This window comes from Chitinophaga sp. 9-1-y (assembly GCF_059511905.2).
In genome coordinates this window covers 2,017,141-2,132,483 of the sequence record NZ_CM197955.1, presented here as the reverse complement: position 1 = coordinate 2,132,483, position 115,343 = coordinate 2,017,141, and the positions used below count along the sequence as shown (strand labels likewise).

At 45.7% G+C, this 115,343-nt stretch carries 75 protein-coding genes and 1 pseudogene (2 of these 76 only partly in view); 24 read left to right on the top strand and 52 right to left on the bottom strand.

The genetic code is table 11. From position 1 onward, the window contains the following. Nucleotides 1–680: the 5' end (the start) of an alpha-L-fucosidase gene (locus AC5ZC7_RS08360; protein ID WP_496162697.1), read on the bottom strand. It extends 772 nt beyond the left edge of the window; 680 of the gene's 1,452 nt are visible here — the first part of the coding sequence; its start codon is at nucleotides 678–680; the stop codon falls past the left edge of the window. A 72-nt stretch (nucleotides 681–752) separates the two neighbouring features. Here AC5ZC7_RS08360 and AC5ZC7_RS08355 point away from each other — a divergent pair, with 72 nt between their 5' ends. The 6 genes from AC5ZC7_RS08355 to AC5ZC7_RS08330 all read left to right on the top strand — a co-directional run bounded on the left by AC5ZC7_RS08355 (nucleotide 753) and on the right by AC5ZC7_RS08330 (nucleotide 6,885). After that, nucleotides 753–1,937 (top strand): histidine kinase, encoded by a 1,185-nt coding sequence (locus AC5ZC7_RS08355; protein WP_496162696.1) that lies wholly within the window; start codon nucleotides 753–755, stop codon nucleotides 1,935–1,937. Then, nucleotides 1,934–2,632, top strand: a complete 699-nt coding sequence (locus AC5ZC7_RS08350) for a response regulator (RefSeq protein WP_496162695.1) — start codon at nucleotides 1,934–1,936, stop codon at nucleotides 2,630–2,632. Before AC5ZC7_RS08355 ends, AC5ZC7_RS08350 begins: the two co-directional genes overlap by 4 nt. Before the next feature lie 98 nt (nucleotides 2,633–2,730). Beyond that, the gene (locus AC5ZC7_RS08345; protein WP_496162694.1) at nucleotides 2,731–4,779 is read left to right on the top strand and encodes a TonB-dependent receptor plug domain-containing protein; all 2,049 of its coding nucleotides are present in this window, start codon (nucleotides 2,731–2,733) and stop codon (nucleotides 4,777–4,779) included. A 19-nt stretch (nucleotides 4,780–4,798) separates the two neighbouring features. Then, a complete protein-coding gene (locus tag AC5ZC7_RS08340) occupies nucleotides 4,799–5,434 on the top strand; it encodes a hypothetical protein (protein ID WP_496162693.1) in 636 nt (211 codons plus the stop codon). Between the two features lie 66 nt (nucleotides 5,435–5,500). Beyond that, nucleotides 5,501–5,707 (top strand): hypothetical protein, encoded by a 207-nt coding sequence (locus AC5ZC7_RS08335; protein ID WP_496162692.1) that lies wholly within the window; start codon nucleotides 5,501–5,503, stop codon nucleotides 5,705–5,707. 128 nt (nucleotides 5,708–5,835) lie between these two features. Then, a complete protein-coding gene (locus AC5ZC7_RS08330) occupies nucleotides 5,836–6,885 on the top strand; it encodes a trypsin-like peptidase domain-containing protein (protein ID WP_496162691.1) in 1,050 nt (349 codons plus the stop codon). A gap of 88 nt (nucleotides 6,886–6,973) precedes the next feature. Here AC5ZC7_RS08330 and AC5ZC7_RS08325 read toward each other — a convergent pair whose 3' ends face one another. From AC5ZC7_RS08325 to AC5ZC7_RS08310, 4 genes are all read right to left on the bottom strand, one after another. Next, the gene (locus tag AC5ZC7_RS08325; protein ID WP_496162690.1) at nucleotides 6,974–7,972 is read right to left on the bottom strand and encodes a glycosyltransferase; all 999 of its coding nucleotides are present in this window, start codon (nucleotides 7,970–7,972) and stop codon (nucleotides 6,974–6,976) included. Between the two features lie 47 nt (nucleotides 7,973–8,019). Then, nucleotides 8,020–9,036: a glycosyltransferase gene (locus tag AC5ZC7_RS08320; protein ID WP_496162689.1), complete on the bottom strand. Its 1,017-nt coding sequence runs from the start codon at nucleotides 9,034–9,036 to the stop codon at nucleotides 8,020–8,022. Nucleotides 9,037–9,049: 13 nt separating this feature from the next. Next, nucleotides 9,050–10,003: a hypothetical protein gene (locus AC5ZC7_RS08315; RefSeq protein WP_496162688.1), complete on the bottom strand. Its 954-nt coding sequence runs from the start codon at nucleotides 10,001–10,003 to the stop codon at nucleotides 9,050–9,052. A 72-nt stretch (nucleotides 10,004–10,075) separates the two neighbouring features. Next, nucleotides 10,076–10,900 (bottom strand): DUF5672 family protein, encoded by an 825-nt coding sequence (locus AC5ZC7_RS08310; RefSeq protein WP_496162687.1) that lies wholly within the window; start codon nucleotides 10,898–10,900, stop codon nucleotides 10,076–10,078. A gap of 182 nt (nucleotides 10,901–11,082) precedes the next feature. Between AC5ZC7_RS08310 and AC5ZC7_RS08305 the strand changes: the two genes are divergently transcribed. The 3 genes from AC5ZC7_RS08305 to AC5ZC7_RS08295 all read left to right on the top strand — a co-directional run bounded on the left by AC5ZC7_RS08305 (nucleotide 11,083) and on the right by AC5ZC7_RS08295 (nucleotide 13,880). Beyond that, nucleotides 11,083–11,913, top strand: coding sequence for a helix-turn-helix domain-containing protein (locus tag AC5ZC7_RS08305; RefSeq protein ID WP_496162686.1), 831 nt, complete (start codon nucleotides 11,083–11,085; stop codon nucleotides 11,911–11,913). Nucleotides 11,914–11,932: 19 nt separating this feature from the next. Then, nucleotides 11,933–12,622: a methyltransferase domain-containing protein gene (locus tag AC5ZC7_RS08300; RefSeq protein ID WP_496162685.1), complete on the top strand. Its 690-nt coding sequence runs from the start codon at nucleotides 11,933–11,935 to the stop codon at nucleotides 12,620–12,622. 292 nt (nucleotides 12,623–12,914) lie between these two features. Beyond that, nucleotides 12,915–13,880, top strand: coding sequence for a terpene synthase family protein (locus tag AC5ZC7_RS08295; RefSeq protein ID WP_496162684.1), 966 nt, complete (start codon nucleotides 12,915–12,917; stop codon nucleotides 13,878–13,880). On the opposite strand, the gene AC5ZC7_RS08290 is transcribed toward AC5ZC7_RS08295, so the two are convergent. From AC5ZC7_RS08290 to AC5ZC7_RS08265, 6 genes are all read right to left on the bottom strand, one after another. Next, complete coding sequence (locus AC5ZC7_RS08290) at nucleotides 13,881–15,578, bottom strand: ATP-binding protein (RefSeq protein WP_496162683.1); 1,698 nt, start codon at nucleotides 15,576–15,578, stop codon at nucleotides 13,881–13,883. 108 nt (nucleotides 15,579–15,686) lie between these two features. Beyond that, nucleotides 15,687–17,786: a copper-translocating P-type ATPase gene (locus AC5ZC7_RS08285; protein ID WP_496162682.1), complete on the bottom strand. Its 2,100-nt coding sequence runs from the start codon at nucleotides 17,784–17,786 to the stop codon at nucleotides 15,687–15,689. A 12-nt stretch (nucleotides 17,787–17,798) separates the two neighbouring features. Beyond that, entirely contained in the window at nucleotides 17,799–20,006 is a 2,208-nt protein-coding gene (locus AC5ZC7_RS08280; RefSeq protein ID WP_496162681.1) for a multicopper oxidase domain-containing protein, read from the bottom strand. Nucleotides 20,007–20,026: 20 nt separating this feature from the next. Next, nucleotides 20,027–20,527 carry a DUF3347 domain-containing protein gene (locus AC5ZC7_RS08275; protein WP_496162680.1) on the bottom strand — a complete coding sequence of 167 codons (501 nt, stop codon included), beginning with the start codon at nucleotides 20,525–20,527 and terminating at the stop codon, nucleotides 20,027–20,029. 54 nt (nucleotides 20,528–20,581) lie between these two features. Further along, a complete protein-coding gene (locus AC5ZC7_RS08270) occupies nucleotides 20,582–20,794 on the bottom strand; it encodes a cation transporter (protein ID WP_496162679.1) in 213 nt (70 codons plus the stop codon). Between the two features lie 100 nt (nucleotides 20,795–20,894). Next, nucleotides 20,895–23,144 (bottom strand): heavy metal translocating P-type ATPase, encoded by a 2,250-nt coding sequence (locus tag AC5ZC7_RS08265; protein WP_496162678.1) that lies wholly within the window; start codon nucleotides 23,142–23,144, stop codon nucleotides 20,895–20,897. 197 nt (nucleotides 23,145–23,341) lie between these two features. On the opposite strand from AC5ZC7_RS08265, the gene AC5ZC7_RS08260 reads away from it, so the two are divergent. Then, nucleotides 23,342–25,303, top strand: a complete 1,962-nt coding sequence (locus tag AC5ZC7_RS08260; RefSeq protein ID WP_496162677.1) for a sialate O-acetylesterase — start codon at nucleotides 23,342–23,344, stop codon at nucleotides 25,301–25,303. Nucleotides 25,304–25,517: 214 nt separating this feature from the next. On the opposite strand, the gene AC5ZC7_RS08255 is transcribed toward AC5ZC7_RS08260, so the two are convergent. Further along, nucleotides 25,518–29,876: a glycosyl hydrolase family 18 protein gene (locus tag AC5ZC7_RS08255; protein ID WP_496162676.1), complete on the bottom strand. Its 4,359-nt coding sequence runs from the start codon at nucleotides 29,874–29,876 to the stop codon at nucleotides 25,518–25,520. Between the two features lie 457 nt (nucleotides 29,877–30,333). Here AC5ZC7_RS08255 and AC5ZC7_RS08250 point away from each other — a divergent pair, with 457 nt between their 5' ends. Together AC5ZC7_RS08250 and AC5ZC7_RS08245 are read left to right on the top strand one after the other, a co-directional pair. Beyond that, entirely contained in the window at nucleotides 30,334–31,245 is a 912-nt protein-coding gene (locus AC5ZC7_RS08250) for a helix-turn-helix domain-containing protein (protein ID WP_496162674.1), read from the top strand. Nucleotides 31,246–31,297: 52 nt separating this feature from the next. Beyond that, nucleotides 31,298–32,197, top strand: a complete 900-nt coding sequence (locus AC5ZC7_RS08245; protein ID WP_496162673.1) for a prolyl oligopeptidase family serine peptidase — start codon at nucleotides 31,298–31,300, stop codon at nucleotides 32,195–32,197. A gap of 70 nt (nucleotides 32,198–32,267) precedes the next feature. Here AC5ZC7_RS08245 and AC5ZC7_RS08240 read toward each other — a convergent pair whose 3' ends face one another. Next, nucleotides 32,268–32,846 carry an NAD(P)H-dependent oxidoreductase gene (locus tag AC5ZC7_RS08240; RefSeq protein WP_496162672.1) on the bottom strand — a complete coding sequence of 193 codons (579 nt, stop codon included), beginning with the start codon at nucleotides 32,844–32,846 and terminating at the stop codon, nucleotides 32,268–32,270. Nucleotides 32,847–32,994: 148 nt separating this feature from the next. On the opposite strand from AC5ZC7_RS08240, the gene AC5ZC7_RS08235 reads away from it, so the two are divergent. Together AC5ZC7_RS08235 and AC5ZC7_RS08230 are read left to right on the top strand one after the other, a co-directional pair. Then, nucleotides 32,995–34,104 (top strand): glycoside hydrolase family protein, encoded by a 1,110-nt coding sequence (locus AC5ZC7_RS08235; protein WP_496162671.1) that lies wholly within the window; start codon nucleotides 32,995–32,997, stop codon nucleotides 34,102–34,104. Between the two features lie 5 nt (nucleotides 34,105–34,109). Beyond that, nucleotides 34,110–34,331 carry a hypothetical protein gene (locus tag AC5ZC7_RS08230; protein ID WP_496162670.1) on the top strand — a complete coding sequence of 74 codons (222 nt, stop codon included), beginning with the start codon at nucleotides 34,110–34,112 and terminating at the stop codon, nucleotides 34,329–34,331. A gap of 57 nt (nucleotides 34,332–34,388) precedes the next feature. On the opposite strand, the gene AC5ZC7_RS08225 is transcribed toward AC5ZC7_RS08230, so the two are convergent. Continuing rightward, nucleotides 34,389–34,982, bottom strand: a complete 594-nt coding sequence (locus AC5ZC7_RS08225) for a DUF2306 domain-containing protein (protein ID WP_496162669.1) — start codon at nucleotides 34,980–34,982, stop codon at nucleotides 34,389–34,391. Nucleotides 34,983–35,180: 198 nt separating this feature from the next. Between AC5ZC7_RS08225 and AC5ZC7_RS08220 the strand changes: the two genes are divergently transcribed. Then, on the top strand, nucleotides 35,181–35,744 hold the full coding sequence (locus AC5ZC7_RS08220) for a hypothetical protein (protein WP_496162668.1): 564 nt from the start codon (nucleotides 35,181–35,183) through the stop codon (nucleotides 35,742–35,744). Here the strand turns inward: AC5ZC7_RS08220 and AC5ZC7_RS08215 are convergent, their stop codons facing one another. The 14 genes from AC5ZC7_RS08215 to AC5ZC7_RS08150 form a co-directional block, all read right to left on the bottom strand. Next, complete coding sequence (locus tag AC5ZC7_RS08215) at nucleotides 35,745–37,163, bottom strand: GDSL-type esterase/lipase family protein (RefSeq protein ID WP_496162667.1); 1,419 nt, start codon at nucleotides 37,161–37,163, stop codon at nucleotides 35,745–35,747. It abuts the gene before it with no gap. A gap of 195 nt (nucleotides 37,164–37,358) precedes the next feature. After that, nucleotides 37,359–38,765 (bottom strand): aminotransferase class I/II-fold pyridoxal phosphate-dependent enzyme, encoded by a 1,407-nt coding sequence (locus tag AC5ZC7_RS08210; RefSeq protein WP_496162666.1) that lies wholly within the window; start codon nucleotides 38,763–38,765, stop codon nucleotides 37,359–37,361. 41 nt (nucleotides 38,766–38,806) lie between these two features. Further along, nucleotides 38,807–40,978, bottom strand: a complete 2,172-nt coding sequence (locus AC5ZC7_RS08205; protein ID WP_496162665.1) for a c-type cytochrome domain-containing protein — start codon at nucleotides 40,976–40,978, stop codon at nucleotides 38,807–38,809. Next, nucleotides 40,978–42,003 (bottom strand): NHL repeat-containing protein, encoded by a 1,026-nt coding sequence (locus AC5ZC7_RS08200; RefSeq protein ID WP_496162664.1) that lies wholly within the window; start codon nucleotides 42,001–42,003, stop codon nucleotides 40,978–40,980. Before AC5ZC7_RS08200 ends, AC5ZC7_RS08205 begins: the two co-directional genes overlap by 1 nt. A gap of 13 nt (nucleotides 42,004–42,016) precedes the next feature. Then, nucleotides 42,017–43,468 (bottom strand): DUF1501 domain-containing protein, encoded by a 1,452-nt coding sequence (locus tag AC5ZC7_RS08195; protein WP_496162663.1) that lies wholly within the window; start codon nucleotides 43,466–43,468, stop codon nucleotides 42,017–42,019. A gap of 30 nt (nucleotides 43,469–43,498) precedes the next feature. Continuing rightward, on the bottom strand, nucleotides 43,499–45,817 hold the full coding sequence (locus AC5ZC7_RS08190) for a DUF1553 domain-containing protein (RefSeq protein ID WP_496162662.1): 2,319 nt from the start codon (nucleotides 45,815–45,817) through the stop codon (nucleotides 43,499–43,501). Between the two features lie 255 nt (nucleotides 45,818–46,072). After that, nucleotides 46,073–46,657 carry a 4'-phosphopantetheinyl transferase superfamily protein gene (locus tag AC5ZC7_RS08185; RefSeq protein ID WP_496162661.1) on the bottom strand — a complete coding sequence of 195 codons (585 nt, stop codon included), beginning with the start codon at nucleotides 46,655–46,657 and terminating at the stop codon, nucleotides 46,073–46,075. Continuing rightward, a complete protein-coding gene (locus AC5ZC7_RS08180) occupies nucleotides 46,654–46,908 on the bottom strand; it encodes an acyl carrier protein (RefSeq protein ID WP_496162660.1) in 255 nt (84 codons plus the stop codon). The genes AC5ZC7_RS08185 and AC5ZC7_RS08180 overlap by 4 nt, the downstream gene beginning before the upstream one ends. Before the next feature lie 10 nt (nucleotides 46,909–46,918). Further along, nucleotides 46,919–48,196, bottom strand: a complete 1,278-nt coding sequence (locus AC5ZC7_RS08175; protein ID WP_496162659.1) for a beta-ketoacyl synthase N-terminal-like domain-containing protein — start codon at nucleotides 48,194–48,196, stop codon at nucleotides 46,919–46,921. Then, nucleotides 48,189–48,635 (bottom strand): ApeI family dehydratase, encoded by a 447-nt coding sequence (locus AC5ZC7_RS08170; protein ID WP_496162658.1) that lies wholly within the window; start codon nucleotides 48,633–48,635, stop codon nucleotides 48,189–48,191. The genes AC5ZC7_RS08175 and AC5ZC7_RS08170 overlap by 8 nt, the downstream gene beginning before the upstream one ends. Before the next feature lie 3 nt (nucleotides 48,636–48,638). Next, entirely contained in the window at nucleotides 48,639–49,415 is a 777-nt protein-coding gene (locus AC5ZC7_RS08165) for an SDR family oxidoreductase (protein WP_496162657.1), read from the bottom strand. Next, on the bottom strand, nucleotides 49,409–50,461 hold the full coding sequence (locus AC5ZC7_RS08160) for a 3-oxoacyl-[acyl-carrier-protein] synthase III C-terminal domain-containing protein (protein WP_496162656.1): 1,053 nt from the start codon (nucleotides 50,459–50,461) through the stop codon (nucleotides 49,409–49,411). Before AC5ZC7_RS08160 ends, AC5ZC7_RS08165 begins: the two co-directional genes overlap by 7 nt. Further along, on the bottom strand, nucleotides 50,458–51,171 hold the full coding sequence (locus AC5ZC7_RS08155; RefSeq protein WP_496162655.1) for a methyltransferase domain-containing protein: 714 nt from the start codon (nucleotides 51,169–51,171) through the stop codon (nucleotides 50,458–50,460). Before AC5ZC7_RS08155 ends, AC5ZC7_RS08160 begins: the two co-directional genes overlap by 4 nt. Next, complete coding sequence (locus AC5ZC7_RS08150) at nucleotides 51,162–52,301, bottom strand: FAD-dependent oxidoreductase (protein WP_496162654.1); 1,140 nt, start codon at nucleotides 52,299–52,301, stop codon at nucleotides 51,162–51,164. The genes AC5ZC7_RS08155 and AC5ZC7_RS08150 overlap by 10 nt, the downstream gene beginning before the upstream one ends. A 301-nt stretch (nucleotides 52,302–52,602) precedes the next feature. Here AC5ZC7_RS08150 and AC5ZC7_RS08145 point away from each other — a divergent pair, with 301 nt between their 5' ends. Further along, nucleotides 52,603–52,929 carry a hypothetical protein gene (locus AC5ZC7_RS08145; RefSeq protein WP_496162652.1) on the top strand — a complete coding sequence of 109 codons (327 nt, stop codon included), beginning with the start codon at nucleotides 52,603–52,605 and terminating at the stop codon, nucleotides 52,927–52,929. Between the two features lie 102 nt (nucleotides 52,930–53,031). Here the strand turns inward: AC5ZC7_RS08145 and AC5ZC7_RS08140 are convergent, their stop codons facing one another. Next, nucleotides 53,032–53,571, bottom strand: coding sequence for a GNAT family N-acetyltransferase (locus AC5ZC7_RS08140; protein WP_496162651.1), 540 nt, complete (start codon nucleotides 53,569–53,571; stop codon nucleotides 53,032–53,034). Nucleotides 53,572–53,689: 118 nt separating this feature from the next. On the opposite strand from AC5ZC7_RS08140, the gene AC5ZC7_RS08135 reads away from it, so the two are divergent. Then, a complete protein-coding gene (locus tag AC5ZC7_RS08135; RefSeq protein ID WP_496162650.1) occupies nucleotides 53,690–54,952 on the top strand; it encodes a hypothetical protein in 1,263 nt (420 codons plus the stop codon). 81 nt (nucleotides 54,953–55,033) lie between these two features. Here the strand turns inward: AC5ZC7_RS08135 and AC5ZC7_RS08130 are convergent, their stop codons facing one another. The 16 genes and pseudogenes from AC5ZC7_RS08130 to AC5ZC7_RS08055 form a co-directional block, all read right to left on the bottom strand. After that, nucleotides 55,034–55,666 carry a hypothetical protein gene (locus AC5ZC7_RS08130; RefSeq protein WP_496162649.1) on the bottom strand — a complete coding sequence of 211 codons (633 nt, stop codon included), beginning with the start codon at nucleotides 55,664–55,666 and terminating at the stop codon, nucleotides 55,034–55,036. A gap of 92 nt (nucleotides 55,667–55,758) precedes the next feature. After that, a complete protein-coding gene (locus tag AC5ZC7_RS08125; protein WP_496162648.1) occupies nucleotides 55,759–56,940 on the bottom strand; it encodes a glycoside hydrolase 100 family protein in 1,182 nt (393 codons plus the stop codon). Between the two features lie 2 nt (nucleotides 56,941–56,942). Then, entirely contained in the window at nucleotides 56,943–58,088 is a 1,146-nt protein-coding gene (locus AC5ZC7_RS08120; RefSeq protein WP_496162647.1) for a glycosyltransferase, read from the bottom strand. After that, nucleotides 58,088–58,744, bottom strand: a complete 657-nt coding sequence (locus tag AC5ZC7_RS08115) for a PIG-L family deacetylase (protein WP_496162646.1) — start codon at nucleotides 58,742–58,744, stop codon at nucleotides 58,088–58,090. Before AC5ZC7_RS08115 ends, AC5ZC7_RS08120 begins: the two co-directional genes overlap by 1 nt. 100 nt (nucleotides 58,745–58,844) lie before the next feature. Then, entirely contained in the window at nucleotides 58,845–59,105 is a 261-nt protein-coding gene (locus AC5ZC7_RS08110) for a hypothetical protein (RefSeq protein ID WP_496162645.1), read from the bottom strand. Between the two features lie 305 nt (nucleotides 59,106–59,410). Further along, nucleotides 59,411–59,878 (bottom strand): hypothetical protein, encoded by a 468-nt coding sequence (locus tag AC5ZC7_RS08105; RefSeq protein WP_496162644.1) that lies wholly within the window; start codon nucleotides 59,876–59,878, stop codon nucleotides 59,411–59,413. After that, entirely contained in the window at nucleotides 59,853–68,186 is an 8,334-nt protein-coding gene (locus AC5ZC7_RS08100; protein ID WP_511911449.1) for an RHS repeat domain-containing protein, read from the bottom strand. Before AC5ZC7_RS08100 ends, AC5ZC7_RS08105 begins: the two co-directional genes overlap by 26 nt. Nucleotides 68,187–68,727: 541 nt before the next feature. Then, a complete protein-coding gene (locus tag AC5ZC7_RS08095; RefSeq protein WP_511911616.1) occupies nucleotides 68,728–69,186 on the bottom strand; it encodes a hypothetical protein in 459 nt (152 codons plus the stop codon). Nucleotides 69,187–69,225: 39 nt separating this feature from the next. Next, nucleotides 69,226–69,291, bottom strand: a pseudogene (locus AC5ZC7_RS08090) (hypothetical protein); the annotation flags it as partial. 550 nt (nucleotides 69,292–69,841) lie between these two features. After that, on the bottom strand, nucleotides 69,842–78,250 hold the full coding sequence (locus tag AC5ZC7_RS08085) for an RHS repeat domain-containing protein (protein ID WP_511911448.1): 8,409 nt from the start codon (nucleotides 78,248–78,250) through the stop codon (nucleotides 69,842–69,844). A gap of 55 nt (nucleotides 78,251–78,305) precedes the next feature. Beyond that, a complete protein-coding gene (locus AC5ZC7_RS08080; protein WP_496162986.1) occupies nucleotides 78,306–81,764 on the bottom strand; it encodes a hypothetical protein in 3,459 nt (1,152 codons plus the stop codon). 61 nt (nucleotides 81,765–81,825) lie between these two features. Beyond that, a complete protein-coding gene (locus AC5ZC7_RS08075; RefSeq protein WP_511911447.1) occupies nucleotides 81,826–82,344 on the bottom strand; it encodes a hypothetical protein in 519 nt (172 codons plus the stop codon). Next, nucleotides 82,332–88,037: a PA14 domain-containing protein gene (locus AC5ZC7_RS08070; protein WP_496162988.1), complete on the bottom strand. Its 5,706-nt coding sequence runs from the start codon at nucleotides 88,035–88,037 to the stop codon at nucleotides 82,332–82,334. The genes AC5ZC7_RS08075 and AC5ZC7_RS08070 overlap by 13 nt, the downstream gene beginning before the upstream one ends. A gap of 27 nt (nucleotides 88,038–88,064) precedes the next feature. Next, nucleotides 88,065–89,156, bottom strand: a complete 1,092-nt coding sequence (locus tag AC5ZC7_RS08065) for a hypothetical protein (RefSeq protein WP_496162989.1) — start codon at nucleotides 89,154–89,156, stop codon at nucleotides 88,065–88,067. A gap of 9 nt (nucleotides 89,157–89,165) precedes the next feature. Further along, nucleotides 89,166–91,454, bottom strand: coding sequence for a hypothetical protein (locus AC5ZC7_RS08060; protein ID WP_496162990.1), 2,289 nt, complete (start codon nucleotides 91,452–91,454; stop codon nucleotides 89,166–89,168). Between the two features lie 129 nt (nucleotides 91,455–91,583). After that, nucleotides 91,584–92,768, bottom strand: coding sequence for a hypothetical protein (locus tag AC5ZC7_RS08055; RefSeq protein WP_496162991.1), 1,185 nt, complete (start codon nucleotides 92,766–92,768; stop codon nucleotides 91,584–91,586). A 366-nt stretch (nucleotides 92,769–93,134) separates the two neighbouring features. Here AC5ZC7_RS08055 and AC5ZC7_RS08050 point away from each other — a divergent pair, with 366 nt between their 5' ends. Then, nucleotides 93,135–94,661, top strand: a complete 1,527-nt coding sequence (locus tag AC5ZC7_RS08050; protein WP_496162992.1) for a sulfatase/phosphatase domain-containing protein — start codon at nucleotides 93,135–93,137, stop codon at nucleotides 94,659–94,661. 265 nt (nucleotides 94,662–94,926) lie between these two features. Next, nucleotides 94,927–96,759 (top strand): ABC transporter transmembrane domain-containing protein, encoded by a 1,833-nt coding sequence (locus tag AC5ZC7_RS08045; protein WP_496162993.1) that lies wholly within the window; start codon nucleotides 94,927–94,929, stop codon nucleotides 96,757–96,759. A gap of 100 nt (nucleotides 96,760–96,859) precedes the next feature. Here AC5ZC7_RS08045 and AC5ZC7_RS08040 read toward each other — a convergent pair whose 3' ends face one another. The 3 genes from AC5ZC7_RS08040 to AC5ZC7_RS08030 form a co-directional block, all read right to left on the bottom strand. Continuing rightward, the gene (locus AC5ZC7_RS08040; protein ID WP_496162994.1) at nucleotides 96,860–97,675 is read right to left on the bottom strand and encodes a glycosyltransferase; all 816 of its coding nucleotides are present in this window, start codon (nucleotides 97,673–97,675) and stop codon (nucleotides 96,860–96,862) included. A gap of 385 nt (nucleotides 97,676–98,060) precedes the next feature. Next, nucleotides 98,061–99,482, bottom strand: a complete 1,422-nt coding sequence (locus AC5ZC7_RS08035) for a DNA/RNA non-specific endonuclease (RefSeq protein ID WP_496162995.1) — start codon at nucleotides 99,480–99,482, stop codon at nucleotides 98,061–98,063. Nucleotides 99,483–99,780: 298 nt separating this feature from the next. Further along, nucleotides 99,781–100,200 (bottom strand): hypothetical protein, encoded by a 420-nt coding sequence (locus tag AC5ZC7_RS08030; RefSeq protein WP_496162996.1) that lies wholly within the window; start codon nucleotides 100,198–100,200, stop codon nucleotides 99,781–99,783. A 176-nt stretch (nucleotides 100,201–100,376) separates the two neighbouring features. Between AC5ZC7_RS08030 and scpC the strand changes: the two genes are divergently transcribed. Further along, nucleotides 100,377–101,885 (top strand): succinyl-CoA:acetate CoA-transferase ScpC, encoded by a 1,509-nt coding sequence (gene scpC / locus AC5ZC7_RS08025; protein ID WP_496162997.1) that lies wholly within the window; start codon nucleotides 100,377–100,379, stop codon nucleotides 101,883–101,885. Nucleotides 101,886–101,956: 71 nt separating this feature from the next. On the opposite strand, the gene AC5ZC7_RS08020 is transcribed toward scpC, so the two are convergent. Next, on the bottom strand, nucleotides 101,957–102,865 hold the full coding sequence (locus AC5ZC7_RS08020) for a BPSS1187 family protein (RefSeq protein WP_496162998.1): 909 nt from the start codon (nucleotides 102,863–102,865) through the stop codon (nucleotides 101,957–101,959). A gap of 105 nt (nucleotides 102,866–102,970) precedes the next feature. Here AC5ZC7_RS08020 and AC5ZC7_RS08015 point away from each other — a divergent pair, with 105 nt between their 5' ends. Beyond that, nucleotides 102,971–103,642, top strand: coding sequence for an MgtC/SapB family protein (locus tag AC5ZC7_RS08015; protein ID WP_496162999.1), 672 nt, complete (start codon nucleotides 102,971–102,973; stop codon nucleotides 103,640–103,642). Here the strand turns inward: AC5ZC7_RS08015 and AC5ZC7_RS08010 are convergent, their stop codons facing one another. The 3 genes from AC5ZC7_RS08010 to AC5ZC7_RS08000 form a co-directional block, all read right to left on the bottom strand. After that, nucleotides 103,643–107,254: a T9SS type B sorting domain-containing protein gene (locus AC5ZC7_RS08010; RefSeq protein WP_496163000.1), complete on the bottom strand. Its 3,612-nt coding sequence runs from the start codon at nucleotides 107,252–107,254 to the stop codon at nucleotides 103,643–103,645. A 123-nt stretch (nucleotides 107,255–107,377) separates the two neighbouring features. Next, nucleotides 107,378–108,589, bottom strand: coding sequence for a family 16 glycosylhydrolase (locus tag AC5ZC7_RS08005; protein WP_496163002.1), 1,212 nt, complete (start codon nucleotides 108,587–108,589; stop codon nucleotides 107,378–107,380). Nucleotides 108,590–108,856: 267 nt separating this feature from the next. Then, nucleotides 108,857–110,596 (bottom strand): cellulase family glycosylhydrolase, encoded by a 1,740-nt coding sequence (locus AC5ZC7_RS08000; RefSeq protein WP_496163003.1) that lies wholly within the window; start codon nucleotides 110,594–110,596, stop codon nucleotides 108,857–108,859. 178 nt (nucleotides 110,597–110,774) lie between these two features. Here AC5ZC7_RS08000 and AC5ZC7_RS07995 point away from each other — a divergent pair, with 178 nt between their 5' ends. The 3 genes from AC5ZC7_RS07995 to AC5ZC7_RS07985 form a co-directional block, all read left to right on the top strand. Continuing rightward, on the top strand, nucleotides 110,775–113,624 hold the full coding sequence (locus AC5ZC7_RS07995; RefSeq protein ID WP_496163004.1) for a triple tyrosine motif-containing protein: 2,850 nt from the start codon (nucleotides 110,775–110,777) through the stop codon (nucleotides 113,622–113,624). Nucleotides 113,625–113,723: 99 nt separating this feature from the next. After that, nucleotides 113,724–114,962, top strand: coding sequence for a Bcr/CflA family efflux MFS transporter (locus AC5ZC7_RS07990; RefSeq protein ID WP_496163005.1), 1,239 nt, complete (start codon nucleotides 113,724–113,726; stop codon nucleotides 114,960–114,962). A gap of 157 nt (nucleotides 114,963–115,119) precedes the next feature. Then, a protein-coding gene (locus tag AC5ZC7_RS07985) for a TfoX/Sxy family protein (RefSeq protein WP_496163006.1) crosses the window boundary here: on the top strand, nucleotides 115,120–115,343 show its 5' portion. 121 nt of this gene lie beyond the right edge of the window; 224 of the gene's 345 nt are visible here — the first part of the coding sequence; it begins with the start codon at nucleotides 115,120–115,122; its stop codon lies beyond the right edge, outside the window.

Genomic DNA, 115,343 nt, shown 5'->3' with positions numbered 1-115,343 from the left:
TCTCCATCAGAGAAAATAACAGAAGGTTTATAGCGGGTTACCAGGTCTTTAAACTGTGGTGTCATCACTTCCCTGACATAACGGGGCTTATCTTTTTCCCACAGCGGGTTAAACCACTCGTACAGGGAATAGTAGTATCCCATGCGCAATCCTTCTGCACGTACGGCATTGGTGAGGTTGCCCAGCAAATCCCGTTTAGGCGTACCCGTAACGGCGTTCCAGGAACGGCCCCAGGACGTATTGGCTTCCTTGCTATCCCACAGGCAATAACCCTCGTGGTGTTTGGAGGTCAGCACCACATATTTTGCACCGGAACGGCGAAATACGTCTGCCCATTGCTTCGGATTAAAAAGCGAAGCTGTAAACTGGCTCTCCAGGCTCTGATACGGTGTATTGGCGCCATAATTCTTTTCATGAAAAGCTTTCGTTTTCTCATGATTATCTCCGGAACCACTGTTGAGTGTAGCCCAATACCATTCAGAATACCCACCAGGTCCTACTGCAGAGAAAGAAGGTACCGCGTACACACCCCAGTGAATGAAGATGCCGAATTTAGCATTATTAAACCAGGCGGGAATGCCTCGTTTATTCAGCGAAGCCCAGTTCGCTTCATACTTTTGTGCAAAACCGGCGGTCATACACAGGAAAAAAAAGAGTATACCAACAACGCGTTTTTTCATAACAAGTCTTTAAATACTTAAGGTTCCCAAAGTTAGTCATTGCTGTTGCCTATGTTAATGGTATTTTCTCTGATGATAATAATTACTTCCCCGTCTGCACTTATTCCCCGGTTATCTGCACATTCACCCGTCTTGTCTATATACCGTCCTCCCACACCCGCTGCCGTGCTAAATTTGCCAGGTATCCGGTATTCCCATAAAAAAAACAGTAGCTTTAAGGCAAGCATCATCATGACTATTCAGGCGCCATTCAGGAAAATTATTATCGCGCTCCATATATTGATATGGAGTGTATTGTTGTTGCTCCCTTACATTGTTTCCAATGCCGCCAATGATTACCGCATTGGTACTTTCCCCGGGTTGTTTTTTACCATCTGTGGTTTTATCCATATGGGTATTTTTTACGCTAATTCTCTGTTTCTGTATCCACGGTTGTGGAATAAACAGTACTGGTGGTTGTATATTCTTTCCGTGATCCTGCTGATTGGCATCTCCTTCCCGCTGAAATACAGCATCATGGCACATGGATTCCCGACGGTACTCCGGGATATGTCGTCCTACCGCTTTGTATTTGCACCTTCTGTAGGCACTTATATCATCAGCCTGGTATATTGTAAGGTAGTAGACAGGATCCGGGCAGACCGGCTACAAAAAGAGCAACAGGCCGCGCAACTCAGCACGGAATTAAAATTTCTGCGTTCACAGGTAAGCCCACATTTTCTTTTTAATGTACTCACCAACCTGGTATCGCTGGCCCGCAAAAAATCGGATCAGCTGGAACCCGCCCTCATCATGCTCTCCGACCTCATGCGCTACATGCTGTATGATACCACCGGCAAAAAAGTACTGCTCACAAAAGAAGTGGCTTATCTCAACAGTTATATCGCCCTGCAACAACTCCGGTTCGGGAATGATGTAGCTATCCACCATCATATCAATATCGATCCCAATACCGCGCATCTTACCATAGAACCTATGCTGCTCATCCCTTTCGTGGAAAATGCATTCAAGCACGGTACCGGCTATACGCAACGGCCGGAAATTGAGATTCGCCTGCTGGCGGTAGATGAGCAACTCACGTTCGATGTACAAAACCAGTTCGATAATGATCCCGCTGCCAGCAAAGATGAAAACTCCGGCATAGGACTGGCCAATGTGCAATCCAGGCTGCAACTGCTCTATCCGGGCAAACACCAGCTAATTATCCGGAACCAGCCACCTGTTTTCCATATTACCTTAACTTTACAGCTCACATGATACGTTGCTTAGCCATAGACGATGAACAACTGGTGCGGGAACTGCTGGAAGATAATATCCGGCAGGTGCCCTTTTTGCACCTGGTAAAAACATGTAAAAACGCTATGGAAGCGCTGGAAGTATTACAACAGGAACAAATTGATCTCCTCTTCCTGGATATACAAATGCCCCGCCTGAATGGTCTGCAACTACTACAATCCCTCCAACAACCGCCAATGGTGATACTGGTAACCGCCTATGAACAATACGCACTCGAAGGCTTCAACCTGCAGGTAGTAGACTACCTCCTGAAACCATTTAGCTTTGAACGCTTCCTGAAAGCCTGCAACCGGGCCAATGAACTGCACCGGCTGAAACAAGGCAGCACGGCGCCTCCCGACGACCACTACTTTTTTGTAAACGTAGAATATACACAGGTGAAAATAGTCACCGCCAATATTAATTATATTGAAGCCCTGAAAGATTATATCAAAATACATCTCACCAATTCCACCAAACCTATACTCACCCGCATGACCATGAAGGCCGTAGAAGAAAAGCTGCCAGCGGCGTCTTTTATTCGTACCCATAAATCTTACCTGGTGGCCAGGCAAAAAGTTACCATGATTAAGCGCGACCTCGTTTGCATCGGCGACCTGGAAATTCCGGTCAGCGAATTTTATAAAGAGAATGTAAACAGGCTGCTGCATACCTAAGCCTTTCCCGTTTTGTCGCAACACTTCCCCATCCTGTCTACTCTTCAAAATCCCGCTTGTTCTTCCGCCTAGTTTTGCTGTAACATCTTGCTACAGTAATGAAAACAAGTACCATCATACTCCTCCTGTTTGCCAGCACGGCGGCGGCACAAAACAAGCCAACAGCAGATACATCGCGTAAAGCCCTGCCTGCTGCCGACACAGCCCACGCCGTAGCAGACACCGCTATTAAAAGCAAACGCGCGCTGCACGAAGTAGTTATCAGCGCAGGCGCTTTTGAAGCCAACGACCGCGCCAAAGGCGCTTCACTCACACCTATTGAAGCGGTCACCGTAGCCGGCAGTGGCGGTGATATCAGCCTGGCATTACGGTCTCTTCCAGGCGCCCAACAAATTGGCGAACAGGAAGGCTTGTTTGTACGCGGCGGTACCAGCGACGAAACCCGGCAATTCATAGACGGCACTTTGCTACGTACGCCTAACTACCCGTCCGTACCAGGCGTACAACAATCTGCCCGTATCAATCCTTTCCTGTTCAAAGGCATCTTATTCAGCACCGGCGGCTACTCCGCTTTGTATGGCGGCGCCATGAGCAGTGCCCTCATATTGGAAAGCGAAGACCTTCCGGAAAAAACCTCTGCGAGGCTTTTTGTATTTCCCACTACCCTCGGCGCCGGCATGCAACACCTCGCTAAAAATAACCGCAGCAGCTACGGATTCAACCTGAGTTATAGTAATCAATCGCTCTACAACAGCATCGTTCCGCAAAAACCGGATTATTTCAGCGGCCCGCTCTACGCGGATGGCAACTTCAACTTCCGGATCAAAACCGGTAAAACAGGCATGCTGAAACTCTATAGCGGCTGGGGACACAGCGATGTAGGTATGAATAATCCCGACATCGACAGCGCCGCACTAAAAGCTGGCTACCAGGTACGCGGATGGAACAGCTATAATAATCTCAGCTTCCGCAGCTACCTGAACGAAAACTGGAAACTGGACGCCGGCCTGGCCTATAGCTATAACCGGCAGGAAAACAGCCTGCACCTCAGTGATGTTAAAGGAAATATCGTCACTATTCCGTATATCCCTTACAGTTATAAAAGCAATGAACGGAATATAGAAACGGATTTTGCACAGGCCCGGCTGGTGCTCACCCATTTCTTTCCACAGGGGCAAACATTGCGCTTTGGAGCAGAACAGTTTTATACGCATGACCATGGCCACTCCAACGACAGCCTGCTCCGTGTAACTGATTACCTCACGGCCGTATTTGCAGAAGGTGATATTTACCTCGCGGATAATCTCGCGGCTAAGGCGGGTGCACGGATGGAGTATTCTTCTGTGTTACAGAAAACTGTAGTGGCGCCACGTATCAGTCTGGCCTACCGGTTACAGGATGGCAGCCAGTTTAACCTGGCCTATGGCATCTTTTACCAGGAGCCGGCCAACGACTACCTGTACCAGTCCACCCAGCTTAATTTTTCCAGTGCTACCCACTACGTGCTGAACTATACGAAGAAAGCCAATAACCGCTTCTTCCGGGCAGAAGTATACTACAAGCAATACCAGGATCTCATCAAAACATCGCCCGTACTTAGTAATAACGGGAAAGGCTATGCTCAGGGAGTGGAACTATTCTGGCGGGATAAAAAAAGTATCAAAAACCTGGACTACTGGATAACCTATACTTATCTCGATACCAAACGCGATTTCCTGAACTATCCCTACCAGCTACGGCCCTCTTTTGCAGCGCCACACACCGCTACTGTAGCCATTAAAAAGTACTTTCCCAATATCAATACCAACGTAAACCTGTCCTGGGCCATGGCTGCAGGCAGGCCATACTACAACATCGGTAACAATGGTATTAATGACGAAGGAACTACCAAAGGATATAATGCGGTAAACCTGCACGTGGCCTGGCTCTGCTCTTTCTTTAAAAACAAAAAATGGAAAGACTTCTCCGGCGTGGCCATGGGCATCAACAATATCACCGGCACCCGGCAGGTGTTTGGATATAACTACAGCTATAATGGACTCATTAAACAACCTGTTACGCTACCGGCTACACGAAATGTGTTTATTGGCATATTCATGAGCTTCGGCATAGATCGTACGGACGACTTCCTAAATAACAATTTATAAACCTTACAAAAAAAGAAAAATGAAAAAACTATTGATTTGCCTGTCTGTTTTATTCGTTACCTATAGCGGGTTTGCACAATCCAATGCCTTACAGCAGGCAGTAACGAAATTGGATCAGGCCCAAACGGTAAAAGACTATGAAACACTGGAGAAAACATTCCTTGGTATCACTGAACAACCGACTTGGCTGGCGCCTTACTATGCGGCATTATGTAACGCAAAAATTGGCTTTCTTTTACAGGATGATGGCGAAAAAATTGAACCATACAGCATCCGCGGCGAAGAGCAGGCAAAAAAAGCACTGGCCTTATTAGACGCCACCAAACAACCTAAAGAAGCAGCAGAAGTATATACCGTATTGAGCATGGTATACCGCACCAAAGTGTTTATCAACCCTATGAGCTATGGCCGTAAATATGGCCCGCAGTCGGAACAGGCACTGAAACAGGCCAAAGCCTTAGACCCACAAAATCCAAGGGCCATGTTTGTGACGGCCTGGGTGAAATATTATACACCAAGAATGTGGGGTGGCGATAAAGACCTGGCGAAACAACTGGCTACACAAAGCCTGCAGCAACTGGCTACTCCGGCTACCGGCATAGATCCGCACTGGGGTAAAGCGGAAGATGAAGCGCTGCTGAGCAAATTTAAATAACCTTTAAATGGAAAGATCATGGGATTTGGGATTATAATCCTGCTACGCGTTCTATTTGTAGCGTGCATGGTATTTATTATCGGGAACATTTTTGGCGGCTTTTCGAAAAAACCGGCCCTCCGTACTATTGGCAAAGTAGCAGCTATACTGGTCATTGTACTCTTCTTTGTCAGCAATGCGATCTTCATGAGAATGGCATTTGCCCGGGGTAACGGTAATGGCCCCTGGTGCCATTACCGGGAAGAAGTGAAAGTAACGGCTCCTCACCCTTAAAACAAACCATGATCGCTGTCCGGATACCCGGACAGCGATCTTTTTAATGGGAAAACCGTCAAAATTGCGATAGGTGTTACCACTCCGCAGTCAACCATAGCAAAGATGACATAAAACCGGGTGCAGCAATGCCAAAACGGCACCTGCTGCAATCTGGAAATAAATTTGAGCGCCGTACTATTATGGATAACTCAATTTCATTTCTAACGCACCAGGCGTCGAACGATAGGAGTTTATTAGATGCCTATTCCCAGACCGTTACCGGTGTAGTGGGTACGGTGGCTGAATCAGTGGTACACATAGAAGTACAGAAAAAAGTAAGCGATCAGCGTTCGCGGGAAAGGCGTACGCAGGCGGGTACCGGCTCCGGCTTCATTATATCTTCTGATGGTTTCATCATTACCAACAATCACGTGGTAGAAAATGCCGAAAGCATAAAAGTATCTTTTGTGGATGGCAGAAGAGTGAGCGCAGAAATCAAAGGCGCCGATCCTTCTACGGATATTGCCGTACTGAAAATTGATGAATCGGGGCTTAAAGCAATGCCGTTAGCCGACTCGTCTACGTTGCAGGTAGGACAAATCGCCATCGCTATTGGTAATCCGATGGGATTACAATATACGGTCACCGCCGGGGTGGTGAGCGCATTGGGACGCACCCTCCGCGCCAGCAACGGCCGGCTGATAGACAATGTGATACAAACGGATGCAGCCCTTAACCCGGGCAATAGCGGCGGTCCGCTGGTTAATTCCGTGGGACAGGTAATCGGCGTAAACACCGCGGTCATCGCCTCCGCACAGGGGCTCTGCTTCGCCATCTCCTCCAACCTGGCCGCACAGATAGCTGGTCAGCTCATCCTGCACGGCAAAATCAGGAGAGCGCAACTGGGTATTGCCGCACAGCCGGTGAACCTCAGCAGCCGTATGATTGCTGCCAACAAATTATCCGTCCAAACCGGGGTATACGTTTTTGAAACAGTACCGGACGGCAATTTCTACAACTCCGAATTACACATCGGCGATATCATCATCGCCTTTGATGGGAAACCGGTAGCCTCTGTTGATGATCTTCACCTGCTGCTGTCTGATAAACAGATCGGGAAAAAGATTGCAGTAGATGTTTTACGGGGAGGAAGAAAAGTAGTAGTGGAAGTGATTCCGGGGGAAATCAAGCAGTAACAAACGAAAAGGCTGACCCGGATGCGTTCGGGTCAGCCTTTTCATTTATGTTGTAAGCATATGCTTTCATGCGCTATGGCTGCCCATATCACGCACGATGTATAAAATTTTTAATAGTGGTTCTTACCGGGTTAGATTTTACCGGGAACGGAGCCATGTAAAAAAACACCATCCGCTCATTGATCACACTTCTGCGGGATAAACCCAGGCTGGCGAAACAGATCCGGAGAGGAGCCATTAGCAATAAGCGCCATTTATTCTTTCCCTTATTTTTCTGCAACAGGTAATGTGCCCGGTGATATTCCAGCAATATCTTTTGGGCGTCTACAATCCCCTCCAGCAAACGATCACGGTAAGCTGCTGTTAATCGTTCTTTGGGTATAAAATGTTGCATTTTCAAATCCTGGTCATAATACAACCGATAATCCCATAACAGCAACCGCTTACAATATTCGAAGTCATCACCAGTGCTTAATTTTTCACCATCCCTACCATTCAGAAGAGAAGGATAGCGATCGTCCAGCGCCTCCAGGAACAAGGATCTTTTTGTTACCATCCCCGCTCCCACTACATATCCGCGCTCTGTAATATCTCCCGATATTTCTGCAGGAATACCAATGGCATAATTAGCCTTATATTCCTCAAACCAATCCGGATAGACATCGATGTCTGATATAGGCGCAATCTGACCACCTGCTATGCCGGTGTTGGGATGTTGTGTCATCACCTGCCACGATTTAAAAACATAGTTTTTATCCAGCAGGTTATCATCATCACAAAAAACCAGGTACTCATACTTTGCTTCCCTGACACCTGTTTTCCGGGCATACATCTGCCCCGGTGTAAGTTCATCAATGATCCTGCAAGTGGCATTTACCGGTTTTCTGGCCTCCCAGATTTCGTTGGTAAGGGCCACCGTGTTATCGGTGGAAGCATTATTGATCAATAAAATCTCCCAGAAAAAATTATCAGGAATAACCTGCGCTGCCAGATGCGCCAGTGTTTGCGGCAAGCGACCGGCACTATTATAGCAACAAATGATCACGGAAATACCGCTGGTATCATGCTCCTGAACTCTTATCTGCATTTTTCTTTCCAATTAAATTTATAAACACAAAACAAGTGGTTGTTTATTTATTCCACCCGAAGTGATTTTATGATGCGGTTCACCAACCCCGGAACAGGTTTATTCAACGCGGTATATATCGCTGTATTTTGCGCAATGAATCCTACCAGTTTAAATACCCGGTGCGGATTGCTGCTAAATTTAGACCGCAGGTATTTCTTCAGCGATACCCTGGAGAATTTTCCTGCCGGCATCAACCGCTGTTCCACGGCCGGTTTTTGCTCCGGGAAAACCTGTAACAGGCAAGTCTCGTACCACAGGTAATTCCCATATATCAACCGTTCCAGGTATTTCCTGTTGGCGCGATTTCCGGGAATCATATGTGTGATCTTCATCGATGGCGCTACGCCCGCCGCATATCCTTTGCTGATACAAAGAAATACCATCTGCGTATCTTCTCCACTCATCAGTTTATTACCTTTTCTGCCGGAAGCGGTAAAGCGGCCCTGTTTGGCCATTTCCGCGTATTCCTTCAGCAGGGCAGCTTTTATAGAAAGCCCGGTACCAAAAGGATAACAGGGTTGCCAGGAATGTTCCCTGGCCATTCTTACTTCCTTTTCCGTTCTTTTCTGAAAAACATAACTGGCAAAAACTTCAATATCAGCCGCTATACCGTCCATGAAATCTACCTCAACGATACCAGGCCCCCATGCTCCCACTTCCGGGAATTGGGTATTTAATTTTTTCAGTTCCTGGATATAGTGACGGTCTGGTTCATTATCATCATCAAAACATACAATGTAGTTTCCCCTCGATTGCTCAATCCCTGCAATACGGGCATGACTCAATCCCTGTTCCAGTACCCGGAGAATGCTGAGCCCCGCGATCTTCTCTTTGAACGCCTGCACAAAAGGCCGGTCTGCTAAAGGAACCTGGCTATTGTTGTCTACCAGGATAACCTCCACAGCCATATTGGTTGTATCCAACTGCATCACAGCATTCAAACAACGCTTTAATATACGCTCATCGGGGTTATAGGTACATATAACCAACGAATAGTCTATTACTTCATGCGAATCGATCATATCAAACAATTGCTCATTTAAACAGTCCCTTTACCCATCTCTTAATACGCGTTTTCAATTTCTTCTCTTTACGGTATCTCGCCCATCTGTGCACCAATCCGAAATCTTTCCATTGAAAAAAGTAATCGGCATCATCTTCTGGTGAAACATACAGCGGATGTACCAATGGCTTATCCAGTTCTCCCGTTGGTAAGTTGGCGTGATGATTCAGCATACTATTATGAGTATGTGTGGCATCCGCTCTGAATCCTATGTTGCTGATCAGGTTCACATTAGGCGTGATACACAGTCCGCTACGAAAAAAATTAATCAGGCTAAACCGGTAATCCCACGAATTTATTTTTCCAGTGTTTAAGTCCTGCAAGGTTTCCATCCATGCCTGAATGAGCATCTGGTCCCGGAAAATATAATTTAATCTTCTGCGGACTTCAGCCTCCTCGTACATGCTCATATCCGTATTGTACGCTGCCCAGGCCCTACGCCAGCCGGCCCAGCCCCATATCTGCGTATAACGGGAGAAGTAATAACTGGCGTCGCCCCACTTCTTTCCCATTTGCAGGTTAGTACCAGTCACATTCACCATGCGGGTATCATACCGGTAACGTTCCAGCATGGTATCACAGAAATAAAAAAAATCATCCGCAGGTAAACAATCGTCTTCCAGGATGATACCTTCTTCTTCGTGTTGAAAAAACCAGGTAATGGCTTCCGCCACTGCTACGTCACAGCTTTTATTGTCTGTATGGAACAATTTATGAACGGTACATTCCCAATCAATCTGATCGTAAATTTGCCTGGTTTCCGCGCATAAAAGTATATCCTTCTCTACACCCGGCCGGGGGCCATCCGCTGCTATGTACAATCTTGACGGCCTGGCCTCTCTCACCTTGTTAAATACCTGTAACGCCGTATCCGGCCGGTTAAAAGCGAGTAACAAAACAGGTGATTTCACTGCATAGTTTAACATAGCAAGTAATGAATCTTATATTTAATAAAATGCAAATCTAAATCATTGATACCAGAAAGATATCCTTCCACCCTATCCCGCATCCGGCATTTCCCTGATATAATCCTTCCAGAATCCCCAATATTTAGCCCAGGCATGGCATCCCAGGGGCAACTGCTGGTGGTTCCGTTGATATAACGCATCAGCGTTTACTTCAAAACTAAAAGTAGCGGCCAACTCCGGTGGGGCCACTTTAAAAAAGGGATAAAGTGCTGGCACCACCTGTGTCCAGATCATATCTTCATGAAAGAAGCGATCTTTGAAAAAATGGTTAAGATGATAATTTAAAATGAGTTCTTTTCGCTCCGTTGTTACCAACTTGCGTACACCCGGGATACTGGTAAGGAAAAATTTTTCTACCTTCCACCAGAACCGGTATTTATAGAGCTTATCCAGTACCCTGATACAAGATTTAATATTTCTTATAGAGAAGCCCGAATTAAGTGCATTAAGGAAAGGTGCATCCTTCTTCGCTTCCCCAAAACCCTCAAAAATGGGAGCGCCAATAAAATCAAAGGCAAATCCATGATGTTCCGCAATGTTGGAATTAAAAATATATGCATCCAATTCATACGTCATCATAAAATCGTATTCGGCAAATAGCGCATAAAACGCCGGCGATACCTTCGTTTTGTTATAGTTTTGGATGGAGGAAAGCCAGGAAGCCGGTACCGGCTTTAATATCAGCTGAGGATTAATCTTCAGATAATCGTCTGTTACTAATCCTTCCGGAAATACCAGGAAACAAGCATAATCCTTCAAATGCCGGCTACAGGCAAGCAACGAGGCCCTTTCTTCAGCAGACAAAACAGGTTTGTGTACGGGTATAACTACGCATAATTTCCGGGAATCGACCATAAAAGACTATTAACAATCACATTTTTGGCTTACAAATGTAAGATAAAATTAATCCGGGGCGAAATTTTTAACCGCAGGAGGCCGCCAGGGGCTTTATTTCCGATTGGGCCTCTATACGCCGGCAACACCTTCTTTTTTATGCCAATCATCGCAAAACAAGAAACTACTTATCTTCGGCAGGCATGAAAAAAATACCGGTAAGACATATTCCGCCTGCCTCCTTTGGTATCCGTGATCTCCAGGACGTACTGGCGGGAAATGATATGGTGCAGGAGCTACACCGGCACGACTTCTACTACCTGCTGGCCGTGAAAGAAGGAACCGGGCATCATGAAATAGATTTCACACCATACCGCATTGGGCATCATGCCATTTTTTTCCTGCGCCCCGGGCAGGTTCATCAACTCCACCTGGGAAAAAACAGCACCGGGTATATGATGCAGTTCAATCCTGCCTATTATGTTCCTGCCAGCCCAACCGCCGCACAACAGTTTCATGAAGCGGCCCATACTAATCACTACCAACCCGACACTGCCCAGTCGAAAAAATTATTTTCATTGCTCGCAGATATCCTGCAGGAAAATACCCGGCAGCAACCAGGTTACCTGCCCATCATTGCGGCCACGCTGGATATTTTCTTCATCACACTTACCCGTAGCGATGTAACACAGGCAAACAACCATCACTCCTATATGCAGGAACAACTGCAAACATTTTCCACTTTGCTGGAAACACATATCTCCCAACACAAACAAGTGGCACAATATGCTTCCCTGTTGCATTTGTCGCCCTATCAACTCAACACCATCACGAAAACCCTGCTGGGCAAAACAGCCTCTCAAATGATCAATGAATATATCCTGCTGGAAGCCAAAAGATACCTGCTGGCCACCAGCAACCAGGTAAACCAGGTGGCTGATCTGCTGGGCTACGAAGATGTTTCCTACTTTATCCGGTTCTTTAAAAAACATACCGGCCAATCTCCGGAAGCATTCCGGCATCACTTCAAATAAATCCTATACAACTACCTATTTGTCCTACTCCGGCATCAGCCTTCCCGCCTATCTTTACCACCGTAACAATAGCACCACCATGACCACCGGAAACGACAAACAAAAGTGGAACGACCGATATCGCACCACTACCTATGCTTATGGCAAAACCCCTAATCTTTTTTTTAAAGAATGGCTACAAAAATTCCCCCCCGGTACTATCCTTATGCCCGCCGATGGAGAAGCCCGCAACGGCGTATTTGCGGCACAAATGGGCTGGAACGTCACGTCCTTCGACCTGAGTGAAGAAGCCTGCAGCAAAGCCCTGCAATTAGCCCGGGAACAACAGGTAACGATTAATTACCTCGTAGGTGAACTGGAACAGCTCTCCTTTCCACCCGCGTCCTTTGACGCCATTGGACTAATCTACGCCCATATTGCAGCCGAAAAAAAATCAGCCTTTCACCGTCAACTCAATACACTGTTGAAACCCGGCGGCATTATCCTCTTCGAAGCTTTTAGCAAAAAACATCTTCCCCTTAAACAACTAAATCCCAAAGTAGGCGGCCCCGATGATATCGCCGCCTTATTCTCCGAGGCAGAAATCATGGCCGATTTTGTGAACTATGATACGCTCCTGCTCACAGAAGAAGAAATACACCTGGAGGAAGGGCGCTTTCACAGTGGCAAGGGCGCCGTAATCAGGTTTGTAGGTAGAAAAAGCGCGTAACAACACAGATCCGTAACACCCAACAAAACACTTTGCAAATCCGGAACCCGCTCATTACAAACCCGGTGAAAAGCTGAATAGATTTATCATTTCGACCCTTTTTATACACGGGGGACTGCCATTCAAAGTGGCAGTCCCTCTTTTGTGTTATCCCGCCATTCTTTTTCGGACGTACTCCCCTACATTAATACATTTGTAATCCGGGAAAAGAAAACCACTAATTATCACTTGTCATGACTCCCGTTGAAAAAGATCGACTTTATATCTATTCACCTTTAAAATGCAATTTGTCATGCTATCAACAATTTCCACTCCGGAACTTTATTGCCCGTTCCCTGAAACACTCCATCCGCAAGTATATGAAGCGGATCAACACACCACCGATTGGGTACATGCTTTCCACCTCGCGAAAGACCATGCTACCTGGGAACATTACCACCAGCAGAAATTCACCTGGATGGTAGCCCGTATGTTCCCGAATGCCTCCCTGTTTTCGCTATGCATTGCAAGCGATTTCAACACGCTGCTCTTCCTCTGGGACGACCACCTCGATGCCCTCGCACCCAACGAGTTCAATACCGGGTTCGAACGCATGGTATACCAGATGATGCAGGTGCTGGAAGCAAACAAAACGTTTACGCTGGCCACCGGCGGCCCTATTCTCGCCGCAATGAGCGACATCTGGCAACGGATGCGGCAAATCAGCAACAAAGCCTGGCAAACCCGCTTCGCCCGCAGCCTTAAAGACGCCTTTATGGCCAATATGTGGCGTATGAAGCATGTGGACAATGCCAGGAACATTCCCCTGAACGATTACATCCGTTTCCGCCCACAAATCGGGGGCGCTAACTTCTTCCTGGACCTCGCCACGCTGGTAGGAGAAATCAATTTGCCGGCGGATTTACGGGCCAACAAACAGGTAAAAAGCCTGGGGTTGTATTGCAGTCGCACCATCTGCTGGGCAAACGATTTATACTCTTTTTCCAAAGAACTGGAAGGAGGAGATGAACTGAACCTGGTAATGCTGCTTAAACACCATCATCAGCTTACGCTGGAACAAGCCGTAGAGCAGGCTGTCCGCATCCACAATTCAGAAGTAGCGTTGTTTAATAACACGGCAGATGTACTCACTGCCCTTTGTTCCAATACGGTAAAACCCGTACTGGAGGAATATGTGCTGGCACTTGGCCGCATGATGAGAGGAAATATCGATTGGAGTAGCCAGGATACTACCCGCTACCTGTATGTATATGCTTAATTATTGTGGTAACAGTTTATTCAGGGTGTTGTTCAACAGCCGTAGATCAATAGGCTTGGAAATGTATTCACTGGCGCCAGCCCCGAGCAAATCATCGATCGACTCCTGGAAAGCATCACCCGACACGGCAATCACCGGAATGTCTTTAAACGCAGGTATTTCCCGGAATCGTTTGATGGTATCGCTTCCGCTAAGTCCCGGCATATAACTATCTATGAAAACAACGTCCGGTTTTTCATCCATTGCCTTGTTAATCCCTTCAACCCCACTACCAGCTACCAGGGTATTAAAGCCCAGTTTACGCAGGAAATTAGCCAGTACCAACTGACTCATCTCATTGTCATCAATCACCAGCCCTTTCATCCCTTTATGCAGGGTTAATTCCATAAAAGAGGCAGCGCGCGGGGCTACCGGTTTCTCCGGCACTATCAGCGGCAATTGCACCACAAAAGTGGCTCCTTCCTGCAGCACGCTGTTAACGGCTATTTTTCCGCCCATTAACTCCACATACTTCTTTGTGATAGGTAAACCCAGCCCGGTACCCTCAAAATCGCTTTTCCCGGCCTTAAATGGCGTAAATACCGACAACAGTTCTTGTTCCGGTATGCCCGGTCCCTGATCTTTCACCTGGAACTGCCAGAAGTCCCCATCTCTCAAAACGGTAATATTCACTACACTATTGACACGGGTAAACTTGATGGCATTAAACAACAGGTTATTCAATACCTGCGTGAATTTGCCTTTATCCGCTACAACGGAAGCCGGCATCCCCTCGCGGATATCCGCTTTAATCCGGATACCGCGAAGGTCGGCAATGTATTGGTATACAATTACTTTGTCTGTAATGAGTTCCCGGATATTGAATGCCTCCGGATGCAGGTCGTGTGAAGCCCCCCCTTCTATCCGGGAAATAGCCAACACATTATTGATAATCTGTAATACGTTATGCGTAGCGGAATAAAGGTGCTCTATTTCAGGGCGGATATCGGCATACCGTTCTTCCTTATGCACTTTCATCAGCAGGTCCTGACTAATGCCATAAATAGCATTCAGCGGGTTGCGGATTTCATGGCTGGTTTCCCGCACAAAAATGGTTTTCTCGTCGGTAGCCCTGACCAGTTTATTGTTGAGCGTTTTTAATCTTTTTACATATAGGAAGACAGTAGCGATGTCCAGCAGGAGAATAGCCGGCAGGGTAATCCAGCGGATAATAAATTGCTGTTCATGTCCCAGGGGCATCGGTGGCACCACGTTGATGTAATAGTTGATTTCACAGGCTATCACAGACAAGGCGGCCACTACTATGCTGGCTGCTACCAGGGTACGGGTCTGGAATATCATCAGCGAGGCGCCCAGGAGAAACAGGAATAACAGGTGTACTTCCGTTAACATCCCCATTACAGCGCTGAAATACACAATTGCCACATTGTTAATGGCAACAAACGAGATACTGGCTAAAACAGGCTTATTGGCCGCATTTAACAGCAATACGCCTATGAACAATGCTGCTTCTATGTACGCCGGAACCAACAGGGCCATTTTACCCGCCCCCAAATAGACCAGCGCACCAAAAAGCAAACAAAGCGTAGTGGTAGTTACTGAAAAAATATTGACCATCCTGGTCACCTTAGCCTGCGCTTCCTCCTGGTGGGAAGTGCCGGCATTCACAACGTGGTGAAATAGCTGGCGAGTATCCATATGGTTATTATTTTGAGAGGCATTTTCGGGATGATAACATGGCGAAAATAACAGTTGTAAACTAATATACGATCACATGATTAAATCCGCTACAATATTACGCAATATTTATGGTTTACCTCCTTTCACTTTTAACAGGCTGGCATTAATTGCCACCACTACCGTACTCACCGTCATTAATACCGCCCCGGCAGCCGGACTTAGTAAAATTCCCTGCTTATACAGTACTCCGGCAGCCAGTGGCAAGGCCACTACGTTATACCCGGTTGCCCAGACCAGGTTCTGCATCATTTTACGCCAGGTGGCCTTCCCAAACAAAATCAGGTTTACCACGTCCTGGGGATTGCTGTTTACCAATACAATTCCGGCTGTTTCGGCCGCCACATCACTACCACTGCCAATAGCAATCCCCACATCTGCTTTGGCCAGCGCCGGCGCATCATTGATGCCGTCGCCGGTCATTGCTACAAATTCCCCTTGCTGCTGTAATTCTTTTATCTTATCCAGCTTTTCATGTGGCAATACTTCTGCAAAAAAGCTATCCATGCCCAGCGTTTTGCTCACGCTTTCTGCCACCTTACGGTTATCACCGGTGAGCAACACGGTTTTAATATGGTTTTGTTTCAGGGTGGCAATCGCTCCCGCTGATTCCGGCCTGATTTGATCCGCCAATGCAATAAATCCCGCAACCGCATTGTCTACTACTACATATACCACCGTTTCCCCGGAGGAAATGTTGGCACTCGTGTTTTGGTCTTTAAACTGCTCCTCAATAAATCCTGGGCTCACTACTTTTACTTCTTTACCCCCCACTTTACCCGTAATTCCCTTACCGGTAATAGCAGCAATATTTTCTGCCACAGGCAGGGATAATTGTAACGCTTTTGCTTTGTCCACAATACCCGTTGCAATCGGATGTTCTGAACTACCTTCCAGTGCAGCGGCCAATGCCAGCATGGATTCTTTGGTTAAGCCGGCTTGCAGGCTATCGAAACGAACCACTTCAAAACGGCCAACGGTAAGGGTACCCGTTTTATCAAATACAATGGTGGTGATGTTACGGGAGTTTTCAAAGTCTGTCCGGTTCTTAATCAGCAACCCATGTCTGGCCGACAGGGCGGTGGATTTGGCGATTACCAGTGGCACCGCCAGTCCCAGCGCATGCGGACAACAAATCACGATCACCGTCACCATTCGCTCAATGGCAAAGGAGAGATCCCGTCCACTCATCCACCAGTACAAGAAGGTGGCGATACCCGCCACGATAGCAATCAGGGTAAGCCAGCGGGCCGCTTTATCTGCCAGTAATTGTGTTTTCGATTTGGATTGCTGTGCATCCTGTACCAGCTTCACTACCTGCGATAAATAAGAATCTGCTGAGCCATGCGTAACGGATACTTTGATTGCCCCGTTACCATTCACTGAACCAGCAATCACTTTATCGCGGGCCTGCTTCTGCACCGGTTTCGACTCTCCCGTCAGCATGCTCTCATTCAGATAGGTTTCCCCTTCTGTTACCACGCCATCCGCCGCTACTTTTTCCCCCGGCTTCACCAGGATAATATCTCCTGCCTTCAGCGACGCGGTTTGTACATCCATGATATGATCTCCATGTACCAGGTGCGCATTGTCCGGCATCAGTTGTACCAGTAGTTCCAGCTCCCTGGATGCACCTACAATGGATTTCATTTCAATCCAGTGTCCCAGCAACATAATGAGGATCAACGTGGTTAATTCCCAGAAGAAATCCATCCCTGATAAGCCCAGCACAGTGGCCACACTGTATATATACGCCACGGTGATAGCAAATCCTATCAGCGTCATCATGCCCGGCTCCCAGGCTTTCATTTCGTCGTACCAGCCTTTTAAAAAGGGCCAGCCGCCATATACAAAAACTGCAGAAGACAGTGCGAGCAATACGTACTTATCTCCCGTAAAATTTATTGAAATACCTAACCACTGCTGAATCATTTTTGATAACAGCATCACCGGAACGGTGAGTAGTAACACTACATAAAAACGTTTCCTAAAGTCGGCAATCATCATGGCATGATGATCGTGATGTCCGCCATGCTGGTGTCCGGAATGATCCGGCATGTTATTCATATCGTGTGGTGAATGATGAGCATGTTCTGACGCTGGTGGATGTTCAGGTATTGGTGGATGTTGATCCCCGTGTTGGTGCTCATGCTGATGTTGATGATCCATTTCTCTTAAATTTTAATAGCTTAATGTAATCCCCGCGCCAAGTCCCATGTCACTATCGTAGTGTGTTGAAAAAGCAAAGTTCCTGGTAACAATGTACCGGAAGCCGGCCATGTACTCTTTATCGGTGTTTACCATGAAACTAAACCGTAGCCGCTTCGTTACCGGTACATCATCCCGCATCAGCTGAAACCGCAGGCGTCCGTCCGTATCCACAGAGGCATCCGCTACTATCAGCATCGGCAATGTATACTCCAATCCCACGTGAAACACCTGCCTGAAGTCTTTGGTATTTTTTTGTCCGAATAAATTCTTCTCAGATTCCTCCATTTTGCGGTAACGCACATCCCAACCGATGTAGGGAAACAGCCATTGCATTTTACCTATATACCGCCCAAAATGGCTCTCACTTTCATACCCATGATGATCATTTAATCCCAGCCGCCATTCGGTAGATAAGCGGTAACGGGTGTTCGCTACCATAATTTCCCCATCACTCCCCGTGCTTTCCAGTCCTACCCGGGCCATGGTATGCAGCATGCGATCATCTTTCTTCAGCATGCGATAAGCCATTGCAGGATCCGGCACCTCCGGATTGGGAGGAGAATCTTCATAACTGAATACCCGTCCCATACCACTCATCATGTGATAAAGAATATGACAGTGGAAGAACCAGTCGCCGCTTTCGGTGGCCGCAAACTCAATGGTATCCGTTTCCATGGGCATAATATCCAGTACCGTTTTCAGCGGGGAATACTCTCCCTGTCCGTTCAGGACCCGGAAGAAGTGCCCATGTAAATGCATCGGGTGGCGCATCATCGTGTTGTTATACAGCACAATTCTTACATTCTCCCCTTTCTTAATTAAGATCTTATCGGTTTCGGACACCGTTTTATTATTGATACTCCACACATAACGGTTCATATTACCGGTTAGTTCGAAGTTGAGTACTTTGGTGGGCCCTGGTGGCAGGGTTGTTTTCTCCGGCGCCTTTAACATGCCATAATTGAGTGTTACAATATCTCCGGATGTACTGTCCATGTGCATACCGGCCATGTCGTGCTGCATGGGAGCAGCCGTTTCGCCGCCGGTAATTTCAGGATACATCACGGTATTCATGTCCATCTGCTGATTGGTCATCTGCATACCGCCACTGGTATCCAGGTCGCCGTTCATTTGCATCATGTCGTTCATCATCTTCATCCCTTCAAAATATTTCAGTCGGGGTAGCGGTTTGGCAGGCATCTTCATGCCTTCACCCAGCCAGAGGGAAGTACTACCGGTGCGGTCCTCTGCCGTGGCCATAAATTCATACTGCATATTTTCCGGCACGGTAACAACTACATCGTATGTTTCGGACACGCCTACCAGCAGGCGGTCTACTTCTACCGGTTCTACATCGGCGCCGTCGTTGGCCACCACGGTAATTTTTCCGCCGGCATAATGCAGCCAGAAATAGGTAGAGGAGCTACCGTTGATAATACGCAGCCGTACCTTATCGCCTGCTTTGAATTGTGGTGCAGTGGCGGCGGGCTGGCCATTGGAGAGAAAGCGCTCGTAATAAACATCGCTCACATCCATGGCATTCATGCGTTTCCATTCATTGGTCACTTTGGTAGAAAAATGCTGGTGCTTTACCGCTTCTGCATAGCTCTGTACAGATCCCTTCTTTATGGCAAACCAGTCGTTGGCATTGTGCAGGTAGCGGTTCACAGTATGTGGGTGCATATCGGTCCAGTCGCTCAGCAATAACGTATATTCTTTCTCGCTAGTTTCATTTCTTTTATGGATAACAATGGCGCCATACATACCGCTTTGTTCCTGGAACATGGTATGGCTGTGATACCAGTAGGTACCGTGTTGTACCAGGGGAAAGCGGTAGAGATGTGTTTCGCCTGCTTTCACCGGGCTGGTGGTGAGGTAAGATACCCCGTCGTACTGATTAGGTAAAATAAGTCCGTGCCAGTGGATGGAAGTTGTTTCTTTCAGGGTATTATGTACGTATATTTCGGCGGTATCGCCTTCGGTGAAATGCATGGTAGTGCCGGGGATGGCGCCGTTGATGGCCAGTGCATGCCTGGTTTTTCCGGAGTAGTTAACCATGGTATCTCCTACATACAAATCGTAGCGAACTACTTTAGGAGCCTGGGTTAAAGAAGCCTGTGCGGTAACCACACCACACAGGCTTATCAACAATATTATATACAGGAATAGTGCTTTCATAATCGAAATTGAAGATGCTGCTACTTAATGGTATCGCTTACTTTACCGCAAGTCAGCATCTGGTTGCCGAAGTAAGGATTTTTGATGGCGTTGCTGCTGCTCAGCCAGTAGGCTTTTTTCATGGGGCAATATTCCTGGTATACTGGTGCGGCAGATAATGATACTGCTTTCGCCAGTGAATAAATATTGTCAGAAAACGTTTTAAAATATTCTCTTTGTTTATTGATATCTTTTGTGCCGGCAATTGCTTTAGCATCGGCTACTAACTTGTCAGACAAAGGCATATAAGCGTTGTGATCTGCTGCAGGCATGGATTTCATATCTACACTGGCAGCGGCCTTTACAAATGCTTCGGCTTGTGCAGCGACGGCAGTAGCATTGCTACCGATCAACGCGTCTTTAATCTGATAGTATTGCGTCAACAAAGGTGAGAGTTGAGCGGAAGCTGTTTTATCCTGTGCCTTGCCTTGTTGGAAAAATCCGGCTACTAAAACCATTCCTGCCAGTAATATCTTTTTCATGTTGATATGTTTTATTTTTTTGAAGAAATTTATCCGTTCGTGTAGTTGTTAGCGTTATGACAATGCTTCTGCTTTGTAACCTGCTTTTTCGATTGCTACCCTTACTTCACTTTTATCGAGGTTTTCTTTGGCGATGGTGAGTATTTTATCTGCGCTGGTCAGGTCTACTTCCCAGTTATCTGCGCCGGCCAGTTCATTTAATACAGGCGTTACCGTTGCTATACATCCTGAACATTTTATATTGGTCTTGAATTGTACTGTTTCCATTCTGTTTATTTTTTTATGAGATAATTGTCTGATTGATGATGTAAAATTACGTGCTAAGGAACCGGGGATTGTTACACAATTCATAATTCCTTTTACATAATTATAGTTTGGTCATTTTAAGGCGTAAGCTGTTACTCACCACACTTACAGAACTCAGCGCCATAGCTGCTCCGGCAATCATGGGATCCAGCAGGAAGCCATTTACCGGGAATAATACACCTGCCGCAACTGGAATACCGATGACATTATATATAAACGCCCAGAAGAGATTTTGTTTAATGGTACGCACTGTTTTTCCGGATAATTTAAATGCCCGGGGAATACTGTTCAGATCTGAGGTGATCAGGGTCATTTTAGCCACATCCATCGCAATGTCAGCACCTTTACCCATCGCGATGCTCACATCTGCCTGTGCCAGCGCCTGGGAGTCGTTGATACCATCCCCGGCCATCGCCACTACTTTACCTGCCTGCTGCAACTCTTTTACAAATTCGGCTTTGTAGGAAGGCAGCACTTCTGCCTTGTAATGCTTAATGCCTACCTGTTGTGCCACAGCGGCTGCGGTGTGCGCGTTATCGCCGGTCAGCATGTATACTTCTATACCGCTGCGTTGCAATGATTCGATAGCCGCCCTGGACGTAGCTTTGATTTTATCAGCAATGGCGATTACGGCCAGCAGTTTTTTGTCGACCGCAAAGTAAACTACGGTATTGGCGGCAGCTTGTAACGCGGCGGCCTTCGCTTTAATAGTGGCATCCAGTATCACTTTATGCGCTTCCATCAGCTTTCCGTTACCTACATACCAGGTACTGCCTTCGTACCGTGCTTCTACTCCCTGCCCGGTAATGCTTTCAAAATGATCCAGCACCACGGGCGTTACATTGCTTTCCTGCAAGTGTGCCACTACGGCTTCTGCCAGCGGGTGTTCAGACTGGCGTTCCAGCGCATACAATACTTTTTGAGCGGTTTCTCCTTCCACATTCCAGGTAATATCCGTTACTACGGGTTTACCTTCGGTGATGGTACCGGTTTTATCCAGTATCAGTGCGTTTACTTTATGTGCTAACTCCAGGCTTTCCGCGTCGCGGATCAGGATATTGTTTTCAGCGCCTTTACCTACGCCCACCATGATAGCTGTAGGTGTAGCCAATCCCAGTGCACAAGGACAAGCAATCACGAGTACGGTCACCGCCGTGAGCAACGCATGACTGAAAGCGTTATCTGTACCTAATATCATCCAGGTAGCAAAGGTTAAGATGGCAATGCCTATCACTACAGGGACAAAGATGCCCGCAATTTTATCGACCAGTTTTTGTACCGGAGCTTTACTACCCTGGGCTTCCTGTACCATCTTGATAATCTGGGCCAGTAAGGTGTTGGCCCCTACTTTCTCCGCGTGGAACTGAAAGCTGCCTTTCTGGTTAATAGTACCCGCAAACACCGCGTCTCCGGCCTTTTTAGCTACGGCTACCGGCTCCCCGGTAATCATGCTTTCATCTACATAGGAAGTACCGTTGGCTACTTTACCATCTACCGGGATTTTTTCACCAGGCTTCACCATCAGCAGGTCGTTTACCTGTACCTGCGCAATCGGAATTTCGGTGGTATTGCCATCGCTGCCTACCAGCAATACAGTTTTAGGTTGTAATCCAATCAGTTTTTTGATGGCAGAAGAAGTATTTGATTTCGCTTTTTCTTCCAGTAATTTTCCGAGAGATATAAACGCAATCACCACCGCTGCTGCTTCAAAGTAAACATGTGCATGCAACCCGCGCTGGTGCCAGAATTCAGGGTAAAAGGTGTTGAAGGCGCTGAATAACCATGCAATACCGGTACTCAATGCTACCAGGGTATCCATGTTAGCTTTACCGAATTTGGCCTGCTTCCAGGCATTCACGAAGAAATGACGTCCGAGGAAAAACACCACCGGCGTGGCAAAAGCCATCATGATATAATTACCATACGGCATATCCATGAAAAACATACCGATGATCACTACCGGGAGCGATAACACCGCTGACCAGATTGTTCTTTGTTTGACATGCTGGTAGTGCTTTTGCTGTGCAGCCGCCTGTTCCTCCTCCTGGTTTTCTTTATTGATCAATAAATCATATCCTACACTGCGAACGCTGCGCTGCAGGCCCTCCGGCGTTACTACGGCGGGATCATACACCACCCAGGCCCGCTGGTTGGCGAAGTTTACGCCGGCATCAGATACGCCGGGAACTGATTTCAGCATAGATTCCACGCTGATGGCACAGGCAGCACAGGTCATTTCCAATACAGGGTAAGATTCTTTTATCTCTTGTTTCTTATGTGCAGCTGGCTGCACGGATATAGCGATTGACATATTTCTCTTGATTTTATGCAAAGCTACTTCCAATGCGAGGGGGAACTGTTACACTATTCAGGGTTATTTGTATATAATTTTAAGCCATCGGGTATTATTACTTTATCATAATAAGTTATAAAATAAAAAAACGCTTCCTTACATTTATAGCCGCATAGCGATTCCACGCGTTTCTTGATAACGACAATACCACAAATATGAAAAAAACAGTTTTGTTACTGGCCGCCACTATGATGACCTCCGTTGGGTGGGCCACCGTTCGTCTTCCCAACATTTTCGGGGATAATATGGTACTCCAGCGCGATAAACCCATTCCGGTGTGGGGCTGGGCAGATAAAAATGAAAAAGTCACCATTCAGTTCAATGGACAAACAAAAACCATTAAAGCCGATAAAAACGGACAGTGGAAAGTATTGTTGAATCCGGAGAAAGCGGGTGGTCCGTATAATTTATCGGTACAGGGAAAAAACAGTATTACCCTGCACGATATCCTCATGGGAGATGTATGGGTATGTAGTGGTCAGTCGAACATGGAATTTCCTGTAAATGCCGTATTCAATGCGGATAAAGAGAAAGCGGCATCTGCCAACCCCAGCATCCGTCATTTCTATTTGCCGAAAGATATTTCGGCTACCCCCAAGGCAGATACCAAGCCTGGCGCCTGGAAGGCGGCCAGCCCTGAAAATACCGGTGATTTTACCGCCGTTGGCTACTTCTTTGCCAAAGCCCTGAATGAGCAACTGCACGTCCCTATTGGCCTCATACACACCTCCTGGGGTGGCTCTATGGTGGAAACCTGGATCAGCCGCGACGGCATGGCCAATAACGAAGTGTTCAGTGAGCTCATGAAAAACACGCCGGTATTGAATATCGACTCTTTTGCGATCGCCAATAAAAAAAGAATCCAGCAGATCATTCAAACCAAACAGGGTAGCATCCCTGATGCCGCGACCGCTGCCGGTTGGTCGGCCGAAAACGTAGCGGATCAGTCCTGGGATAAGATGGAAGTGCCTGGCGCCTGGGAAACGCGGCAACTCGGCGACTTCGACGGTATAGTATGGTTCCGCCGCAGCTTCGATGTAGCGGCATCACAAGCCGGTCAACCCGCGGAATTAAGTTTGGGCACAATAGACGACAACGATATTGCCTATATCAATGGCGTCCGCGTAGGCAGCACCAATGCTTATAATGCCACCCGCCTGTATAAGATTCCGGCTGGTGTGCTAAAAGCCGGCAAAAATACCATTGCAGTAAGAATAGAAGATACCGGCGGCGGTGGCGGTTTTACCGGAGATGCGGCTGATATGTTTGTGAATATAGCAGGCCACAAACAGCCACTGGCGGGCAACTGGGCTTACCGTATAGCATCCGCTATTATACCCGATGTAAGTGTAAGCCCCAACAGCTACCCTTCTCTGTTGTATAATGCCATGATCCATCCCATATTACCATTTGCCATTAAAGGCGCCATCTGGTACCAGGGCGAAACCAATGCCGGCCGTGCTTATGAATACCGGAAATCATTTCCGCTGCTCATCAACGACTGGCGCAGATTGTGGAACCAGGGCGAGTTTCCGTTTTACTTTGTACAATTGGCCAGCTTCAATTCTGCCAATGGCAACAGCCAGCGGGGAAGCAACTGGGCAGAACTGAGAGAAGCACAAACGCTTACCCTGAACATGCCTAATACAGGCATGGCCGTTATTACAGACATTGGCGAACCTAAAGACATTCACCCACGCAACAAGCAGGATGTAGGAAAAAGACTGGCCGCCGTTGCTTTACACAACACCTATGGTCAAAACAATGTATACAGCGGTCCGGTGTATCAATCCATGCAAACCAATGGCAACAAAGTAACACTTAGCTTTACCAGCGTAGGCGGCGGTCTTACCGTAAACGACAAATATGGCTATATCAAAGGCTTTGAAGTAGCCGGCGCCGATCAGCAATTCCATTATGCCAAAGCCTATGTGGCTGGCGATAAAGTGGTGGTGTTTTGCGACGAAGTAAGTAACCCGGTAGCCGTGCGTTACGGCTGGGCCGATGATAACCTGGAGGATAATCTTTTTAATAAAGAAGGTTTCCCCGCAGCGCCTTTCCGCACAGATAACTGGAAAGGAGTTACTGAAAATAATAAATACATTGTTGGTAAATAAGGTGATTATTTCGGGAGATGGGTACCGCCGTGTACACGCGTAATAAACGCTTATATCCCGTGGCTATCCTGCCGCCGGATTTTCTGGATAAATAGCCTTATTTTTCTTAAAATACAAAGAGGGTGTCTCAAATTACTTTTGAGACACCCTCTTCTTTTTTCTACTTACGATAACTGATCAGGCATGCCGACGGGACTTCTCTATTTCCATCTCCCTATAACCTGATTAACTTGGCACTACTCACTTTACGTGTTTGCTGACTGGTGACTCTGATAATCCACGTGCCCACATGTACCTTACTGATATTGATACTTACGGGTTGCACTCCTTTTGATGCAGGCACATACACCTGTTGTATCACGGGTGCGTTTCCATGCAGGTCCATTATTTCTATCAGTAATTTATCACCTGGATTACCCTCTACTTTCAACCGAATCTCGTTGCCATTAGCAGGATTAGGGTAGGAAAGCAAGGAGGAAGGAGCAATCGATTTAGATAGCACTGCATTATTTACGATGGCTGCGCCGGTACAATCTCTCACGTATTCCCATGGCTTTCCGGAGCCCGTATTCAGATCTGGTCTATCGCCCTGTGTCCACCATTTGGAGTTATATACTTTACCGGCATATACTACCTGGCTACCTCCATTATAAGCCGTAGTAGCTACCCATGCGGCAATGCCACCGCAACCTCCGCCACCGGCAGGATTTACCACCACATTTACAACAGCTGAGGTAGTGGAAGCACCACCATTATCCGTTGCCTTAGCTGTAATGGCGTAATTACCGGCAGTTACATTGGTCCAACTATAGCTATATGGCGCACTGGAATCTGTTGACAGCAAAGTAGTACCATTATAAAAAGTAACGTAAGAAATGGTACCGTCTGCATCAGCAGATGTAACGTTAACGGCTATACTGGCAGGAGCAGTAAATGCTGCATTATTAGCAGGTGACGTAATGCTCACTGTTGGCGGCGTATTGCCCGGTGTGCCGCCACAATCCCTTACATATTCCCAGGGCTTTCCTGAGCCTGTATTCAGATCTGGCTGTTCTCCCTGTGTCCACCATTTGGAGTTGTATACTTTGCCGCCGTATACGACCTGGGTACCTCCATTGTATGCAGTAGTAGCTACCCATCCAGCAATTCCATCGCAACCACCGCCACCAGCAGGATTTACAATGATATTCACGATACCGGAAGTCGTAGATGCGCCACCGTTATCCGTTGCCTTAGCTGTAATAGCGTAGTTACCTGCTGCTACATTGGTCCAGCTATAGCTATATGGCGCAACGGAATCTGTTGACAACAATGTGGTACCATTGTAAAACTCCACCCTTACAATAGTGCCTGCACTATCTGTAGCCGTAGCGTTTATCAATACGGTTGCTGGCGCAGTGTAAGTGGTGTTATTGGCAGGAGCTGTAATGTTTACCACAGGTGGTTTATTACCCGGGGTATTTACTTTCACTGTAACAACAGACGACCTTGTGCTGTCGCCTTTATTATCTGTTGCCAGCGCCGTGAGGTTGTAGGTACCCACAGGTACATTGTTCCATACAAAGGAATACGGAGCCACGCTATCTGTTGCCAGCAGTGCATTGCCGTTATAGAATTTTACAGCGATCACGATGCCATCGGAATCACTGGCTGCAGCCTGGATGGTAATGCTGGCCGGTGCATTGTAATTGGTATTGCCGGCCGGAGCTGTAATGTTTACCACAGGAGGTTTATTTACCACGGTAGTGCCAAAGAAATAATCGTAGTAGTTACTGGCAAACTCATCGCCATGCACTTTATCCCAGTTAACCGACCAGGTCATGATACCTCTGAAGTTCGGATAACCGGCAGGTTTGCGCAACGTGTAGGCGCCGCCGTATGCCTGTCCTTTAATTAAATAATCCAGTGCTTTCTTCACATTCACCGGGGTAGTATAACCACCGCCTGCTGCACTGGCGGATGCCGGTACACCAAAGGCCACCTGGTCTTCCCGGAGTGGTGGAAATACTTTACCTGTACCGGATACCGGGAATCCCTGCAACAACACTTCCGACATGGCTACTATGAAATCGGAAGTAGCCTGGCTGTAGATACCATTGTCGAGTCCCATCACAGAACCTGTATTATAATATTGCGGATGGATGAAAGTGAGCTCTGTGCGTACACCATGAATCACCGGCAAATAAGCGCCTACCAGTGGTCCATAGGTGGAGCCATAAGCGGTTTGTACATAATAGGTTTCTGGCGCCATGGTCAGCCAGCAGTCTTTACCGAGTCCTTTGCGGTAGGCCACTACTTCTTTAATAGCGGCTATCAGGTTCACTACTTTTGGGGTAGTAGGATTTGTAAAATCATTGTCGCCGCTGTTGAGTTGCAGGTTAGCACCGCCTTCGATGTCTATATCAAAGCCGTCAAAATTATATTGGTCCAGCAAGGATTTCAGGGAAGTAACGAAGGCTTGCTTTTGTGCTGTGGTGCTAAGGTCCAGCGTACCCGTTTCGCCGCCAATAGACAACAGCACTTTTTTGCCCTGTGATTGCAGGTAAGCCACATCCGAAGCAAATACTGCCGGAGTGGTATTTTCCGGTACAAAGCTCATCGTGGCCTTATCCGTACCACTCATGGCAAATGCAATTTCAATCACATTGTATTTCGGGTTCACATTACGGAGAGGGATATACGGAGAGGCATCTGTAGGAGTGCCCCAGTTTTGCCAGTAGCCTACAATCACTTTGCCGGTGCTCACAGAGCCGCCGGTCACCGTGATATTGGCCACCGTAGAAGTAGTGCTGGCGCCTTTATCATCCGTAGCAATGGCTTTGATAGCATAGCTGCCGGCGGTTGTGCTGGTCCAGCTATAAGCATAGGGTGCCGTACTGTCAATGGCTAACAGCGTAGTATCCCGGTAGAAAGCCACTCGTTTCACCACGCCATCAGAATCACTGGCAGATGCCTGTATGTTGATAGTAGCAGGTAGAGTAAAAGTGGTATTGTTGACCGGTGAAATGAGATTTACTTTGGGCGGGATGTTGCCTGTTACATTGCCGGCAAAAACTTCATTGATCTTATTGACCAGTGGAGAAGTGGTGTTGGGGCAATAGATCAGTTTTCCTTTCGCCTGTGTAGCGGTCGTCATATTGAGCATATCGCCGAATACCTGCCAAATGATCACACCTGCCAGACTATTATCTTTGATATACTGGGCCTTTTCACCAATGGAGCGTTCGTTATCATAGCTGAGGAAAAAGCTGCCATTAGTTTTATAAGGCACTTTGGCTACATCATCCCAGTGATCTGTCCAGCCGGAGCCACTACCTGTTTTATTGAGGACGTAGCTATAGTTGGGTGTACCGTCCCATTGGTCTTTAGCCCAGTTGGTATAATCGGCGCAGGTTTGTATGGGTCCGTCAGGTTGCACGGTTTCTGCGCGTTTAACGGTAGCACCATTCAGGGCAGCCGCACCGCTGGTAATCACCCCCCGACCGTAAAAAGGGGCGCCCAGGTTTACTTTACTCATGTTTACGCCCAGCGCACGGAGTGCCTGCGTAGTAGCATTGAGAGAAAAGCCACTGTATTCCGCACCAGGATAATCATATAACGGCGCATTATGTCCGGCTTTATTGGACCAGCCACCATTATAGTCATAGGTCATCATGTCAAAATAATTCATGGAATTATTTAGTCTTGCCCAGTCGAAACCCTGTAGCTTAGCGGGTGCGGCAGCAAAGCAGGCCGTGATGATTTTACTGGGGCCAATAGCTGCACGTAGCTGCTCTACCAGGGCAGCAAAGTTGGCGAAATCTGTTGGTCCATAATGCTCGATGTTCATACCGGGATCGTTGGGATATTCCCAGTCAAAGTCGATACCATCAAAACCCATGCTGATCAACTCCTGGCAGCCTGCAATAAAACGGCCCCTTTTGGTGGCATCTGCGGCCATTTCAGGATAGTGTTTACACATACTCCAACCGCCGATGGAAGCCACTACTTTTACGCCCTTCTGATGCGCCAGGTCAATCACGCCGGGGGCACCCCCCTGTTTGGGAACGGATAAAGGGAAAGATCCAGTTTTACCGGTGTTGACATTACTCCATCCGCCACCGGCATTGCGATAGCCCAGTGAATAAGCATAACTGCCATCCGATATATTATAAAGGATGTCCAGTTCTCCATAAAGCAGGTACATGTCCCAGCTGCTGTAAATATCTGTATTTACCAATGCTGCCGGGGCTTGTGTGGCACCTACCTGGTAAATATTTTTATTGCGGTAGTCGCCACTGTGCAAGGAACCATCTACCGCTACGCCAAAGAAAGAAAAATTGAGCTGGGTGTACTGCGAGTAATCCACATTCAAATGATTGTAACCGCCAGCGGGTACAATACCTGCGATGTTTTTCCAGGCGTCCCATTGGGTGATATAGCCTATCACCTGCTTATTGTGTTGATGAGTGGTGGCTGGTACAGGCGGGCTTACCTGCGCCATCAGATTGCTGCATAGGAGGCCTGGCAGTAGCCAGCATGCCAGCAGCATCCGGCGTACGATGCCGGTTCTTAATGCAAAGAGGGAATTCATACTGTTGATTTTATTGTGGTTGAAAAAAAATCATACGTCTTGGCTGATATGGTTTGCTATTACACACGCTACGGGAATTCCAGGCAACGGTCGCCTTCATTACAGGTTTAGTTTTTCAAATGCAGAATTACACAATGGAATGCACATTACAGCGGCTCTCAAAAGCGATGTCGGACAGGCGTCCGAGTAGTACTATCGGAAAGAATAAATTATTTTTTATCCCGAAATAATTCCATTCGGGTCGATCACCTGGCTGGAATCATCAAATATTTGGCTAATTAAGGCCCCCCTCCTGGATGGACGCAATACCTTTGCGCACAAAAAATACCTCCAACCAGCCAACTGGTATATGCCAAAATGCTCAATTTTATGATCTCGCGTCACCATTTCCCACATTAGCAGGCAGTAATAGTGTTGACGAAAAATGATAACTTTATAAGGCCAGCGATCTTTTACCATGTATTTTACCCATCTGCCCGATCATACGCAACCAGGCTTTGATGAAGCACAGCATTTTGAGCGCTTCAGCAAACACAATATCATCTTCCATGCGGAGAGCAGGGAGAGTTTTTGCGACGACCATGTTGGCTGTCTTTCTATAAAAACGGTATTAAGCGGAACAGAGATTTATGGGATAGATGGCCGGCAATTAGCGGTTCGCCCGGGACAATTCCTGGTCTTAAACAACGAACAACGTTATTCCTGCCGCATTCGCAGCAAAGAAAAAGTACGATGCCTATCTGTCTTCTTTAAAAATGAATTTGCGGCCGCCGTATTTTCCGACACCCAACACACAGACACCTGGTTACTGGACAACCCTGCCGACAGCATCCATAGCACTCCTGAGTTTTTTCAGACACTTCGCTCCATTACACCCGCTATGAGCCGGCAATTATACCATCTCATATCCCTGCTCGAAACCAACGGCTACCAGGAAGCCATGACAGATGAGTATCTCGTATTCCTGTTGCGCCACCTGTTAAGTATGCATGGATCAGATGTAAGAGCTACCAACCTGGTGAAGGCCATTAAAGCCGGTACCCGGCAGGAAATATATAAACGTTTATGCGTAGCCAGGGATGTGCTCCACTCTGTACCCGGACAAAACATTGATTTAACACAAATCGGCGCCCAGGCTGGCTTATCGGTACCGCAACTGGTCAGACAGTTCAAAGCGGTTTTTCATACCACACCGTACCAGTATCTGACCGGCATCCGGTTACAACAGGCGGCCGACTTCTTACAACACAGCCAGGAACCCGTGCAGGACATTGCCTGGATGTGCGGATTTGAAAGTGCCAGCGCTTTTTCCAGGGCATTTAAATCGGCCTATGGGGTGCAACCTACCTACTTCCGGATAAACGGATAATTTGAGCATTTTGGCATAGTCCCCGTAGCTGAAGATCGCTACTTTTAGTGGTATGATAAGTAAGCTCATAAAATTCAGCACTTTTATATCCATGCTTTGGCTACAACAAGCCACAGCACAACAGATCCCCCTTTACGAAGAGAGTGTGCCCAATGCCCGCAAGGCCCCGGCAGATTTCCTGGAACAAACAGATGCCGATGAGTGTGTAACCCGGATCACCCAACCGGCACTCATTCCTTTTTTTCCGAAGAAAGAAAATGCCACCGGCACCGCCATACTTATCTTTCCGGGTGGAGGCTACCGCCTCTTGTCGCTCCCATCGTGTGAAGAAATTGCTAAAGCGCTGAACGAAAAAGGTATTGCTGCTTTTATTGTAAAGTATCGTTTGCCCAATGATACCATCATGATCAATAAATCTATTGGTCCGTTGCAGGATGCACAGGCCGCTATCCGGCTAGTGCGTAAAAGGGCCACAGAATGGAGCATTAACCCTGCCAAAGTAGGTATGATGGGACTTTCAGCCGGTGGACACCTGGTATCAATGGAAGGCACACAAGCCAACAGGATCGTGATCGATAACAAAGAAAACATTTCACTCCGGCCAGATTTCATGGCATTGTTATACCCGGTGATTATCTACGACCCGGCTATTCCACGAACCCGCGAAAACCTCATTGGCAAAGACCCCTCGCCGGAATTACTACACCTCTATAGTACCGATAAACATGTTACCGCTACTACTCCACCCACCTTTATGGTACACGCCGCAGATGATGACGTCATCCCAGTCAAAAACACCCTTTCGTTTTTTAATGCACTGTTACAAAACCATGTAAAAGCAGAAATGCATATCCTGCAATCAGGTGGACACGGTTTTGCATTGACTGATTCGAATAGCAAAGACCATTGGTTTAAGATGTTCAACAGTTGGTTGATGGAAAATGGATTCTGAGAAAATATTGATCCCCTATAAATAAAAGTAGCTGCCTCAAAAAGACAGCTACTTTGTCTGGGATAATTATTTAGAATAATAACGGTGCGGGTAACAATATCACTTCCTCTTCTGCCACTACAGCCGCTAATGTTGTTATCAGTTTTCGTACCTGCGTTTCCGTTTCGGCATCGGTAATCACACCCGCCTCGTTTACTTTCCGCTTCACGCCAGATACCACCAACTGCGCATCCTCTCCTATTTTAGACTCTATAATGAGTAAGGTTCCCAACAGCGACTGATGCGCCTTATATCCAGAAGTGCCCGCCGTAATCAATGCCACCGGTTTACGGGAAAAATGCATGGAGGAAACGGTCCAGTCGATGGCATTCTTCAGCGTTCCCGGTACGCCAATGGCGTATTCCGGCGAACAAATCAATACGGCATCAGCTGCTGCCAGTTCTTCGCGGAATTGCTGTACGGGGGCTGGTGCACTCTCTGGTGTCATATCTTCGTCCGGGTTGAAATGGGGCAAGGCTGTCAGCCCGTCCCATAACTGCACATCGAAGATATCTGCACTTAAAGTGGTAATCGCTTTAATCAGGTGATGATTGGAGGAAACCTGGCGGGTGCTTCCGCAAATCGCCAGTACTTTTATTTTATGGCTCATGATAGTAGATCCTGTTATGTGGGCTCAAATATAAATCAATCCACAGGAAAGAAGGGAAGCAGCGACGGCAAATTTCCTATCCCCTCATTTTTTTTGTATGTTGCACTATTCCCAACAAACCTATAGTCGATTGTAACACATTGGATACATGAAAAGAAGTACTTTTATTCAGCAGGTTACCGCAGGCATTATCCTTCCTTCCCTGCTGGGCGCCAATAAGCTACTGGCTGGCACCGGTGACACCGCTTTTGCAGATAAATTGCTCACTGCACCGGTAGGCGGCGGTTTTAAAATGGATGATTACTGGGTATGGGACCCTTCTGTAGTAAAAGGAGAAGACGGGCAATATCACATGTTCGCCTCCCGCTGGTCGAAAGACCTGGGCTTTGGTAACTGGGTTACCAATTCGCAAATTGTAAGAGCCGTGTCGCCTACCCCGGAAGGCCCTTACACCTTTGCAGAAGTAGTACTGTCGCCCCGCGGCAAGGATTATTTCGACGGCCTGGTCACCCACAATCCAAGAATAGTAAAATATAAAAATAAATACCTGCTTTACTACATGGGTACCTCCTACGATTTCAAAGTACCCGATAACCGCGAAGACGTATGGGCCGATGGACGCGCGCAACGCGCCTGGATGCACAAGCGTGTAGGCATGGCCGTATCTGACTCGGTTTTCGGGCCCTGGAAACGGATGGACCACCCGGTCATATCACCCCGCCCCGGCAAATGGGATGCCTCTATTACCTCCAACCCTTCACCGGTGATCAAACCCGATGGCAGCGTATACCTGATGTATAAATCTTCTTCCAAAGACCAATCACCCCCATTATTGCTGGGCGCCGCCGGCGCCAAACGCTATGATGCTGTATACGAACGGCTTTCAGACAAACCTGTTTTCTCCTTTCATAGCAAAGAAAACATGGACAACGATGTGGAAGACCCATTTGTATGGTGGTCCGGAAAACAATATGAACTGATCATGAAAGATCGCTTCGGACATATTTGCGGAGAAGAAGGCGGCGGTATTCATGCTACTTCGAAAAATGGCATCGACTGGAAATTATCCAGTCCCGTAAAAGCCTATTCACGTGTTGTGAAATGGAATGATGGCACTACCACCCATCAGGCCAACTTTGAAAGACCATTTCTTTTATTTGAAAATGGCAAACCTACGCATCTGTTTGCGGCCACCGGCTCCGGCCCCAGACCGTATGAAGTAGATAAGACATGGAATATGGTCATCAACCTAAAATAATACCTATGGAATCTTCTATTCTGGCTACTCTTTTCTTCATGGCTGTAGCTTTTGTTATTCTCTGGATATGTTATTTCTTTTCCCGGAAAATATACCGCGTATTTCAAACCAAAGGCGATACAATAGCACTCACAGCAGGGATCATTACTTTTGTCCTCTGCTTGCTGATCATCGTTGGTAGCATTACCTACTTGATTCTCCTCAATTTTTCGCTGGGAAGAGGATAATTTTTTTGTGGGACTGTATGGAATAAGATAGTCATCCACCTAAATAAAATTGGGGATTTATTTCCTATTCAAAGCCGTGATTCTTTTAGCTGCCTTTGATGTCAAATAAATCCATCCTTCCGCCAATAACAAATTGGGAACAAATCCCAACCATGCATCGATCATGTATAGTGTGAGCGGATCTATATCAAAACTGCGCGATAATATTTCCTTCCAGGTTCTGAGCGTAATCGCAGAAAGCGTTAGCGCATAACTCCGGATCATAAAACGCCGGTGTGCAGCGATGTCCCCTCTTTTGGCCGTCACAACGCCCTGCCAGGTAAACCAGCACCATAAACAATCCAATATCGTAAAAGCGATTTTAGATGGCAGCAAGCCATTGGCATAAATAGCCATGATCATGCCCGCCGGAAAATTAATGGCCATGATATTCCAGGCATACAACCGCCCCACTAACCGATGTATGGAAGAACGTTCTTTAAGCAGATCTCCCGAAAACTGCGTAAATCCTGCCATCAGGGCAAAAATCGCAGAAAATACATGCACATAAAAAGCAGTCTTCCAAACCTTATTACCTACGTATGCCTGCTTCAACTGTAAAAAACCAACATTATCCTGCAGGACGGTATACTGCAAAATAGTTCTCAGCATTAAAAATGTAGCTGCACATAGAAGCAGGTAAACAATAAAAGCGCACAATATCTGGCCTATAATTTTCAAGTAAGGAAGCTTTTTCCCAAAATACCATTTTTCTATCACTAACAAATAGTTGGTCAAGAGGGAAAATCAGGCAGAATAAACAATTGTTTTTAGTAAAATTGCAGTAGCTAAAACAATCTCTGGTCGGCCATGAAAAGATTTACAAGCATTGCAGGATTATGCGTGCTGCTGATGAGCATTAGCACCCTGCTCTCTGCGCAACGAAAAATAACAGGCATCTTCCACGATAGAAATGATTTCCTGGGTAATCAGCTCAACTATCACGATAGCAGCGCCCCGGCCTCGATTAAATTATATACTTTGTCTCCTAAAAGCTATGTCACTATCCACTGTAAAGACAGCGTTATACAACTAAACAAGAAAGACATTTTTGCTTATCGGCTTACTAACGGAGAAGTATATAGGATCATTGGCAACCATAGCTACCAGGTGCTCAATAACAATCCGACCATACTGCTGTATAAAAGAAAAATCCCTGCTTCGCCCAAAGAAGGACCTACAGACCAGTTCAAATACTATTTCTCCGCAGCCAATGGGCAGCTACAAACATTAACTGCCTGGAATCTGAAACAGGCATTCCGCGATCATCCGGCCTTAGCAGACCAGATAGATGCTTTATTTAAAAGGGATGCCGCACTCATGGACTACGACAGCTTCCACCAGATGTATAAACTGGAATGGTTGCTGAAATAATTACCGGTGCAACGCCTTTAAGATGAAATCCACAATAGGCGTAGAATCCGGGAAACTATGTGGATGATGCGCAAAACCCGGTTTATGCATCACCGTTATATCGCCACCGGCTGCACGTACTTTGGCTTCAAAAGGAAGCGTATTTTCAGCAGGAATTACATCCCGGTCCTCATCTGCCAAAACATGCAACATAGGATATTTCCCTTTTACAATCTCGTTTACCTTATACAGGGGACTGCCTGTAAACGCTAGTGCTGCTGAATCAGTGGGCAGCTGATAATCTTTCTTAAACGTTTCCCACTCATTGCGGCCAGCCAGTTGCTTTTTATACTGTATGCCCGGCCAGCTCGTAAGGTCGATTACCGGGTTGTCTACATATACCGCCGCCACCTTATCCGGATTTACTGCGGCCCAGTTATACACGTAGATACCACCCCGGCTCATGCCTTCCATCACCGCTTTGGCAGCCAGTCCTCTTCCATGCAACATCGCATAGAAATCATTCCACAACTGAATCGCTTCTTCATTACCAAATAATTCTGACGCATCACAATACACTACATGGAAGCCTCTTTCCAGCAATGCAATATCTGTTTGTGGCTCATGCCCCCAAAAGCGGGCCCGCCAAATCCACGGATAACCTGCCGCTTCCCGTACCGGTGCTACCACCTTGCAATCGCGTCCCTTAAAATCAAAATCCGCCATCCGATAGCCATAAAAATAACTTAAAGACACGTGATTAGGTAAATTATTAAGAAGATCCAAAGAGGGCGCTGCTTCCGGATGAATCACCTCATACAACGTTTTCGCCATCAGGGTAGTGCCTTCCAGCCCTGGATGAATACCATCCGGCAACAACGCAGGCTTCCCTATAAACAGGGAATTTAAATTCACCACCTCCACATTTTCTTCATGTGCTACCCACCTCACTTTCGGCACAAGGCGATTAGCAATCACCGGATCCCAGATCTGCGTGGTGTCGGTCACAAACGACACAATCGGCAATAACAATACAATACGCGGCTTTGAAGGCAAGGCCTTAAACGCTTGTATCATGTCACGATAATCTTTCTCGTACTCATCCAGGTACACCCGGTTCACCAGCTTACTGTCGTTCCCTCCCAGATCAATGAGCACCACATCCGGGTTGGCGGCCAATGCAGCCTTATATTGTGGTGTATTCCAATAAGGATGATCTCCCTTTTTCAATAAGGTAGTGCTGCTCACACCGTAGTTGGTGACCAGGTACCCCTTTCCCAGCATGCGTTCCAACTGGGCAGGATACGACTGCGTTTTCGGATCCGCTAATCGCGCACCGGCACAGATACTGGCGCCCAGACAGGCAATTTTTACCGGCTTCGCAGCCGCAGACATATGATAAAATAAAACGGACAACAGTACGAGGTACCTGAAAGTCATATGCATCAATTATACGTGGAAGAATAGGGTGTTAAGATAATAAAATATTCCACGTATATCCGTTATAGTTGTTCCTTCACCCAGTACGCTGTAGTTGCCTGTTGTCCCGATGGTTAAACTTGAGCCACGAAAGTAGCGGAAGCCCGGCTGCCGGGAAGATACAGTCAGCGGAAATACAAGCGGTACAGATGATGCCTAATGGGCAGACGCATAGATCCCTATCTTACGTAATACCGCTTCTTTGGCGGCCGTATATTTATCTGCGAATACCAGCCGGAAATACTGGTTAAAAACAGGGCGGAAAGAAAAGGCAGATCCGGGTGTAAACTTCACCCCGATTTGCTCACAATACCGGTAAAATGCCTTCATGTCCTGCTGTGGCGGCATCTGCACCCATAAATGATATCCGCCCTGCGGACGGGATAAGATGGTATCAGCCGGAAAATGTGCTTTTACCAGCCGGATACTCTGCTTACACTGTGCCTGCAACTGCTGACGGAATACGCGGAGATGTTTCTCATAAGCGCTGCTATCGAGGATCTTCAGCATCGTTTCCTGGTACACGGGCGATACCGCACTACCGATGGCAAAACGGATTTGTTCCGCCTGCCGGAAAAAACGACCGGCCGACAACCATCCCAACCGGATCCCCGGCGCCAGCGACTTCGCAAAAGATGCACAAGTCATCACCCAACCACTGTCGTCAAAAGAGCGAATGGTAGAAGGCCGCTTCCCATTGAAATACAATTCCCCATAAATATCATTTTCAATCAGGGCGATACCATTGGTTTGCGCCACCTGCAGCAACAAACGCTTTTGTTCGTCTGTCATCAGCGCCCCGGTAGGATTGTGAAAGTTAGGCGTTACCACAATGGCTTTAAAAGTATGCAACGTACATGCCTGCTGCAAAGCAGCAATATCAAACCCGGTGCGGGGATGCACCGGAATTTCCACCACGTTTAAACGCAGTACCCGGATCACTTCCAGCACAGAAAATATGCAGGGGCTTTCGATGGCAATAACATCACCCGGCTCGCATACCGCTGCCAATGCTATATATATGGCCTGTAAGGCGCCATCTGTAATCAATAGTTCATTTGCCTGTAAACGGGTATGATAGTGTGCGGCACGTTTGGTAATGGCGGCTCTGAGTGCTGCAGAGCCATTGGGAGGATAATATTTCAACAACGCGGCGCCTTTTTCGCGGATCACCTGTTGCATGGTTTTAAGTAATAACTGTTGCGGTAACAGTAAATCGCCGGGTGCGGCCACATTAAACTCTGATAACGCACTGCGTTGCAGGTTTTCAGAGGTGATCACCGCCAGGTTGGCACGGAACACGGGGTCACGTACTACCATCGTTTCACCGGCAGGGTCAACGGGCTCCGGCCGGGCACATACAAAATAGCCCGACCGGGGTACACTCTCCACCCATCCTTTTAATAACAAATCATCATAGGCACTTTGTATCGTGCTCAAACTGGTTTGGTAACGCTCTTTCAGCGCCCTTACAGAAGGTAACTTATGCCCCGGCAGATATTGCCCGCCCTGAATGTTACGGGCTATTTCTGCGGCTATTTCTTCATATTTATGCTGTTTCATTCGGTTATCCGTTACCTTTCAAAGGTAGGCGAATTACACAGCTAATTAAAGCGTATTTCATCTGCAAACACCCAACCTGCAGATCCTTTGCCCGGATGCCACTCCGGAAGCTTAGCTACCGGCGTCATAATCACTTTTACGCAGGACAAAGTCGTTAGCGGGAAACTGCAATCTATATCCAGTGCGGTTACAGGATCGTCTTTCTTACCGGCTGCAGGCACTACCCTTTTCAGGAGTTTCAGGTGCTGAGGGTCAGACCCTCCCCATACTTCTACTTTGGAAGGCGGGAAAATATAAGCGGCTACATTGTTTAAGCTACCCACGGCCACCTGCTGCAGCGGAACGGGCTTTTTAAACAACATCACTACTTCCATTGGTTTTCCATTATATCCCAGCCATTTGCCATTGCCATGCTCCATACCGCCCTTCTGCAGATCAATGAGCGTCTTAGGCCCAGTACCCGGATAAGAGCTATGCGGCTGCGTGATCAGGGATATACTGTCAGGGATATACGAAGATTTGTAAAAGCTGTACTGCACCGGATCACTGGCATACCAGCCCTTTTTACAGGCAATAGCGCGAATGGTGAGGTTTTTGTCGATTAACAGGCTGTCTTTAAACACGGGCGACTGCATACTATCCGGCGCGGAGCCATCTGTAGTATAGCGTATTTCCACGCCTTTGATCGGATGTTTCAATAACAGCTGGATCTGATCTCTGAAAATCATGGCCGTGTTCATCAACTGCGGCTGATTCAACTTCAGCAGGTTGCCATCGTCCATAAATCCTTTGATCACTGCTACCTGTTTGAATGCACTTTGTACCTGTTGCAAATCAGCCGCTGTCATGGCTGTATTCCAGAGATATAATTCCTTCAGCGCCGGCGCTTTCTTCAATGCCTGCAGCTCTGCCATGGTAACTGGTGTACCGGACAACGACAAGCTTTCCAGGTGAGGCAGAGACACCAGGGCCTCGAGCGTTTTCCCTTTCAGGTTAGTAAAGCTCAGGTTCAGGGTACGCAATTGTTGAAACTGAGAAATCGTTTTCAAATCTGCATCCTGTACCGGCATTTTCTGCAGGTGCATTTCAATGATCTGTTTCTTTAATGGCAACAGTTCTTCGATCGCTTTGCCGTTGAACACGTCTTTGTTGTAACAGTTCACCACAAGTGGCGCCGCATGCAACGCAATCGGGTAAATGACACGGTAATTATTATTCAATTTCTCCACCAGCTTTTCATCTGCTGCCGCAAAATCATATACCAGCTCCTTTTTCTCTTCCGGCTGCAACATAGTGGCGGCCAGTAAACGTAGGCTATCATGTGCCGGCTGGCTGGCTACTTTTGTTTTGAAATCAGCTCCCGCTTTTATCCAGTAATACAACAACGCTACTTCTTCATCTGTTAGCTGGGGTTTACCTGCAGGAGGCATATGCTTCTTTGCATCGAGCGGCATATGCAACCTTTCCAGCAACAGGCTCACTTCCGGTTTACCGGCAACAAACAGTTTACCACTCTTTCCGCCCTTCAGCAACTGCTGTGGTAAATCCATCGCCAGTTCACCCTTTGCTTTGCCTGCATTATGGCAATTCATACATTTTTCTTCCAGTATCGGCTTCACCAGGTGTTCATATACCAGGGCCTGATCAAACGGCACTGCCCCCTTTTTTCCGGCAGGCGTTACCGGTGCCAGTACAAAGTTCTCCCCATGGGTGATATCGGCGCCAAAATGGCCTGTTATAACCAATAAAAGCATGGTAACAACCACTCCTGCCTGCTGCAACCGCAACCTGGGCGTAGCGGATTGACCCAGCCAGTACAATGCAGCCGCCAGCCAGCAAATACCTACCCCACTCCATTTATGCCATTGCAGGATACCACTGCCATTATAACCTTCCTCTTTGGAGAGGAACAGGCCCATAATAACGGTAACGACTGCACTCAGTGCACCGGTGAGTAATAAAGCGGCTGTTAATTGTTGCCTCCATGATTCCGCAGCCGGATCACGTAAACGAATAAACGTTAATATACCCGCCAGGAGCAACAGCACAATCGGGAAGTGCAGTATTAAGGGATGCATACGTCCCAGTACCTGCAACCAGGGCGGTAATACCACCTGGTTGTTGAAAACGAGTAAAAAGAGAACAAAGATATTGGCGGCAAACAACAGGTTACTACCTGCTGCCTGCCAACGAAAGCGCTGTTTCAATGTCATTATACCCTCCTGAGTTTATATGGATACACTTTTCCTGAAGCCCACTGCGCCACATATAAATTTTCATCATTGTCTACGCACACGTCATGAGGATGTACAAATATTTTTTCCGCCTGCTGCATCGGCTGCAGTTGGCCATTGGTATATACCGGAGCAGTACCCCCAATATTAGACACTACTTTATTATTTTTGTCCAGTACCGTTACAAAACCGCTACCCTCCTTGTCCATATTGGGAGAACGTAATACCGCAGCATACAGGTGGTCTCCTTTGATCACCGGGCGGCAAACGCAGGCGCCTGGCAATGCAATCACCTCCTGCAGCTTTCCGTCCATGCTGAAACGTTTAAAACAATTACGCGTTCTATCAGTAACAATCAGCGTAGGCGTGCCCTGACGATGATCCACGGTGATACCGTGGGCATTATCCAGGTGTTCATCTCCCTGACCTCTTCCTCCCCAGATATCCAACAGCTTTCCATTGCGGTCGTAGTGCATCACATACTGTGCGCCATATCCATCGGCAATATAAATATCTCCGTTAGGGGCTATCGTAGTTTCTGTAGGCACAAATTCTTCTTTCTTGGTGTACTTCCCCGTTTCCGCCGGATAGTCAATCGTCATAATGATTTTACCATCCATCGTGGTTTTATACACCTGGTGTTTTTCGGTATCGGTGATAAATAAAAACTCGGTACCGTTCTCATTGCTAAGCGTTAAACCGTGGGCACCGGGGAATTCATGGCCCCAGTTCTCCAGCAGTTTGCCGGATTTATTGTAAACGAGAATATTATTCTTTGTTTCATTGGTCAGCAGGATGATCCTTCCCTTTTTGTCCTGTACCATTTCATGGCAATCTTTCACCGGGTAGCGGCTGCTATCCAGCGTTCCCCACTTTGTATCCAGGGCATAACGCATACCATTATGACCATATACCGGACCTTTTGGCTTCGCAAAAAGATCACGGGAAATGTAAAAAGAGGCTGTTACTAACGCCGACGCTTGTATGAATTGTCTTCTTTCCATAGTTGTGTATTTATCAGGCCATCAATCCCGGTATTACTTTACCGGCAACGTCAGTAAGCCGGTAGCGGCGACCCTGGTGTTTAAAAGTTAATTTCTCGTGATCCAGCCCCATCAGGTGTAAAACGGTGGCATGGAAATCATGTACGTGCACCGGGTCTTTGATAATGTTATAACCGAATTCGTCTGTTTCTCCGTATACCCCTGGTTTTACACCACCACCGGCCATCCAGATGGAGAAGCAGCGCGGATGGTGATCACGGCCATAGTTGTCGGCAGTCATTTTGCCCTGGCAATAGTTAGTACGACCAAACTCTCCACCCCAGATCACCAGCGTTTCATCCAGCAGGCCCCGTTGTTTCAGGTCAGTAATCAGTGCGGCAGAAGCACGATCCACGTCCTTCGCCTGGCCAGCCATTTCATTGGGCAGGTTACCATGCTGATCCCAACCCTGGTGATACAACTGGATAAAGCGTACACCACTTTCAGACAGTTTTCTTGACAACAGGCAATTGGCTGCAAAAGTGCCTGGCACCAGGCATTCCGGTCCATACAGTTTAATAATATCATCCGATTCTTTGGAGAGATCCGTCAGCTCCGGCACCGCCGTTTGCATACGATACGCCATTTCATACTGCTGTATTTTAGTGGCAATTTCCGGATCCCCGAACTCTTTCAGCGACTGATCATTCAAAGCCGACAACTGGTCCAGCATCTGACGGCGGTTCGCCATATCAATACCATCGGGGTTGTTGAGGTATAACACCGGGCTTTCGCCGCTGCTAAACTGTACCCCCTGGTGAATACTATCTAAAAATCCATTGGACCATAGCTTGGAATATACGCCCTGCCCGTTACCTTTTCCTCTCGACAGCAACACACAAAATGCCGGCAGATTTTTATTCTCACTACCTAATCCATAACTCATCCAGGAACCAAAGCTGGCGCGGTTTCCCTGCTGTGCACCGGTTTGGAAAAATGTTAAGGCAGGATCATGGTTGATGGCTTCCGTAAACATGGACCGCACAATACAGATATCATCTACTATTTTGGCGGTATGCGGAAACAGGTCACTGATCCAGGCTCTCGAATCACCGTACTGTTTAAAATCGTAATGCGATCCTACCAGCGGAAATGACGACTGTCCGGACGTCATACCCGTTAAACGTTGTCCCATGCGGATAGAAGGGGGCAACTCCTGCCCCATCATTTCACGCAGCTTAGGTTTATAGTCGAAGCTTTCCAACTGCGACGGCGCGCCATTTTGAAACAGGTAAATAATCCTTTTCGCCTTGGGTGCAAAGTGTGGCACACCTGGAATAAACGGGGCTTCTTCTGCACCGCCTTTACCAAAAATATCCGGTATCAGCAAAGATCCCAACGCCAGACTACCTACGCCCAAACTCAGTCGTGACAAGAATTTGCGGCGGTTCATATTCAGGTGATGCTCTATAAATTCATTTTTCATCTTCCTATATTTAAAAGGGTGACGGCCCGTTTATGTTTTTGAAAGCGTTTCTTCCAGGTTATAAATAGTGGTGATTACCTGCATCATAGCTGCCCATTGGGCGTTGTCCAGGTTGGCAGCCATGGGGGATTCCCCCTGATGTAATAGCTTCACCGCATTCGCTGGTTGTTGTTTATATAATTGTTGTTGTTGCTCGTAGTATTTCTGCAAAATCGCTACTTCCTGCTGTTGTGGTGTGCGGCAAACGATCAAACGAAATGCCTGTTCTATATTTTTTGCCGGGTTATTGTTTTGTTGCAGTAACCGCGAAGCCAGTACCCTGGAGGCTTCCAGCACAGTAGGATCATTCAGCATAATCAATGCCTGCAATGGTGTATTGGTATTGCTGCGTTTCACTTCGCACTGATCCCGGTTGCTGGCGTCGAAAATCATCATAGAAGGTGGTGGTACCGTACGTTTGATGAAGGTATATAATCCGCGGCGGTACAGGCTTTCCCCATGATCTTGTTTATAGGTAGCGAGGATACCTCTGCCCGAGGTAGCCATTTCCCATAATCCCTTAGGTTGATAAGGTTTTACACTGGGGCCTCCTATGGTATGTACCAACAAACCACTGCTCTGCAATACCAGGTCGCGCACCAGCTCTGCCGGCAGGCGGAAACGGGGGCCACGGGAAAGGAAAATATTTTCCGGATCCATTTTCTGCTTTTCTTTGGAAGCTACCGCGGACTGCCGATAGGTAGCCGACATCACCATTTGCTTCATGAGGCGTTTAATATTCCAGCCATGCTGCATGAAGTCGGTGGCCAGCCAGTCGAGCAACTGCGGATTAGTGGGCAAATCTCCCTGCATGCCAAAGTCGCCCGTGCTTTTTACAATCCCTCTGCCGAAAATTTCCTGCCACTGCTGATTCACGAAAACCCTTGCGGTAAGCGGATTGCGTTTATCAAACAACCAGCCCGCCAGTCCTAACCGGTTCGCCGGATATTGTTTAACATCGAAAGGTAATACGGAATGAGGTGTTTCCGGTGTGACTTCCAGCGTAGGGTTGTCATAGTTACCACGGCCAAGGATATACGTTTTCCGGGTGGTATCTCTTTCTCCCATCACCGATACAATCAATCTATTGGTGTCTTGTTTGTTGATGAAGTGCAGCACGCCTTTGAGATCTTCTTTGGTGATCTCCATATATGGCGTTTTGGCGTAGGTTTCAGGACCACCTACAACAGATTGCAAGCCTACTTCTTTTACATTATTAAAGAAGGCGAACAGCTCATAATATTCCTTTTGTGAAAACGGATCGTATTTATGATCATGGCAGTGCGCGCATTCTATGGTAATGCCCAGCAGGCTTTTACCGAAAGCATTGGTGCGGTCTGATACATATTCAATACGGTATTCTTCATCTATTACCCCGCCTTCTTCTGTGATTTTATGATTGCGGTTATAACCGGATGCCAGCAGTTGTTCGCGGGTAGCGTTGGGCATCATATCTCCTGCCAGCTGCCAGGTAATAAAGTCTTTGTAAGACAGGTTTTCGTTGAATGCATGAATCACCCAATCCCGCCAGGGCCACATAGTACGGTAGTTATCGTCCTGGTAGCCGTGAGAGTCGGCGTAACGGGCAACGTCCATCCAATGGATGGCCATTTTTTCGCCATAGGCGGTGTCTTGCAGCAGTTCATCCACCATGCGCTCGTAACCTTGTGCGCTGGTATCTTTTGCGAAACGGTCCATCCGTTCCTGGGAAGGCGGTAAGCCGGTGAGGTCCAGGCAAAGGCGTTTCAGCAATCTTTCATGATCCGCTACAGGATTGGGTTCCAGCCCCTTGGTTTCCATATGTGCCAATACAAAGCGGTCAATTTCATTGCGTGGCCATTGGGCATCATTTACTTTCGGCAGCGCCGGCGATACCGGTGCCACAAATGCCCAGTGCGGTTTGTATTGGGCGCCCTGTTTAATCCACTTCTCAATCAACTTGATTTCATAGCCGGTGAGCGCCATATTGGACGAAACCGGCGGCATGCGCATCGAAGTATCTTTGGTGCTGATGCGTTGGTATACTGCGGAGGCCATGGGATTACCCGGCACCAGTGCGTGTGCACCGGGCGTTTCTCTCAATGCCTTATAGGCACTGTCAGCAATGTCCAGGCGCAATCCGGCTTCCCGCTTGTTTGCATCAGGACCGTGACAAGCGTAACATTTATCCGATAAGATGGGACGAATATTGAAGTTGTAATCAACTATCTCTGGTAACTTTTCTTCCTGCTTATCGGGAGAGCCACCACTATTACAGGCAGCCAACACTGCCAGGAAACCGACCGTCAGTTTAGCATAACGTTGGAACATAATTCATTTTATTAAGCGTATATCACACTCTTGATTTTTGATAATCGCGGTAATTACAAAGCATGGCAGAGATTTCCACCAGTATTCAATCTATAGCTATTGGTTGTTTCATTGTCGCTCGGTAAATATCGGCCTTTAAGGCATACTATTTTGATACTATTTTGACCCAATGTACCGTTATTTTACCATTATGTATATACATATGTACAATGTAGCATTTTTGGGGAAAAGAGCGCATTTTTTTGGGATGAGTGGTCAGTCAATATCTTCCAGTGGGGAAAAAAGATATTTGGGAGGAGAAGGAATGAGTATTTTTACCATCCCCGCATACTTGCCGTGATGACTAACGGAAACAGGCCAACGTTCTCCGCTATAACGGTCATGAATATACGGAATGCCATGTTCATCCTTTTGAAACAGTTCGGTAGGTGGCAATAATTGTTGCCAATCTGATATAATATGATACCGGGTGTTGGCCCTTGCCTGCTGCAGCAATGCGGGTGTAACAGCTGCTACTGTATGAATGCAGGACCCGATGTGGTGGCTTTGAAAATAATAAGGCTCTTGCCGGTAAATGACTTCGCCTGTTGCTTCAGCATCTGGGGAGAGGTAGCAGGCAAACTGCTGTGGTGCGAACTTTCTTTCACGGGTATTACGATGAATGATTTTATAGACGGCCTCCTTGCAGCTCCAGAGCAACCAGAGCATCACTGCAGGATGCGCCGCCTTTTCAATCATATCCTGCTCATGGGGCAAAAATAATTTGTCCCGGAATCCCTTGCGGTGAATATTGCTTTCCTGTTCCGCCAGGTGTAAATCAACAATGTCGTTGCCAATCACTTTTCTTTCAGCTTTGCTTCCACAATATCCAGGGCGGCCTGTACATTGAGCATTCGCTCCATTTCTTCGTTCTGGATAACGATATCGTACTTCTCCTCTACATCCAGCACTACATCTACCAGGTTGGCAGAATTAATCTTCAGGTCGTTGATGAAATCGGTCGACAGATTAATCTGCGCCAGGGCTTCCTGGTTCTTTGCATAAGGCCTGACTATTTCTCTTAATTGCTCAATGAATGTTGCTTGTTCCATATGTTTTCGTTTATGATTGCCCGTATTTTTTCAGGATGATACATGCGTTTACATCTCCAAAACCAAAGCTGGCTTTTGCGGCCACCTGTATGTCCTTATACAATAGCTGCCGCGGAATACGCTCCGGATCTACCATAGCGGCTACCTCCGGATGCAGATCTTCACAGTTAATGTTCGGACATATAAATCCTTCTTTCAGTTGTAATGCCACGGCTACCATTTCTATACTTCCCGATGCGCTCAAACAATGTCCTACCATCGATTTCAATGCGTTCAGCCAGGGGAAATCTTTACCACTGCGTCCCAGTGCCACACACCAGTTTTGTACTTCTTCTGCATCTTTTCCTGTGGCCGTAAGGTGTCCGTTAATCAAATCAACCTCGGCTCCGGAAACGCCTGCCTGTTGCAGTGCCGCGCTGATACAGCGTTGCACGGCATCCGGGTTGGGGGCGGTCATGCTCCCGCCATTTCGCTGGCCACCTGAATTAATATTACCCCCCAATACTTCTGCATAAATCGGGGCATTACGTGCCAGCGCACTATCCAGCGATTCCAGCAACAACGCCCCTGCACCACTGCCAGGTACAATACCACTGGCAGTAGCACTCAACGGTCTGGATCCTGCCGCAGGTTGTTCATTATATTTAAACGTACTTACTTTCATGGCATCAAAGCCGCCCCATATATAAGGACCACTTTCACTGGTACTGCCTGCCAGCATACGTTTGGCATGACCATATTTAATCCGTTCGTAAGCCAGTAATATACTTTCGGCGCCCGTTGTACAGGCAGAAGAGTTAGTAGTTACCTGGTTGCCCAATCCCAGCTTGCCACCCAAGAAAGCACTGATGCCGCTGGCCATGGTTTGGGTGACGGCCGTACTGCCCAGGCGCCTTACCTGTAAATCATCTACTTTATAAATAGCTTCCCGGAATTTATCTACGCCAGAAGTACCGGCGCCAAATATCGTACCGCTATCCCAGTCGGGTGTGTTAGTAGCAGGCAATGGCAACTGTGCATCTGCCCAGGCCTGCATACCGGCAATAACGCCATATATAATGCCGGAACTTTTCAGTTGCTTCAATTCCAGCTCATCGAAATATTGCTTTTGCAAGTCCTCGGAAACAACCGGCCGGCCGGCAATACAGCAGGAAAACTGTAGCGCCGCCAGCTCCGCTTCATAACGGATACCGGATACACCGCTTTTAATGGCATCGCGGAAATCCGCTATACCAACACCATTCGGCGATACTACGCCCAATCCTGTAATTACAACCCTGTTATTCATGATTAGTTGTCATCATCATTCCGGCAATAACACCATCGCAAACCAATTCACCAACTGCATTATGCAGCGCCACCCGGCACTTCAGCTTATTAAACCGGAAATATATTTTTGTAGCTGTTGCCGTTACTTTTTCTCCCGGGTACACCGGCCGGTAAAAATCTACCTGGGTGGAGGTCATCGCCACCGATGGTACCTGCGTCTGTATCTTATCTCTCCATAAATAAATACCCAAACAAGCTACGCCGATTTGTGCCATTACTTCTGTGAGCAGCACTCCTGGCGTTACCGGGTGTCCTTTAAAATGTCCCTGGTAACAGGGCAGGTCTGCATTAAATATATACGTGCCCGTTACCTTTTCTTCATCAATATATTCCAGCGCATCTACAAATAAAAAAGGAGGTGCGTAAGGTAAATGCAATAATATTTCTTCCTTCGTCATAACTTAATGAATATGCGTACCGCCATCTACCGGGATGATAGCGCCGTTGATCCAGGCGGCTTCGTCTTTGCACAACAGGTATACCACATTGGCCACATCCTCCGGTGTAGTTAACCGCTGGAAGGGGTTGTGTGCCTTCCCATAGGCCAGCAACACATCACTGCCCGGAATGCGCTGCAAAGACGCGGTATCAGTAATCCCTGCACGAATGCAATTGGCACGGATACCATAGGGGGCAAATTCCAATGCCATACTTCGTGTAATCGCTTCCAGTGCCGCTTTGGCGGCAGATACCGCCGCATAGTTGGCCACTGCCTTGTAACTACCATCGCTGGTAAAAGAAAGGATACGCCCATCTGCCGTAAATAGTTGCCTTTGTAACAGCTCCGCCGACCACTCGTACAGGCTCACCGCCATATGTTGAATAGTGGTATTAAAATCATCTCCCTGCAATACCGGCAAGGGTTTGAGATTGCCCCGTGCAATGCTGTGCAGCAGGCAACGAACGCGCCCCGTTTCTCCCATGGCGACTTGCAGTTGTGTTAATACCTCCGCGCGCTTCTCCGGATGCAACACATCCACGTTAAAGGAAAGCACCTGTACCCCGAGGGCTTTGATATCTCCCAAAGCTGCTTCAATGGCAGGTAACTCCACCCGGGTATTACGATGCACGATACAAATATTCATGCCATGTGCTGCCAGCTTACGCGCCGACGCCAGTCCCAACCCTGAACTACCTCCTAATATTAATGCCCAGCTGGCATCAAACTCTTTTACCATTGTAATAGAATTCGCTGTGCGGAAAATCCTGGCCCAAAACTCAGCATCAGCCCCTTGTCACCTTTGGGAAGCGCCTTGTCCATAAATCGTTCCAGTACATATAACACGGTGGCGCTGGACATGTTGCCATATAAGCGCAAAATTTCTTTGGTGTCGTCTAATTTCTTGCCCATATTACGAAACAGCTCTTCTACCAGCTGAATAATTTTTTTGCCACCGGGATGGAAGATGAGGTGATCAATATCTGCAATTTCCAGGTTATTTTTAGCCAGAAAGGGATGCACAATATCCCCAAAGTGTGCTTCTATTTTCTCGGGGACCTCAATATCTAACACCATTTTGAGACCGGTATTGGAAAGATGGAACCCCATGAGATAATCAGCGTCATAGAAATGATACATCTCTTCCGCGAGAATTTCCGGGCCGGTATCTGCTGCATGTGAAGATAAAATAGCGCAGGCAGCACCATCTCCGAAGATAGCCGCACTCACCACATTAGCCATAGAAAAATCGTCGAGTTGAAAAGTAGCGGTAGGCGATTCCACCGCAATCACTGCCGCGCGTTTGCCGGGATTGGCTTCCAGCATTTTCTTGGCATAAATAATCCCTGATACACCTGCCGCACATCCCATTTCAGTAACGGGCAATCTTATAATATCCTGGCGCAGCTGCAGCTCATTGATCAGGTATGCATCCAGCGAAGGAATCATAATACCGGTACAACTAACGGTAATAATATAATCTATATCCGTGTTTTTCAATCCGGCTTTCTGCAGCGCGTCCAGCAGGCAGGTACGCCCCAGTACAATCGCCTCCCGCATGTAAATATTATTCTTCTCCTCAAAAGATGTTTTGTTAAACACTTCTTCCGGCCCCATGATAGAATAGCGTTTGTCGACGCCCGCATTCTCAAAGATCTTCTTTACTTTCCGGATGAAGCGGTCGTCCTGACCGTGTAGCCAGGCATCTAAAAATGGTAATATTTCCGCGGTAGTTCTCGTATAGGGAGGGATAGCTTTAGCGACAGATTGTATTTTAACGCTCATAAATTATTGATTATCCATTGATACCGGAATGCCCATTTCCATTGCAGGGAATAGGCGCCGATATTAAGTTCTGCTGATAAATGATGTAATTCCTTCTTCTTAAATCCCCGCAAAATAGATACTTGTCCGTCTGCCCGCACCATGCTGTTTAAATTAAATACGAGGCAAATCAGCTGAAACAGGCGATACGCCAGGGCGCTGCGGTGTAAGTCGTTCACCACAATGCCGATGCGGGCCTGTTCCCGGAATATGGTCATCAAATGACGGATTTCCGCTTCTGTAAAATGATGCAGGGTAAGCGTACATAAAATAATATCATAGCGTTGTTCCCGGAATGCAGGCGTCATAATATCCTGGCAATAATACTGAATATCCGGGTATTGCCGGGATAATTCCCGTGCATACGTTACCGTAGTGAGATTGGCATCTATACCAACCAGTTGAAAGCGCCGGTTTATTTTTTTTCCGTAGGAAGATAACTGCCGGAGCATATCGCCATTGCCACAACCAACATCCACGATGCTAATAGTTTGATGAGCAGGAATATCTTTGAGGAGGGCAGCCACACCTTTTAAGGTGATGCGGTTACCTCCCAGCAGCCTGTTGATTTGTGCTATTTTATGCAGTGTTTCTTTTAACAACGCACCTTCCATGTTAAAATCATCCATTATTTCAGGCGCCTGACTTCTTTGCCGGGTATCTATACGCATTCGGCTGCTACTTTTAGCGGTTTGCCATGGGTACGTTTGATAATACCTGGCAATAAACCCGGAAATATAATGAGGCCCTTCATCATGGTAGCCGATAATTTTTCGTTGTGGAACAGGCGTGATAACAATCTGCCGGTGCGCATACGCCCATTAAACACTTTCCCCCACTCTTTTGTATATCCTTGTTCCATTACCAGCCTGCTTTTCCCTGCGCCGTCGAAATATTGCAATACTTTTTCTGATGCTATCTGCGCGCTTTGAATAGCCATGGCCATTCCGTTTCCGCAAAGGGGATGAATCAACCCTGCCGTATCGCCCGTCATCAGGATATGATTCACTACTTTTTCCTTTTCAGAAAACGACACCTGGCTAATGGTCAGCGGCTTGTCGAACAGCATCGTGCTGTTTTCAAAAATCGCTTTCAGGTGATGATTACGATGTAATACTTCTTCCTGGTGCGCCGCAATATTTTTATAGTTTTTGAAGCTTTCATAACTCACGAGGTAGCAGATATTGAGGATATCATCTTCTACTTTAGATACCCCGCAATAGCCGCCATCGAAATTATGCAGTCCTACCGTATCTGCCGGAAAATCTCCCCGGTAGTGGGCTTTCACTGCCAGCCAGGGCGATTTTTCATTCATGAAATTCCGGCCCAGCTTAGTATCCAGCGCCGCTCTTTTCCCATAAGCACCAAGTACCACCGGTGCAGAAAATACTCCGTGTTCGTTGGTATCTATAAAGAAACGATCATTTTCAAACACTACGTTGGTCACGGTATCGGCAATCAATACCACGCCATTTTGCAGCATCTGCTGCATCAGGAATTGGTCAAATGCATAGCGGCTCACCCCGAAGCCTCCCAGTGGGAGCTGCGTTTCCAATGTTTTGCCGTAATGATCTGAAATCATCAACCGGCTGATGCGGGAAGGTTGTAATGCTGCCGGGTCTGCCCCAAGCGATTGTAAATAAGGTAATACTTCATTGGACACATACTCTCCGCATACTTTATGCGAAGGATAGGTATTTTTTTCAATAACAGTTACCTGCAAGCCAGCTTTCGATAAATGAATAGCGCTGCTAAGGCCGGAAAGGCCGCCTCCGATAATAATGACATCTCTGGATCCCATAACCCCTATGGTTAAAACAATAACAAGCTCCGACACAACAAAACGGCAGCTCTTCTAAATATAATGAATTTACGGCTGAAAATGGCAGCGAAAAATAACCCCGGCGCATCGTACTAACTGTACCGACTATACGAAACTATATGACCATCCCCCTCTTCCCACATCTTTAACATTCAATAAATATATAAATTACAAAAGGCACATACGTCTGTTTACCATACTCCTATAAAACTTAACATTGCCAATATTATATAATTGTTAATTTTGAACCTAATTGTTTTTGTAAATAAATTATTTATCCATGACCGATTCCAGGAAACCGGCCGGCAAGCATCTGAAAAAGGATGCTGGTTTAAAAGTAGCCGAAGTATTAACCGCCGCTTTAGGTGATTTAAAAGAATTGTTAGGGGAGAAGAAATTTCATCGTAACATCAAAAAGGCAAGTAAAGCCATGGTAGCCGGTTTGTCAGATAAAAAAGCGCCTGCCAAACCTAAAAAGAAAGCTGCCGCCAAAAAAGCCGTTGCTAAAAAAACTACCGCTCCTAAGGCTGATACTCCTAAGACAGCCAAGCCCGAAACTGCCGCTAAAAAATCTGCTCCCAAAAAAGCAGCCGCCAAAAAAGCCTAAGCCAGCTACCGCCGGATCAACTTAACCTGTAGTGTCTTTATTGCGCCGCCCTGTCAGGGCCTGGGATGACCATGCCTTTACAGCAGGTTCAGTAAAGATGCTTTACTGGTGCGGTGCCCGCAGCAACGCATACATATTGATATCATAAGCTTTATTATCCCACCACATCCATTGTGCCAACAACCCCTCATGATGAAAGCCAGCTTTGGTTAATACCCTTTCAGAAGCCAGGTTTCCAGGTAATACCTCCGCCTCTATCCGCTTCAACTGCAGTGTGGTAAAACCATACTCCAGTACTGCGCCAATTGCCTCCGACATATAGCCTTTCCCCCAATACTCCTGCATCAGCGCAAACACCAGCACTCCCTTATGCCCCGGCACAAAACTGTTGAAACCAATCATACCAATCAGCTCCTCCCGCCCTTCCAACGCAATCCCCCAGCGGATACCCTGCTGATCCACGAAACGCTGTTTTAAAAAATCCACCACTTTTCTTACATCCGCTACCTCTCTGAGCGGCACTACATGATAATATTCCGTTACCCGCTTATCTGTTAACAGGTAGAATAAATCCGGCTGATGCAAGTGCTGAATTTCGATAAGACGCAAACGTTGGGTTGGCAAAACGGGGAACTGATTCATGATAAAGTTGGGTCGTTTTTGAAACTAAATATAGGATAAAAAGAAATGCTACCATCCCCCACAAACAGGGTAGTTCCCAGGCAAAAAAAAGTATCTTGTTTAAAATTTATTCCACGACATGCGAAGCATCACTCAGCGTCCGGCAGCAGCCCTGCTGGCTGTCCTCTTGTGGGGTACTACTACCGCTTACGGGCAGCAGTCCTCCTTCGACGAAAAAGGCATTTCCAGGCCCCTGCTGGAGAACTACCTGAATCATGCAGTCACCATGACCGAATTCCTGGCCGTAGATCCCTACGCGTTGGATGCGCCTTATCCCAACAAGGAAGATGACATCCGGCTCATTCATCACTTGGGCGCCAAATTCATTGGCAGGGCCATTTACCGCTGGGGAAGCGAGGCCGTATTGACCAACAAAGACTATCTCGCCAACGCCAAACGCCTGGTCCAGGCTGTACACAAAAACGATCCGGACGTAATTTTTCAGGCCGCCCTGTTTGAACAGATTACGCCACAGGTCAATACCATCCCCATTCCCGTCTGGGCATTTACCGCGCTGGGCCTTCCACCGGAAAACCGCCATTTCCGGTATGACGACATGCTCAATCTTCACGGGAAACTGGTGGACCACTGGAGCAAAGGCAACAGCGTACCAGATATTACCCGGAATGAAACACAGCTATGGTTGATGTTCCTGGCCGGCACTTACCTGGAAATAGGCTGTGAAGCCTTGCACCTGGGACAAATTGCACTGATCGGCATGGAAGATCCTACCCTCAGCACCTGGGCCACCTTCCTGCAAAAGCTACGCGCTTACGCCAAAGACCATACCCTCCATCACTGGGTATTGCTCGATGCCCATACCCCCTCCGGTGGCATGGTAGTAAACGGACAAAGTTTGCTCGACTTCAACTCCTTCCCCCTCCGTATTAAATCTGTGCCTGCGCATCCGCAGCAGGGAGTACTGGAGATGGGTTTTACCGATGCCCTTTTCGGGAGAAGCAAAGGCGCGGTGGCACCCAGTGGCTGGCAGGCCGCCTCGATGCCTTACCTGGTGGAGTTGGATAATTTTGGTATCAGCAAGCATCCTGGCGTACCGGATACTACTACCATCTACCCCTGGGGCTATGATGAAATCAGTTGGTTTTACCAACAACCGGAACAATACCGCAATGACTGGCTGCGCTATGCCCACACCTGGATCGCCGCTCATGATACCAACGGGCATTTACAAATGCCCGTGACCCGCATTGTTACATTGGGATACAAACAGCCCAGGGTGAAGTTCCGCGCGAATACCCGTTCTGCCGGCTGCCCCGATGGGATGAATACGGAAGAAACGATTAAAGCTATCTGGCGGGAGGCCGATGCCAAAAATAAATAACTATTACATTCAGCCGCCCCATTATAAAAACAAAAGGTGACCATATGGCCACCTTTTGTTTTTATAGTGAAATCAGTTAATTTATTTCTTCTTCACAAATTTAATTACCTGTGATCCCGATATCTGAACGCCAGGCATTGATATCTGCCCGAGATCCATGCTTAAAGTCATGTTATCGCCGTCAATAGCTACGGTAGCATCAGCTGCTGAGGAAACGTTGCCCATGGTGCCGGTTGGATCTTCCATAAAGCCCTCATCAAAGTGAATGGTATTACCCGTTAGCTTATACCCCGAAGAACCACTATAAGGTTGCATCAGCTCATTAATCGGAATATTCTGTGTCTGGGATGGTATACCCGGGTAAGTTATAGTCATCTTCATGGTACCGCTAAAGAGATATGACATATCAGTAAAAGTCACCTTTTTATCGTCAAACACAAAAACACCCGCGTTATTGGTGGTATTGATCTCTGAATAGGAAGTAAGTGTTCCTCCTCCCTGGGTTTGCTTTGTACTACTTTTCTGTACAAAACCTGTAAAAGTCCAGGTACCTACTATTTTTGCGTCCCCACCTGAACCCGGATTGGGTGTTCCCGGATTGTTTGTTCCAGGCGGATAAACAGGATTAGCATCTGGTCCGGCCATTTCAAGATTACAGGAAACAAATGCAATACTACAGGCAGCTAACAGGAGCAGGGATCTAAAAGCACTCATTATTTTCATAAATAATTTGGTATTACTACAGGGATTACGGCAGCGAAGATACTACCATTCATGAGTACACGAAAATAGAATATGACAGATACTTATCTAGTGGCCACTATTCTCATTTCTTCGAAAAAAGGGGTACGCCGTTCCTCTACACACTTTACGGCATACAGGTACAAAGCAGCGCTCCAGGTTTGCCATTCCTGTCCTTTGGCTGTCCCATCCTGTGCTTTCAGCCATTCATTGAAGCCATATGTGAGGGTGCCGCTATTGGAAATCGTCACCACCCGGGTTAACTCTACCAGCTTTTCTTCCGCCAGTTTATATTTTTTTGCCGCCACCAGTGCCGCTACATAAAAGCCACAGATAAAAGGCCAGATGCCACCGTTATGGTATTCTCCCGGCAGGTTATAGATAGCATATCGCTCGTGCCAGTCGTAATCCCCCGGTTTCGTATAGGGGAAGAAGTTAGGCGGCAGTTTCACGGCCAGTTGCCCGCTGTCTATCAGCGCGGCACATTCTTCTTCAATCCAGCTCACCATTTCCGCAGCCCTTGTAGGCGCTGCCAGGCCAGAGAGAATAGCCAGGCTGTTGCCCAGCAAATCAAACCGCTCACTGCTCAGCACTTTATACGACCACATGGCGTAATAAGGCTTATGTTTTACTACCAATCCTTCGTGTACATGGTGGTGTTGCACGCCTCCGGTAATAGTAAAACGGCCCATGTCCTGCCGTACCCGGTCTGCCCGCTCGTGTTGGCCCAGCACCCGCAGGTAGCTATACATCAGCGTATTTACAAACAATCCATACCCCAGCACCCACTGCTCATCGCGCCAGTCGCTGGTAGGCTGCTGCGCCACCAGGAAACGATCCGAAGGGCTCTGGTACTCCATCCATTTCAACGACCTGTTCACCGCTTCTTCCAGGAACAGCGGCTCTCCCACCAGCTGCCGGTACATGCCGGTAACCAATAAAAATAACGGCGTGCTATCGCTGGACCCCAGGTCTTCTTTATCATGCACCAGCGACGCGATATGTCCATGTGGTGTTTGGTTCTTCGCCAATGTTTCCAATACTTTCCGGATACTCTTTATCAGCACCTTATTACCGGTAACGGCTACCCCAAAAAAAGACAACAGCAAATCCCTTGTATAGGGTTCCGGATATCCCCATCCCGCAGTACGTGGCAGCCCATGAAACGGGCCGTTTACGTTATGCAATAACACCTGCAGTGCTGCCTCTTTTGCGGCATTTATTGTTAACCAGGTAGATGCTTCCATATTCAATGAATATTTAGCTTTTCATTCAACACCCGCACAAATTGCCGGGCTACCGCGCGATAATCAAATTTTGACACTACATGCTCCCGGGCTGCCAGGCCCAGTTGCTGCCGGCAGGCGCTATCGTTCATCAACCGGTGCAAATGCCGGCGGATATCATTCACATCTGCCCTATAGTCTACCGTACGCGGGGTACCAAATACTACTTTATGATTCACTGTAAAACCGGATTCCAATCCCAGGATCACTTCATTCACCACAATCCGCTCTCCTACTTCCGCCATCAGCGCCGTTTTTTCATGCACCAGCGTATCCAACATTCCCATCGCATGAATACCCATCACCGGCTTTCCGCATGCCCCCGCCTCTACCTGGGGCATTCCAAACCCCTCCAACCGGGACGGCGCCACATAAATATCACAGGCATTGATCAGGTAAGGCATATAATTTCTGGACACAATACTGGTAACATACTGTACTTTATCTTTCAGTCCCAGCTGTGTTGCCAGCTCCAGATCGGATTCATTCTGCAACCACGTGCGGGGCTGCGGCCATACTTTACAAACATATTGCCACTTAGGCGGCACTTGTCCTTCCAGTTGCGACAACGCCTGCATGGTTTCCCGGGCGCCTTTGGAACAGGCGTCACCACCAATAGTGAGCAACATCAGTTCATCATCTGCAATACCCAGCGATTCCCTGATGGCGTGCACTTGCGGATGGGTCCTGGGCAAAGGAGTAAACTGTTCCGTATTACATCCTACCGGCAACACCACAATTTTATCGCCACGAATACCATCACGTATATACATCTCCTTTACCCATTCAGATGTCACCAATATCAGCGGCAGCTTATTCAGCACCTCCTGGTAATTGGCAATATAGCCGTCTGCCACCAGCCAGGGAACTGGCTGCAAACCGAACTTCTGCGGGTGGAGAATCAACTGGGGCGTATGGCCCCAATAACCAATCCCTACTACTACATCGGGCTTAAACCAACGGTAGTACCATTCTTTTTCCAATGGAGAATCGTAGTGCACTGAAAATGCTTCTACGCCAATATCTAACAGGCCCTGGTACAATAAATGACCTTGCGTAGCTAATCCACCGGGAGCCGGTGGGTAATCGTACAATAATAATACTCTCATCAGTCACATGATAAACTGTTCAGCCATTGCTGCGCTTCTTCCGGGCTACCAAAACGCCAGAATGACTCCGCCAATGGTGTAGTGGCTGCTTCCCAACTATCAGTCGTAAAACCATATGTATCCGTAATTACCTCATATTTCTGTTGCCAGATATCCTTTTCCAATACATGATAAATAGTGGCTTCCGGCACGGCCTCCGGGTAGTATGCTTTCTGCCCGTCTTCATAAGCAAATACCCACAATTCATCGGCCACAATTTTTCCCTGTTGCCATAACCCCAGCACCGCCCTGCTCACCTCCTCATGCCGCAAATGCCGGGTATATTCCCCCTGCGGATGATGGGTAATAATCACATCATAATGCTGCACCGGCAGCAATGCCAACACCTGCGCTTCTACGGTTGTCAGTGGCAACGGCGTTTGCTCCGGCCCATCATCCATATCTCCCAGTATGCCCTGTGCTCCAAAATGCTGTAATGCCTTAAAAAATTTAGGCGCCCTGTCGGCATCACTGGCCCTGCAAAGACCCACTATAGTCCAGTCCCACTGCGGATGGTATAAAATGGTGCCGCCTGCCCATAAGGTTTCATCGTCGGGGTGAGCAACTATAACGGCCGCGACTTTCTGATGCTTTATTACAGGGTTCTCTAATTTCATGGCTATTTGAATTTGACGGGAGGGTTAGTAAGTAGTAGCTAAAGTTACTGAAAATGCGGGAAGGTTGGGGGGAATTTGTGGGGTTATTCTGCTTGTTTAGTTATTTCCTTACTCCGACATAAGCGTTAAGCACTTTCAATAATGCCTCTTTTAAAGACGATTCATCAGCCCGAATCATTTCGTGCTTCGTACCAGGGAATGTGATGAAAACTGTATACTGGACGGCAGTTCGTTCCCCATCAAACTTAATAACACCCACGTCTCCATTGTTTTTCAATAATTCAAAACAAGTAATCAATTGTTCAATCGTGATGTCATTGGCTGATACTGCGAGGATAGCTGTAATAGTGGATACGCTCATAAAAATGGGTTAAATTAAATGCCAAATAAAAATGTGGACTAGTCATCACAAAACAACCAACTCATTTATTCCACCCTCATCATCATTCAATCGAATCATATTCATTCGGGGAAATATAGTCACATAATCACTAAGATCGAAAAATAAGCTTCATTCCGGCATATGCTGCTCAACCAAATATTTTCACGCCCCCTCTTCAATGGTTATTTGTACAAACTAGGGAAAATTGCATCTAAATAATAGATTCCGCTTAACGCTACGACAATCTATGATTTAGATGCATGACACCCTTTATCTAATGAACCTTATTTAATTCTAAGGCTAATGAGAATATTGATAATCTTGACAACAATTAGTGAAGAGACAAAACTACTCACCGTGGAAAAGTAAAAAAAGCCCAGAAATGGGGCATTATTCATAAATCCAAAAAAATCTTTGAAATCTGGAATAATAAAAACAAAAAGAATAGACGTTGTTAAATTAATCAAACCATAAAGTATTGGAATACCTGCCTTCCTAAAAAGTGGCATTTCTTCTTTGACACTCAATAATGACAATGTCAGCAAATATATAGGAATTCCTAAATATATAATTTTAAGCATTGTTAAACTGGTAAAATAATCAATGGTCTGCTCCACCCCATCTCCTCCATGACCAATAAATACTATTATTATGGGAATTACAGGGCTTATCAATACCTCTAATAATAAACTAAGTGTTATTACTATTAAAAAGTAGATATACCTACTAATCATCTTTTTTCTTTTGTTCATGTAGTTTATCAATTATTTTTTCTCCCAGCTTCACACGATTATCGTAGCTACTAAAGTCAAATGTCGATTTTCCACCTTCTGTAAAATTCTCTTTCATTACCTCTCGAACTATGGCCGGTGCTAATTTGAAACTCTTATTCACCTCAGTCATCACTTTGTTCACGTCCTCAATTTTGTGCGTTTTAACAAAATCTCTTACTAATTCCTGAACCATTGTCTGTTCGAACTTTACAAGTGCGTAGTCCAATTCTTTCCCTGTTTTCCCTGCTAGTTTAACATCTTCTCCATTTGCAGCGGTAAAGCTTTCGATCATCCAACCAGTCATAAGTCCTCTCATATTTCCCATATTATAAGTGAATAGAAATCTATTCCCTCCACTTACAAATTTATCTGTCAATTCACTGGTAACGATTCCAAAATCTGGCATTTCAGTACCTCCAACCCCTTGTATTCCAGTTACAACCGCTGCCGCTTTAAACCATTGGCTTCCTCCTGCCAATTTATTGTTATCAATATACGATTGTGCCCATTCATAATAAGCATGTCTTTCTGCAACATTCTTATACAAATCAGGTCTATTGTTAAGCGTGTTATCTATCGAAGCAAACGAAAACGACTTAGTTAAATCGCCTGGCGAATTATAACGACTATAGAAGTCCCATTCTGAAGATTTTTTAATTTTTGCCTCCCCTGAAAAATATCTCCTCCAATACTCTTTATGGCTTAGCTCTTCCAATCCATCCAAATCAATAGCTTCTATTGGCTTGTTTCCAGCAAATTGATATGGCGTATACCAGGGATAAGATTTCGTTAGTGGGTCTGTACTAAGGAATTTCCCTATCCTCGGATCATATACCCTCATCCCATAGTCCTGCTGATTTCCGTCTCCCTTCACCTCATTATCATTCTCCTTTCCGTTAAAACCATAACGATACTTTCCAGCATCAAATCCTCTGCTCTGTAACCCCATACCAAATGGCGCATAATCTTGTGCGCTCGCTATTTCTGCTTCGTAGTGATCTATCACATTCCCATCAACAGACACTGCTTTCTTCGCATCCGTCACGGTTGCCAACACATTTCCCAGATGATTGCTTAATTCAAAGACCTTATTACCTCTCACAAAGGTAGTAAACGTCCCGAATCCTAATCCAGTTAGTCTTACCTGCTCAGGCACTTCATCATTTTGAACCTGCGTTGCCATATTATTGATCCCAAGCCTGCTGTTTCCATACAGATGTGTTTCTGTCTGACTGAGTAAACCGCTATTAATGCCTGGATCCCCGCTCACATACACACTCATTACATTACCTGAGGCATCCCTGATATAACGGGTTTCTACTCCTTTAGCAACTTTGCTAATCCGATTGCGGGCCGCATCATAAGTATAAACGATAGTAGAATTGGCTCCCTTCTTTACTTGCCTGATTTTTCCATATACCGTCCATTCTATGTCAATACCTGCCTGCACATCTTTAATCAGATTACCTATACTATCATATACGTAGTTATTATTTCCCTGACCATCGATGTCGTTGCTATAAGCAAGAGGATCTACATCATCACTGATCGATAACAACTGATTCTTTCCAGATTGATAGTGATACTGCATGCTATCCATCTGAAGTGACTTACCTGCCCAGGTGCTATTACCATGACGATCATAACTTAGTATGTTACCATTTGGATCATAGCTAATTCTTTCTCCAAAGTCTCCTACACCTATTGGCGCCCAGGCATTCGTAGTGGTGTTCAAGTTATGTGCTACATCCATAGCCACCAGCCTGTTCAATGCATCATAAGTATATGAATACATCAGCGGGGTACCTACCTTAGGGATGTTCACGCTCATCGCACTGATATTACCATTGTAAAGCGACTTTAACCCTGATCCGGCAGATGCAAATGGGCGAACCGTGCTGCTAATAGGTTTATAATCATTATCTCCGTAATAATGTAAAGCAAAACCAAATGCATCCTGTGCGGTAATACCTCCTTTAGCGCCATCTTTTCCTATATCAAACGCGCTGGTAGTGGTAGTACTGTTGGCGCCTTTAAGCCAGCCTTGTAAGTTGTAGGCGTAGTCTAGCCCCTGCACCTGTTGTTGTCCAATGACACTCCTGGCTAGCGGTCCATGCTTATAATACTGATAATAAGCATCATTCTCCCAGTAAATACTATCACGACTGGTTTCTACATTCGTTATCCTGTCCTCCGCATCATAGTTATAACGGTGATAGAATGCATCCCGCTGACCAGGCTGGTAACTAACCTCATTTACCTTCCCACTGATAAGATCATAGTTATATTCAATTTTCTTAAAACGGTTACCAGGATTAGGAGTATTGGCACTGTAGTCCTGTAGGATCGTACGTGCATTACCATGAATATCATAACTGTAATAAGTGGCTGAAGCCTGACCTCCTGGAATAGTATCCGCAATATTATTATACACCGCACTCCACGATACCCGGTTACGCAGGTTCTTTGCCTGCCAGATATCCTGTTCCAGGAAAGTATTGGGCAGATCATATACTGTTCTGGTGATCTGCGAACGGCTACCGCCGGCGGTAGCGAGCCACTGAGATAGCTGCATAGCATCCTTACAGATTTCCGGTGTCATAGCTGCACTGCTCGATAGCTCACCCACCTCTGTTATACGTCCCAGATAGTCATATAACGTATAGCTGTATGCGTTACTAAGCTCTTGCTTCCTGTTCTGTGACACCGCCAGTCTTCCTAAACGATCATACCAGAAATGACTCAGGTTACCATCCGGTGAATACTGCGCCACTACCTGGTTTAAAGTATTATACCGGTAATTAGTAGCCATGGCATGAGCCGGCACCAACGACTGACCCGCCGCTCTTGCCGCTGCTACACGGTTAGCCCACTCAGGGGTAGCATCTTTTACAACGCCCGCCGGTGGAATTGTTTTTACCAGGTTACCTGCCTGGTCATAATAATACAACGTATAGTGATGCTCATAGCTGGCATGCTGCACCGCAAAGCGCTCTCCGTGCACTGCCGATAAAGCGGTGCTGATATAAGACCGGTCAAAATCATTGATCAATGAGTCCCTGTATACATTGAATAACTCCCTGCCTTTAGCATCCGCATAACGGGAACTATCGGAGCAATTGGTGATTTGTGGCAGCTCGATATCTGGGAAAGTAGGCTCTGTGTTACCACATAACAACGGTCCTTCCAACAACTCATAACAACTGTCTATACCCGGACAGGTTTCAGTAGAAAATGTAGGCGTACATACTCTTTCTACAAGGGCAACAGTACTGATACTGTTAGTAGTTAACGAAATCTCAGTGGTGGTACCTAGCCCTTTGGGCGTACATGCAGCAGTGATATCCACCATACCTAATGTTTCAGCAACATCTGTACAGCCGGTTTTACCCTGCGCGTCTGCCAGCATCAACATCGCATGGTTATTATTTAACCCTATACCAGCAAAACCTCCACTCTTGTTCTGTACCAAACGGGTTAACCATTCGGTAGCTCCGATATTTACCCTGCTGCCCCAACGTGGTATATTATTAGCATCGAGCTTATACCAGTAAGCATTACTAGTAGACTGTGTGGCAATAACACCTCCATCGCTGGTAGCGGCAGATACCCATGATACAGTAGCCGCCTGGGGATCATAAGACGCCGGGGGCAGCATCTTCTTCGCTGAAACAATCCCTCCGCCTGTATTTACATCCAGCAATACAGGATTTACAATGCTGTTACCCGCGTCTTTTAAATTAACGATAGACAACCGGTAACCGCCAGGGGTCTTAAATATATTATTACAAATATTACCTCTGCCCTCCAGGTCATACTGGTAAACGCCAAGGCCATTACCTGTTTTCTTGTCTACTTTTATCAATACCGCGTCAAAGTTGCCACTATCCATAACCGACGTGGCTACCAGCAGTGTATCATTATTTTCCAGCAGATTGATCACATCCCGGTTAACGGCAGAACCACCCTGTTTCATCCAGTTCAGGTCACCAGTGCCCGTCAGTGAACCTACTATCCAATCAGTATACAGGCTACCGGTACGACGTAATCCTCCAAAAGCATAGCCTCCATCTGAGGTGGCCACGATGTCATTACCTGCACCACCATAGTTTTTGCCGAAGTCCACCACTTTATTCCATACTACACCACCATTAGCATCCATCTTCACTATCAGGATAGCTCCCTGGTCATAACAGTAGGAATTAGTGCTGCCTATCGCGATATAACCTCCGTCCTGAGTAGGAGTTAACCGGGAGAAAGTATCATCCCCAGTGCTGCCATAAGTTTTAGCCCACAGTAAGTCTCCCTTCTTATTGGTACGGATGATATAACCATCTTTACCTCCATTGCTGCAACCGGTGGTATAACCAGCCAGGATATAACCATCATCTGCAGTAGTGCGCACATCCACCATCACATCTGTACCGCCATTGGAGTACTTATTGATCATTCTCTTGCTGTCTGCACTGCCCGGCACGCAGATATTATGGCCGGTATGAACCGGGCCTTTGCTGCAACTGTCTATAAACTTCAGGTAGTCATAGGCCAGGTAATGATAACCCAAACGGTTATTCATATAAGCAGCAAACAAACGATTCTTCGCATTCTGTACAGAATCATTGTTCAGGTTTAATGCAGGCTTCGACTGAGGATAAGCCACCAGGTAAGCAGCATATAAACTATCGGTAACATAACAAGGTACGCAAGCTGCCGCCCCATTACAATCCAGCAATGCTGGAATATTAACCGGCTTTTGAAGATAGTTACAGTTAGGGGTAACATTGGTACAGGCATCTATCAACGCATTCAGGTCCGATTGAGGAATCTTCACTCCACGGGTACGCTGCAGGTAAGTGGATAAATCAATATCGGCGGGCTCCTTCTTCAGGTTGTATTCATTGCGCAGCGATTTCAGTTTATCACACTGACAATCATCCGGACGGGTGAAGCTCCCAGAACGGCTCACCGCTGCCTGCTTGCCATAAGCGGCAGGATCAGTCAGTAACTCCGCATTACATACATAAGGATTTCTTAAAGGAAGATGACGTGCATTATAACCGGCAATCACTTCTTCAAAGTTACTGGGTACGCCAGCAACCGGGTTTTTCATCGTACGCGAGCCATAAGGATGATCCATATCTGCACCACCTTTACATACAATCAACAAACTGTCCGTGATTTCACGCAAGGCGACTGAATCATAGTTACATGGCGCCAACTGCTGCATCCACACTTTCACATAAGCACGACAGTTATCGTCATACATTTGAGCTACCAGCGCTTTCACTTTATCATTCGCATTGTTGGGATCACCATCTGGTGGGCCCAGCTTCACATGATTAGCCATATCCAGCACCGATGTAAAATGAGGTAGCTTACCCTTACCTAATAAGGTGGCTGCATTTACACTTCCTGAAACGTTCAACAAATTATTAATCTCATCATTTCTGAGCTGCAGGTATAAAGTCCGGAACGACCGCCACGCCATATCAAGATCTCCTCCACACATCATCGACTCATTAAAGGCTGCAGTGTCTTCCTTGTTAAGCCCAACGCAGGCATCTTCCATTTTGGGACACTTTACCGTCAGCGTGGCCATCACCCAGAGGGAATAGTCTTTATCCTTATATCGCTGCAGTCCACTTTTTAAGGCATCGAACCTCTTGATCATCAGCGGATCATGTTTCCCACTGCCTGCAAATCGACTGTTGGTACCTATTGGATCAAGGTACCCTTTTTGTTTGGCGGCAAAGTAAGTGGCCGTTGACTCAAAATCTTTTGCCCACAACTGCGCTTCTTTCAACTCACTCTGATAATACTGTAATTTCTGATATTCCGGATGATACGGTAATAGCGTCCTGGCCCAGGAAGATTTAAAGGCATCTGAAAACTGCTCCGCTGATAAATCCTGAGGAAGACCATTCTTACGGGTAAGTGGATTCATTACAGAATCAATCTCTCCCAGTTCATTGTAATAACGGATATTGGAACGTGCATAAGTGCCAGCGGATCCATCCCCGCCACCTTTAAATATAGAATAATCTTCATTGGATTTTGTCAAATCTGCATACTGACCTGAAGGTGGGCTCATATCCTGCAACATCGCCTGCTCAATATCATCTCCATCTGTATGAAGGCTATCGCAGCCAACACAGGATGGGTTACAATCCTTCTTCTGCGCTTCCTGCAACTGCTGCTCTATTAATTTCTCTACTGTTGTACATACTGCCGATGGAAGGAAAATACTGTCGCGGTAATAATCCATCGCCTGCTTGCTGATCTCCAGCGTCTTGGTAATATTATACACCCCTTTATAAAGCATCCGGCTAAACGATACTTTTATCGTATCTGGTAAAGTAGGACGCTGGCCTGCGGTAATAGCTGCCGGATCATAATTGCGGAAAACCACTTCTACCGGCTGACCTCCCAAACTTTGGTTGCGGACATTATCAGTAATGCGGATTCGTAAATCATATAAACCGGTATAGTAGGTGATCGCACTGTCGCATCCCTTCTTTTGCAATACGGGCGGGGCCAGCAGATAATTAAAGCTGCATAAACTGCTATCGGCATCTATCAGCAGTGGATACATACTTTGTATGGATCGTTCGGTGATGATATTATTATCTACACCAGACAAAGAATCTGTAACTACCAACGCTTTCTTTGTCGGCAGATCATTCAGGGTTTTATTTTCTGTTTCACCCGTTAAAGCGGTAGCAATGGTGCGGCCATGCATATCCAGGTAAGCAATAGATAGCTGCCCATTCGCATCAGAAACCGCATTCTTAAAATAGTGAGATGCCAGACCCACTTCTGTTCCGAAGAGGGCATCTAACTCAGACTGTACCGGCCGGTTGTAATAATACTTCGTTTCATGTTTACTGCCTAAGCGATAGGTAGGTCCTACGCCACTCTGACGGCTTATTCTACCCGTATTATCCGGTGTATACTCTGTTTCGGTAAACGCATATCCTTCTGCATCAGGAATATATTGAGACATGCCTTTGCTGGCTTCAGGATTAGCAGGAGAATAATATTTATTGGCGCCGGAACTGGTATCCATGCGCTGGGCACTGGCATTCACCAGTTCTCCATCATTAGCTATATAGTCGTATTTATCTTTATCGTATTCGGCCCCGTTTAATGGTAAGTTAAGCCCGGGGGTATATTTCATTACCTTGTCCAGTGTCGGCGTGGGTAATACCTGGATAGCAGGTCTTCCCTGGTAATCATAAAAGGACTCCGCCACCACAATGTTCTGAGTGATATTATCTTTAGTCACCGTTTGCCGGTTGCGCAAACTACCATCGAAATACTGTACCACCACTTTACGCTTACCGTCTTCTGCAAACGAAATAGAAGACTGCCAGTTCAGGTTAGTTTGATGACCATTAAAACTATATTGACCCAATCCTGTGCTGAATTTTGAACTCCAGTCAGTTTCCACCCGGATGTCATCTGGCTTCTCCTGCACTGCACGCACCCGGAAATATAAAACACCTACTTTATCGTATAATAAAGGAATCGTGTAATTAGTCCCGGCAATGGTTACCCGGGTAGTATTATTGGCGAAAATGTCTTTTACATCAGGTGTGCTCCAGCCCTTTGTTTCAATCGCACTGGAATCAAGATAAGCCCATTCCAGGTCATAAGCATCGGCGCCTACAATAGCTGGCCAGCTAACTGGCAACTCGTCTGCCTGATCTCCGTTAACTGGTGCCTGAAAATTAATAGTCGTGATCACATCATTGGTACACGATAACTTATACACTGGGCGAATCTCCATCTCATTGTCCAACACCAAGGCAGACCTAATATCTTTACCTGCATTGCTGGTGATACCCAATATTTTTACTGTAACCTGATGGGCATTATTAAACACGAAACTATTTCGCTGCGTATAAGTATGTGCAGTATCATAGTTGAGTGTCAACGTTACCGTAGAAGAATCCACATTCCCATCTGGCTTCAGGTAATAAATCCGCACATTGGCTGAGGCGGTGAAAGGAGCCCCCAGGTAGAGCGTCGAATACTCATTGAGCCTGAAGGTGATCACATTCCGTAGAAAATACGTTGATTCCAATTTTACTTTAGTAACCGGATCAAAGTAAACACTGTCTTTCAGCGTTACCGACGAGTCCTGTACCAGTTGACCTTTGCTACCGTCCAATGTTCGTTTCAATGAGATGCCCTTACTATTTTGGGCATGGGCATTATTCATCAGTAACAGTAACAGCAACAAACAACTACACCGGGCAATCACTTTCAGCAAAATAGGCTTCATATATTTCAATAGGTTCGGGAATACTTTCTACAATAGACTTGCACAGTATTGTGTACTATGGACCATTTTCTTATCAACAATAAAAGGTTGTTAAAACAATTTCATAATACAGATCTGGCAACAACACTGACAACAGGGATATTTCTAGTAACTCTTAAAAAATGAACACTGTAATTAATATTGTTGGTTAACATTTCTTACTTTACATTATTAGGCGATAACAAATTACCTATAGTAAAACCGAAAAACAACTTAATCATGTAAACAATAAATCAATCTATCACATCATTATCTCCAAAGGCAATCCGTTATCTTTAAATAATGTAATAAATAATTGCAATATAATAACTTCCAATCAAAATCTCACCCCTAGTCATCTTCATCTGATAAAATTAAATGAAGGCTTAAAATTTCCAGCGAGCATTAAACGTTGATAATCAATATGTCAAAATAACCAATACCAAGCAATATATTTTACAATGAACGTGATGAGATGTTGCCTTGCATCGAAGCGGCTAAAAAATAGTGAGGCTGATTGATATTACTGGTGGCTATTTACACGATGGAGCTCATGACACAAACATCCTTGTGTTTTTCCAATTATTGACTCTGGGGAGCTAGCACTCAGCCCGTCTAAAATAAGCATAACATAGCCCCCTTTTTTAATTTGATCTATACTTGTAATCATCTCCATTGTTGTTATGACATTCATTTTTCCTTTAAATGTGTAATGAACTATATCACTTCCTGTGGCAGCTATTTTTCCGTTTGGATAGCTGTCGCCCCATTGTCCTACTCCTTCCCGGGAAAGAATACTATTGACCCTAGGGTTTAAGATATTAGACTCCATATTAAACTTCTCCTGAGTCAACGCCGTACTTGAAAGATTTAACACCTTGTAGTGTATTTGGACCGAACCCTGGAGTTCAAATTGAGTCCTGGTCTTCGTAAGCTTATCAATAGTTACCTTTACCTCTTCACCATCTAAATCTATTCCCATAACTGGTGTATTACTTGCAAATTGATACGACGTTAATTCTGGATACTTCTTCGTCAGTGGATCCACACTCAAAAACTTTCTTATCCTCGGATCATACACCCTCATTCCATAGTCCTGCTGATTCCCTTCACCTCATTATCATTCTCCTTTCCGTTAAAACCATATCTATACCCCACCGCCTCGAGCTTCCACGTGCTTCCCGCCAGCGGTAACCTAGCGCATACTCAAAGAGCCATGATGGAGATATAACTTTTTCTTTCATCTGTTTTTTCGGTTAAAAAAACAGATGAAAGAAAAAAAACAATCCTGTTCTGGTAGGTAGATGATGATAAAGTTTTCAAAAATCTTCGTAGCTTTTGAGAACAGTTCTAATAAAATAAAGAAACAAGATTAACAACTAATGCAACAACATGAAACAATAAATAAATAACTAATGGGAATAAAAGGAAAAAGGTCCAAACAGGCCTTTTTTCCCACCATTTATATTTCTTTTCAAGTTGAAAAATTATAAAAGAATAAAGGACGATAATCAACAATAAAACTACGTAAATACCAGGTGTAAAAATATCAACTTTCCTCGATATACTTATCTGCAGTACAATAAGATCAATTAAAACACATAAAATAACTATTCTAAATACCCATTTCATAGGAGTTATTGTTTGTCGGGTTTGTAATAACGACGATAATCAGTATACCAGTTAAAGGTTAATGAAAATGTCTGTGCAAAATTTGAATTTTTATTAGACCCCATTTGCTGATTTTGTTTAATTCCATTTGGCCAGCGTGCACTTCCGAGGACCTCTTTACCTAGTGTACCTGATGTTAGACTTGTAACATTGGTCATCGTCAACGTTAGCACATTCTTATCATTAATTGAAATAGAATAATCGACTGATCCCACAAAATCTTGCAGTCTAAATCCACCGGAAACCATATTAAACATTGATGAAGCAACAGAAGGCGTAGCTGATTTCCCAGAAGTTATTCCTTTATTAACATAATCAGACAGAGCCTGAGTTACCTGCGGCGAATTTCTCAAAAATTCGCTTCCGAAACCATCTGTGGGAAATACAACATTTTCTGGGGCCGAACCATTCAGAAAACTTCCTAGCAATAAACTGACTAACCCTGATTCACTTCCAGTTACATTTTCATCAATCATGAACTGTTTATTCAAGCTACTTATTGCTTCATTATGCTCTTTTGCAGATGGTTTTTGATTTACATCTATGATGTTGCTGGGAACTTTTTCTTTCAGCACTGACCAATGACCAAGCTCCTCCCAAGACTTCTGTTTGTTATAAAAATCATCACCTCCCATTGTTAAATAAGCCATGTTGGGAGCCCATAGTAAAGAAGTATTAATGGCGGCTCTCTGAGACTTCAATCTTTCACTTGACATATAATCCAATGCTGTTCTTGAGTGTTGATATCCACCAGGGGAGCCAAAAATAAATTTAAATCCAGCAGCAATCTTCGATTGTTCCTCCGCACCATCTAAGTCTACCGCCATAATTGGCTTATTCCCTGCAAACTGATATGGCGTATACCACGAATATTGGCGCGTCAACGGATCCACACTTAAAAATTTCCCTATCCTTGGATCATACACCCTCATCCCATAATCCTGCTGATTCCCTTCTCCCTTCACTTCATTATCATTCTCCTTCCCGTTAAACCCATAACGATACTTTCCAGCATCAAATCCTCTGCTCTGTAATCCCATACCAAATGGCGCATAATCTTGTGCACTTACTATTTCTGCTTCGTAGTGATCTATCACATTCCCATCAACAGATACTGCTTTCTTCGCATCTGTCACAGTAGCCAACACATTATCAAGATGATTGTTTAATTCAAAGAACTTATTACCTCTCACAAAGGTAGTAAACGTTCCGAATCCTAAGCCATTCAGTCTTATAAGTTCAGGAGTTTCTTCATTCTGTACTTGGGTAGACATATTATTGATCCCCAGCCTACTACTGCCATACAGGTGTGTTTCTGTTTGGCTGAGTAAACCGCCATTGATAGACGGATCTCCACTCACATAAACACTCATTACATTACCTGAGGCATCCCTGATATATCGGGTTTCTATTCCTTTGGCTACTTTACTGATACGGTTACCAACAACATCATAAGTGTAAACAATAGTAGTGTCGGCCTTCTTTACTTGCCTGATTTTTCCATATACCGTCCATTCTATGTCAATACCTGCCTGCACATCCTTAATCAGATTACCTATACTATCATATACGTAGTTATTATTTCCCTGACCATCGATGTCGTTGCTATAAGCAAGAGGATCCACATCATCACTGATCGATAACAACTGATTCTTTCCAGATTGATAGTGATACTGCATGCTATCCATCTGAAGAGACTTACCTGCCCAGGTGCTATTGCCATGGCGATCATAACTCAGTATATTACCATTCGGATCATAGCTAATTCTTTCTCCAAAGTCTCCTACACCTATTGGCGCCCAGGCATTAGTAGTGGTGTTCAGATTATACGCGGCATCCATGGCCACCAGCCTGTTCAAAGCATCATAAGTGTACGAATACTTCAGCGGCGTACCTACCTTAGGGATATTCACGCTCATCGCACTGATATTACCATTGTAGAGCGACTTTAACCCTCCTCCTGCTGAAGCAAATGGATGAACTGCACCACTAATCGGTTTATAATCATTATCGCCATAGTAATGCAACGCAAAACCAAATGCATCCTGCGCGGTAATACCTCCTTTAGCCCCATCTTTCCCAATATCAAACGCGCTGGTGGCAGTAGTACTGTTAATCCCTTTAAGCCAGCCCTGAAGGGTATATGCATAGTCCAGGCCCTGTACCTGTTGTTGCCCGATAACACTTCTGGCTAATGGCCCATATTTATAGTACTGATAGTAAGCGTCATTTTCCCAATATATGCTGTCACGACTGGTTTCCACATTCGTGACTCTATTTTCCGCATCGTAGCTGTAACGATGATAGAATGCATCCCGCTGACCAGGCTGGTAACTTACCGAATTTACTTTTCCACTGACAAGGTCATAATTGTATGCTATCTTCTTAAAGCGGTTACCTGGATTAGGGGTATTAGCACTGTAATCCTGTAATAACGTACGTACGTTACCGTGAATATCATAACTGTAATAAGTAGCAGAGGCCTGACCTCCCGGAATAGTATCCGCAATTTGATTATACACTGCACTCCATGATACCCGGTTACGCAGGTTCTTTGCCTGCCAGATATCCTGTTCCAGGAACGTATTAGGCTGGTCATATACTGTTCGGGTGATCTGAGAACGGCTGCCACCTGCTGCTGCGATCCACTGGGATAACAATGTTGCATCATGGCAAATCTCTGGTGTCATACTGGCACTGCTGGAGATCTCTCCTACCTCTGTAATACGGCCCAGGTAATCATATAACGTATAGCTATATCCGTTATTAAGTGCTTGCTTCCTGTTCTGTGACACTGCCAGTCTTCCCAAACGATCATACCAGAAATGACTCAGGTTACCATCCGGTGAATACTGTGCCACCACCTGGTTTAAAGTATTGTAGCGGTAATTGGTAGCCATGGTATGAGCCGGCACCAATGACTGACCCACTGCTCTTGCCGCTGCTACACGGTTAGCCCACTCAGGGGTAGCATCTTTTACAACACCCGCCGGTGGAATTGTTTTTACCAGGTTACCTGCCTGATCATAATAATACAACGTATAGTGATGCTCATAGCTGGCATGCTGCACCGCAAAGCGCTCTCCGTACACTGCCGATAAAGCGGTGCTGATATAAGACCGGTCAAAATCATTGATCAATGAGTCCCTGTATACATTGAATAACTCCCTGCCTTTAGCATCCGCATAACGGGAACTATCGGAGCAATTGGTGATTTGTGGCAGCTCGATATCTGGGAAAGTAGGCTCTGTGTTACCACATAACAACGGTCCTTCCAACAACTCATAACAACTGTCTATACCCGGACAGGTTTCAGTAGAAAATGTAGGCGTACATACTCTTTCTACAAGGGCAACAGTACTGATACTGTTAGTAGTTAACGAAATCTCAGTGGTGGTACCTAGCCCTTTGGGCGTACATGCAGCAGTGATATCCACCATACCCAATGTTTCGGCAACATCTGTACAACCGGTTTTACCCTGCGCATCTGCCAGCATCAACATCGCATGGTTATTATTTAACCCTATACCAGCAAAACCTCCACTCTTGTTCTGTACCAAACGGGTTAACCATTCGGTAGCTCCGATATTTACCCTGCTGCCCCAACGTGGTATATTATTAGCATCGAGCTTATACCAGTAAGCATTACTAGTAGACTGTGTGGCAATAACACCTCCATCGCTGGTAGCGGCAGATACCCATGATACATTAGGCGTCTGGGAAACATAAGATGCAGGAGGCAACATCTTCTTCGCTGAAACAACACCTCCGCTTGTATTCACATCCAGCAATACAGGATTTACAATGCTGTTACCTGCGTCTTTCAAATTAACGATAGACAACCGGTAACCGCCAGGGGTCTTAAATATATTATTACAAATATTACCTCTGCCCTCCAGGTCATACTGGTAAACGCCTAGTCCATTACCTGTTTTCTTGTCTACTTTTATCAATACCGCGTCAAAGTTGCCACTATCCATAACCGAGGTGGCCACCAGCAGTGTGTCATTATTTTCTAACAGATTGATCACATCCCGGTTAACGGCAGAACCGCCCTGTTTCATCCAGTTCAGGTCACCAGTGCCCGTCAGTGAACCAACTATCCAATCAGTATATAAACTACCGCTACGCCGTAATCCTCCAAAAGCATAGCCGCCATCTGAGGTGGCCACGATGTCATTACCTGCACCACCATAGTTTTTGCCGAAATCCACCACTTTATTCCATTCAACACTACCATTAGCATCCATCTTCACTATCAGGATAGCTCCCTGGTCATAACAGTAGGAATTAGTGCTGCCTATCGCGATATAACCGCCGTCCTGAGTAGGAGTTAACCGGGAGAAAGTATCATCCCCAGTGCTGCCATAAGTCTTTGCCCACAACAGATCTCCCTGCTTATTGGTCCGGATAATATAACCATCCTTACCTCCGTTGCTGCAACCGGTGGTATAACCTGCCAGGATATAACCATCATCTGTAGTAGTGCGCACATCCACCATCACATCGGTACCGCCATTGGAGTACTTATTGATCATTCGCTTGCTGTCGGCACTGCCCGGTACACAAATATTATGGCCGGTATGAACCGGGCCTTTGCTACAACTGTCTATAAACTTCAGGTAGTCATAAGCCAGGTAATGATAACCCAAACGGTTATTCATATAGGCCGCAAACAAACGGTTCTTCGCATTCTGTACTGAATCATTGTTCAGGTTTAAGGCAGGCTTCGACTGAGGATAAGCCACCAGGTAAGCAGCATATAAACTATCGGTAACATAACAAGGTACGCAAGCTGGCGCCCCATTACAGTCCAGCAATGCTGGAATATTAACCGGCTTTTGAAGATAGTTACAGTTAGGGGTAACATTGGTACAGGCATCTATCAACGCATTCAGGTCCGATTGTGGGATCTTCACCCCACGGGTACGCTGCAGGTAAGTGGATAAATCAATATCGGCGGGCTCCTTCTTCAGGTTGTATTCATTGCGCAGCGACTTCAGCTTATCACACTGACAATCATCCGGACGGGTGAAGCTCCCAGAACGGCTCACCGCGGCCTGCTTGCCATAGGCCGCAGGATCTGTCAGTAACTCCGCATTACATACATAAGGATTTCTTAAAGGAAGATGACGTGCATTATAACCAGCAATCACTTCTTCAAAGTTACTGGGTACACCAGCAACCGGATTTTTCATCGTACGCGAGCCATAAGGATGATCCATATCTGCACCTCCTTTACATACAATCAACAAACTATCCGTGATTTCACGCAAGGCCACCGAATCATAATTACAGGGCGCCAACTGCTGCATCCACACTTTCACATAAGCACGGCAGTTATCGTCATACATTTTAGCTATCGCTTCATTTACTTTCTTATTCGCTTTAGCGGTATCTCCGGCAGGATCTCCCAGTGTCACATGCTCCGCCATATCTTTCACCGCTGAAAAATGAGGCATCTTACCTTTACCTAATAAAGTGGCTGCATTTACACTTCCTGAAACGTTCAACAAATTATTAATCTCATCATTTCTGAGCTGCAGATATAAAGTCCGGAACGACCGCCACGCCATATCAAGATCTCCTCCACACATCATCGACTCATTAAAGGCTGCAGTGTCTTCCTTGTTAAGCCCAACGCAGGCATCTTCCATTTTGGGACACTTTACCGTCAGCGTGGCCATCACCCAGAGGGAATAGTCTTTATCCTTATATCGCTGCAGTCCACTTTTTAAGGCGTCGAATCTCTTGGTCATCAGCGGATCATGTTTCCCACTGCCTGCAAATCGACTGTTGGTACCTATTGGATCAAGGTACCCTTTTTGTTTGGCGGCAAAGTAAGTGGCCGTTGACTCAAAATCTTTTGCCCACAACTGCGCTTCTTTCAACGCACTCTGATAATACTGTAATTTCTGATATTCCGGATGATACGGTAATAGCGTCCTGGCCCAGGAAGATTTAAAGGCATCTGAAAACTGCTCCGCTGATAAGCCCTGTGGGAGGCCATTCTTACGGCTAAGTGGATTCATTACAGAATCAATCTCTCCCAGTTCATTGTAATAACGGATATCAGAACGTGCATAAGTGCCAGCGGATCCATCCCCGCCACCTTTAAATATAGAGTAATCTTCGTTGGATTTTGTCAAATCTGCATACTGGCCTGAAGGTGGGCTCATATCCTGCAACATCGCCTGCTCAATATCATCTCCATCTGTATGAAGGCTATCGCATCCAACACAGGATGGGTTACAATCCTTCTTCTGCGCTTCCTGCAACTGCTGCTCTATTAATTTCTCTACTGTTGTACATACTGCCGATGGGAGGAAAATACTGTCGCGGTAATAATCCATCGCCTGCTTGCTGATCTCCAGCGTCTTGGTAATATTATACACCCCTTTATAAAGCATCCGGCTAAACGATACTTTTATCGTATCTGGTAAAGTAGGACGCTGGCCTGCGGTAATAGCTGCCGGATCATAATTGCGGAAAACCACTTCTACCGGCTGACCTCCCAAACTTTGGTTGCGGACATTATCAGTAATGCGGATTCGTAAATCATATAAACCGGTATAGTAGGTGATCGCACTGTCGCATCCCTTCTTTTGCAATACGGGCGGGGCCAGCAGATAATTAAAGCTGCATAAACTGCTATCGGCATCTATCAGCAGTGGATACATACTTTGTATGGATCGTTCGGTGATGATATTATTATCTACACCAGACAAAGAATCTGTAACTACCAACGCTTTCTTTGTCGGCAGATCATTCAGGGTTTTATTTTCTGTTTCACCCGTTAAAGCGGTAGCAATGGTGCGGCCATGCATATCCAGGTAAGCAATAGATAGCTGCCCATTCGCATCAGAAACCGCATTCTTAAAATAGTGAGATGCCAGACCCACTTCTGTTCCGAAGAGGGCATCTAACTCAGACTGTACCGGCCGGTTGTAATAATACTTCGTTTCATGTTTACTGCCTAAGCGATAGGTAGGTCCTACGCCACTCTGACGACTTATTCTGCCGGTATTATCCGGTGTATACTCTGTTTCAGTGAATGCATATCCTTCTGCATCAGGAATATACTGGGACATTCCTTTATTGGCTTCCGGGTTAGCAGGAGAATAATATTTATTGGCGCCGGAACTGGTATCCATTCGCTGGGCGCTGGCATTCACCAGTTCTCCATCATTAGCTATATAGTCGTACTTATCTTTATCGTATTCTGCCCCGTTTAATGGTAAGTTAAGCCCGGGGGTATATTTCATCACCTTATCCAGTGTCGGTGTGGGTAATACCTGGATAACAGGCCTGCCCTGGTAGTCATAAAAGGACTCCGCCACCACAATGTTCTGCGTGATATTATCTTTGGTCACCGTTTGCCGGTTACGCAAACTACCATCGAAATACTGCACCACCACTTTGCGTTTACCATCTTCTGCGAAGGAAATAGAAGACTGCCAGTTCAGGTTAGTTTGATGGCCATTAAAACTATATTGACCCAATCCTGTGCTGAACTTGGAACTCCAGTCAGTTTCCACCCGGATATCATCCGGCTTCTCCTGCACTGCACGCACACGGAAATATAAAACCCCTACTTTATCGTATAGTAAAGGAATCGTGTAATTAGTCCCTGCAATGGTTACCCGGGTGGTATTATTGGCGAAAATGTCTTTTACATCGGGCGTAATCCACCCCTTTGTTTCAATGGCGCTGGAGTCAAGATAAGCCCATTCCAGATCGTAGGCATCAGCACCTACAATAGCCGGCCAGCTAACCGGTAGCTCATCTGCCAGATCTCCGTTCGCTGGTGCCTGAAAGTTAATAGTCGTGATCACATCATTGGTACACGATAACTTATACACTGGGCGAATCTCCATCTCATTGTCCAACACCAGCGCAGAGCGGATATCTTTACCTGCATTGCTGGTAATACCCAGTATTTTTACCGTAACCTGGTGGGCATTATTAAATACAAAACTATTTCGTTGCGTGTATGTATGCGCAGTATCATAGTTGAGTGTCAACGTTACCGTAAAAGAATCCTCATTCCCGTCTGGCTTCAGGTAATAAATCCGAACATTCGCTGAGGCGGTGAAAGGTGCCCCCAGGTAGAGCGTCGAATACTCATTGATCCGGAAGGTGATCACATTCCGTAGAAAATATGTTGATTCCAATTTTACTTTAGTAACCGGATCAAAGTAAACACTGTCTTTCAGCGTTACCGACGAGTCCTGTACCAGTTGACCTTTGCTACCGTCCAATGTTCGTTTCAATGAGATGCCCTTGCCATTTTGGGCATGGACAGTATTCATCAGCAACAGTAACAATAACAGGCCGCTACACCTGGTAATCACTTTCAGCAAAATAGGCTTCATATATCTCAATAGATTCGGGAATGATTTTAATGATAACACTTACACATTACAGCGACTACTCACCTGTTTCTTTTAACAATGCACTCCTGGTTTCTTTAATCGTTTTAACACCCCTCTCGGTTTCTTTCTTCACCCTGGTAAGGGTGCCATCATCATCATACTCATAGAAGGTAGCAAAGTTATTTTCATCCAATTCTCCCATTAACCGCAGGTTCTTTGGATCATATACATACGACTTCATATTGGCATTATAAGGATGTACCCTTATATCATCAAAGTACGCAGTTGTATTGTTGGTAGTAGCTATTACCAGGCTGAAAGCAGTGGACCCTGCTGGCACATCTATCACTTCTTCATAACGCTGCCACCCTTCAATGATCGCTCCTGTTGGCTTAGCGGCTACAGTAACACGCACCGGGCCTCCTACAAACAAGGTTACATTGACGTTCTCATAATTACTGCAGTGACAGTCTTGTGCCTGTTTTACCCATGCACTGAAAAGGATTTTCTTACCCGCAACTGGAGAATAAATAGGCAATAATACATCCCTATTTACCCGCACACTCTGTAATACAGGGCTGGTAGAACAATTAGTAGGTCCTGTCCGGAAATCCGGCGGCAAGAGTATCTTATCAGTATCCGTTACTATCGACGAAAACAGGATGCTATCTCCCGGCGATACTTTCAAACTATACCGACCAGTATGGCTTTGGGTAGTATCCATCTTACTGAGGTAGCCGGAAAAGTCAAAATGACGGCCAATCGGACAATCTCCACTACCACAAGCATTGCCGCCAAAAGCATAGTCTTCAAACCCTTCATAACCTGCCTCCCGGTAACGGCTATTTTGGACTATAGCTACCGGCACCGCATTACTATAACCATATACAGCCGCATTATAACGTCCTAATGGATCTTTGTTTTCCAGTTCAAAGCTCTTTTTGTTGAAAATGGTGCTTTCCGCATTCCATACCCAGGCAGGGTTGCTATTTTGGGGCACCCAGTTTTTAGTTTGTTTTTGCCAGAAAGACAAGAAGTCATTAAACGCGCCGTCTTTACGGATATTCGTTGCCTGTCCGGGATCAGATTCTGCACGCGCTCCATAATAAGTGTAAGACTTAGCAGCTCTCCAGTTACCCAACAAGCCATGTATATAAGGGTTTACACTGGTATCGGTAACCGCGCTGTAACATTTGGTGATATAAGGAGCTACCCGGAGGTATACATCTCCCTCAATAGGCGAACCACAAAGATCAGACGTAATTTTTACGTGATAATTACCAACATTAGTGGAGTCTACATTATAAATGGCTATAGATTGCGTAGTATCAATCACCATACCCTGCGGATTTGTCCAGGTATAATGCTTGGCTGAGGTAGGTAAATTAACGGCAGTAAAATTTACAGTATCCCCCACACAGAACAATGGTTTATCTGCTGTTATGGCCTGAAAATTGGCAAAGTCAAGGATCTTAATTCCTCTTACTATAAACGCGTTACACTCGTCAATTACCTGCACATCATAATTTTTATTCTTCATCAACGAATAACGTGCATTGGAAGTGAAGCTACCGGTAGTATTACTGTCAAGGTAAGGCCCTGTACTTCCCTGGCCTTCTTCCGCCAGTTTATACTTGTAGGTGCCATAGCTACCTTTGCTACCATTTCCATTCATAGCAATAGCCCTGATACTACCGGAATTAGCTGGAGCGCCGGGGCAAACCCAACCCAAAGAAAACAGTAAATCGAGATTCTTTCTATAGTAGTAAATCTTTTTCACATTCACGCCATTACCACGAGGTGGGGAAAAATCGTATATCCTCCCTCCCGCTACGGCATCTGCAACACCAATTGTATAGTTACCCGTTTCAGTTAACAATATGGATGACGTAGGATTACCCTGTCCATTTTTTAAAACGGCAATACTCAATGGGTAAGTATAACCTCTGACAGTTGCATTACCAACGGGTGTAATCAGTAGTCCCTCGCAGGTTTCCTGGGAGGTATAATTCCAGTTATATCGGAAAATATCATTGTCATTAACATGAACAGACATGATGTATTGCTTACATTGATCAGTAACAATAAATGTATAATCACCTGCTGTAAATCTTCTTCCCGGTTCACCTCTGGGATTTGCCACCGCATATCCATACGTATCCCCCGTTATGATCTCATCAAATGCAAAAGCTTGCGGACTTACCAGTTGGACCCGGGTTCCAGCATGCAAATATGTTCTGTTACTATTAATTACAAAACCCACAGCGCCATCATTACCATTCACTCCGTCGAAGTTATCGATTGACACGTAGTAAGGGTTACTCGTATCCCGTGGAACTTTCAGAGTAACAGTATCTAATTTGTAACCATCTATTGTCACAGCAGATATCCGATAAATGCCATACGGAGCAGTGGTAATGGATCCCCACATAGGTTTAGAAACACCAAGCGTGTCTTTCCATACTCTTTTGGAAATAGTATCCTGTATATTCAAGAAAACTGGTGCACAAACATTCGCATTATTAATATAATAGGAAAGATTAACAGTTGTATCGCAGGTAGAGTAAGGAGTATATCCGGCACTAATGCTGGGAGCCTGAATGCCTGTAACAAATGTCCTGGAATAACCACATGGTGAAGTAGCATAAACAGTAATGGATGTGTCACTATAGAGGCTTTTAAAGTCTACTCCAGATGGTAGCTTAAAGACGTTCCCTCCGTAATTATAGCGGTATCCCTGCAAAAGGGGTACCCCCTTTATTTTGTAACTGAATAAAAAGTTACTTGTATCATTTAAATAATTCTGATATCCGGCAATATTAGGAGTCAAAGGAGGAAGTATTATTTCATCACAACTGCCTGTTTTTGAATTTGCTGTATATATGGAAAATGCACTCGCATCAAGTACAGAACTATAAATCTTCTTCGGCTTAATTTTACCATTACCGCATTGGTCTGTTACGGAGAAATTATAATCCCCGGCAGGTAAATTCGGTATCTGAAATGGACTTGCATTAATTGCAAACGTTCTGGGGCCAGTGTAAGCAGCAGGAGCATCTAATATCGTGGCAGTAAAGGGGCCCCGTCCATTTGTAATAATGACGGAAAGCTTGCCGTTACTGCAAGTACCCAGAGCGGACAAATCAACATCCAATACATAATCCATATCCACATAACTTCCTGTCACTGTCACGTCTACAGACTTCACCACAGGGTTTGCGCCACATAAGCCATTCACAGTCAGCCGATAGCTTGCCGGACGAAGATTCTGAAAAATATTGGAAGTATTCTGTGCTACGTCAGTTCCACCGGGAGTTATTGCTTCCAGCCTGTATTGCAAACTATCAAGACTACGAACATCGGAACCTGTAAGGGTTACCGTTATTTTTCCATTGGCAGCGCAGGTAGCATTGTCAATCTTAGTCGAAATATTCCAGTCAACGCATTGTGCAAATGAATTCACCGCACTCATCAACAATAAGACAATAATGCTTAGTAAGTGCCTATATTTCATTTGTAGTAGTTTGAATGTACGCATACCTGTAAACTCCATTGTATTAAATCGTAATATTGAATCAATTTGCCCTTTCATAATAACAGGTATATATCAGCTTTACCCGCATATTTGTACTTCCCTCGCTATAATAAGAGGGAGGCATTTCGAGGGCTAATGATTTATTTGCTCCTGTACTATAATTCCATGGAATGCCTGCCCTTATAGCTTCAGGCAACAAAGGTTTATCACCTTTCCTTTTATACCAAAAATGTCCATTATCATCTGTTATATAGACACCCACCTCAACACCATAACTATGCTGGATACGACAATCATGTCCCTGAAACATCAATGCTATTGGCACAAACCCACGGATGGTCCGCATAGCATCAATGGTAGTCAACACCTTCTCCTCCAGTAGCTTTCCATCCTGCTGAGAATAAGTCCTGGCCACCACCTTGACGATATTCCAATTACCCGTTAATGCTCCCGCAGGAATGCTATCCTGCGCTTGCACTTTTCCTGCAAAAAACAATACGATAACTATTAAAATATGGCGTATATACATAACTGATAGTTTCAATTTTAATAAACACATTCTCTTACTGATTTCATGGCATCTTCTACGTGCCAATTCTGTTTAAATTCTGTCACCGATGCGTTAATGATATTCCTACTCTTGTCGATCAGCAACTCATAATTATTGCCGTTCTTCACCAATGGCGTCTTCATCATAGTAACAGATCCCATGCTCGCACTTAAGTTCTTACGGCCAGAAGTAATGACTTTCAGGGTCACATCTTCTCCTGTAAATGGCTTTCCCTCCTTGGTGAGGAAATAAATATCAGGAGCATTACCATTCAGTGCATTGGCATCAACTGCCCATAATTTACTGTTGCTGGGGAACGTAGCCAGGCCGGCAGGATCTCCAACACATGGATCGCCATACACACGGTTCCTGGAATAGATCAGCATTTCATCACCGGAAACAAATAACTCATTTTGTTCTGTCGCTGAAAGTCCTGATATAATTTTCCCGTTCCTGATATTCACACCAGCTACAGTCGTTTGGATATTTTTATATGCACCTGCCATACCATCGTACGCCCACGCCGCCGGATAGTTGAACTGATAAATCGAATCCCCAAACTCATTCTGCGTAGCGGTTAGCAATACGTCACCAGTCTCACTATCATACAATAAGTTCCGGGTTACTACTTTGCTTCCTTTATCCACTACTTCTATTCGATCCAAAATACCCTGACGGTTAATCACTTTTGTAGTGGCTACTGATTTGAATATATTCTCCTCATTCCTTGGATAACCAAAATACACTGGAATGTATATGAGATAAATACCAATCACGAACCCATCTGTATTAATGCTCCTATCTGTACTATGCGTGCGGAAAGTCTGCTGACGCATATCCATCATCAACTCTATATTTTTCCCAATAATCGCTGCTGTGTCAATTTCTCCTTTAGCATTTATAGTGGCAACTGTATTACGTAAATGCTTGATCTCCGAAGAATCATTATCAACGCGATAATAATAGGTGGTGGACGCTATGGGATCTTTACCTGATTCAGGGAAAGAGGACTTAGACCTTACCTTACCATGCATATCATTCAACTCTATTCTAAAACCCTGCGTAATCGCCATATGATACTTGGCGTTGATCCTCAGAAAATTCTGGAACCCCGGCTTATAGCGGAACTTCGATTCATCACCCAACTCTGAGCTTTCTACAATAGTGGGGAACTCATAAGCGGTGTAAAAACAGGTTTCTTCACTTCCATTAGCAGAACGTGTGTTCTTTGTATTGATTGATCGTGTAGTTACTTTAGCATAACCTACGCTCGGTGCAGGAAAGAATCCTTCACCCAGAGGATTCTCTACATAACTGGTAAACACGGGTGCTAAATGTCCTGCCTGCTCGGAATAAATATTAGGTGTATGGAATGGATTCTCGTCGCCGCCTAAAATAGGTTCATAGATAGCCACGCCACTACTGATTTCCTCGTCTTTTCCGTCAATTTTCTTGACAGTGGTGTATTTATACTCAGTACCGTATACCGACTCCTTCTTGCCAGTCATCTTATTCCAGTGATCATAGATCAACAACTTCTTCACTCGTAACCCACCTCCATATTTTTTATAATCCGGGTCATTTAACCGGGCATAGGAACGGCTAAGATCCACCTCTTGTGCCCATCCGTCTTTACGTGCATTTCTATCAAACGACACTAACTGCTTCAGCGCTCCGGTAGCCATGTTTACAACCATTTGAATTGCCTCACCCATATCCAGATTGTCGCCGGTATTAGATCCGGGGAATGCTTTCGACGGAAGGTTCAAACGCAGAAAATGCATTGCTGCCTGGGCAATCGGGCTATAGTCGCCTCCTTCATTGCCCTTCTTATTGACAGCACGCAGCTTCACATAAATAATGTTAGTTCCTTCAATAAAACCGTAGTCTGACTGATCAATAAAACCATAGCAGGGCACATACTCATTTCCACTTCCAAAGTCATCTGATGGCATTTTTACATTTAGTCTGAAAAACAGCGTATCACGCAACTCTGATAAATACCGGCTGCGTACTTCTTCTTTGGAAGTCACCTTCCTGGAAACATTAAATGCTACATAGAGATTATCGTACTTCCAATCAAAGCCACGCTCATATAAATGATTGGAAAGATCCCCCGCAGCGCGAGGTGCTCTGTCAGAAAAACCAGCGATATTCGTCATTTTGGCCGCCCGACGGTTTTGTACATACGCATAGTCGTCCGCTTCATATACTACTTTTATCCGTCCTCCGGAAGGCAGTTTGATAGAATCTAATGTCCATGCGCCGGCATTAGCGGCAGCCAACGTACTATCCTGTAATGCATAAGGATATTCCGGGTTCGTCATCGGCTTGCCGTCGCTACCAATCGGATTCTGCGAAGCGGCTTTATAGTCGCCCCACCGGTCGTAAGACTTAGCGGCATATGCCGGGTTAAGTTTATTATAGTTAAAGACGTAAGCGTTTTGCTGTGCTCTTTTAAGATTAGTTTTACTTTCATTGCCATTATAAGAGAACCACACTTTTTTAAGCGTCAGCTTTCCTGAGTCACTCTCAGGAGCATTTACGCCCGGACATAGTTCATAACTATATTCAAAATGAACCGTTTTTACCGGTTTGGCAGCAGCTCCATTCTTCAGGTAATCTGCTTTTACATACAGATTTATTTCCTTCAGGCGTTTTGCCTGGTGGGTATTACGTATTTTATTTCCCTGCTCATCAATAGGCAAAAGATCGGCTCTATCTTCCACGGCAAAGGTGGCCACCATATTTTTAGATTCAATGGAGTTCAGGTACCACAGTTCTTTCTCACCATATACATAGCTACCCTTATCATCATTATTTTCTGTCTTGAAGCCTTCATTATACGTGGCATTTTTGGTGTAAGGTGTTCTCCATTTATAAGGATTTCCCTGACCTGCCGTTTTGGTATAGTTAAACTTCACGGCATTACCAGCATCGTCATCGGTAATACCATCCCCTGTTAAATCTACATAATCAGGCGATACAACTCCTGTTAACAGGAAAGAGTGAGCATATGCAGGCGTTTCTTCTGAAACGAAATAATGATCATTACCACTGTTATTGCTTACACTATCTTCCCTGTTTTTGTCGCCAGGTGTTGAATTATAAGCTACAATACCATCTTCCGCATTTCCGTTCTCATGCTTTACGGAAAAGGTCACCTCTTTCTCTTTGAGGTTATATACCGGTAAGCCGTATACGTATTTCTTGCCATCATTATTTAAAACATCTATTTCAGAAAGATGATGAGGTTTGCGAATGCTATCCACCCTTTCTTCTTTGGTTAGCTTGCCAGGTAAAATGGTGTATGAGAAAACCTTTTCGGGTTGATAGATATCATTAGGCACAACAACGCTATTACCATAATATACATTCAGTATAATGACTGCATCACGTGAGTCATTAAAATACTCCACTTCTAAATCATAGATATTACCCTTTTCAAGATTTACATTGAACCCATCGTGACGAGTCCCCCTTATGTCATTCTTCCAATTCGAGTAAGTGGTAAATTCTTTTCCATTAATGCGTATCCGGATACCATCATCTACCTGAAAATCAAAACGATATGCTCCTGTAGCAGGAGCCTTTAACTTACCTGTCCAACGAGATGACATATGTTCTACATTACTTAAGCCCGTACCATTAGTTAATGCCTTAGGATGATCTTCTCCCTGGGGGTGATCAATATCAGGAGCTATCATTGTATTTCGTCTTCCATAGTTTTCCTCGCTCAACCACTCATTCTGAAAATTTTCCCTTTTATACCCATGCTTTTCTTCTGGTAAACCCGAATAAGACGTAACACAGTTATTGAACACATACTGATTCTCTCCATAATTCTCAATCAGTCTTGAAAGTCCTGCTAGTTTAGCCTCCTCCGCTGTGAGATAGGAAATCACCTGGGTTCTTTTACTTCTTTCCTGGTTAGCTGCATTAATATTATTAAACGGTAATTTGCCTATAAGCTTACCACCTTTATATCTCCATAAAGTATCTGTAGTAGAAATGTTAGGGGTATTATTACCTGCCATCTGAGCAAACACCACATCGTCACCTCCCAGCATCTCATAGTATGCTTTAGGTTGTGTAGTCATTTCTCCAGGGTTCCCGAAATGAACGGCTTCATACTGCTTCTTTGAAGCGGTGAAAGCAATGTCTTTTGCAAGTGGATTATTCTCCACCCAGGCACTATTGGTAGTGGTAGAATGTGTTTCCGTTAAATCTATACCTGCGTGCCAGGCGTTCCCTAAACCAACTTCCCCGCCAAGACTGGTTGAGCTACTTTTGGTAGCCATAAAGTGATCATACACATACCCAATATCATTACGGAATGCGCGAAACATTCCACCCGTACCTTCCCCTGAAATAGAAAATACATCACTTGTATATGCTGGTATCGCGATATTCTTGATACCTTCTTTGATAGGCATCTCCCGCTCCCGGTTATAATCCATCAATGCATTTGCATTTCCGGCTCCATTATAATAGTAGAGATACCCAAATGCAGGTAAAGTCAATGTTTTGTCCGCGTCAGCAATATATTGACGCACCTGATACCCGGAAGCAAATCCCTGCGGGTGAAAACCGTTCACCTCTCCTCCTAAAGCAAACTTACCTGTATACATTTCACTGGTATAAGGGATACTCATGGCCGGAATAGAACCAGGATATGCATAGGAAATACTGGCAGAAAAAAGGTTCTCGCTTGTACTAAATCGCCCATATCCGGTTGTCAATCCATGCTTCATTTTAAAATAAGTCCTATACTTACTAACCCCGCCAGAATACTGCAATGCCTTCAAACCGCTACGCGTGTTAAACGTAAGTGAAGTACTTATTTGCCCGCTGTAAACACTTTTAATATCAGAATCCTTCTGACGCATTGTAACGTCCAGGCTAGGGCTGATAGACAATCCTTCGTCCTGGGTATTCATCCCTAAGCTTAAACCAGCGGTCAATCCTCCTGCACCTTTACCACTTACACCAATACTGGGTGAAATACTCGCTTCCATGCCCCATCCTCTGTAAGTATTCTTAAACACGCCCAGGGATGCGCTAAGTTTAACCGAAACGGAAGCAGAATCAAATATTGTCCCCGCCGCTTTTAGATCAAGACCAAAAAGTTCAAACGTTGCACCACCAGTACCGCCGGAAGTCTTATTCTCCTTAATGTTCATTTTTTTGGTGATCTGATCCGATCCATTGAAATCATCCGGCAATCCCCTCACATTCCTTGTAATCGTACCGGGATTAATATTCCATCCCAAGCCTGTCCAACTGGCCTCCTGGTCCATCGTAATCCCACTACTGTACCCGAGCGACAAAGGATACCCATCCACATCCAGCAAGGGAATATTGTAAGAGAAATTGCCCGAAAACAAATCTACCATATTATCACTGTTCACCGAATGGAAGCTTTCCATTTCAGGCTGGGTAGGACCTCCCGTACCTTTCGGTAACGCAGCAGCTGAAACTGCTTTCGCAGGTGTCGGCGCCGTAGAGCGACCACCTGCCCGCACCGGATCTTCCACCGGCGTCAAAGTAACCGGCTTAGCTGCCGGCACACCCGCGCCAACCCTATAAACGGTTCGCCTGCTGCCCAGCGCATACGCAGGCACCACTGCTTCCAAATAAATTAACGCCAACATCACACACGCAATCGTCTTCTTACCCTTTGCTGCAAAAGCCAGTATCATTTCAACGTAATTTTATAGGTCTTACTATTAATCTTCTTTCGTGTAAATAAATTTCACCTGCCAATATTCCTCCCTGGAATTCTGCAAACGAAACAGGTATAGCTGTCCGCCATGCAAGCCCCGTCTTTTCTCCAGCGGAATATCCAGGTAATTGGTACCTCTGTTCACCGCTAACGTACCCGAATACACGACTTTATTGCTGTTGTCAAGCGATATCAGTTCATAAGCAATAGTACTGTCGGCCGTTTCATTGTTATATCCTACCTGCAATAAACGTCCACCATGCATCACCGAGCCATCCAGTTCTTTACGCAATTGCACATAAGCGCCATGGAGACGGTCCGCACTGTTAACATTCCCTTTTACCCGGAATGTCCATACTTCCGTTTGCGCGGCAAACAAATTTCCATTCCGCGCTATCACCGACCAGGCATACGTATTGGCAGTATCCAACTGCACAGCGCCAGATGGATAATTCACGAAAATGTTTTTCAGCCTCGGTACTCTTAACACCGGGATATTTTGCTGTATGGCCTCTTCCGGCGACTGACCACTATGTACTTCTGTAAGTATCATTTCATAATTGAGGTCGCTGAACATATTCAGTGGAGCAGGCGGCAACCAGGTGAACTGAGGTAAAAAGGTGAGTAACTCGCTCTGATGAGCAGGGCTATTCAGCAACGGTGGACTTACCGGCTCACTAACAAATGGGATACAATCTTCACCCGGTTGATTGCCTTCTTTATCCCCTACCACGATCAGGCTGTAACAAGCGAGATAGTTGCCTGCGGCAAGAAAGCCATTCACACTCCGGTCTATTACCGGCGAAAGATATTCATACTGTATAGGCATCAAATCCCCTGCCTGCAATTGCCGGGCGCCTTTGTTCAGCGGAATACTGCGGGTAATACCTGTTAATACAGGCTGATTGGTACGGGCATCCATTAAACGCATGGTCACCTGCACATTGACAGAACGCTCAAAGGCTGAAACCAATACAACATTCCACAACTGCGCCTTTAACAATACACCTGCAGGTGGTAATTGTACGGTCATACTAACTTGTGCGCCTACACGAATGCAGTACAACATCATTAGCAGGAATAGGGATCTTTTCATATTAGCAACTTAAAAAATTCTGGTATAGGTTAATCGCCCGGTTTTATTAGGAACTAACTGTTTATTTACACCCGGCACAAACCCTTTATCTCCCATCACTGTTATCTCTCCAATTTTGGGAATGTTTAACCTGGCATTGGCAGTATAACCGGTTTGTCGCAACTCAAACACAGTCTGATAATTGTACTTTAGTCCACCTCCCACTTCCAGCCACTTCAACATCCGGTACTGCACATTGGCATCCGCCCCATATACGGCATAGTCCGACGTAGAAGCCACTGATCCACCGCCATTCAGGGTGAATTTCCCCAGGAAAACGGTTTGATTCAGTAATAAATTAGTGCTGTTGAAATACACGAAATTGCTGTCTGTCTGGTGATTATAAAACCGGGTACCGGAAAACATGGTATTCATTCCAATTCCCCTGTACTGGTAAAAATAGCTACCAGTAGCCACCAGGGTGTAATAGAGGTTTTCCATGAACCGGTCTTCACTCAGCTTCATCAACTGCGACGACGGGAAATAACCCACTGATAGTACCGGCCATTTTTTACGGCGGAAAGTGGCTTGTATACTCTTAAAAACAGTATTACTGCGATAGCTGGAATTCTCAAAAACACTGGTATAAACATTCTGTCTCACCGATCCGGTAAGGGTCAACTGCTGCTTAAATAGTGGTTGGGTTACCTGTACCATCCAGGCACTCTGTGCAGAACCGGTAGCGTATAAACTAAAGGACTGAAAATTTGCGCCCATCCGTTTATACATGCCCGTAATACGTGTAGCCGTACGCGGTAAAAATGAAAAAGTACTGATCGCATACGCTTCATTACTATGATCACTAAATCCAATCATACTGTTGCCCAGCCCCTGGTGGTTGGCAGTCCGGGCATAATAAGGCAAGGAAGATTTTGCCAGCTCACCTATTACATAGTTATTTCTATTTAACTGGTAACGGCCCTCCAGCGATAAGCCCATTATTTTATAATCCGGCGTAGCCGTATTCCCTCCAGCCGGAGGGCTAGTATTAAAATTGTATACCTGCTTCTTACCAAAATAATAAGACAGGATAACGTGGTTCCCTTCTTTCAAACCTTTACCTACCCGCACCATATTCAGGTATTGCCGGGTCCTGTTCTCATTCACAATAAAATCGCGGAAACGGTAATCTACTGCACCAGTAGCAAATGCAAGGTACCAGGATGGATTCAATTCCGCCTGTACCCCCATTATGCTGATATTCTTTGCGGTGAGTTCCGAATAGTCGACCATAGTGCGGCCCAGCCCTACTGATCTGATAGCCAGTAACGTTTTATAGCCTTTAGGCAAAATGGAATCCGGCAGTTGCAGGGATTCAAGATTATCCGACAACTCCTTGTTGTCCTTGCTATGCTGTAAAGCATCCATCAGGGAGCCTTTACGCGCATTATATGATTTTTCCTTTTTCTGATACAACTGTTCATTGACGGCAAATGCTTTTTGCAGGGAGTCCAGCAATGCTTTTTTCTCATCATATTCTTTCCTGAAACGTATAGCAAGGCTATCCTTCCAGGCCAGCTTTTCATTAAGCCCATCCGGTAAATCCAGCGAGGGCCGTTTCCCTTCCTTCGCCAACTGCGACAAAGAATCGTTTAGCCGTAACTGGTACTCCCGCTCCTTAGCCTCCACCATTCGCTGCACTTGTGCCGGGGAGTTAAACCAGGCTTTTAATTTATTAATATCATTCCAGTCGTAGTCCAGTTTTTGCTTTAACTGGTCCAAAGCTACTTTTTGCTTTAGCCTGCCTGCATCCCATCCTTTAGCCTTAGCCAGTAACATATTTTTAAAATCCTGGCTGGTATATTGAAAATTAACACCGGTGATATTCCGGAAAAGACGCGAATTCCCTTTACTGGTACTAAATGCAAGATGAAGAGGGTATTGATCTTTAACGGTAATATCCAATACTGTTTGTAAAGTATGCTGGTAGATATCCCGTTCCAGGTAAGGCGTATCTGAATTAGACTGATAATACCCATCATAGGTCACATTACCATGCACTACCAGCAATGGTTTACGTGTAGCCACTACCGGTATATTTTCCACGTGTTTTCTTCGGATTACCTGGTAATGGGTATCACCAGGGGGAGATGCATACAAAACTACCTGTACCGGTAATTTCATTTTACACCCCGTATGTATATAGTAATAGCTGGTATCTGACGCTCTACCGTTGTTTCCGGGTAGATGCATCTGCGCATCGCTATCATAGGTGAGAAAAAGGGATACAATCACTAATATCAGGGAAACACTTCTCAAGACAACGATTTACTATTAACAGTACGAGTTAACATATAGGCACAGGTGTTCACGGGATTTCATTTTTATATTTACAAATGTATAAATAATATTAATATATTAAAAAATCAAGCACTTTTCTCCAAAACTTTAATTAATAATATACCACACTGTACCACTACTCTGTATCTGCACACTCTTGAGATAGGTATTAAACGCAAAGGAAGCTGCATTCTCTATCAAATCCGTTCCCTGCGCCTGGATGGTAATATTAAACGCGTTGTTGGAAATCTTTTTGATGTTATAAATTCTTCCTTTGTTAGTGGCGGCAGCAGGCAGGTTGACGGTAACAGCAGCGCTGTTATTAATAATTGTGGTATAATCATTCTGTCCGAGGGTAATACCTCCTAAGATAACATTGATCGGTGCAATCCCTGTTCCCGGTGCCTTTAACCGCACAACCCCATTGGCATCTGTGGTTAAAATACTATCCCCCGCAGCGTTGTTCTTTGCATTGGCAATCCTTACCCCTCCGTTTACATCCAGTAATGCAACGGGAGTAGTGGTACCTATTCCCACATAACCGTTACTACCGGTTATGCGCATACGTTCACCGTACGTCTTATCTCCTGTTCGTTGTCCAATCACAATATTCCCCTGGTAAGTAGTTCCCGGAGTAGTAACAAGACCCATATAGGCTGATTGATAAAGCAATGCCCCGTTAATCCCCTGGAAGGAAATACCCGAATAAATACTATCTGCACCAACTGTATTATATAGGCCCAGCAAGGTTCCCAGCGGATAGCTTTCTCTCACATATTGAGGAGTATATTTTACGTTAATAGTATCTGATACGCATAACTTAAATCCCGGAGTAGGTGTATTAATGCCTACATTCCCTATTGTTCTGAGACCATCATTCATGGTAACAATACCCGAAGCCCTTTCAATAGTCAACGCATTTGCCACAAATGTTCCGGAGTCACTATATCTCGCCAAACGGAAATCAGATCCCTTATTACCTGCCCCTGCTTCTGTATTGTACAAAAAAGTAGCCCAACGGGAGGTATTTCCACCGGGCTTTAGCATTACTGTATGAGGTGAATTAATGGTATTGTTTGTCATGAAGGCACCCGCCCTGCCTGCTCCGGATATCCAAAAGCTAGATAGTGGTTGTGATACAGCCGATTGCTGCCAGATATATAAAGAATCCCCACTCCCTTTCACAAGAGAAGATAACGCCAACGTATCTTGTCCTTCAATAGCAATTGAATTATTGATGGCCCTCAGGCGCAACCGTTGAAACTCCGTACGCCCTTTCCCTTTATTAAACAAGAATCCGGAAACATTTTGCGTGCGATTTTCAAGAATTAATTCCGCAGTATCACAGCTATTATAAATCCTGACACTGTCAGCTTTTATCTGATAAACATTTTGAGCGACGCTGCTACTAACACAGAAAAACAGCACCAGGGCGGAGAGAAAACACTTCATAGGAATAGGTTACAAAATAACAAATACAACTACCAGGGCAACATTTATTTATACAACACAGCGATCACTTCATTACTCGTTAACTGCTGCAAGCTAATATAACTTTCTCAAATAGTCTACCTGGTTAAATATTTTTTTTGAAAAATAGTTCTCCAAACGCCATCGAATTTTTTATCTTGTTCCCCATCCCTCATAACAGACAAACACATGAACTTGAAATACATAAAGAACGCCTGGGGGCTGTTGCTGCTATTGGCTGCTAACAGCTATGCACAGCAGCAACGCCCAAACATCATCTTTATCTTCTCCGACGATCATGCCTACCAGGCTATCAGCGCCTATGGCAGTAAACTGGTACAAACACCTAATATTGACCGTATCGCCAAACAAGGCGCTATTTTCAAAAATGCGCTGGTGACCAACTCCATCTGTGGCCCCAGCAGGGCAACGCTGCTCACCGGCAAATATAGCCACATCAATGGCTATACGCTGAATGAGAAAAAGTTTGATGTGGAACAACAACTCTTCCCTGCCCTCCTGCAGCAAAGCGGGTATCAAACTGCCTGGATCGGCAAATGGCATCTCGGCAACTTGCCCAAAGGATTCGACTACTGGCGGATCCTCAACAGCCAGGGCCAATACTTTAACCCAGATATCATCGGACCAGGTGATACCACCCGCATGCCGGGCTATGTTACCAATATCATCACGTCCCTGTCGCTCAACTGGCTGAATAACCGCGATACGTCCAAACCTTTCTTCCTGGTTGTAGGTGAAAAAGCCACCCACCGCGAATGGCTGCCGGATATACAAGACCTCGGCATCTATGATGATAAAACATTCCCGCTGCCACCTACTTTTAAAGACAACTACAAAAACCGGCTGGCCGCACAAAACCAGGACATGACCATCGATAAAACCATGCGCCTCCGGGAAGACCTGAAAGTACATGCCAATTACGAAAAAGGCATCTATGGCCGCTTCTCCCCGGAACAAAAAAAAGCGTATATCGACTACTACGAAAACAAAATCAGTAAAGAGTTTGATGCCCTGCACCTTTCCGGCGATGCACTGGTAGAATGGAAATACCAACGCTACCTGAAAGATTACCTCGCCACGGCTAAATCACTCGACCGTAACATCGGGCAACTCCTGGACTACCTCGATAAATCAGGACTGTCAAAAAATACGGTAGTGGTCTATGCCTCTGATCAGGGCTTCTATATGGGAGAACATGGTTGGTTTGATAAACGCTTTATCTACGAAGAATCCCTGCGCACTCCTTTTATCATCAAGTACCCCGGCGTGGTAAAACCAGGCACCTCCATCAACCAGCTGATGCTAAACATCGACTGGGCGCCTACCTTCCTGCAAATGGCTGGCGTAAAAGTGCCTGCGGATATTCAGGGTACTTCTTTCCTGCCCTTGCTGAAAGCTGGTCCGGCAATAGCGAACTGGAGAAAAGAAGCTTATTATCATTATTATGAATTCCCGGAACCACACCATGTATACCCCCATTTCGGTATCCGCACGGAACGCTATACGCTGGTACATTTCTACGGCGAATCAAAAAGCTGGGAATTGTACGACCTGCAACAAGATCCACACGAGGTGAATAATCTCTATGGCCAAAAAAACTACGAAAAACTAACCACCAGCTTAAAGGATAGATTGAAAAAGCTGATGATCACTTATAAAGACACGGAAGCACTGAAAATATTAGCACAAGACTAAACACTTTCCGCCGCACCGTTGCCGGTGCGTCTTTTTGCTGGCCCCGGCCACCTTACATCTCCAAATCTTTTGACAATTAAGCCAAAAGGGCTATTTTTGACCCCTGATTGCAGCATTTACTGGTGAGCTGCAGGCTTGAAAGTGCGTCTGAAAAATATTTCTTTAAGTTATTGATAAACAGGAAATTAAAAACTTAAGGAACCGCATCAGCAACGATGCGGTTTTTTTTATGCAGCACTTAATCATTTAAGATTATTATTAAAATATGAAGACATACTTCCGGCTTTTATCATTTGCTAAACCTATTAACAGATTTGCGATCCCCTATATTATCTGCACATTGCTGGCAGTAGTGTTCAGTACCCTAAACCTCGCGCTGCTGGCGCCTTTACTCGATACTTTATTTAGTAAGAACCCCACCAATGTAGTCACCCCGATGCCGGATAACTACTTCAAAATATTCGAGATTTTCAAACACTATACCACCCTCGTCTCCCATGAATACGGACAACTGGCCAGCCTGCAATTTGTATGTGCCGGCATTGCCACCTCTGTTTTAATGGGGAACATGTTCCGCTACTTTGCTGACCGTACCATGGAAAGCCTGCGGATCCAGACCTTACTGAACCTGCGCAGAAGTGTATTCAATAATGTGATGAACCTGCACCTGGGCTATTTCAGTAATGAAAGAAAGGGAGATATTATTTCTAAAATCGCCTCCGATGTACAAGTAGTGCAATATACCGTAACAGGTACGCTGCAGGTATTATTTAAAGAACCTGCCAGCCTCATCTCTTTCCTGGTCATGCTGTTCCTGATCTCCTATAAATTAACGCTGATCTCCATGCTGGTAATCCCTGTAGCAGGACTAATTATCAGTAGAATTGTAAGAAAGCTGAAAGCACAAGCCACCGCTTCTCACGAAACCTATGGCGTAATGATTAGCTACCTCGATGAAGCCCTGCATGGTATCCGGATCGTGAAAGCATTTAACGCAGTAGATTTTATTACCGGCCGCTTTGATAAACAAAACCGCAAATACTCCCGGATTTCCCGCTCCATGGCCAGAAGACAACAGATGGCGTCTCCGGTGTCTGAAACCTTAGGCGTACTCATGGTAGCAGGCATTGTATTATATGGCGGTTCCCTGATAATTAATAACCAGGGAGACATGGACGGCTCTACCTTTATCGTATATATCGCGCTGTTCTCCCAGGTCATGAGACCTGCAAAGGCTATTTCCGGCGCTTTCACCAACATCCACTCCGGTATTGCAGCAGGAGAAAGGGTATTGAACCTGATAGATGAAAAGTCACAGGTATTCAATGCGCCTGATGCCACAGTCCTTACCAGCTTTGACGACAGTATCCATTTTGAAAACGTGAGTTTCTCCTATGGTGATAAAACCATCCTCCATAATATTAATCTCACGATCCCAAAAGGTAGCTCTGTTGCCCTGGTAGGTCCTTCCGGTGGTGGTAAATCCACGATGATGGATTTAATTCCCCGCTTTATGGATCCTAAACAGGGTAGCGTGCTGATAGATGGTAAAAACCTGAAGTCCGTAACAATGGAATCCCTCCGCGCCTTGATGGGAGTAGTGAACCAGGAGTCTATCCTCTTTAATGATACCATCTTTAATAACATTGCATTTGCCAAACCTGCCGCCACTGCTGCTGAAGTAGAAGCAGCCGCCCGGATTGCCAATGCACATGAATTTATTACCAATACGGAAAACGGTTACCAAACCAACATCGGTGATAAAGGATCCAAACTTTCCGGCGGGCAACGTCAACGTATTTGTATTGCGCGGGCTGTACTTTCTAATCCACCACTGATGTTGCTGGATGAGGCAACGTCTGCACTGGATACTGAATCCGAAAAAATGGTACAGGATGCACTCAATAATCTCATGAAGAACCGTACCTCCCTGGTGATTGCTCACCGCCTGAGCACCATTCAAAACGCAGACCTGATTGTAGTACTGGACAACGGACAAATTGCTGAGCAAGGTACCCACCTCCAACTACTGAATAATAACGGCATTTACAAACGCTTGATAGAGATGCAGACGTTTAGTACCAGCGAAGAAGCATAAATGCAAAAAGCTATTAAAGCGAATGACCAGAACGTATGAGTAATTTACATACTCGCTCTGGTCATTCGCTTTAATAGCTTTTTGCCTTCAGCTTTATGCTTTACGCTCCTTCCGTTACCAGCTGACGGTGGTAACCATTGGAACAATAAGCTATTTTCTGATTTAAGGTATCCAGGTAAACCCGGTAATTAATATTTTCGTGTACGCGTGAGTTAAACGGATGATGCAAATGGTAGCAAACTGCTTTTAACTTCACCTTCTTCTGATAAAGACCAGAATTAATAAAGCGGGCTGCCAGTTCAATATCTTCATGTCCCCAACCCTTGAGTTCATTATTATAACCATTTACTTTTAAAAAGTCTTTACGCCAGAAAGCACAATTACAGCCAATCCAGTTCCTGGAACGTTTTGTCTTCTTGATCACCAGTGGCGCTAAAAATGGTATGCGAAGCGAGTTAATCCGGTTGCGTACGCCTTTACTGAATGTAGACACCGGCTCAAAATTACCATTCACCAAACATCGCTTCGTAATATCTTCTGGCAACAGCACCCTGCTACCCCGGATATAATACCCGCTTTCCGCTTCACTGATATGATCTTTTATAAAAAGCTCATGCATCACAATGTCACCATCAATCTGGATAATATAATCTGATGAAGTTCCTGTAATAGCCTGATTAATGATAATTGTTTTTCGAAAACCCTCATCCGGATGCCAAAAATGCTTTACCGGAATGGACGTCTTCTTTCTGAAAGCATCTACAACAGCCCTGGTACTTTCTCCAGAGCCATCATCCGCGATGATTACCTCATCGGGGAGCACGGTTTGAACCAGTACACTTTCCAGCACCAGCTTTAAGGCTTCCGGCCAGTTGTATGTTGTAACAAGTAAGGCTACCGACACTCTTTCCCCCATATTAATTAAATATAAATTTAATGTTTAAAATGCTCACGTCGCTCTCTTTCTATTATATAACGACCTTTTACAGCAATTTATTACGCAGTGCCTTTCTATCGTGTGGTCAGATGTTTCTTCCTTAGTCTTCTATAGTCAGGAAATGGGTAGGCTCATCTCGCTATAAATTTGTCAGTTATACTTTAAGTTAGCTTATTACTTATAAACGTTTCAAGGATACAATAAGTTACAAGTTGCTACAGACTTTCAATAAAATTGTGCCAAACTGGTCATTCTAAAACTTATCATGACTTTTTTATGGTTAAAAGGGTTTAAACGATAAAAACATAATAATTTTATGCAATTTATAATATAATTACCATAACCACATAATATTTTTTTTTGACTATTCTCCCCCATCAACTTTTTTTACCAGCTCCTGCCTCACCACCAGTGGTACTTTGTCAAGTAATTTGTAGCGGGTCACCTTTTCTATTTCTTCAATAGAGGTCAGGTAAGCAGACCATTTCGTATTAACATCGTTCCTGTTTGGCGTATTCACAGCAATGACCCGGGTACTTTTGCTTATACGCTTCAAGTCGTTTCCCCCTTCCGGTAAAACCACCATAATTTTCCATATATGATCCGGCACATTCACCCGGCTACGATCAATGGTTTTCGCAGTTCCCTTGCTACCCATCCCGCCACTGCCATAACTTCCCATAATAACATATACCTCATTGCCGTCCATCACCAACTCCCGCGTATAATCTTCCAGGTTCTTCCACAAATGCTGATTGTGATTGGGCGCCTGCGGAATCATGTTCGTCATCAGGAAAGTAGCTTCATTAGCCGCCCTGGTAGCAGTACGGTCGCCGGAGGGACAATTATGCCCACGATCAAAACCACTACCAATATAACTCGTCTGCGATACCTGGTACCAGTTGTCCGGTAAATCAGCATCCGGTCTGAAATCATTGGCCCTGGACATTTTTCCGAGGTCCCGGCGCGACACATGCCAGCTCACCCAATTAGGTGTTCCCTTCTCCCGGTTATAGGACAACTTGTAATATCCTTTATCCATCAGGTAGTTATTTGCCATCACCAACGACGCCGAAGCATCACTGGGGTTACCCAGCAACATATTATCATTGTCACCATCCGCAGGTTTGGGAGCAGGTGTTCCCGGCTCCAGCTTTCCGCCGGCCGTTACACAGAATACATCAAAATTCAGCCTGCTGTTACCTTTGTCCGTTTTACGGATATCAAAACGGATGGTGCGGGTGCCTGATACCGTAAAAGTAGCCGTACGCAAAGTAGTGGAAGTAACACTCACGGCATCCCCTACACGAAAATAACTTTGCCCCTGGTTAACAGATGCCCACAGTTCCCATTCTCCTTTTTCATCAGCACCATACAACGCATATTTTAGTGTAACCGTTACCGTTCCATTAACAGGAATATCGAAATCCATACCCGCCATACCCGTGTTGCGGATACGCAGCGCCTGATCACCGGTTTTATGATCTTCTTCCAGTCCACCGGTTACCGCATCCTTAAATTTCCAGGTACCACTGGACAAGGCCACCACCCCATTGTTATAATTGGTTTTAGACCCTGCTTCAAAATCTTCCGTCAGCAAAGGAGTAACAGTGCGTGGCTTACTATTTTTTTTGTGAGATGTTTTCCGGGTAGTATGCTTCTCTTTAACGGTCTTATCTCCCGTGATTTTCCGGGAGCAGGTAGTCACTGCAAAAGCGGCAATAGATAGTATAACAACAACGGCTAAACTACTGAATCCTTGATTCTTCTTTTTCTTCTTTGGCATAGTAAATTCGAACGGCCGCGAAGATAGTGGAAAAAGAAGAAGCGTGTAATAGAAAAACAGAAAGCAAAAGCTGCTAAAGCGGATGATCAGAGCGGAGGTTTGTCTTGTACAGGATTAAACTGATTATACTGATTATATTTTTAAGATTTTAAAAGATGATAATAGATGTAGGTTGATTTACCTACCACATTTCTATTCTTTTAAAACCAGAAAATAAAAAATAGAAAATCAGTATAATCAGTTTAATCCTGTACAAGACAAACCTCCGCTCTGATCATCCACTTTAATAGCTTTCAGCTTAAAAAAACAACTGTGACAACACATTCGCCGCGTCATTCGCTTTCGGCTTCAATCCCAGGAACTTCGTATACTGACTCAGCGTCAATAATGTTTTCAACTTCGAAAAAACACCTTTTTGCAAACCGGCGAATTTCGACGTATAGGCACTGGGGTTAGATTGCTGCAGCGGTAATATCGCTGCTTTCTTTTTCAGAAATCCTGTCAGCAGGTTCTGCACTTTCGGTTGCTGCGCCGGGGTAAGGGATAGCGAAGGAGTGAGTTGCCCCATAATACTACTGGCAATACTACCTACATTAAATGAGCTTCCGGATGATACACCGCCAGCTGTCTTTTTTGCCTGGTCTAAAATACTTTGCGCCTGTACGGTGGCGGTACCCAGAAAACAAACACATGAAATCGCCAAAACAATTCTCTTCATGACAGGGGGATTTTAAATGATGGATTATAAATATTGATGCTCAACTAAATATAACAAAATCTAATCAAAAGAGCAATGGCCGGAACAAACAAAATATTGACCCAAAAACGCAGATCGGCCATCAAACCGCAGCGTATTTTTGTTGTCTCAAATCACAACTGCGATTTCCACGCACCATGTATAACGACAGAATCAAAAAAACAGGGCTTGAAGACAGGATTACCACTGCAGCAACGGCAGCCGGATTATTCAAAGATAAAATGGTGGTGGCATCCAGTGGTTTTACCAAAGCCGGCGACAGCAAAGCAGTACTGAAAGCGCTGGCCACACGTGCAGCCACAGATCCCCTGCAGATCACCCTCCTCACCGGCGCCTCCCTGGGACACGGTACCGACGGACTGCTCACCTCCGCACACGTACTGCATAAAAGGATGCCCTTCCAGGTAGATCCCATCCTCCGCCAGGGCATCAATAACGGCGAAGTATTGTTCATTGACCAACACCTCGGCGAGAGCGCAGACATCATCCACGAAAAAATTATTCCAGGCATCGATATCGCCATCATAGAAGCCCTGATGATAAATGAAGATGGCAGCATCGTACCTACTACCTCTGTAGGCAACTCTCCCACCTTCGCCGCCGCCGCCGATAAAATAATTGTGGAAATAAATACATCAGTCCCCCTTTCCTTACTGGGCATACACGATATTTTTTCCGCCGGCAACTGGCCCGGTAAACAGCTCATTCCAATAACGGAAACGAATACACGCATAGGCACTACCGCCATCCCCGTGGATCCGGCGAAAATTGCCGCCATCGTATTCACCGAAACAACCGACAGCCCCGCTGCTATCAATGAACGTGATGATAAAACACGCGCCATCGCAGCCCACCTGCTGCAGTTCTTTGAGCACGAAATAAAGAAGGGACGGCTCCTTCATTCCCTCAGACCCTTGCAGTCCGGCATTGGCAAAGTAGCCAATGCTGTGATGGAAGGCTTTATTGACGGTAACTTCCATCACCTCACCATGTACTCTGAGGTTGTCCAGGACAGCGCCTTTAACCTGATAGATGCCGGCAAACTCAACTTTGCATCGGCTTCCTCTATCACCGTATCCCAGGATTGCTACAACCGCGTGTTCAACAATTTTGAAAAATACAAACCACACCTGGTGCTTCGGCCACAAGACATCAGCAACGCGGCAGAAGTCATACGCCGGCTGGGCGTTATCAGCATCAACACCGCCATTGAATGCGATATTTACGGCAACGTAAACTCAACACACATCGGTGGTACCCATATGATGAACGGCATCGGTGGCTCCAATGATTTCGCCAGAAACGCCTTCCTCAGCATCTTTGTAGCACAATCATCCTCTAAAGGCGGCGCCATCTCACACCTCGTGCCCATGGCCTCGCATATAGACAACACAGAACACGACGTCGACATTTTTGTAACGGAAAACGGATTAGCCGATCTCCGTGGACTTGCACCACGGGAACGCGCCAAAGTATTGATAAATAACTGCGCACACGCCAGCTATCGTGATGAACTGAACGATTATTTTACCAATGCCTGTAAGGCAGGAGGACAAACACCCCACCTCTTACAGGAGGCCCTTAGCTGGCATGTCCGCTTTAAGGAAAACGGAACCATGCTTAGAACCAATTCCTGTGTAGTTTGATAGTGTGATGAGAAAAAAAGAAGCCGGTTCTGCACTGAGAACCGGCTTTCTTTTTTTATAACTTACATCTCCTATTGACGCCCCACACCCGTAATCATATACCGCCATACCGGCAAAAACTGTACTCCCAGCGTAGAACCATGCGGTTCTTCTTTATCCGTATCCGTTACCAGTATATGACGAGTAGACTGCACCGCCGTACGCGGCTGCACCATCGTAGTATCTGTTGCTAACTGATGATTAATCGCGGTTACATCTGCCACCTGGTAACTAAAATTAAACGGATCCCTGGCATGCAGAAAGGCATAATACCGGTTTACCGGCGTACGCCCATTTTCCCGCTGCCAACGCGATGGCATACTAAAATTCACCAGGTAATCCTGCGGACCGGAAAACATCAACACTCCTCTTAACTTAAACTGCTTGCCCATATAAGCAGCATGCCCCGCTCCCTGCGAATGTCCCGCGGCAATGATCCTATCCCAGCGAGGCTTGCCTTTTACCACAAACGCCCTCCAGCGAACATCCTTCGCAGCCATATATTGCAATAACTTCGTTAAACGATTCACCAGGCTATTCACTGTATCTACTGATACCTTGTCACTCACGGGCGTACCAAACATAATTTCCTCCCTGAAGTGATCAAAACAGGTACTGTCTTCACTTTTAGAACAAGTAGTGGTAATTACATTATTGGGATAGTCCAACGTCACCACATAATATCCCATAGCAGCAAAACTGCTGTCGAATGTCCGGAAACGTTTTTCATCTGCACCGGCGCCTGTACCTGGTATCATGACCAGCAACTGGTGACGATCCTGCTTGACTATTGGTGTCGCCGTCAAATGAGGCGTATGTACCTGCATCACGCCAGCACCCGTTACTTCCGGTGATACCGTTTGCAGTTGCACCTGTGCATGTCCCGTTACAGGCGCCAACAGGGCAGTTAAGAACAACAGGGAAATTGTACGTACCAACATATGGAAAATGTAATTGTATCTCCCAAGATACACTTTTTAAAAGCTTTAACACAACGCCTATACGACTGAAATAATAGCGCCACAATTATTGCGTAAATTAGTAGTATGATACCCTGGACAGAAATATTACAACGCCTGGCGCTGGCGGCAATTTTCGGCGGCATAATAGGACTGGAAAGAGAACGCAAGGACTGGGCTGCCGGCCTGAGAACACATATGATGGTAGCAGTGGGCGCCGCCCTTACCATGATGGTTTCTTCCTATGGCTTTGCAGATGTGTTAGGCAAGCCCAATATAGTACTGGACCCATCCAGGGTAGCAGCACAGGTGATCAGTGGTATTGGATTTATTGGCGCAGGTACTATTTTGTTTTTGAAAGAAGGCGTTATCCGGGGCCTTACTACCGCTGCGGGTTTGTGGACAGTAGCCGCCATCGGGCTGGCCACAGGAGGCGGCATGTACGCAGCGGCATTCATCGCCACTGCCATTGCCATCATCATCCTTTGGTTACTGCAACCGATAGAGCGGAAATTTCCTTCCAGGTTCGAACAGCGAACCATTCGTATCATCACACAGGAAAGAAGCAAATCACTGGAAGTGGTAGATAAACTTTTTCAAAACACCGCCCTCAATATCATGTCTTGTAATATAGAACAAGCTGATAGCCTGTTCTATATTATCATTCGCTTCAAAAGCATCGACAAAGCCATTGTTGGCAAGCTGATCGCCGATATCCAAACTGATGAAGGCGTTAAACAGGTCATCTGGAATAACTGATTAACGGATCAGCGTCACCACACCTTTCACCAACTGGGTAGTGCCATCCATAAACTCTACCGTAGCCATATACACATAAGTACCTATGGGCGCTGGTTGCCCTTTGATATTGCCGTCCCAGCCGTAACTTCTGTCGTTCGCTGGTGTATTATGCGCTTCAAATATCTTGTTCCCTACCCGGTTATAAATGCTGAAATCCCTCAACTGCTTGATGTCCCAGCCACCAATCACATAAAACCAATCATTCTGTCCGTCACCGTTAGGCGTAAACGCATTTGGCATAGTAATGCCCGCAGCGGTAGACGTTTTAATGTATACGGAAGCTGTATCCGTGCAATAATACTGATTGGCGGCCATCACGGTATAACGCATAGAAGACGTGGTATTGGCCACCGGCCATGCGCAGGTAGTGCAGGACAAACCACTGGCCGGCGTCCATGCATATGAAATGGCAGGACCACCGTCTACCAGTGCATGCAGATTCACCGCAGCAGGCCGGGGCAATTCTATCAACGCAGGACGTAAACTAACCGTAAAAGGCGTATACGCCAAATCCGACTGGTTGTTGGTATAATTCGTTTCATCCTTCACGAAATCCTTTTGCTGATTCACAATCGCCGTTATCGCATTACTATTGGGCGCAGTCAGCACGGTCGTGAAATTATAGCAAACACCCGCCGTAACAGGTGTATAAAATAACGGCGATAATAAGGATGTGCGCTCACTGCTGGGATCACCATTATAAAAAGATACGGGTACTGCAGCATGAATGCTGTCGTATCCATTACCAGTACATATTTTAAAGTTTACCAGCACATGTCCGTTATCATAACATTCCGCTTTTTGCAGATCAATGGTAAAGTCAGGCGGGAATATGCGAACATACTGTTTGTCTTTTATCACACAGCCATATTTATTCGTCAGTTGCACCCCTACATAAGCACTGTCTTTCATCTTCGCCTGCGGCCCCGCACATACATAACAACTAAGCGTATAGGCATCATCGTTTGACCATAAAATATCAGCGGGCGTAAAATTGGCCACTTTATAATACAATGGGAAAGCCGCTTTCCGGATCACCACAGAATCCTGTGGAAATACAGACACCAGCGGCGCTTTGTACTGCCAGCGATGCGTATTATTATTGAAATTGGCTTCGTTCAACCCTGTTTCCGGTGGATGCGCCGTACGATCCTGGTTCACAATAGCATATACGTCGCCGGTATTGGTTTGTTTGATATAACTGCCATAGTCGGCGCACACACCCGTACTGGGCAATGGTGTGGTAAACCCTTTACCCAGCAATACGGCTGCGGGATCTGTGGGTGAGCGGTCGTAAAACGATACCGCCAGCTGTGCCGGGATATTTCCTTTGGTATATAAATTACAAAGGGAGAAATCAACATGTAAATTATTTCCGCTGGCACAATCTACATTTTTCATTTGCACGGTATAGTCATCCACTACAGGAATATGCAGTTTCGCGGTAGTGCTGTCAAAACAGGCATTATCGGTATAAGCAAGTACCTGTACCGTGGTAACGGTATCTTTCCGGTAAGGCGCGGTGAATGTGGCGTCCACACAATTGGTACAACTCAGGTAATCCCCTGTCCACTTGCCGCTTTGTATAGTGCCATTGGTGCCCTTAGGTTGCAGTACTACCTGTTGTTCCGGCGTCAGGGTATAATCTGCCGGATTTAAGGCTACCTTAAATTTAAAGCCATGTTTAACGCTGATATTGTTACCATAATTTGTTTCCACTACGGTGGTATTGGTAAATGCAGGTGGCAAAGAGGAGCCATCATCATTCAATACTACACCCAGGCTATCCAGGTTGGCACGCCCGGCATCTACAATAGCAGACAACAACGTGGTAGAACATTTTCCGGTAATATCTTCGGGCAGTGGCCAGGTGCTCAGTTTATGGGTGCCTGCTACCCGTGGGTCTCCATCATAAAAAGTAACCGGCGTATTTTTAGGAATGGTTTGATAACCGAAGTTGTGGAAGTACAAGCTCACCTTCACTTTGGTTTGCTGATAACATTCTATCTTGGTCACATACACGGCGCCATCCGCAGTAGGGTCATCCACCCTGATTTGTACGGTATTCGTGGTATCAAAACAGTGACCATCGGTAGCGGCTAAACGAACCCGGTAAACGCCCGGTATCTTAAAAACGTATTTCAGTTGTTCATCTGTGCTAATTACCTGTTCTGCCATTCCTTTGTCATTGCTCATCAGCCAGCTCCAGCTGGTCGCATTGCGGGAACGGTTATTGAAATAAACACTGTCCAGTTCAATGCCATCTTTAGAAGCAATTACTCTTTTGCTGGGCCAGAACCGGGCTACTACGCCGCAACTCACAGATACCATATCGTTGGCCGTCACAAAGCAGGTACTACCGGTATTGGATACACGCAATATTACTTCATAATTTTTCTTCGCCGTAACGGTTAGCTGCATGGTAGGGCTATTACCACTGGGTACGCCGTCAACCAGCCATTGGTAAGTATTTCCGCCGGTGCTGGTACTGGTAAAAGTCACTATATCTCCTACTACCGGGTAGTCCTTATCCCGTGTGAAACTGGCGCTGATATTATCAGCACAGGGTTCATTGCAAACGGTACTCGTGAGCATCCCGGTTAAAGCCACGTCAATAAAGTCGTGCATACGCGTTGCCTGGCCGGCGGTAAAAGACAAGATACAGCCGGTTCCCTGTCCATAGTCCATGAAATTATCAGGAAGGTCTGGTACATCAACTGTGAAACCGGACAACGTATCTGTACTACAGGAATTTTGGGGCACACTACAGGCATAGCCACCGGTAATCGTTTTTTCCGGTGGTGTATCACACACCTTATCTCCATCTACCAAACAATCATCATTTTTACAATCCAGGTTACCGAAGGTGTGCAGGAGACTCAGGTAGTGGCCCATTTCATGTGCCAGTAAACCCACACTAACGCCGGCTACCACAATATCGCCGCCTGCGCTGGCATAACCGCCCATCTTCAGACGGGTCCACTTACCGCAGGAGAAGCTCTGCATATACTCCGACTTAATGTCCTTTACCACCCAAATGTTCACGTAACGGGCAGGATCCCATCTGCCCAGGGCGGTCAGGTCGCCCCCTTCCATTTCATTGTCGAAGTCCGTTAAATAAGAGTGGACACGTACAATGCCGGTGGTTTTTCCGCCATCGGGGGCCGTTTTAGCCAGGCAAAACTGGATTTTAGTATCAGTACGCGCCCCGGTAAATGCGCCAGTGGCGCCATAGGCGTCGTTTAACAGCTTCAGGGCGGCCACAATCTCGGCATCTGTATAAGCTGCCGGGTCCTCATTGATAATATGAAATACAACCGGTAATACCACCAGTCCGGGCGCTTTTTGAGGCGCTCCCGGTATGCGGATATATTGTTTTTGTAAGATAGCGTTATTGATAGCCCGTTCCCGGGCCTGGTAAGACGCGTCTTTCCGCCATAACTCCTGTAGTGCATCTACGCCACAGGGGCGAACAGTAGCAGGCATTCCCTCCTGCGCTTTTAAGGCGGCAGGCAATAAAAGGCATAGCAATAGCGATACGCAGAGGTTTTTCAAAGCTGGCAAATGCATCGACGACAGATATTAACGATGCGCAAATATATATTCATTTTTACTAATCAATAAACTTATTATGTGGGCATAAAAAAGGGCCGGCTGTAAACACAGCCAGCCCGGATCCATCACCCTAAAAATTTAGTACCGGAAGGCTTCCCAACCGGAAATAGTAGTGCGATTGCAGGTCATGGCCTGTGTGCCGTTCTCGCACGATATATATTTGCCATTATTGCCCCTGAGAGAGATAGAACCGTCCGCATTCACTATCCAGTCAAATTTTTCCCAGTCGCCCACACTGGTACGGTTGCACGTAATGGGATTCACACCATTTTCGGACGATACATACTTACCCTGGCTTTTCAGTGCCACTTTACCAGCACCAGCATCTTCCACCGCAAATTGCTCCCAGGCCTGCGCGGTAGCCCTGTTGCAGGTCATAGGCTGCGTACCGTTTTCTCCGCTCACATATGCATTGTTAAACCCTTTCAGGGTAATAGTGCTGCCTACCGGCGCAGTACCGCCACTATTGGTCATGGAGTATACCCTTACATAATCCACGTACATGTTGGCGGGCAGCTTGCTTTCGTCAATCGTCTGGCCGGGAAAATCTCCACCCACAGCCAGATTCAGGATAATGAAAAAGTCGTTGTGAAACTCCTCCGTGCTATTAATATTATTCAGGATATTGGCCGTGGCATATTGGTTCCCATCCACATACCAGCGGATTTCACTGGCGTCCCATTCTACCGCATATACGTGGTAGTCTGTAATGGTGGTACTGGTATTGCCCCCATAGGAAACATGCCCGTTAGCATCCCAGTGAATAGTGCCATAGATGGTATTGCTGGTATTTACCTGCTCCATAATATCTATCTCTCCGCATTTGGGCCAGCCCACTGACCCTATATTGTTGCCCAGCATCCAGAAGGCAGGCCATAATCCCTGACCGGAAGCCAGTTTAATACGTGCTTCAATGCGGCCATATTTTGTAGTAAAATGCCCGGCGGTATTCATACGGGCAGAGGTATACGCCCAGCCGTTTACACTTTGCTTTTTGGCGGTAATCACCAGGTTGCCGTTGCTCACGGAGGCATTGGCCGACTGGTAATATTGCTTTTCATTATTAACACCCGGGCCGGTTTCGAAAGACCACTTGGAGGTATTGACGCTGCTGCCGTCAAATTCATCTGACCAGATCAACTGGTAAGCGGTAGCTGCTGCCTGCACCGCCGCCGCAGCAGACTTGGTTTTCAGGGGTTCCGGGGAGGTCGTTTTCTTAGCCTCTTTCGTACAGGAGGTAGTGGCTAACAGGCAAGCACCTACGCCAATGATTAACAAGGTTGTTTTCATGGAATTTACAATTAAATGAAGGTGAACAAATACGGGTTAATGGATCAACGCGGAATATTTTTATCAAGTGGCGTAAATTTGCAGCTTGTTGGGTGGGTAACAAAATTTTGGGCTACGTCAAATGTACGTCTGGGCAAAAACCTTCACCAGACAGTCATTACAAACATTTTGAGAGATGCAAAAAGAGGACAGGAAAACTATGAATGTAGCGTTACACAACCTTCTGCCCTGCTTTTCACATCTTCAAAATCCAGCAGTTAAAACTAGCTATTGCTTTACAAAGGTGATCCCACTAAAACGACCTCCTCCTTCTGAAAAGCGGATACGCAATTGATGGGTACCCTTGGCCAGTTGAATATTTTTTATGGTTACTGTTTGCCAGCCCTTTATGGCTGCCGGAACGGGGATATCGGCGGCCAACATCTTACCATTGCTGATAATGCTAAAATGCCCGCTGCTATTATCTGCATCCAGCTTTACCTGCAGCATATAAGTGCCCGCTGCAGTGACCTTCACGGTATACTGCAACCATTCCCCATTTTCAACATGAAACACCACAAAGTCATTTCCATCTTGCCGGATATCAACCCCATCATTACGATAGCTGTATCCCCGGTTACCCTGGGTATTTACCCCCGGAGTATAATGATAACTGGCTGTATCCATATCGGCATAAGCAGATAAATTTCTCCCTAAATCATAATCTACCGCCCGGATAACGGCTTTATCTTTTACCAGGTGCTCCTTAAAAGGAATCGCAGCTGCGGAATGTACCTGTCTGAACATCGCATCTGTTACATCTCTGTGATAAATGTTATGGTCAATACGGGTATTATGCACCAATTCCTGCAACGTTTTCCATGCCACATCTGCTGCGGGGGCAGGCCCTTTGCCACTCCAGTAATCCAGGATGGCGGAATAGCCCGCCGGCATCGGTATTTCCAGTGGTTGATTATTTCCCATCTTCTTCAACTGCCACCATGCCCAGCCAATATCCTGTCCTTCTACCATCCCGATGGTATGGGTATACCAGTTATTGGAATTTTCACCTGACTCACCCAACCAAAGCGGCAGTTGATACTTCTCCCGCAGATCCAGGAAATGCCGGATGGTAGTTACATCTGTGAAGTTGCCATACTTATGAAAGCTCAGCACTATATTATCATCCCAGGCAGGCAGTATGCCATTGTAGTTATTGCCAAAGCCATTCCCTTCTATAATGATGATATGATTTTTGTCTACCTCCCGGATAGCTTTGGTGATATCCTGCATCAACTGCTTCAACGGGATGTTCTTTGTTTCTTTGATACCACGGGTATCTGCAACCGTGTCTTCAAATCCCCAGTTCGGCTCATTAATAATATCGTATCCGCCAATCCAGGGTTCGTTGGCATAACGTTCCGCCAGCTTCCTCCACAGCGCAATGGTTTTATTACGGTTGGCTTCACTTTCCCAGAGAGATGGTTGTTCCGGGTGTCTGTCGGAAATAGGCAAATCGTTCCCCTGCCCTCCGGGGGTAGCATGCAAATCCAATATCAGGTACAGGTGATTGGCTTTACACCACTGCAGCAAACTATCCGTTAAGGCGAATCCTTTCTCCAGCCAGGTATTTTGCCCGGCTACAGGCTCCTCGGCTACCGGTAACGTATATAGGTTAAAGTGCATGGGCAGCCGAACGGAGTTAAATCCCCAGGCTGCCAGGGAGTCAATATCTCCTTTAGTAGTATGACTGTTCAGCCATTCGTCATAGAAGACTTGTGTTTTTTCAGGTCCCACCAGCTCCTGGATTTTTGCCCGGATCTTATATTGTTGTCCGATGTTGCCCAGCCGGAACATGTATCCTTCCTGCAACATCCAGCCTCCCAATCCCATACCCCGCAGGATAACTTTTTCATTCCGTTCGTTAACAATAATGGTTCCTTTCGTTTTCAGGTAGCCCTGCCCGTTAGTATGACCTATACATACCAATAAAAAAATGAGTGTCAGTCCGTGGAATTTCAGCAGCATAAATAAGGTCGTTTGAGAAAATAATGAGGATTCCAAGATCTATATTAAAACGGAAAAATTAACTTTTCCAGCTACGTCATCTCTACTTCAGAATCAATTAATCCATTGATTATGAATAACCCACCCCTACTACTACCCTACTTCAACAAAAAATGATACTTTTAGTAAAACACTTTAGATGAGGTACTTCCTGTTACTGGCCTGTATATTCCATGTTCACCTGCTCTGTGCACAAAACACCATTGGTTTGCCGCCTGTTATTAACTACAGCAAAGCACAGTACCAGGGCAACGGACAAACCTGGGATATAGATATGGACAGCCGGGGCATCCTGTACTTTGCCAATAACGAAGGACTGATCACCTATAACGGCACTTACTGGCACCTGTACCATATGCCCAACAACACCTGTGTTCGCGCCGTAAAAATATCACCCGATGGACATATATATGTGGGCGCACAAGATGAATTCGGCTACTTTTATCCGGATAAAAATGGTATCCTCACCTATACATCTCTCAAAAAAAATATCCCCGCTGGTCAAACACAATTTGCAGACATCTGGAATATCGCTTTATACAACAACGGCGTATATTTCAGATGCAATGGTAAAATCTTTGAATGGCGTGACCAGCAGATACAGGTATATAACGCCCCCTGGGAATGGAAAATCATGACCAGCACGCCCTATGGACTGTATGCACAGGACCATCAACAGGGACTCGTTAAATTAGTAAATGGTAAATGGCAAAGCGTATGTCCGCAAACCAGCGGGCAACAATTTATGATAACGGCTATCCTGCAGGAAAAAGAAGATACCCTGCTGATTGCTACGCAGAAAAATGGCCTTTTTAAAATCAGTCACCAGCAACTAATCCCCTTCCACACGGCGGCCGACGATATATTCCGCACCAGCCGCATCTACTGCGCCATTATCATGCCCCGGGATCAACTGGCCATCGGTACCTTTTCGAAAGGAGGCTTCATTATAAATGGCACCAATGGAAAAGTGATCCAGCAATTCAGTATGGAAGAAGGACTGCAAAATAATAACGTCCTCAAGTTATTCAGCGATCCCCAACAAAATATCTGGCTGGCCCTGGACAATGGCATCGACCAAATCCGCTACAATACCGCCATCAAACAAATCTTACCCGACAAACACAATGCGGTCACCACTTATGCGGCGCAGGTATTTAACCACCGGCTATATATAGGTACCTCTGATGGCTTGTACAGTAGCGCATTAGATAGCGCCGCCGATATCAGCTTTTCCAAAGGCGGTTTTCAGTCCGTAGCCAACACCAAAGGACAGGTATGGCATCTCTCCGCTATTGATCAGCGACTGCTCATGGCGCACCAGGATGGCACTTTTGAGATTACGGATAATAAAGCCACCCCCATCCTGAAAGACCTGGGCTGCTGGCTATACCTGCCCATGGGCAATAACATCATTGTAGGTACTTATAATGGCTTGTCCACTATCCAATTCCATCCCACTCCGCAAGTCAGGCATATTAACGGTTTATCTGAAACGCTGCGCTTCCTGGCACTGGACAATAAAAACAGGATATGGTCTTCCCATCCTTACCGAGGCGTATTCCAGCTCACACTTCAAAATGATACCACCTTGCATACCCAGCTCTTTACTCAAAAGGATGGGCTTCCAACAGACAATAACAACTATGTATTTCGTATCGGGGATAAAATAGTAGCCGGTACTGCACAGGGAATCTATGAATATGATGATAACACTAAACATTTCATTCCTTCTCCCTCCCTGTACCCCTTGTTAAAAAACCGTCTCGTACAATACCTTACCGCAGACAGCAGTGGAAACATCTGGCTGGTATCAGAGAAAAAAACAGGAGTCATCAATGCAGCACGCAACAAGGTTACGTGGTTTCCGGAACTGGAGGGAAAAATTACCAGCGGGTTTCCATTCATCTATCCTTACAACAATGAAAATATTTTCTTCGCCGGCGATAAAGGCATTTATCAACTCAATTACAAAAAATACAATAGTCATAGTGGCCAACTATCCGTACTCCTGGGGCAAATAAAGGCCATTGGTAAAAAAGACACCTTACTTTTCGGTGGCTATGCAGCGCGGCCGGTACAGGAAGCAGCATTGCCACATACTTACAATAGCTTTCATTTTGAATATACTGCTCCGGCAGCCGAACAGGGAAATAATATCACCTACAGTTATCAACTGTCGGGGTTCGACAAAGAGCCCGGTGAGTGGACCAGCAAAACAGAGAAAGAATATACCAATCTTCCTTATGGTCAATACACCTTCCTGGTGAAAGCAAAAGATAACCTGGGCAACATTTCCCCAGCGGCCACCTATAACTTTACCATTCTACCCGCCTGGTATCAAACGTATGCAGCGTGGGTTTGCTATGTCCTAGCGTTATTGGGATTCATCGGCTTCCTGGCTTACAGGCAGAAAAAGAAATTCGCCGCGCAAAAAGCAAAACACGAACAGGAACAGGAGCACCTGATCTTTCAACACCAACTGGAACTGGAAAGAAACGAAAAACAACTGATTCAACTGCGAAATGAAAAGCTGGAAGCAGATGTACATCACAAAAATAAAGAACTGGCCACTGCCGCCATGCACCAGGTACAGAAAGGTAAATTACTATCTAATATCCGTGAAGAATTGGAAGAAAGCATCAAAAAAATAAATGATACCACCACACTGCCGGCTTTTAAAAAAGTATTGCGACTGTTTGAAGAAGCAGAAAATAATGAGGAAGACTGGGCGCAATTTTCACAACACTTTGACGATGTGCACGACAACTTTTTACGCACGCTGAAACAATTATTTCCTGAGCTGAGTACTACAGATCTCAAATTATGTGCATACTTACGCTTAAATCTCACCACCAAAGAAATTGCACAATCAATGGGCATATCCGTACGGGGCGTGGAAACCAGCCGGTACCGGCTTCGCAAAAAATTAAACATTACCGGTGATATCCCATTGTATGATTTTCTGATTAACGTCAAGGCATCATAAAAACATAACAGGATATTGACAGGAAGCAGACAATTGCAGCCGGTCGTCCTCGCATTTTCTGTTTATTTTTGCGGGGCATTTTTTAAAGAGATATTTACCTTGGCCAACGAACACTCCAGATCGAAATATATTTCGCTCATTTTAATATTAGGTACACTTACTGCATTAGGACCATTTTCCATTGACATGTACTTGCCCGGCTTTCCGGCTATAGGAAAGGAATTAGGGGTTGACCCTGCAAGGGTAGCCCTGTCTCTTTCCAGTTTCTTCGTGGGTATTTCTGCGGGGCAGTTGCTGTATGGCCCGCTGCTGGACCGTTTCGGCAGAAAGAAACCTTTATATATAGGATTGCTACTCTATGTACTTTCCTCTATTGGGTGCATCTATGCATCCTCTCTTAACAGCCTGATCCTACTTCGTTTTGTGCAGGCTATCGGCAGCTGTGCAGCGGCAGTAGCGTCTGTAGCCATGGTACGTGACCTGTTTCCGGTGAATGAAAACGCAAAAGTATTTGCCCTGTTGATGCTGGTAGTTGGTACATCACCGATGATTGCGCCTACGGTAGGAAGTTATGTGACCAGCGCTTTCAGTTGGCACGCAGTTTTCCTCGTATTGGGTGTGATGGGTGCGTTGATCCTCCTGGCCACCATTTTATGGCTACCGGAAAGCTACAAACCCGACACGTCCATGTCGCTCAAGCCCAAACCGATTATCAATAATTTCCTGCAGGTAATCGGCGAGCCGCAATTCTACACCTATTGCTTTGCAGGCGCCATCTCCTTCTCCGGCTTGTTTGCTTACGTATCTGCCTCACCACAGGTATTCATGGATATTTACCAACTGAGTGACAAAGCCTACGGCTGGATTTTTGCCTTTTTATCGATTGGCCTCATCGGCTCCAGCCAGGTCAATAGTATTTTACTAAAACGCTTTACCAGTCAGCAAATAGTACCAGTGGCATTGGTAGCACAAACCATTACCGGTCTTATTTTCGTGATATGTGCCTGGAACAACTGGTTATCACTGGCAGGTATCATTGTATTGTTGTTTGCCTTCCTTTGCTGCCTTGGTTTTATCAATCCGAATACGGCTGCTTTATCACTGGCGCCTTTCACAAAAAATGCCGGCAGCGCTTCATCATTGATGGGCGCTATACAGATGGGTATAGGCTCCCTGGCCTCTACGGTAGTGAGCTTGTATAACACGCATACGGCTACGCCGATGGCAGTCACGATGTTTGGATCCTCCTTAGTCGCGTTTTTGATTTTAGTAATTTGCAGCAGAAATATTAAAACAGCGGTTACCGCCAGTACTGCCGGTGCTGCCATAGCCCATTAAAAGCGTGTCCTTTTTATTTTATGAAGATTCTTGCTGTTGTCCTATTACAACACGATAACGTATACGAAGCCCTCGCACACCTGCGGGAAACACTGGAAATACGGTACGGCAATTGAGGGGAAATTGTATCTTTAATATCTCCCAAAAAACAATACATATGCCCTACAATGAAAAACTGGCCGACCGCATTCGTGAACTCCTCGCGGAATCTACCAGCGAAATAGAAGAAAAGAAAATGTTCGGTGGACTATGTTTCATGGTCAACGATAAAATGTGCGTCTGTACCCGCCTCGACAGGATAATGATCAGGATCGATCCAGACAAGGCCGACGCGATTGCTGCGGATACGCCCGGTGTAGCACAAATGATACACGGCGGTAA

Coding starts and splice junctions, on each gene's coding strand:
- AC5ZC7_RS08355 (WP_496162696.1), top strand. CDS start 753: ATGATAATAATTACTTCCCCGTCTGCACTTATTCCCCGGTTATCTGCA.
- AC5ZC7_RS08350 (WP_496162695.1), top strand. CDS start 1,934: ATGATACGTTGCTTAGCCATAGACGATGAACAACTGGTGCGGGAACTG.
- AC5ZC7_RS08345 (WP_496162694.1), top strand. CDS start 2,731: ATGAAAACAAGTACCATCATACTCCTCCTGTTTGCCAGCACGGCGGCG.
- AC5ZC7_RS08340 (WP_496162693.1), top strand. CDS start 4,799: ATGAAAAAACTATTGATTTGCCTGTCTGTTTTATTCGTTACCTATAGC.
- AC5ZC7_RS08335 (WP_496162692.1), top strand. CDS start 5,501: ATGGTATTTATTATCGGGAACATTTTTGGCGGCTTTTCGAAAAAACCG.
- AC5ZC7_RS08330 (WP_496162691.1), top strand. CDS start 5,836: ATGCCAAAACGGCACCTGCTGCAATCTGGAAATAAATTTGAGCGCCGT.
- AC5ZC7_RS08325 (WP_496162690.1), bottom strand. CDS start 7,972: ATGCAGATAAGAGTTCAGGAGCATGATACCAGCGGTATTTCCGTGATC.
- AC5ZC7_RS08320 (WP_496162689.1), bottom strand. CDS start 9,036: ATGATCGATTCGCATGAAGTAATAGACTATTCGTTGGTTATATGTACC.
- AC5ZC7_RS08315 (WP_496162688.1), bottom strand. CDS start 10,003: ATGTTAAACTATGCAGTGAAATCACCTGTTTTGTTACTCGCTTTTAAC.
- AC5ZC7_RS08310 (WP_496162687.1), bottom strand. CDS start 10,900: ATGGTCGATTCCCGGAAATTATGCGTAGTTATACCCGTACACAAACCT.
- AC5ZC7_RS08305 (WP_496162686.1), top strand. CDS start 11,083: ATGAAAAAAATACCGGTAAGACATATTCCGCCTGCCTCCTTTGGTATC.
- AC5ZC7_RS08295 (WP_496162684.1), top strand. CDS start 12,915: ATGCTATCAACAATTTCCACTCCGGAACTTTATTGCCCGTTCCCTGAA.
- AC5ZC7_RS08290 (WP_496162683.1), bottom strand. CDS start 15,578: ATGGATACTCGCCAGCTATTTCACCACGTTGTGAATGCCGGCACTTCC.
- AC5ZC7_RS08285 (WP_496162682.1), bottom strand. CDS start 17,786: ATGGATCATCAACATCAGCATGAGCACCAACACGGGGATCAACATCCA.
- AC5ZC7_RS08280 (WP_496162681.1), bottom strand. CDS start 20,006: ATGAAAGCACTATTCCTGTATATAATATTGTTGATAAGCCTGTGTGGT.
- AC5ZC7_RS08275 (WP_496162680.1), bottom strand. CDS start 20,527: ATGAAAAAGATATTACTGGCAGGAATGGTTTTAGTAGCCGGATTTTTC.
- AC5ZC7_RS08270 (WP_496162679.1), bottom strand. CDS start 20,794: ATGGAAACAGTACAATTCAAGACCAATATAAAATGTTCAGGATGTATA.
- AC5ZC7_RS08265 (WP_496162678.1), bottom strand. CDS start 23,144: ATGTCAATCGCTATATCCGTGCAGCCAGCTGCACATAAGAAACAAGAG.
- AC5ZC7_RS08260 (WP_496162677.1), top strand. CDS start 23,342: ATGAAAAAAACAGTTTTGTTACTGGCCGCCACTATGATGACCTCCGTT.
- AC5ZC7_RS08255 (WP_496162676.1), bottom strand. CDS start 29,876: ATGAATTCCCTCTTTGCATTAAGAACCGGCATCGTACGCCGGATGCTG.
- AC5ZC7_RS08250 (WP_496162674.1), top strand. CDS start 30,334: ATGTATTTTACCCATCTGCCCGATCATACGCAACCAGGCTTTGATGAA.
- AC5ZC7_RS08245 (WP_496162673.1), top strand. CDS start 31,298: ATGATAAGTAAGCTCATAAAATTCAGCACTTTTATATCCATGCTTTGG.
- AC5ZC7_RS08240 (WP_496162672.1), bottom strand. CDS start 32,846: ATGAGCCATAAAATAAAAGTACTGGCGATTTGCGGAAGCACCCGCCAG.
- AC5ZC7_RS08235 (WP_496162671.1), top strand. CDS start 32,995: ATGAAAAGAAGTACTTTTATTCAGCAGGTTACCGCAGGCATTATCCTT.
- AC5ZC7_RS08230 (WP_496162670.1), top strand. CDS start 34,110: ATGGAATCTTCTATTCTGGCTACTCTTTTCTTCATGGCTGTAGCTTTT.
- AC5ZC7_RS08225 (WP_496162669.1), bottom strand. CDS start 34,982: ATGCTGAGAACTATTTTGCAGTATACCGTCCTGCAGGATAATGTTGGT.
- AC5ZC7_RS08220 (WP_496162668.1), top strand. CDS start 35,181: ATGAAAAGATTTACAAGCATTGCAGGATTATGCGTGCTGCTGATGAGC.
- AC5ZC7_RS08215 (WP_496162667.1), bottom strand. CDS start 37,163: ATGACTTTCAGGTACCTCGTACTGTTGTCCGTTTTATTTTATCATATG.
- AC5ZC7_RS08210 (WP_496162666.1), bottom strand. CDS start 38,765: ATGAAACAGCATAAATATGAAGAAATAGCCGCAGAAATAGCCCGTAAC.
- AC5ZC7_RS08205 (WP_496162665.1), bottom strand. CDS start 40,978: ATGACATTGAAACAGCGCTTTCGTTGGCAGGCAGCAGGTAGTAACCTG.
- AC5ZC7_RS08200 (WP_496162664.1), bottom strand. CDS start 42,003: ATGGAAAGAAGACAATTCATACAAGCGTCGGCGTTAGTAACAGCCTCT.
- AC5ZC7_RS08195 (WP_496162663.1), bottom strand. CDS start 43,468: ATGAAAAATGAATTTATAGAGCATCACCTGAATATGAACCGCCGCAAA.
- AC5ZC7_RS08190 (WP_496162662.1), bottom strand. CDS start 45,817: ATGTTCCAACGTTATGCTAAACTGACGGTCGGTTTCCTGGCAGTGTTG.
- AC5ZC7_RS08180 (WP_496162660.1), bottom strand. CDS start 46,908: ATGGAACAAGCAACATTCATTGAGCAATTAAGAGAAATAGTCAGGCCT.
- AC5ZC7_RS08175 (WP_496162659.1), bottom strand. CDS start 48,196: ATGAATAACAGGGTTGTAATTACAGGATTGGGCGTAGTATCGCCGAAT.
- AC5ZC7_RS08170 (WP_496162658.1), bottom strand. CDS start 48,635: ATGACGAAGGAAGAAATATTATTGCATTTACCTTACGCACCTCCTTTT.
- AC5ZC7_RS08165 (WP_496162657.1), bottom strand. CDS start 49,415: ATGGTAAAAGAGTTTGATGCCAGCTGGGCATTAATATTAGGAGGTAGT.
- AC5ZC7_RS08160 (WP_496162656.1), bottom strand. CDS start 50,461: ATGAGCGTTAAAATACAATCTGTCGCTAAAGCTATCCCTCCCTATACG.
- AC5ZC7_RS08155 (WP_496162655.1), bottom strand. CDS start 51,171: ATGCGTATAGATACCCGGCAAAGAAGTCAGGCGCCTGAAATAATGGAT.
- AC5ZC7_RS08150 (WP_496162654.1), bottom strand. CDS start 52,301: ATGGGATCCAGAGATGTCATTATTATCGGAGGCGGCCTTTCCGGCCTT.
- AC5ZC7_RS08145 (WP_496162652.1), top strand. CDS start 52,603: ATGACCGATTCCAGGAAACCGGCCGGCAAGCATCTGAAAAAGGATGCT.
- AC5ZC7_RS08140 (WP_496162651.1), bottom strand. CDS start 53,571: ATGAATCAGTTCCCCGTTTTGCCAACCCAACGTTTGCGTCTTATCGAA.
- AC5ZC7_RS08135 (WP_496162650.1), top strand. CDS start 53,690: ATGCGAAGCATCACTCAGCGTCCGGCAGCAGCCCTGCTGGCTGTCCTC.
- AC5ZC7_RS08130 (WP_496162649.1), bottom strand. CDS start 55,666: ATGAGTGCTTTTAGATCCCTGCTCCTGTTAGCTGCCTGTAGTATTGCA.
- AC5ZC7_RS08125 (WP_496162648.1), bottom strand. CDS start 56,940: ATGGAAGCATCTACCTGGTTAACAATAAATGCCGCAAAAGAGGCAGCA.
- AC5ZC7_RS08120 (WP_496162647.1), bottom strand. CDS start 58,088: ATGAGAGTATTATTATTGTACGATTACCCACCGGCTCCCGGTGGATTA.
- AC5ZC7_RS08115 (WP_496162646.1), bottom strand. CDS start 58,744: ATGAAATTAGAGAACCCTGTAATAAAGCATCAGAAAGTCGCGGCCGTT.
- AC5ZC7_RS08110 (WP_496162645.1), bottom strand. CDS start 59,105: ATGAGCGTATCCACTATTACAGCTATCCTCGCAGTATCAGCCAATGAC.
- AC5ZC7_RS08105 (WP_496162644.1), bottom strand. CDS start 59,878: ATGAACAAAAGAAAAAAGATGATTAGTAGGTATATCTACTTTTTAATA.
- AC5ZC7_RS08100 (WP_511911449.1), bottom strand. CDS start 68,186: ATGAAGCCTATTTTGCTGAAAGTGATTGCCCGGTGTAGTTGTTTGTTG.
- AC5ZC7_RS08095 (WP_511911616.1), bottom strand. CDS start 69,186: ATGGGAATAGATTTAGATGGTGAAGAGGTAAAGGTAACTATTGATAAG.
- AC5ZC7_RS08085 (WP_511911448.1), bottom strand. CDS start 78,250: ATGAAGCCTATTTTGCTGAAAGTGATTACCAGGTGTAGCGGCCTGTTA.
- AC5ZC7_RS08080 (WP_496162986.1), bottom strand. CDS start 81,764: ATGAAATATAGGCACTTACTAAGCATTATTGTCTTATTGTTGATGAGT.
- AC5ZC7_RS08075 (WP_511911447.1), bottom strand. CDS start 82,344: ATGTGTTTATTAAAATTGAAACTATCAGTTATGTATATACGCCATATT.
- AC5ZC7_RS08070 (WP_496162988.1), bottom strand. CDS start 88,037: ATGATACTGGCTTTTGCAGCAAAGGGTAAGAAGACGATTGCGTGTGTG.
- AC5ZC7_RS08065 (WP_496162989.1), bottom strand. CDS start 89,156: ATGAAAAGATCCCTATTCCTGCTAATGATGTTGTACTGCATTCGTGTA.
- AC5ZC7_RS08050 (WP_496162992.1), top strand. CDS start 93,135: ATGAACTTGAAATACATAAAGAACGCCTGGGGGCTGTTGCTGCTATTG.
- AC5ZC7_RS08045 (WP_496162993.1), top strand. CDS start 94,927: ATGAAGACATACTTCCGGCTTTTATCATTTGCTAAACCTATTAACAGA.
- AC5ZC7_RS08040 (WP_496162994.1), bottom strand. CDS start 97,675: ATGGGGGAAAGAGTGTCGGTAGCCTTACTTGTTACAACATACAACTGG.
- AC5ZC7_RS08035 (WP_496162995.1), bottom strand. CDS start 99,482: ATGCCAAAGAAGAAAAAGAAGAATCAAGGATTCAGTAGTTTAGCCGTT.
- AC5ZC7_RS08030 (WP_496162996.1), bottom strand. CDS start 100,200: ATGAAGAGAATTGTTTTGGCGATTTCATGTGTTTGTTTTCTGGGTACC.
- scpC (WP_496162997.1), top strand. CDS start 100,377: ATGTATAACGACAGAATCAAAAAAACAGGGCTTGAAGACAGGATTACC.
- AC5ZC7_RS08020 (WP_496162998.1), bottom strand. CDS start 102,865: ATGTTGGTACGTACAATTTCCCTGTTGTTCTTAACTGCCCTGTTGGCG.
- AC5ZC7_RS08015 (WP_496162999.1), top strand. CDS start 102,971: ATGATACCCTGGACAGAAATATTACAACGCCTGGCGCTGGCGGCAATT.
- AC5ZC7_RS08010 (WP_496163000.1), bottom strand. CDS start 107,254: ATGCATTTGCCAGCTTTGAAAAACCTCTGCGTATCGCTATTGCTATGC.
- AC5ZC7_RS08005 (WP_496163002.1), bottom strand. CDS start 108,589: ATGAAAACAACCTTGTTAATCATTGGCGTAGGTGCTTGCCTGTTAGCC.
- AC5ZC7_RS08000 (WP_496163003.1), bottom strand. CDS start 110,596: ATGCTGCTGAAATTCCACGGACTGACACTCATTTTTTTATTGGTATGT.
- AC5ZC7_RS07995 (WP_496163004.1), top strand. CDS start 110,775: ATGAGGTACTTCCTGTTACTGGCCTGTATATTCCATGTTCACCTGCTC.